The sequence below is a fragment of the Mucilaginibacter rigui genome (genome assembly GCF_014773275.1).
Classification (GTDB): Bacteria; Bacteroidota; Bacteroidia; order Sphingobacteriales; family Sphingobacteriaceae; genus Mucilaginibacter; species Mucilaginibacter rigui_A.
Genome location: NZ_JACWMW010000001.1, coordinates 921683 through 1036278, shown reverse-complemented (window position 1 = coordinate 1036278; position 114596 = coordinate 921683). Strand labels below are relative to the sequence as shown.

116 protein-coding genes (1 of these 116 cut by a window edge) are annotated in these 114596 nt (G+C 42.8%); 50 read left to right on the top strand and 66 right to left on the bottom strand.

Annotation, left to right across the window (positions count from 1 at the left end; translation table 11 throughout):
* Positions 1–6 precede the first annotated feature (6 nt).
* The 6 genes from IDJ75_RS04745 (at position 7) to IDJ75_RS04720 (ending at position 10188) form a co-directional block, all read left to right on the top strand.
* Positions 7–3420 carry a TonB-dependent receptor gene (locus tag IDJ75_RS04745; protein ID WP_224746478.1) on the top strand — a complete coding sequence of 1138 codons (3414 nt, stop codon included), beginning with the start codon at positions 7–9 and terminating at the stop codon, positions 3418–3420.
* Between the two features lie 76 nt (positions 3421–3496).
* Positions 3497–5008 carry a RagB/SusD family nutrient uptake outer membrane protein gene (locus tag IDJ75_RS04740; protein ID WP_191174442.1) on the top strand — a complete coding sequence of 504 codons (1512 nt, stop codon included), beginning with the start codon at positions 3497–3499 and terminating at the stop codon, positions 5006–5008.
* Positions 5009–5179: 171 nt separating this feature from the next.
* Positions 5180–7462, top strand: a complete 2283-nt coding sequence (locus IDJ75_RS04735; RefSeq protein WP_191174441.1) for a GH92 family glycosyl hydrolase — start codon at positions 5180–5182, stop codon at positions 7460–7462.
* Complete coding sequence (locus IDJ75_RS04730; protein ID WP_224746477.1) at positions 7452–8621, top strand: Gfo/Idh/MocA family protein; 1170 nt, start codon at positions 7452–7454, stop codon at positions 8619–8621. Before IDJ75_RS04735 ends, IDJ75_RS04730 begins: the two co-directional genes overlap by 11 nt.
* Positions 8622–8722: 101 nt before the next feature.
* Positions 8723–9634 (top strand): polysaccharide deacetylase family protein, encoded by a 912-nt coding sequence (locus IDJ75_RS04725; RefSeq protein WP_191174440.1) that lies wholly within the window; start codon positions 8723–8725, stop codon positions 9632–9634.
* 83 nt (positions 9635–9717) lie between these two features.
* Positions 9718–10188 carry a nuclear transport factor 2 family protein gene (locus tag IDJ75_RS04720; RefSeq protein WP_191174439.1) on the top strand — a complete coding sequence of 157 codons (471 nt, stop codon included), beginning with the start codon at positions 9718–9720 and terminating at the stop codon, positions 10186–10188.
* A gap of 135 nt (positions 10189–10323) precedes the next feature.
* On the opposite strand, the gene IDJ75_RS04715 is transcribed toward IDJ75_RS04720, so the two are convergent.
* Positions 10324–10575 carry a hypothetical protein gene (locus IDJ75_RS04715; protein ID WP_191174438.1) on the bottom strand — a complete coding sequence of 84 codons (252 nt, stop codon included), beginning with the start codon at positions 10573–10575 and terminating at the stop codon, positions 10324–10326.
* Positions 10576–10734: 159 nt separating this feature from the next.
* Here IDJ75_RS04715 and queG point away from each other — a divergent pair, with 159 nt between their 5' ends.
* Entirely contained in the window at positions 10735–11670 is a 936-nt protein-coding gene (queG, locus tag IDJ75_RS04710; RefSeq protein ID WP_191174437.1) for a tRNA epoxyqueuosine(34) reductase QueG, read from the top strand.
* A 262-nt stretch (positions 11671–11932) separates the two neighbouring features.
* On the opposite strand, the gene IDJ75_RS04705 is transcribed toward queG, so the two are convergent.
* On the bottom strand, positions 11933–12946 hold the full coding sequence (locus IDJ75_RS04705; RefSeq protein WP_191174436.1) for a 3'-5' exonuclease: 1014 nt from the start codon (positions 12944–12946) through the stop codon (positions 11933–11935).
* A 214-nt stretch (positions 12947–13160) separates the two neighbouring features.
* Between IDJ75_RS04705 and IDJ75_RS04700 the strand changes: the two genes are divergently transcribed.
* Both IDJ75_RS04700 and IDJ75_RS04695 read left to right on the top strand, forming a co-directional pair.
* The gene (locus IDJ75_RS04700) at positions 13161–15035 is read left to right on the top strand and encodes a DUF3857 domain-containing transglutaminase family protein (RefSeq protein ID WP_191174435.1); all 1875 of its coding nucleotides are present in this window, start codon (positions 13161–13163) and stop codon (positions 15033–15035) included.
* A complete protein-coding gene (locus tag IDJ75_RS04695) occupies positions 15032–16936 on the top strand; it encodes a DUF3857 domain-containing protein (RefSeq protein ID WP_191174434.1) in 1905 nt (634 codons plus the stop codon). Before IDJ75_RS04700 ends, IDJ75_RS04695 begins: the two co-directional genes overlap by 4 nt.
* Here IDJ75_RS04695 and IDJ75_RS21290 read toward each other — a convergent pair whose 3' ends face one another.
* The 5 genes from IDJ75_RS21290 to IDJ75_RS04675 all read right to left on the bottom strand — a co-directional run bounded on the left by IDJ75_RS21290 (position 16937) and on the right by IDJ75_RS04675 (position 23622).
* Positions 16937–17059, bottom strand: a complete 123-nt coding sequence (locus IDJ75_RS21290) for a hypothetical protein (protein WP_262892090.1) — start codon at positions 17057–17059, stop codon at positions 16937–16939.
* 57 nt (positions 17060–17116) lie between these two features.
* Positions 17117–17686, bottom strand: coding sequence for a C40 family peptidase (locus IDJ75_RS04690; protein ID WP_191174433.1), 570 nt, complete (start codon positions 17684–17686; stop codon positions 17117–17119).
* A 125-nt stretch (positions 17687–17811) separates the two neighbouring features.
* On the bottom strand, positions 17812–20421 hold the full coding sequence (gene mutS, locus IDJ75_RS04685) for a DNA mismatch repair protein MutS (RefSeq protein WP_191174432.1): 2610 nt from the start codon (positions 20419–20421) through the stop codon (positions 17812–17814).
* A gap of 266 nt (positions 20422–20687) precedes the next feature.
* The gene (gene ccsA, locus IDJ75_RS04680) at positions 20688–23198 is read right to left on the bottom strand and encodes a cytochrome c biogenesis protein CcsA (protein ID WP_191174431.1); all 2511 of its coding nucleotides are present in this window, start codon (positions 23196–23198) and stop codon (positions 20688–20690) included.
* A gap of 10 nt (positions 23199–23208) precedes the next feature.
* The gene (locus IDJ75_RS04675) at positions 23209–23622 is read right to left on the bottom strand and encodes a cytochrome c maturation protein CcmE domain-containing protein (protein WP_191174430.1); all 414 of its coding nucleotides are present in this window, start codon (positions 23620–23622) and stop codon (positions 23209–23211) included.
* A gap of 338 nt (positions 23623–23960) precedes the next feature.
* Between IDJ75_RS04675 and IDJ75_RS04670 the strand changes: the two genes are divergently transcribed.
* On the top strand, positions 23961–24599 hold the full coding sequence (locus IDJ75_RS04670; protein WP_191174429.1) for an NAD(P)-dependent oxidoreductase: 639 nt from the start codon (positions 23961–23963) through the stop codon (positions 24597–24599).
* Positions 24600–25135: 536 nt separating this feature from the next.
* On the opposite strand, the gene IDJ75_RS04665 is transcribed toward IDJ75_RS04670, so the two are convergent.
* From IDJ75_RS04665 to IDJ75_RS04645, 5 genes are all read right to left on the bottom strand, one after another.
* Positions 25136–26572, bottom strand: coding sequence for a Glu/Leu/Phe/Val family dehydrogenase (locus tag IDJ75_RS04665; RefSeq protein ID WP_191174428.1), 1437 nt, complete (start codon positions 26570–26572; stop codon positions 25136–25138).
* 158 nt (positions 26573–26730) lie between these two features.
* Entirely contained in the window at positions 26731–26940 is a 210-nt protein-coding gene (locus tag IDJ75_RS04660) for a CcmD family protein (RefSeq protein ID WP_191174427.1), read from the bottom strand.
* A 1-nt stretch (position 26941) separates the two neighbouring features.
* Positions 26942–27607: a cytochrome c biogenesis protein CcsA gene (gene ccsA / locus IDJ75_RS04655; RefSeq protein WP_191174893.1), complete on the bottom strand. Its 666-nt coding sequence runs from the start codon at positions 27605–27607 to the stop codon at positions 26942–26944.
* Between the two features lie 366 nt (positions 27608–27973).
* Positions 27974–29164: a carboxypeptidase-like regulatory domain-containing protein gene (locus IDJ75_RS04650; protein ID WP_191174426.1), complete on the bottom strand. Its 1191-nt coding sequence runs from the start codon at positions 29162–29164 to the stop codon at positions 27974–27976.
* A 26-nt stretch (positions 29165–29190) separates the two neighbouring features.
* Positions 29191–29874, bottom strand: coding sequence for a heme exporter protein CcmB (locus IDJ75_RS04645; RefSeq protein ID WP_191174425.1), 684 nt, complete (start codon positions 29872–29874; stop codon positions 29191–29193).
* A gap of 709 nt (positions 29875–30583) precedes the next feature.
* Here IDJ75_RS04645 and IDJ75_RS04640 point away from each other — a divergent pair.
* Both IDJ75_RS04640 and IDJ75_RS04635 read left to right on the top strand, forming a co-directional pair.
* Entirely contained in the window at positions 30584–31396 is an 813-nt protein-coding gene (locus IDJ75_RS04640) for an SDR family NAD(P)-dependent oxidoreductase (protein WP_191174424.1), read from the top strand.
* A gap of 2 nt (positions 31397–31398) precedes the next feature.
* Positions 31399–31884 (top strand): methylated-DNA--[protein]-cysteine S-methyltransferase, encoded by a 486-nt coding sequence (locus tag IDJ75_RS04635; RefSeq protein WP_191174423.1) that lies wholly within the window; start codon positions 31399–31401, stop codon positions 31882–31884.
* On the opposite strand, the gene IDJ75_RS04630 is transcribed toward IDJ75_RS04635, so the two are convergent.
* The 8 genes from IDJ75_RS04630 to IDJ75_RS04595 all read right to left on the bottom strand — a co-directional run bounded on the left by IDJ75_RS04630 (position 31868) and on the right by IDJ75_RS04595 (position 41184).
* Positions 31868–33814, bottom strand: a complete 1947-nt coding sequence (locus IDJ75_RS04630; protein WP_191174422.1) for a response regulator — start codon at positions 33812–33814, stop codon at positions 31868–31870. The two genes, IDJ75_RS04635 and IDJ75_RS04630, sit on opposite strands and share 17 nt — an antisense overlap.
* A 16-nt stretch (positions 33815–33830) precedes the next feature.
* Positions 33831–34424: a chemotaxis protein CheB gene (locus tag IDJ75_RS04625; RefSeq protein WP_191174421.1), complete on the bottom strand. Its 594-nt coding sequence runs from the start codon at positions 34422–34424 to the stop codon at positions 33831–33833.
* A complete protein-coding gene (locus tag IDJ75_RS04620; RefSeq protein ID WP_191174420.1) occupies positions 34414–35250 on the bottom strand; it encodes a CheR family methyltransferase in 837 nt (278 codons plus the stop codon). Before IDJ75_RS04620 ends, IDJ75_RS04625 begins: the two co-directional genes overlap by 11 nt.
* A 3-nt stretch (positions 35251–35253) precedes the next feature.
* Positions 35254–38691, bottom strand: coding sequence for a response regulator (locus IDJ75_RS04615; RefSeq protein ID WP_191174419.1), 3438 nt, complete (start codon positions 38689–38691; stop codon positions 35254–35256).
* A 92-nt stretch (positions 38692–38783) separates the two neighbouring features.
* Entirely contained in the window at positions 38784–39200 is a 417-nt protein-coding gene (locus IDJ75_RS04610) for a hypothetical protein (RefSeq protein ID WP_191174418.1), read from the bottom strand.
* 6 nt (positions 39201–39206) lie between these two features.
* Entirely contained in the window at positions 39207–39539 is a 333-nt protein-coding gene (gene gldC / locus IDJ75_RS04605) for a gliding motility protein GldC (protein ID WP_191174417.1), read from the bottom strand.
* Between the two features lie 9 nt (positions 39540–39548).
* Entirely contained in the window at positions 39549–39860 is a 312-nt protein-coding gene (locus tag IDJ75_RS04600) for a hypothetical protein (RefSeq protein WP_191174416.1), read from the bottom strand.
* Positions 39820–41184 (bottom strand): DEAD/DEAH box helicase, encoded by a 1365-nt coding sequence (locus IDJ75_RS04595; protein WP_191174415.1) that lies wholly within the window; start codon positions 41182–41184, stop codon positions 39820–39822. Before IDJ75_RS04595 ends, IDJ75_RS04600 begins: the two co-directional genes overlap by 41 nt.
* A gap of 526 nt (positions 41185–41710) precedes the next feature.
* Here IDJ75_RS04595 and IDJ75_RS04590 point away from each other — a divergent pair.
* Positions 41711–43045, top strand: coding sequence for a dihydroorotase (locus IDJ75_RS04590; protein ID WP_191174414.1), 1335 nt, complete (start codon positions 41711–41713; stop codon positions 43043–43045).
* Positions 43046–43162: 117 nt separating this feature from the next.
* Here the strand turns inward: IDJ75_RS04590 and IDJ75_RS04585 are convergent, their stop codons facing one another.
* From IDJ75_RS04585 to IDJ75_RS04570, 4 genes are all read right to left on the bottom strand, one after another.
* On the bottom strand, positions 43163–43624 hold the full coding sequence (locus IDJ75_RS04585) for a GyrI-like domain-containing protein (RefSeq protein ID WP_191174413.1): 462 nt from the start codon (positions 43622–43624) through the stop codon (positions 43163–43165).
* 59 nt (positions 43625–43683) lie between these two features.
* Positions 43684–44109 carry an SRPBCC family protein gene (locus tag IDJ75_RS04580; protein ID WP_191174412.1) on the bottom strand — a complete coding sequence of 142 codons (426 nt, stop codon included), beginning with the start codon at positions 44107–44109 and terminating at the stop codon, positions 43684–43686.
* A 13-nt stretch (positions 44110–44122) separates the two neighbouring features.
* The gene (locus IDJ75_RS04575; protein WP_224746475.1) at positions 44123–44569 is read right to left on the bottom strand and encodes an EVE domain-containing protein; all 447 of its coding nucleotides are present in this window, start codon (positions 44567–44569) and stop codon (positions 44123–44125) included.
* 307 nt (positions 44570–44876) lie between these two features.
* The gene (locus IDJ75_RS04570; protein ID WP_191174411.1) at positions 44877–45836 is read right to left on the bottom strand and encodes a helix-turn-helix transcriptional regulator; all 960 of its coding nucleotides are present in this window, start codon (positions 45834–45836) and stop codon (positions 44877–44879) included.
* Positions 45837–45888: 52 nt separating this feature from the next.
* On the opposite strand from IDJ75_RS04570, the gene IDJ75_RS04565 reads away from it, so the two are divergent.
* From IDJ75_RS04565 to IDJ75_RS04555, 3 genes are all read left to right on the top strand, one after another.
* Positions 45889–46329 carry a putative signal transducing protein gene (locus IDJ75_RS04565; RefSeq protein ID WP_191174410.1) on the top strand — a complete coding sequence of 147 codons (441 nt, stop codon included), beginning with the start codon at positions 45889–45891 and terminating at the stop codon, positions 46327–46329.
* 66 nt (positions 46330–46395) lie between these two features.
* Complete coding sequence (locus tag IDJ75_RS04560) at positions 46396–47415, top strand: N(4)-(beta-N-acetylglucosaminyl)-L-asparaginase (RefSeq protein WP_191174409.1); 1020 nt, start codon at positions 46396–46398, stop codon at positions 47413–47415.
* Positions 47416–47485: 70 nt separating this feature from the next.
* Entirely contained in the window at positions 47486–48247 is a 762-nt protein-coding gene (locus tag IDJ75_RS04555; protein WP_191174408.1) for a copper homeostasis protein CutC, read from the top strand.
* Between the two features lie 50 nt (positions 48248–48297).
* Here the strand turns inward: IDJ75_RS04555 and IDJ75_RS04550 are convergent, their stop codons facing one another.
* Together IDJ75_RS04550 and IDJ75_RS04545 are read right to left on the bottom strand one after the other, a co-directional pair.
* Entirely contained in the window at positions 48298–51306 is a 3009-nt protein-coding gene (locus IDJ75_RS04550) for a TolB-like translocation protein (RefSeq protein ID WP_191174407.1), read from the bottom strand.
* Positions 51307–51313: 7 nt separating this feature from the next.
* Positions 51314–51769 (bottom strand): NUDIX domain-containing protein, encoded by a 456-nt coding sequence (locus IDJ75_RS04545; protein ID WP_191174406.1) that lies wholly within the window; start codon positions 51767–51769, stop codon positions 51314–51316.
* Positions 51770–51855: 86 nt separating this feature from the next.
* On the opposite strand from IDJ75_RS04545, the gene IDJ75_RS04540 reads away from it, so the two are divergent.
* From IDJ75_RS04540 to IDJ75_RS04525, 4 genes are all read left to right on the top strand, one after another.
* Positions 51856–52353: an SRPBCC family protein gene (locus IDJ75_RS04540; protein WP_191174405.1), complete on the top strand. Its 498-nt coding sequence runs from the start codon at positions 51856–51858 to the stop codon at positions 52351–52353.
* 8 nt (positions 52354–52361) lie between these two features.
* The gene (locus IDJ75_RS04535; RefSeq protein WP_191174404.1) at positions 52362–52904 is read left to right on the top strand and encodes a DUF1572 family protein; all 543 of its coding nucleotides are present in this window, start codon (positions 52362–52364) and stop codon (positions 52902–52904) included.
* A gap of 224 nt (positions 52905–53128) precedes the next feature.
* Positions 53129–53875 carry a hypothetical protein gene (locus tag IDJ75_RS04530; RefSeq protein WP_191174403.1) on the top strand — a complete coding sequence of 249 codons (747 nt, stop codon included), beginning with the start codon at positions 53129–53131 and terminating at the stop codon, positions 53873–53875.
* A 106-nt stretch (positions 53876–53981) separates the two neighbouring features.
* Positions 53982–54566 carry a riboflavin synthase gene (locus IDJ75_RS04525; RefSeq protein WP_191174402.1) on the top strand — a complete coding sequence of 195 codons (585 nt, stop codon included), beginning with the start codon at positions 53982–53984 and terminating at the stop codon, positions 54564–54566.
* 31 nt (positions 54567–54597) lie between these two features.
* Here IDJ75_RS04525 and IDJ75_RS04520 read toward each other — a convergent pair whose 3' ends face one another.
* Positions 54598–55746 carry a tetratricopeptide repeat protein gene (locus tag IDJ75_RS04520; RefSeq protein WP_191174401.1) on the bottom strand — a complete coding sequence of 383 codons (1149 nt, stop codon included), beginning with the start codon at positions 55744–55746 and terminating at the stop codon, positions 54598–54600.
* Positions 55747–55839: 93 nt separating this feature from the next.
* Between IDJ75_RS04520 and IDJ75_RS04515 the strand changes: the two genes are divergently transcribed.
* Positions 55840–56130 (top strand): hypothetical protein, encoded by a 291-nt coding sequence (locus IDJ75_RS04515; protein WP_191174400.1) that lies wholly within the window; start codon positions 55840–55842, stop codon positions 56128–56130.
* Positions 56131–56192: 62 nt separating this feature from the next.
* Here IDJ75_RS04515 and IDJ75_RS04510 read toward each other — a convergent pair whose 3' ends face one another.
* The 13 genes from IDJ75_RS04510 to IDJ75_RS04455 all read right to left on the bottom strand — a co-directional run bounded on the left by IDJ75_RS04510 (position 56193) and on the right by IDJ75_RS04455 (position 67336).
* Positions 56193–57212, bottom strand: coding sequence for an alpha/beta hydrolase family protein (locus tag IDJ75_RS04510; protein ID WP_191174399.1), 1020 nt, complete (start codon positions 57210–57212; stop codon positions 56193–56195).
* A gap of 57 nt (positions 57213–57269) precedes the next feature.
* Complete coding sequence (locus IDJ75_RS04505) at positions 57270–57857, bottom strand: Crp/Fnr family transcriptional regulator (protein ID WP_191174398.1); 588 nt, start codon at positions 57855–57857, stop codon at positions 57270–57272.
* A 33-nt stretch (positions 57858–57890) separates the two neighbouring features.
* Complete coding sequence (locus IDJ75_RS04500) at positions 57891–58877, bottom strand: hypothetical protein (protein WP_191174397.1); 987 nt, start codon at positions 58875–58877, stop codon at positions 57891–57893.
* Positions 58878–59131: 254 nt separating this feature from the next.
* Positions 59132–60997 (bottom strand): Fe-S protein assembly chaperone HscA, encoded by a 1866-nt coding sequence (gene hscA, locus IDJ75_RS04495; protein WP_191174396.1) that lies wholly within the window; start codon positions 60995–60997, stop codon positions 59132–59134.
* 83 nt (positions 60998–61080) lie between these two features.
* Complete coding sequence (locus IDJ75_RS04490) at positions 61081–61341, bottom strand: hypothetical protein (protein WP_191174395.1); 261 nt, start codon at positions 61339–61341, stop codon at positions 61081–61083.
* Positions 61342–61350: 9 nt separating this feature from the next.
* On the bottom strand, positions 61351–61602 hold the full coding sequence (locus IDJ75_RS04485) for a hypothetical protein (protein ID WP_191174394.1): 252 nt from the start codon (positions 61600–61602) through the stop codon (positions 61351–61353).
* A complete protein-coding gene (locus IDJ75_RS04480; RefSeq protein WP_191174393.1) occupies positions 61599–62999 on the bottom strand; it encodes a radical SAM protein in 1401 nt (466 codons plus the stop codon). The genes IDJ75_RS04485 and IDJ75_RS04480 overlap by 4 nt, the downstream gene beginning before the upstream one ends.
* Positions 62992–63741: a prolipoprotein diacylglyceryl transferase gene (locus IDJ75_RS04475; RefSeq protein ID WP_191174392.1), complete on the bottom strand. Its 750-nt coding sequence runs from the start codon at positions 63739–63741 to the stop codon at positions 62992–62994. Before IDJ75_RS04475 ends, IDJ75_RS04480 begins: the two co-directional genes overlap by 8 nt.
* Positions 63742–63758: 17 nt before the next feature.
* Positions 63759–65234, bottom strand: a complete 1476-nt coding sequence (gene accC / locus IDJ75_RS04470; RefSeq protein WP_191174391.1) for an acetyl-CoA carboxylase biotin carboxylase subunit — start codon at positions 65232–65234, stop codon at positions 63759–63761.
* A 39-nt stretch (positions 65235–65273) separates the two neighbouring features.
* Positions 65274–65489 carry a LysE family transporter gene (locus IDJ75_RS21285; RefSeq protein WP_317173745.1) on the bottom strand — a complete coding sequence of 72 codons (216 nt, stop codon included), beginning with the start codon at positions 65487–65489 and terminating at the stop codon, positions 65274–65276.
* Between the two features lie 44 nt (positions 65490–65533).
* Complete coding sequence (locus IDJ75_RS21280; protein WP_262892088.1) at positions 65534–65902, bottom strand: LysE family translocator; 369 nt, start codon at positions 65900–65902, stop codon at positions 65534–65536.
* 344 nt (positions 65903–66246) lie between these two features.
* Complete coding sequence (locus tag IDJ75_RS04460) at positions 66247–66738, bottom strand: NADH-quinone oxidoreductase subunit B (protein WP_191174390.1); 492 nt, start codon at positions 66736–66738, stop codon at positions 66247–66249.
* A complete protein-coding gene (locus IDJ75_RS04455; protein WP_191174389.1) occupies positions 66728–67336 on the bottom strand; it encodes an NADH-quinone oxidoreductase subunit A in 609 nt (202 codons plus the stop codon). Before IDJ75_RS04455 ends, IDJ75_RS04460 begins: the two co-directional genes overlap by 11 nt.
* On the opposite strand from IDJ75_RS04455, the gene IDJ75_RS04450 reads away from it, so the two are divergent.
* Positions 67335–68549, top strand: coding sequence for a BaiN/RdsA family NAD(P)/FAD-dependent oxidoreductase (locus IDJ75_RS04450; RefSeq protein WP_191174388.1), 1215 nt, complete (start codon positions 67335–67337; stop codon positions 68547–68549). The two genes, IDJ75_RS04455 and IDJ75_RS04450, sit on opposite strands and share 2 nt — an antisense overlap.
* Positions 68550–68774: 225 nt before the next feature.
* On the opposite strand, the gene IDJ75_RS04445 is transcribed toward IDJ75_RS04450, so the two are convergent.
* Both IDJ75_RS04445 and IDJ75_RS04440 read right to left on the bottom strand, forming a co-directional pair.
* Positions 68775–69287, bottom strand: coding sequence for a c-type cytochrome (locus IDJ75_RS04445; protein WP_191174387.1), 513 nt, complete (start codon positions 69285–69287; stop codon positions 68775–68777).
* A 76-nt stretch (positions 69288–69363) separates the two neighbouring features.
* Positions 69364–70212 carry an SDR family oxidoreductase gene (locus tag IDJ75_RS04440; RefSeq protein WP_191174386.1) on the bottom strand — a complete coding sequence of 283 codons (849 nt, stop codon included), beginning with the start codon at positions 70210–70212 and terminating at the stop codon, positions 69364–69366.
* A gap of 184 nt (positions 70213–70396) precedes the next feature.
* Between IDJ75_RS04440 and IDJ75_RS04435 the strand changes: the two genes are divergently transcribed.
* Together IDJ75_RS04435 and IDJ75_RS04430 are read left to right on the top strand one after the other, a co-directional pair.
* The gene (locus tag IDJ75_RS04435; protein ID WP_191174385.1) at positions 70397–70759 is read left to right on the top strand and encodes a BlaI/MecI/CopY family transcriptional regulator; all 363 of its coding nucleotides are present in this window, start codon (positions 70397–70399) and stop codon (positions 70757–70759) included.
* A gap of 4 nt (positions 70760–70763) precedes the next feature.
* A complete protein-coding gene (locus IDJ75_RS04430; RefSeq protein ID WP_191174384.1) occupies positions 70764–72632 on the top strand; it encodes a M56 family metallopeptidase in 1869 nt (622 codons plus the stop codon).
* Positions 72633–72820: 188 nt separating this feature from the next.
* Here the strand turns inward: IDJ75_RS04430 and IDJ75_RS04425 are convergent, their stop codons facing one another.
* Entirely contained in the window at positions 72821–73906 is a 1086-nt protein-coding gene (locus IDJ75_RS04425) for a DNA topoisomerase IB (protein ID WP_191174383.1), read from the bottom strand.
* A gap of 164 nt (positions 73907–74070) precedes the next feature.
* Complete coding sequence (locus IDJ75_RS04420) at positions 74071–75084, bottom strand: threonine aldolase family protein (RefSeq protein ID WP_191174382.1); 1014 nt, start codon at positions 75082–75084, stop codon at positions 74071–74073.
* 244 nt (positions 75085–75328) lie between these two features.
* Between IDJ75_RS04420 and IDJ75_RS04415 the strand changes: the two genes are divergently transcribed.
* From IDJ75_RS04415 to IDJ75_RS04405, 3 genes are all read left to right on the top strand, one after another.
* Positions 75329–75976 (top strand): hypothetical protein, encoded by a 648-nt coding sequence (locus IDJ75_RS04415; RefSeq protein ID WP_191174381.1) that lies wholly within the window; start codon positions 75329–75331, stop codon positions 75974–75976.
* Positions 75966–76688: a hypothetical protein gene (locus IDJ75_RS04410; protein WP_191174380.1), complete on the top strand. Its 723-nt coding sequence runs from the start codon at positions 75966–75968 to the stop codon at positions 76686–76688. The genes IDJ75_RS04415 and IDJ75_RS04410 overlap by 11 nt, the downstream gene beginning before the upstream one ends.
* A 77-nt stretch (positions 76689–76765) precedes the next feature.
* Positions 76766–77851 (top strand): AI-2E family transporter, encoded by a 1086-nt coding sequence (locus tag IDJ75_RS04405; protein ID WP_191174379.1) that lies wholly within the window; start codon positions 76766–76768, stop codon positions 77849–77851.
* Positions 77852–77952: 101 nt separating this feature from the next.
* Here IDJ75_RS04405 and IDJ75_RS04400 read toward each other — a convergent pair whose 3' ends face one another.
* A complete protein-coding gene (locus IDJ75_RS04400; RefSeq protein ID WP_191174378.1) occupies positions 77953–79410 on the bottom strand; it encodes an NADP-dependent isocitrate dehydrogenase in 1458 nt (485 codons plus the stop codon).
* Between the two features lie 265 nt (positions 79411–79675).
* On the opposite strand from IDJ75_RS04400, the gene IDJ75_RS04395 reads away from it, so the two are divergent.
* Genes IDJ75_RS04395 through purE form a run of 3 tightly spaced genes read left to right on the top strand, consistent with a single transcriptional unit; the run spans position 79676 to position 82004 of the window.
* Complete coding sequence (locus IDJ75_RS04395) at positions 79676–80815, top strand: 5-(carboxyamino)imidazole ribonucleotide synthase (protein ID WP_191174377.1); 1140 nt, start codon at positions 79676–79678, stop codon at positions 80813–80815.
* Positions 80816–80824: 9 nt separating this feature from the next.
* Positions 80825–81484 (top strand): hypothetical protein, encoded by a 660-nt coding sequence (locus IDJ75_RS04390; protein WP_191174376.1) that lies wholly within the window; start codon positions 80825–80827, stop codon positions 81482–81484.
* A gap of 25 nt (positions 81485–81509) precedes the next feature.
* Positions 81510–82004 carry a 5-(carboxyamino)imidazole ribonucleotide mutase gene (purE, locus tag IDJ75_RS04385; RefSeq protein ID WP_191174375.1) on the top strand — a complete coding sequence of 165 codons (495 nt, stop codon included), beginning with the start codon at positions 81510–81512 and terminating at the stop codon, positions 82002–82004.
* On the opposite strand, the gene IDJ75_RS04380 is transcribed toward purE, so the two are convergent.
* Together IDJ75_RS04380 and IDJ75_RS04375 are read right to left on the bottom strand one after the other, a co-directional pair.
* Positions 82005–82502, bottom strand: coding sequence for a hypothetical protein (locus IDJ75_RS04380; protein ID WP_191174374.1), 498 nt, complete (start codon positions 82500–82502; stop codon positions 82005–82007).
* 69 nt (positions 82503–82571) lie between these two features.
* Positions 82572–83135 carry a YqgE/AlgH family protein gene (locus IDJ75_RS04375; RefSeq protein WP_191174373.1) on the bottom strand — a complete coding sequence of 188 codons (564 nt, stop codon included), beginning with the start codon at positions 83133–83135 and terminating at the stop codon, positions 82572–82574.
* A 110-nt stretch (positions 83136–83245) separates the two neighbouring features.
* On the opposite strand from IDJ75_RS04375, the gene pdxH reads away from it, so the two are divergent.
* The 3 genes from pdxH to IDJ75_RS04360 all read left to right on the top strand — a co-directional run bounded on the left by pdxH (position 83246) and on the right by IDJ75_RS04360 (position 85664).
* Complete coding sequence (pdxH, locus tag IDJ75_RS04370; RefSeq protein ID WP_191174372.1) at positions 83246–83893, top strand: pyridoxamine 5'-phosphate oxidase; 648 nt, start codon at positions 83246–83248, stop codon at positions 83891–83893.
* Positions 83890–84387 (top strand): NADH-quinone oxidoreductase subunit C, encoded by a 498-nt coding sequence (locus IDJ75_RS04365; protein ID WP_191174371.1) that lies wholly within the window; start codon positions 83890–83892, stop codon positions 84385–84387. The genes pdxH and IDJ75_RS04365 overlap by 4 nt, the downstream gene beginning before the upstream one ends.
* Before the next feature lie 149 nt (positions 84388–84536).
* Positions 84537–85664, top strand: a complete 1128-nt coding sequence (locus tag IDJ75_RS04360) for an NADH-quinone oxidoreductase subunit D (RefSeq protein WP_262892096.1) — start codon at positions 84537–84539, stop codon at positions 85662–85664.
* A 102-nt stretch (positions 85665–85766) separates the two neighbouring features.
* Here the strand turns inward: IDJ75_RS04360 and IDJ75_RS04355 are convergent, their stop codons facing one another.
* The 3 genes from IDJ75_RS04355 to IDJ75_RS04345 all read right to left on the bottom strand — a co-directional run bounded on the left by IDJ75_RS04355 (position 85767) and on the right by IDJ75_RS04345 (position 88614).
* Positions 85767–86792, bottom strand: coding sequence for a S41 family peptidase (locus IDJ75_RS04355; RefSeq protein ID WP_191174370.1), 1026 nt, complete (start codon positions 86790–86792; stop codon positions 85767–85769).
* Positions 86793–86927: 135 nt separating this feature from the next.
* Positions 86928–88031: a S1C family serine protease gene (locus tag IDJ75_RS04350; RefSeq protein ID WP_191174369.1), complete on the bottom strand. Its 1104-nt coding sequence runs from the start codon at positions 88029–88031 to the stop codon at positions 86928–86930.
* A 16-nt stretch (positions 88032–88047) separates the two neighbouring features.
* Complete coding sequence (locus tag IDJ75_RS04345; protein WP_191174368.1) at positions 88048–88614, bottom strand: RNA polymerase sigma factor; 567 nt, start codon at positions 88612–88614, stop codon at positions 88048–88050.
* Between the two features lie 335 nt (positions 88615–88949).
* On the opposite strand from IDJ75_RS04345, the gene IDJ75_RS04340 reads away from it, so the two are divergent.
* The 3 genes from IDJ75_RS04340 to IDJ75_RS04330 all read left to right on the top strand — a co-directional run bounded on the left by IDJ75_RS04340 (position 88950) and on the right by IDJ75_RS04330 (position 90082).
* Entirely contained in the window at positions 88950–89156 is a 207-nt protein-coding gene (locus tag IDJ75_RS04340; protein WP_191174367.1) for a hypothetical protein, read from the top strand.
* A gap of 94 nt (positions 89157–89250) precedes the next feature.
* On the top strand, positions 89251–89526 hold the full coding sequence (locus IDJ75_RS04335) for a hypothetical protein (protein ID WP_224746473.1): 276 nt from the start codon (positions 89251–89253) through the stop codon (positions 89524–89526).
* A gap of 118 nt (positions 89527–89644) precedes the next feature.
* Positions 89645–90082, top strand: coding sequence for a hypothetical protein (locus IDJ75_RS04330; protein WP_191174366.1), 438 nt, complete (start codon positions 89645–89647; stop codon positions 90080–90082).
* Between the two features lie 58 nt (positions 90083–90140).
* On the opposite strand, the gene IDJ75_RS04325 is transcribed toward IDJ75_RS04330, so the two are convergent.
* The gene (locus IDJ75_RS04325; protein WP_191174365.1) at positions 90141–90308 is read right to left on the bottom strand and encodes a lipoprotein; all 168 of its coding nucleotides are present in this window, start codon (positions 90306–90308) and stop codon (positions 90141–90143) included.
* Positions 90309–90365: 57 nt separating this feature from the next.
* A complete protein-coding gene (locus IDJ75_RS04320; RefSeq protein WP_191174364.1) occupies positions 90366–90503 on the bottom strand; it encodes a hypothetical protein in 138 nt (45 codons plus the stop codon).
* A 229-nt stretch (positions 90504–90732) separates the two neighbouring features.
* Here IDJ75_RS04320 and IDJ75_RS04315 point away from each other — a divergent pair, with 229 nt between their 5' ends.
* The 6 genes from IDJ75_RS04315 to IDJ75_RS04290 all read left to right on the top strand — a co-directional run bounded on the left by IDJ75_RS04315 (position 90733) and on the right by IDJ75_RS04290 (position 96469).
* Positions 90733–92238, top strand: a complete 1506-nt coding sequence (locus tag IDJ75_RS04315; protein ID WP_191174363.1) for an ATP-binding cassette domain-containing protein — start codon at positions 90733–90735, stop codon at positions 92236–92238.
* Between the two features lie 23 nt (positions 92239–92261).
* Positions 92262–92975 carry a hypothetical protein gene (locus IDJ75_RS04310; protein WP_191174362.1) on the top strand — a complete coding sequence of 238 codons (714 nt, stop codon included), beginning with the start codon at positions 92262–92264 and terminating at the stop codon, positions 92973–92975.
* A gap of 72 nt (positions 92976–93047) precedes the next feature.
* Positions 93048–94172, top strand: coding sequence for a cyclic dehypoxanthinyl futalosine synthase (gene mqnC / locus IDJ75_RS04305; RefSeq protein WP_191174361.1), 1125 nt, complete (start codon positions 93048–93050; stop codon positions 94170–94172).
* 190 nt (positions 94173–94362) lie between these two features.
* The gene (scpB, locus tag IDJ75_RS04300) at positions 94363–94923 is read left to right on the top strand and encodes an SMC-Scp complex subunit ScpB (RefSeq protein WP_191174360.1); all 561 of its coding nucleotides are present in this window, start codon (positions 94363–94365) and stop codon (positions 94921–94923) included.
* Between the two features lie 135 nt (positions 94924–95058).
* A complete protein-coding gene (locus tag IDJ75_RS04295) occupies positions 95059–95256 on the top strand; it encodes a hypothetical protein (protein ID WP_191174359.1) in 198 nt (65 codons plus the stop codon).
* An 82-nt stretch (positions 95257–95338) separates the two neighbouring features.
* Positions 95339–96469: a GNAT family N-acetyltransferase gene (locus tag IDJ75_RS04290; RefSeq protein WP_191174358.1), complete on the top strand. Its 1131-nt coding sequence runs from the start codon at positions 95339–95341 to the stop codon at positions 96467–96469.
* Positions 96470–96490: 21 nt separating this feature from the next.
* On the opposite strand, the gene IDJ75_RS04285 is transcribed toward IDJ75_RS04290, so the two are convergent.
* The 3 genes from IDJ75_RS04285 to IDJ75_RS04275 form a co-directional block, all read right to left on the bottom strand.
* On the bottom strand, positions 96491–96835 hold the full coding sequence (locus IDJ75_RS04285) for a helix-turn-helix domain-containing protein (RefSeq protein WP_067059274.1): 345 nt from the start codon (positions 96833–96835) through the stop codon (positions 96491–96493).
* An 82-nt stretch (positions 96836–96917) separates the two neighbouring features.
* Positions 96918–98273: a UDP-N-acetylmuramate--L-alanine ligase gene (locus IDJ75_RS04280; RefSeq protein WP_191174357.1), complete on the bottom strand. Its 1356-nt coding sequence runs from the start codon at positions 98271–98273 to the stop codon at positions 96918–96920.
* 91 nt (positions 98274–98364) lie between these two features.
* Positions 98365–99219 carry a universal stress protein gene (locus tag IDJ75_RS04275; protein ID WP_191174356.1) on the bottom strand — a complete coding sequence of 285 codons (855 nt, stop codon included), beginning with the start codon at positions 99217–99219 and terminating at the stop codon, positions 98365–98367.
* A 184-nt stretch (positions 99220–99403) separates the two neighbouring features.
* On the opposite strand from IDJ75_RS04275, the gene IDJ75_RS04270 reads away from it, so the two are divergent.
* Together IDJ75_RS04270 and IDJ75_RS04265 are read left to right on the top strand one after the other, a co-directional pair.
* Positions 99404–99808, top strand: a complete 405-nt coding sequence (locus IDJ75_RS04270; RefSeq protein ID WP_191174355.1) for an Rrf2 family transcriptional regulator — start codon at positions 99404–99406, stop codon at positions 99806–99808.
* A gap of 52 nt (positions 99809–99860) precedes the next feature.
* Positions 99861–100499 carry an NAD(P)-dependent oxidoreductase gene (locus tag IDJ75_RS04265; RefSeq protein ID WP_191174354.1) on the top strand — a complete coding sequence of 213 codons (639 nt, stop codon included), beginning with the start codon at positions 99861–99863 and terminating at the stop codon, positions 100497–100499.
* An 81-nt stretch (positions 100500–100580) separates the two neighbouring features.
* Here the strand turns inward: IDJ75_RS04265 and prmA are convergent, their stop codons facing one another.
* From prmA to mce, 7 genes are all read right to left on the bottom strand, one after another.
* Positions 100581–101417, bottom strand: a complete 837-nt coding sequence (prmA, locus tag IDJ75_RS04260) for a 50S ribosomal protein L11 methyltransferase (RefSeq protein WP_191174353.1) — start codon at positions 101415–101417, stop codon at positions 100581–100583.
* A gap of 91 nt (positions 101418–101508) precedes the next feature.
* A complete protein-coding gene (gene tpiA / locus IDJ75_RS04255) occupies positions 101509–102273 on the bottom strand; it encodes a triose-phosphate isomerase (protein ID WP_191174352.1) in 765 nt (254 codons plus the stop codon).
* A gap of 70 nt (positions 102274–102343) precedes the next feature.
* Positions 102344–103525, bottom strand: a complete 1182-nt coding sequence (locus IDJ75_RS04250; RefSeq protein WP_191174351.1) for a putative sugar nucleotidyl transferase — start codon at positions 103523–103525, stop codon at positions 102344–102346.
* A 65-nt stretch (positions 103526–103590) separates the two neighbouring features.
* Entirely contained in the window at positions 103591–103839 is a 249-nt protein-coding gene (locus IDJ75_RS04245) for a type B 50S ribosomal protein L31 (protein WP_129875752.1), read from the bottom strand.
* 206 nt (positions 103840–104045) lie between these two features.
* Positions 104046–105428, bottom strand: a complete 1383-nt coding sequence (locus tag IDJ75_RS04240) for a right-handed parallel beta-helix repeat-containing protein (RefSeq protein WP_191174350.1) — start codon at positions 105426–105428, stop codon at positions 104046–104048.
* Positions 105429–105732: 304 nt separating this feature from the next.
* Positions 105733–106191: a hypothetical protein gene (locus IDJ75_RS04235; RefSeq protein ID WP_191174349.1), complete on the bottom strand. Its 459-nt coding sequence runs from the start codon at positions 106189–106191 to the stop codon at positions 105733–105735.
* Positions 106192–106444: 253 nt separating this feature from the next.
* Positions 106445–106849 (bottom strand): methylmalonyl-CoA epimerase, encoded by a 405-nt coding sequence (mce, locus tag IDJ75_RS04230; RefSeq protein ID WP_191174348.1) that lies wholly within the window; start codon positions 106847–106849, stop codon positions 106445–106447.
* Between the two features lie 100 nt (positions 106850–106949).
* On the opposite strand from mce, the gene IDJ75_RS04225 reads away from it, so the two are divergent.
* From IDJ75_RS04225 to IDJ75_RS04210, 4 genes are all read left to right on the top strand, one after another.
* Positions 106950–108161 carry an IscS subfamily cysteine desulfurase gene (locus IDJ75_RS04225; RefSeq protein WP_191174347.1) on the top strand — a complete coding sequence of 404 codons (1212 nt, stop codon included), beginning with the start codon at positions 106950–106952 and terminating at the stop codon, positions 108159–108161.
* 142 nt (positions 108162–108303) lie between these two features.
* Positions 108304–108717, top strand: a complete 414-nt coding sequence (iscU, locus tag IDJ75_RS04220) for a Fe-S cluster assembly scaffold IscU (protein WP_067059246.1) — start codon at positions 108304–108306, stop codon at positions 108715–108717.
* 93 nt (positions 108718–108810) lie between these two features.
* Positions 108811–109137: a HesB/IscA family protein gene (locus IDJ75_RS04215; RefSeq protein ID WP_191174346.1), complete on the top strand. Its 327-nt coding sequence runs from the start codon at positions 108811–108813 to the stop codon at positions 109135–109137.
* Positions 109138–109208: 71 nt separating this feature from the next.
* Positions 109209–109670 (top strand): flavodoxin family protein, encoded by a 462-nt coding sequence (locus IDJ75_RS04210; RefSeq protein ID WP_191174345.1) that lies wholly within the window; start codon positions 109209–109211, stop codon positions 109668–109670.
* Between the two features lie 47 nt (positions 109671–109717).
* Here IDJ75_RS04210 and IDJ75_RS04205 read toward each other — a convergent pair whose 3' ends face one another.
* Positions 109718–110314, bottom strand: a complete 597-nt coding sequence (locus tag IDJ75_RS04205; RefSeq protein ID WP_191174344.1) for a short chain dehydrogenase — start codon at positions 110312–110314, stop codon at positions 109718–109720.
* Between the two features lie 168 nt (positions 110315–110482).
* Between IDJ75_RS04205 and IDJ75_RS04200 the strand changes: the two genes are divergently transcribed.
* Together IDJ75_RS04200 and IDJ75_RS04195 are read left to right on the top strand one after the other, a co-directional pair.
* Complete coding sequence (locus IDJ75_RS04200) at positions 110483–112396, top strand: AMP-dependent synthetase/ligase (RefSeq protein ID WP_191174343.1); 1914 nt, start codon at positions 110483–110485, stop codon at positions 112394–112396.
* A gap of 15 nt (positions 112397–112411) precedes the next feature.
* Complete coding sequence (locus IDJ75_RS04195) at positions 112412–113134, top strand: CPBP family glutamic-type intramembrane protease (RefSeq protein ID WP_191174342.1); 723 nt, start codon at positions 112412–112414, stop codon at positions 113132–113134.
* On the opposite strand, the gene IDJ75_RS04190 is transcribed toward IDJ75_RS04195, so the two are convergent.
* From IDJ75_RS04190 to IDJ75_RS04180, 3 genes are all read right to left on the bottom strand, one after another.
* Positions 113131–113292 carry a hypothetical protein gene (locus tag IDJ75_RS04190; protein WP_191174341.1) on the bottom strand — a complete coding sequence of 54 codons (162 nt, stop codon included), beginning with the start codon at positions 113290–113292 and terminating at the stop codon, positions 113131–113133. The two genes, IDJ75_RS04195 and IDJ75_RS04190, sit on opposite strands and share 4 nt — an antisense overlap.
* 97 nt (positions 113293–113389) lie before the next feature.
* Positions 113390–114010: a chloramphenicol acetyltransferase gene (locus IDJ75_RS04185; protein ID WP_191174340.1), complete on the bottom strand. Its 621-nt coding sequence runs from the start codon at positions 114008–114010 to the stop codon at positions 113390–113392.
* Between the two features lie 2 nt (positions 114011–114012).
* On the bottom strand, positions 114013–114596 hold the 3' portion of the coding sequence (locus tag IDJ75_RS04180; protein ID WP_191174339.1) for an HAD family hydrolase. It continues 100 nt past the right edge of the window; the window shows 584 of its 684 coding nt (coding positions 101–684); its start codon lies beyond the right edge, outside the window — the gene reads right to left on this strand; it ends in the stop codon at positions 114013–114015.

Genomic DNA, 114596 nt, shown 5'->3' with positions numbered 1-114596 from the left:
AAACTTATGAATTTTAATTCTAAGGCTGTGCCGTTGGCATGGTCTAAACTATCCAAAATAATATTGGTTATGAAATTCACTGCTATTTTAATAATTGCAGCCCTTACCAATGTGAGCGCAAAGACATTCAGCCAGACTGTGTCCTTGCGCCAAAAGAACGTCTCTGTCGAGAAAGTTCTGCGCCTGATAGAGAAACAAACAGGCTATCATTTTATGTATGATAAAAATGATGTTTCAAAGGTTCGTGGTATTAACATCGATGTTGCTTCGGTTTCGGTAACCCGGGCGCTTGATGAGGCTTTTAAGGATCAGCCCCTCACCTACAAAATTTTCCAGGAAACCATTGTAGTAAAAAAGAAGGACACTGATAACACCCCTGAATTTAAAGCAATAGACATAACAGGTACAGTAACCGATGCCAAAGGCCCGCTGCCCGGCGTAAACGTAAAACTAAAGGGCACTACTACAGGTACCAGTACCGATGCTAACGGTAAGTACAAGTTAAACGTACCCGATGGTAACGGCACACTGGTATTTAGCTTTATTGGTTATAACAGTCAGGAAGTAGCTATAAGCAACCGCCAAAACATTGATGTGGTAATGACCGAGCAGTCGAAAGATTTGAATGAGGTTGTGGTAATTGGTTACGGTACGGCAAAAAAATCTGACCTTACCGGGGCTGTAACTACGGTTAAGGCCGAGCAGTTGATGGATAAGCCTGTACCCAATTTATCGCAGGCATTACAAGGCAAGGTTGCCGGTGTTGATGTAAGCGTTAACAGTAATGCACCCGGTGCAGCAGCAAAGGTTCGTATCAGGGGTATTGGTTCTATCAACTCAAACCTCGATCCGCTTTATGTGGTTGACGGCGTTGTTGGTGTTGACCCCAACTCTATCAACCCTAGCGATGTGGCTTCAATTGAAGTGTTAAAAGATGCCTCATCAACAGCCATTTATGGTGTACGTGGTGCAAACGGGGTTATTATGGTAACCACCAAACGCGGTAAAAGAGGCCCTGCTACAATTAGCTATGAAGCAAATGCCAATATTAGCGACCTATACAGGCACGTGCCAACGCTTAATGCACAGCAATTTGTTGATATCTATAACCAATCGTTTGCTAACGGCGCAAAGTTTGACCCAACAGGAACGGTACAAACCCCGGCAAAAGAATTAAACCACACCAATTTCCCTTTATTGTTTGATGCTAATAACAAGCCTATCTATGATACCAATTGGGAAAAAGAAACCTATAAGCCGGCATTCTCACAAAGCCACCAATTAATAATTCAGGGTGGTAGCGAAAAATCTGTTTACAGTTTATCACTAGGTTATTTAAACCAAAATGGCTTAACCCCAACATCAAACTTTAAGCGTTACTCCATTAAAATGACAATGGATAACGATGTTAAGGATTGGTTAAAAATAGGTGGTAGCATTAATGCGATAGCCAGCACGCAACGTTTGGTAACAGATGGCAACGGTAGCCTGAACGTACCGCGTGCAGTAACTGAAGAAGTCCCTGTCGTTCCCATTAAATACCCTGATGGAAACTGGGCAGGAAACTTTGACATTGCAGGCCTTGAAGGGGCGCCAAACCCTATCCAGATTGCCAACGAGCGTTATACCATTAACAACACTCAACAGGTAGTAGGTAACGTTTATATGTTATTTAAGATCTCGAACGAACTGGAGTTTAAAACGGATCTGGGTTATGATCTGCGAAGCCAAAAGAATAACTTCTACTCGTCGCTTGCCTTGCAGCATTTATCTGCCGACCAGGGCGGAGTGGCCAATATCAATTCAAACACAAACTATTACTGGCAAAGTGAAAACTACTTAACCTGGAATAAAAAGATCAACGACCGCCAAAAGTTAACCGCGTTGTTAGGTATATCGTTCAGTAAAGACGTATACGAACGTGTACGTGCAGAAACACAAAACTTTGTTGACGACTATTTCCAGTTCAATAATTTAGGTGCAGGTTCTGTTAAAAGCGCTTCAGAATCAGACAACCAGCCTAACGCACCAGGCGGTTATCAGCCGGGCGCATTAAACTCTTATTACGGCCGTATTAGCTATAATATTGATGATAAATACTTATTTACTGCAACAGGCCGTTACGATGGTTCGTCAAGGTTTAGCAAAAAAAACAAATACTCTTTCTTCCCATCAGCCGGGGTAGCATGGCGTGTATCTCAGGAAGATTTCCTAAAAGACAGCAAAACAATATCAAACTTAAAGGTGAGAACCAGTTTTGGTATTACCGGTAACCAGGAAATTGGTAACTATAAGTCGCTCGCCCAGTTGTCAACAAGTCAAACTGTTCTTGATGGTGCAGCGGCAATAACATTGTTACCTGGTTACCTTGGCAACCCTGATTTAAAATGGGAAAGGACTAAAATGTTTGACGCCGGTTTAGAATTAGGTTTATTTAACGACAGGGTTAATTTCACTGCTGATTTTTACGTTAAAAACACCAGCGACATTTTACTGCAAACCCCAATTCCATGGACAGCCGGTTTCACTACTGCTAACGTTTATAAAAATGTTGGCTCTATGAGAAACACCGGTATCGAACTTAGCTTAACCACACAAAATATTAAATCAGATAATTTTTCGTGGTCAACAAGCTTCTTATTTGCAGCTAATAAAAACGAGGTAACCAAGTTGAATGATGGCAATGCCGATATTTTCCCGGGTCCAAACTTTTTAGGGCAAAACTATGTAATACGGGTTGGCGAGCCAATAGGGTCATTTTATGGTATGACAAGGGTTGGTACTTACGGCGATTCGCCTGAGGAAATTGCTGAAGCCGCTAAACATGGTTTAAAATCAGGAGACCGTAAATACATTTACAACCCTGATGGCAGCAACTATTACAGTATCATTGGCCAATCTAACCCTAAATGGACTGGTAATATCAACAGTACCCTTCAATACAAAAACTGGGATTTTTCATTTGATATTCGTTTTGTACAAGGCGTAAACACTGCTGCTAACTTTAAACATTCGGCAGAAGACAGGCAAACCATATCAAACAGCTTAGCTACTGTATTGAATGGCTGGACCCCTAATAATCAAAATACAATGATATCGCAGGTGCGTAATTATAAATACGCGCAAGATTCGCACTTTGATACCTGGTGGGTTGAAGATGGCTCATTCATCCGCGGTCAAAACTTTGTTTTAGGTTATAACTTCCCTGCATCAAGCCTTAAAAAATTAGGCATGACCCGTTTACGTGTTTACTCAAGCGTGCAAAACCTGTTTGTGATCACAAAGTATACCGGCTACGATCCAGAGGTGGATACATTTAATCAGACTTACGGAAACAACTCGGCACTTTCACAAAACGTCGACTTTTTTGCTAACCCTCGCCCACGTATATGGAACCTTGGTGTGCAGGTAGGGTTTTAAACCTTGTAATATGATTAAAACACATAGTAAAACAGTACTGAAGGATTTAACCATGATCATTTAAAATCGTATTAAAATGAAAACATTAAAAAATATACTAATAGCGGCGTGTTTATTACTTACATGCTCCTGCAAAAAATTCCTGGAAGAAAAACCGGCAGGCTTTTTAACGCCCGATGCCAACTTATCAAGCGCTAAAGTAGCAAGGGCGTTAGCTAATGGCTCCTATCAAAATCTACAGGGGTTATTAACCGGTCAGCCCTCTTCGTATGGCGGTAACACCTGGAATTTGATGGAGTTTATGACAGGTAAGGCAAACAGCGATCTCGGCCAAACAGGATTTGTGAATTTTCAAACCCTTATCTATAACAACACTTCTTTTTATTTTGATACCTGGTGGCAGCAAATGTACTTAGGTGTTGGTGCAACAAACCTGGCTATACAAAAAATACCAACTATTAATGCTCCCGGTTTGAGTGATGTTGATAAAACTAATATGGTAGCCGAAGCGCGTACCTTACGTGCTTTATACTATTTTTACCTGGTACGTATGTACGGCGCGGTGCCAAAAGTAACCGAACCGCCAAAAGATCTGAATTTACAGATTCCACGTGTGCCGGCAAAACAAATTTATGACGAGATCATTATACCTGATTTGCTTGAGGCCGAAAAATCAACCCTGCCATGGAAAGATGCTACAGGTAAAGTATCTATGGGCGCAGTAAAATCAATACTGGCCGATGTATATTTAACTTATGCCGGTGCAGCTATCAATGGCGGTAACCAATATTACGCCGAGTCGGCCAAACGCTCGCTTGATGTAATAAAAAATGGAGGATACAGCCTGTTCCCGGAGTATACGGATATGATAGTTCCGGCAAATAAAAACAGCAAGGAATTTATTTTCCAGGTGCAGTTTGCTGCAGCTGTCCCGGTATCAAACCCGCTTACACCACTTACTATTCCAAACTATTCCGGTATATCCTCTTATTCTGACGAGTACGGATCTGTTTACCCAACAGACCAGTTTATAGCTTCGTTTCCGGCTGGTGATAAACGCGTTGCCGAGAAACAATTCTTTTATACAAGTTATGCAAATTTTAAAACGCCAACTGAAACGGTTACGTTTAAAAATCATTACATCTATAAATGGTTTGATGTAAACGCGGTTAAGAACACTAAAAAATCTGACTTAAACTACACCATTTACCGTTTAGCTGATGTAATGCTGATGTATGCTGAAGCATCAAACAGGGCTGAAGGCTCGCCAAACTCTGATGCAGTTGAGTATGTTAGGCAAATACGTGCGAGGGCTAACCTGGCCCCCCTTGGTGCACTATCGCAGGATGCATTTGAGAAAGAAGTATGGCTGCAACGCTATTTTGAGCTTTGTTTTGAAAACAAAATGTGGTTTGATATGATACGCACACGCAAGGTACACAACGACGTTACCGGTAACTGGGACAATTTTGTAGGGCATAAAACTGTTTTTGGGGCTACATTCACCGAAAAACAGCTGCTTTTCCCATTACCAAAACAAGAAACCGATGTTAACCCAATGTTGTTACCAAACAACCCCGGTTTTTAATTAAACAGTATAAGTTTAGTTGAGTAGTATGTAAATATCTGCTCAACTACTACCACAAACTGAATGGAAAACCAGGGTTAGAACTAAATTTTTACAATATAAAAGACTGGCATAGCTGCCAGTCTTTTATATTTACGGCCGATTACTTCTATTAAGCTATTAACTCAATACATGAAAAAAAGAATCCTTTTTTTAAGCGCCTTGTTTTTCTCCGCTACTGCATTTGCCCAGCAGGTTACCAAGGTAACCGACCCTGTTGAATGGATAAACCCGCTGATGGGTACCCAATCAAAATACGACCTGAGCAACGGTAACACCTACCCTGCCATAGCGGTACCATGGGGCATGAACTTCTGGACCCCGCAAACCGGCAAAATGGGCGATGGCTGGCAATACACATACGACTCATATAAAATAAACGGCTTTAAACAAACCCACCAGCCATCCCCATGGATGAATGATTACGGGCAGTTTGCCATTATGCCCGTTACCGGCAAACTTAAAGTATCTCAAAACGGCCGCTCGAGCTGGTTCTCGCATAAAGCCGAAATAGCGAAGCCTTACTATTACAGTGTTTACCTTGCAGACCACGATGTAACCACCGAAATTGCCCCTACCGAGCGTAGCGCGCAGTTCAGGTTCACTTATCCCAAAAACGACAGCTCATATATTGTTATTGACGCTTTTGACCGTGGATCATACGTTAAGGTTATTCCTGGTGAAAGAAAGATAGTAGGATACTCAAGTAAGTACGCACGTGGCCCACTAAAAAACTTTAAAAACTACTTTGTTATTTATGTAGATAAACCCATTACCACCGCGCAGGTATACAGCGATAGTACCCTTAAAGACGGGCTTGAGCTAAACGCCAAACATGCCATGGCAGTTATTGGCTTTAAAACTTCCAAAGGCGAAAAGGTAAATATGCGCGTTGCCTCATCATTCATCAGTATTGAACAGGCTGAGATCAGCTTAAACCGGGAGGTTGGTACTGATAGCTTTGATATCACCAAACAAAAAGCAAAAGCTGTTTGGAACAAAACGTTAAGCAAACTTGCTGTTGAGGGAGGCTCGGTTGAGCAGGTAAAAACATTCTACTCATGCCTTTACCGCATGTTGTTTTTCCCTAATAAAATGTATGAGCTTGATGCCAAAAACCAGCCGGTTCACTGGAGCGCGCAAAACGGGCAGATACTCCCCGGCTATAAGTTTGCAGGTACTGGCTTTTGGGACACCTTCAGGGCGCTGTACCCATTCCTGAACCTGGTGTACCCTTCTATCAATAAAGAGATGCAGCAGGGCCTTATTAACGATTACAAAGAAGGCGGGTGGTTGCCCGAATGGAGCAGCCCGGGTTATGCCGATGTAATGGTGGGTAACAACTCGGCGTCTGTTGTGGCCGATGCATACCTGAAAGGCGGCCGGGGCTATGATATCCAAACACTTTACCAGGCATTGCTGCATGGCGCCAATAACGATGGCCCGGCAGCAACCGGCCGTGATGGTGTTGATTATTACAACTCGCTGGGTTATGTACCTTACGATGTTAAGATAAACGAAAATGCTGCCCGTACTTTAGAGTACGCTTATGACGATTTTACCATTTACAAATTGGGCAAGGCACTAAACCGCCCTGCATCCGAAACGGAGATATATCGCAAACGCAGCATGTACTATAAAAACCTGTTCGACCCGCAAACCGGGTTAATGCGCGGTAAAAATAAGGACGGCAAATTCCAAAGTCCGTTCAATCCCTTTAAATGGGGCGATGCCTTTACCGAAGGTAATAGCTGGCACTATACCTGGAGCGTTTTCCACGATGTGCAGGGCCTTATTGACCTGATGGGTGGCAAGCAAAAATTCTCAGCCAAGTTAGATTCTGTTTTCTCGCTTCCCCCTGTTTTTGATGATAGCTACTACGGCGAAGTGATACACGAGATACGTGAGATGCAGATAGCAGGTATGGGCCAATACGCACATGGCAACCAGCCAATACAACACATGATATACCTGTATAATTACGCCGGCGAGCCCTGGAAAACCCAGTTGCACGTGCGCGATGTAATTAACAAAATGTACCACTCTGCACCTGATGGTTATTGCGGTGATGAGGATAACGGGCAAACATCTGCCTGGTATGTATTTTCGGCAATGGGCTTTTACCCGGTAACCCCCGCTACAGACCAGTATGTTTTGGGCGCGCCTTTATTCAAAAAAGTAACACTTACGCTTGAGAACGGCAAAACTGTTACCATAAACGCTGCCAATAACAGCGCAGCAAACAGGTTTGTAACCTCGTTAACCGTTAATGGTAAACCATACACCAACAACTGGTTAAGCCATAAAGCATTGCAGCAAGGCGGTGTTTTAAACTTTAACATGTCGGCTGTGCCAAATAAGGCGCGTGGTACAAAGGCTGCAGATGTGCCTTATTCATTATCAAATGAAAAATAACATAAACACTACCATGAAATTCGCAAAAGTATTCATGTGCCTGATCGTTGTATCAGGCACATTTTTATCAGTTGCTTTGGCACAGGTTATCCCGGCCGTTAAAACACCGCCGCCAATAGCCCCACCGCCACCGGTGCTTTTAAGCACCCAAAAACTGGCTATAGCCGGTTTAGCGCATGATCATGTACATAATATTTTAAGCGAATATCGTAACGGTAAAGTGATTATTGTGGGTATTGCCGAAGGTGATAAAAAGTTAAGGGAAAGGTACCAGTTACAGTATAACCTGCCCGATTCTATTTTCTTCGATGATCTGAAAAAAATGGTGACCGCCAAAAAACCTGATGTGGTGTTAGGATATAACCCGGTGGCTAAGCATATTGATATTGTTGAGGTTTGCGCACCGCTGGGCATCTCGGTAATGGTTGAAAAACCCCTTGCCGCCACCCTTGCACAGGCAAGCCGCATGGAGTTTTTAGCGCTTAAATATTATATAAAACTGCTTACCAATTACGAAACTACCTGGTATCCATCCTACCAGCATGTTTATGATGTTGTAGCAAAAGACAGCATAGGCCAGATCAGGAAAATGGTTGTACACGATGGGCACGAAGGGCCAAAGGAAATTGGTTGCAGTAAAGATTTCACCAATTGGTTAACTGATCCTGATTTAAACGGTGCCGGTGCGTTAAATGATTTTGGCTGCTATGGCGCCGACCTGATGACGTGGCTAATGAACGGCCAGAAACCAATTGCGGTTACTGCTGTTGCACGCCACTTTAAATTGCAAACCTACCCAAAGGTTGAGGATGATGCTACTATTATTGTTGAATACCCAACCGCCACCGGTATCATTGAGGCTTCATGGAACTGGCCTTTTTCTATAAAAGACCTTGAAGTGTTTGGCGATGAAGGCTATATGCACGCGCTGGATAACAGCAATGTTTTGGCACGGATAGGTAAAACGCCCGCTGTGATGCGTGTAGCATCACCATTGTTATCGCCCGATGATAACCCGATAAGCTATCTGCAATTAGTAACCAAAAACAGGCTTAAGGGTATTACCGACAGGTCGTCATTAAAATACAATATGATAGTGATGCAAATATTGGATGCCGCCAAACGATCTATTGCCGAAGGTAAACGTATAGTATTGTAGCAATGTTAATTAAATTAAAAAGCGATTAAAATTTATTAACAGTTAATATATCCCTCTATAATTATATTATTTTAGCGTTTCATATTATCATCATCCGCATTATGTTAAAGCAATTTTCGGCCGTATTGCCGCTTGTATTTTTAGGCATGGTATCATGCCAGTCAAAACCATCATCAACAGATAAAGCTGGTGCTGATAGCGCAAAAACAACAACAGAAGAAACAGCATCGCCTGCAGTTAAACTGGCTACAGGCCCTGTTGATAAAGCAGCGGTACTTGCCCGCAAACAGGTGCCAATTCTGTGCTACCACCAAATACGCGACTGGAAAGCTACCGACTCTAAAAACGCTAAGGATTATATTGTACAGGTGGCAGCCTTTAAAGAACACATCAAAATGCTGGCCGATAGCGGTTATCACACCATCCTGCCCGATCAGTTGTATAACTACCTGGTTACGGGTGCTCCGCTGCCTAAAAAACCCATCATGCTAACCTTTGATGATACTGACCTTGACCAGTACACTATTGCAGCGCCAGAGATGAAGAAATACGGCTTTAAAGGCGTTTTCTTTGTAATGACGGTATCAATAGGCCGCCCGCATTATATGACGGCAGAGATGATCAAAAAACTATCTGATGATGGCCACGTAATTTCAAGCCACACCTGGGACCACCACCGTGTAGACAAATACTCGCATAACTCAAACCTGGTTATAAAAGGTGTTAACGGCAAAATAACCAACAGGCCTGTTGATGACTGGGTTACACAAATTGATAAACCAACAAAAAAACTGGAAGAAATAACCGGTAAAAAGATCCAATATTTTGCATACCCGTTTGGCATATGGAAGAAACCAGTTTTGCCCGAGCTTGATAAAAGAGGTTTTAAAATGGCATTCCAGCTTGCTGATAAACGCGACCCGGATTACCCGTTGTTAACCGTACGCCGCATACTGGATAGTGGTTACTGGAGCGCGAAAACATTAAGCAATAGTATTCGTAATAGCTTTTAAAGCAATTTCAATATATATAAACCCTCTTTTGTATTACAGAAGAGGGTTTTATTTTTTGATATAACTTAGCTACATTTAAACCCATGACCATTACCCTTCGCCGTATCCTTTTCATTATACTGGCAACAGCAATTGCCGCGTGCAATAACCAGCCCGAAAAGCCTGCTGTTAGCCAAACGGAACAATCAAAGCAATTGATAGATGAGCATTTCCGCTATCTGAACGACCATGACCTGAAAAGCCTGATAGGCCAATATGCCGACAAAGCAAAAATAACCACCAGCGATTGGGATGGCGAATCGTATGGCCCGCCGGGTGCCGACCAGATCTTTCATCAATTGTTCTATGTATCACCAGATGCCAAATACCTTGTTGATAATATGATCAACACCGATTCGACAGTTGTAGTAGAGTATGATGTGGTTGGTTTAAAAGAAAAAGTTAACAGCCCCATCCGGTACGATCTTCGCAATTGTAGCATCTTCAAAATAAAGAATAACAAGATAGTTGCCGAAGCTACTTACTCCAATGCGAGGTTATATCATAACAGGTAATACTATACCGTTACGTCATTACGAGGAGCGATAGCGACGTGGTAATCTCTTTAAGCCATTTGTTTATGTAGGATAACTATCCTAAAGAGATTGCTTCGTACCTCGCAATGACGTGTGGTTATAAATGAGGCTTGTTTACAGGTCCTCGCCCGCAGGCCCCTGCCCTTTGTTTGATGATGTTTGCGGTGTTGGGTTTTCCAACTCAGGCGTATCATTTGGTATCTCTGCTATCGACTCCGGTGTTACCGTAGGCACCTTTTTAGCCAGATCTTTATCGTTTACATCCTGTTTAAGTGTATCATTACCAACGTTGGCAACATTCCCTGTTATATCGTGGTTTTTACCCTGGCCATTTGCCCTGTCAAATCCTTCTGGTTTATTTTCCATAATGTTGTTTTATTAAATGCTGATCGCAGCATAGTGTTTTAGTTTCTGTAATAACACCAAAAGCCATACCACTATTCAAAAAGCAACATATTTATCTATATTTTAAATAGCCTAAAGTATTAACAGATTTAAAATACCGGCATATCGTATCTTTGCAACATGCAGCAAAACCTGTCGGCATATTCACAACTTATAAAAACCGAGGCCAAAAACCTGGGCTTTTTGTTTTGTGGTATAGCCCGGGCAGAGTTCCTTGAAGAGGAAGCGCCTCGACTGGAAGCCTGGCTCAATAAAGGTATGCAGGGCGAAATGCGCTACATGGAAAACTACTTTGATAAACGCCTCGATCCGCGTTTACTGGTAGATGGCGCAAAGTCGGTCATATCCTTGGGGTTAAACTATTATACTGATGCAACCCAGCTCGATCCATCTGCACCAAAGATCTCTAAATACGCATACGGCACTGACTACCATACTGTTATTAAAGATAAACTAAAGCAATTATTAGATATCATCAACCAAAAAATTGGCGAAGTTGGCGGCCGCGCATTTGTAGACTCGGCGCCGGTGCTTGACAAGACCTGGGCAAAAAAAGCAGGTTTGGGTTGGGTTGGTAAAAACTCAAACCTTATCAGCAAGCAAGCTGGCTCCTTCTTTTTTTTAGCCGAGCTGATTGTTGACATTGAACTGGAATACGATATTGAACCCACAGCCGACCATTGCGGTACCTGCACCCGTTGTATTGATGCCTGTCCTACAGATGCTATTGTAGGGCCGTACGTGGTTGATGGCAGCCGTTGTATCTCTTACCTCACCATTGAACTAAAGAACGAGATACCGCAGGAATTTAAGGGTAAAATGGACAACTGGATGTTTGGCTGCGATATATGCCAGGATGTTTGCCCCTGGAACCGTTTCTCGGTGCTGCATACCGAACCGGCATTTACCCCACACCCAGAACTGCACGGGCTAAAAAAACAAGACTGGGAAGATATTACAACCGATGTTTTCCAAAAAGTATTTAAAAACTCGGCTGTAAAGCGGACGAAGTTTGAAGGACTCACCCGTAATATTCAATTTCTGAAAGAAATATAGTCAATGTGTCATTGCGAGCAATGTAGTGCGTGGCAATCTTAGCATATCCGAATATTCTGTGAGATTGCCACGCTATCGCTCGCAATAACACTTGGGATTAAATGCATATCATTACGACCAACATAGTACGTGGTAATCTCCCACAAGCATGTAACCAATTTTCTATCGAAGATTGCCACGCTATCGCTCGCAATAACGCTTCATAAATGAGAGAAGCCCGGTTCTAATCAAACCGGGCTTCTCTGTTTTGTGTACCTGTGTTCTATCCCTTTTTAAACTTCATAGCCAGTTGCGCCAGCATATCCTCATCAACAGGTTTTGCCGGCTCTTCCTTCTTTTTAAAGGGTTGGCTGTTTAATTGCGGGCTGTTTTTAGGGCTATTATTCTGGAAAGCCGGTTTCGGTACCTGCGCTGCTGCATTTGTTGCGGCGGCTGGCTGTGCCGGTTTTGCGTGCTGTCTTTCGGCTACCTTTTTAGCATTCCAGCGTTTGTATATCTCTTCAAGCTTGCGTTTGGTATAAAGCGGAAAATCGCCCTGCATCATCCACGAGTAGTAACTTGGTTCTGCATTCAGCACATCTTCTACCCTTTTGCCTTTGTGTTTGCCAAAGTTTATCAGTTCTTCGCCTTGTTCGTTATATACCATGCGGCCAGCAAAATCAACCGGGCGGCTTAGGTTGGTAAACTTATGTAAGGCCTCTACATCGCCCACAACAGGTATGCTTTTATTTCCCTTTTTATCTTCCCATTCCTGGTTCTCGTAACGCTCTATCTGTGCCAGCAAAACCTCCATGGTAGCGCGGGTGTCAGCCTCGGCCGAGTGCGCGTTAACAATGCTTTTATCGCAATAAAACTGATATGCTGCTTTCAGGGTACGCTGCTCCATTTGGTGAAAAATATTCTGTACATCCACAAAATGGCGGTTATCCAGGTCAAATTGTACACCTGCACGTAAAAACTCCTCCATCAGCATCGGGATATCAAACTTATTGGAGTTATACCCTGCAAGGTCGCTGTCTTGTATAAAATCGGCTATTTGCTGGCCAATTTCTTCGAAACGCTTTTCATCTTTAATATGCTCGTCATAAATACCGTGTACCAATGATGATTCTAACGGAATAGGAATACCCGGGTGTACACGTAAGGTTAATACCTCCTCGCTGCCATCAGGGTTAAGTTTTATAACAGATATCTCTACTATACGGTCGGCGCCAATATTGGTACCGGTGGTTTCAAGGTCAAAAAAGGCAAGAGGCCGCTTTAGTTGTAATTTCATTTTTGCTTATCAGTATTGCAAAGGTGTGAAAACTCTCAAAATTATCGGCACATTTTTTTGCATAGCAGATGTTCGTATATTTTCATATTTTCATAACTGTTAAAAACGACCTTATTACATGAATAAAACTTTATTTAACTTATTGGTATTCATTTGCTTTACAACAATATGCAAGGCACAGGATTTTCCCTTCGGCAGATTTACAGTTGATGAAATGAACCAAAAAACATATCCGCTTGATACCTCTGCCCATGCTTTTGTGTTGCAGGAGTTTGGGGCGACCCGAATTGATGCTAGCGACGACGGTATCAAAACTTATTTTAAATATCATGTAAGAATAAAGATACTTGACAGCAAGGCTTTTGATAAAGGCACAGTTACGCTTGCTTTTTATGATGACGCTGATACGCACGACGATATTATCGATATAAAGGGCGCAACAACCTACATGGACGATAACGGATCGGTAAAGGTTGCACAATTGGATGCATCAAAAATATTTACCACAACAGAAAACAAATACTGGAAACAAAAAAAATTCGCTTTACCAAACATACGCAGCGGCTGTATTATAGAATACACCTACACCAAGGTGCTCCAGGGCTTTTACCGGTTCCCATCGTGGGAATTTCAGGATGATATCCCTAAAGCTTATTCAGAATACCAGGTACATATACCAGCATTCTGGACGTATAACGCTATGATCCGCGGCGCCCTAAAACTCACCAAATCCAAATCGGAAGTTGAGCATGAGTGTTTTAGCAGCCGTGGTTCAAAATGCGATTGCTCCTTTTTAAGCTACGGTATGGCCGATATCCCCGCTTTTATAACCGAGGATTACATGACATCATCAAAAAACTTTTTATCTGCCGTTTATTTTAACCTGGAAGAATGGACTAACCCATATACAGGCGTAAAAAATAAGGTTACCAAAGATTGGAAGGATATTGACTACAACCTTAAACATTCGGAATATTTTGGCTCGCAGATAAAAAAAGATCTGTTAAAAAATTACATTGCTCCCGTTATTGCCGGTAAAACTGATGAGATGGCTAAAGCGGTTGCTATTTATAGCTATATACAAAAAACCATCAAATGGAATAGTATGTACTCAAGGGGAAGCGATGGTGTACGTAAAGCCCTTGATAGCCATACCGGCAACATAGCCGATATAAATTTAGCCTTAGTAGCCGCGTTAAACTCAGCAGGTATAAAAACCGAGGCTGTTTTACTATCCACACGCCAAAATGGCTTGATAAACAGGTTATACCCGGTAGAGAGTGAATTTGATTATATTATTGCTAAGGCAAATATCGGCGATCAATCGTACCTGTTAGACGCTACCGACCCCATGCTGCCCTTTGGTATGCTGCCTTTAAAATGCCTTAACGACCAGGGCCGGGTAATGAGTTTGGATAAGCCATCGTACTGGATAGACCTTGTGGCGACACAAAAAAAGAACACGACCAGTAATTTAGACCTTACCCTGCAACCCAACGGTAAACTAAAAGGCACCATTAGCACTTACTACACCGGTTACGATGCTTACGAAAAACGCAAGGCAATTAAAAAGTTCAATACCGTTGATGAATATATAGAGAACCTTGACGAAAAACTGGGTAAAGTGAAGATCCTGAAATCGGAGATACTAAATCTGGATAGTTTGAACTCGCCGCTTGGTGAAAAATTAGAGGTGGAAATAGATGTTTTTGGCAGCATGAACCATGACCGTTTCTCATTCAACCCTATGTTGTTTGACAGGTATGTATCTAACCCTTTTAAACTTGCGGAACGCTCTTACCCGGTAGACTGGGGCATGCCATCGAACAAAAGGTATATATTAAATATGCACCTGCCTGATGGGTATGTTATAGAGAGCTCGCCACAGGCAGTATCAATAGGCCTGCCAAACAGGGGCGGCCAGTACCTTACAGATTTTACGCGCGAGGGTAATAATTTCACTTATTCAAACGTAATACAGTTCAACAAATCAATTTATTTTCCTGAAGAGTACCCCTATTTAAAAGAATTGTATAACAAAATAATTGCTTCAGAAAAAGCAGACATAGTTTTCACTAAAAAGAAATGAACCGGGTTATAACAGTACTATTATTGCTTTTCAGCGTCAGTGCAGCAGATGCCCAGGCTAATTATGATGTTAGCCTGATATCAAAAGACCTGCTACCCTACGCAAGTGCCGTTATTCGCGATCAGAGTGTATACACCGAGGTAAAGGATGGCGCCACCTTTTATCGTATAAAAACCGCTGTAACCGTGCTCAACAAAAACGGTGATGATATTGCGCATATCGTAGTTTTTTATGACAAGAGCAACGTCATCAAAAATATAAAGGGTACCGTTTACAACGAGTTTGGAAAACTATCACGCAAATTTGGCGAAAAAGACTTTGAGGACGAAAGCGCTGTTAACAATTTTTCGTTGTATGAAGACTCGCGCGTTAAACATTTTATCCCATCTATAGGCTCGTACCCATACACCATTGAGTATGAGTACGAGTTAAAATCAAAGCAAACGCTAAATATAAGAGATTGGAAACCCAATCCACAGAACGGGCTGGCGGTAGAAAAAAGCACTTACACCTTTGCTTGCCGCCCCGATTTTGGTATTAGGTATAAGGAAATAAACATGCCTGCCAAAGTTATTACCGGCAGTACCAAAGAAGGCCTTAAAACATACACATGGCAGGTAAACAACCTTAAAGCTATACGAAGTGAACCCTACAGCCCTATGGCAGAAACGTATTTAAGCACTGTAAAAATAGCCCCCAAGGATTTTTTTTACGGCGGGATAAACGGATCGTTCACCAACTGGAACGAACTGGGCCGCTGGAGTTATGATAAACTGCTGGCAAACCGCCAAACATTACCCCCTGAAACTATACAGTATATTAAAACACTCACCGCCGGCATTACCGATGCCAAACTAAAGGCAAAAAAGATCTATGAGTACATGCAGAATAAAACCCATTACATCAGCATACAGGTGGGTATTGGGGGGTATCAGCCTTTTTTGGCAAGCGAAGTTGATCGCCTTAACTATGGCGATTGTAAGGGGTTGGTAAATTATACACGGGCTTTATTGAAAGCTGCTGATATAGATTCGTGGTATTGCGTGGTAGATGCAGGGAGCATGAAAGCAAGCATGCTGCCCGATTTTGCCAGTATGAACCAGTTTAATCATGTTATACTTTGCCTGCCCTTAAAAAACGACACTACATTTTTAGAATGCACCAGCCAAAAGATACCCTTTGGTTTTTTAAGCGATTTTACTGACGACCGTACCGTACTGGCTTGTACGCCAGAGGGTGGTATAGTAATGCATACACCCAAATACACAGCTACTCAAAATTTACAAAACCGTAAAGCAAACTTCACTATAGCCGCCGATGGTGAATTAAGCGGCGATATGACCACCCTTTACCAGGGTACACAGTATGACAACCCTGAGGCGCTAATAGGCGAGCCTTTAACCGAACAGGTTAAAACCCTGCAAAAAATGTATGCTAACATCAGCAACCTTGCGGTAGAAAAACTGGAGTTGAAGCAGGATAAAAAAGAAATACCTTTAGCTACAGAAACCGTTGTATTGAACGCGTACGATTTTGCATCGAAAGATAATAATAAACTATACTTTGCCCTTAACCCGGTAAACAAACAACGCGGTATAAAAGAAGTTCGCAACCGTGTTAACCCGGTGTACATTAACCGGGGATATACCGACGAAGATGAAATAACCTATACCTTGCCAACCGGTTATCATGCAGATATGGAACCATTAAACATCAACCTGAAAAAACCGTTTGGAAGCTTTAGTGTAAAAGTGTTAATTAACGGCAATAAGCTGGTTTACAAACGGAGGGTAGAAATAATAGACGGCACTTACAGTAAAGATAAATATACCGACCTGGTTGAGTTTTATCAAACCATAGCCGATGCGGACAGCTATAATGTAACACTGGTAAAAAACTGATCAGCTAAATATAATGATGCCGAGAATTATACCTACGATCATGATCACGTACAACAATATCTCGTTACCGGCGTAACGCTTATATTTAGTCCAGAAAGAGTAATCGTTCTTTTGCTTTGACATAGAGGCACAAAATTAACAATTATATAGCAGTAATGCGTTCCCTGCAGTTTAGAAAGCTTAATTGGCCTGTGATGAATACGCCGGGTCGATGATAGAGCCACCGCGCGAAAAGAATTTATAGATACCGTTATCATGCAGCCTGGCTATCATTACGCCTTTGCGTGTACTGGCGTGTACAAAATAACCGTTTTGCAGGTACACCCCCACATGGCTAAACTGTTTGCCGTCAAAATCAAAAAACACCAGGTCGCCTTCCTGTAGCTCTTCTTCGTATTTACGTTTAATTACCAGTATCTGTTTACTCGTCATACGGGGAAGCGTAATACCGTAAACCTGCTGTTCTAATAAAAAAGCCAGCCCAGAGCAATCTACACCACTTTTATCCAGGCCGCCAAAACGGTACGTAGTACCATACCATTCATCAATAAAACTGTAAAGGCGGCCATTCTGTATATCGTTACGGCTTACCCCCATTAAAGCTGCATACTTATCAGCAATATCTTTATCCGGCTTAACCATTGTACGGGGGTCGCCGTTCCTGACTGTTAATTTTTTTGAATGACAGGCTGATAATAATATGGCAGCGGCAAAAAACAATAACAAACGTAAATGGCGAGGTATTAGCATATGCTAAGGTATTTGTTAACGTTTAAATGTTACCGGAGGATTTATAAACATTTCAACATAAACCCCAATGTGCGGATGTTAAAATATGCAGATGTGCAAATGAGCTCCCATCATCTGCACATCCACTATCCCTTTATCACCCTTTGTATCTCATCAAGCTTCATTAAAGCCTCTACAGGGGTTAGGGTGTTTACATCAAGGTTATTCAGCGTATCGCGGATCTTCACCAGTACAGGGTCGTCTATCGAGAACATCTGCATTTGCACGGCCTGTTTCTGCACCTTACGGATGCTTTCTTTAATATGCTCGCCGCCGGTGCGTTCATTCTCCAGTTTCTTCAATATTTCATTGGCTCTGGTAAGCACCTTTGTTGGCATACCGGCCAGTTTGGCCACATGTATCCCGAAACTATGTTCGCTGCCTCCCGGCACCAGTTTACGCAAAAAAATGATCTGCTGACCAACTTCCTTAACCGATACATTATAATTTTTTATACGGTTAAAGCTATTGCTTAATTCGTTCAACTCATGATAGTGCGTTGCGAAAAGCGTTTTAGCCCTTGCAGTTGGGTGATTATGCAGATACTCGCCTATCGACCAGGCGATGGAGATCCCATCGTATGTTGATGTACCCCGGCCTATTTCATCAAGCAGTATCAGGCTGCGGTCGCTCAGGTTATTCAGGATGCTGGCCGTTTCGTTCATCTCCACCATAAAGGTCGATTCGCCCGACGATAGGTTATCCGACGCACCAACACGGGTAAATATCTTATCTACCAAACCTACCGAAGCAGCTTTCGCAGGTACAAAACAGCCCATCTGCGCCATTAGTACGATGAGGCCGGTTTGCCTTAGCAGGGCCGACTTACCAGCCATGTTTGGACCGGTAATAATGATGATCTGCTGCGAATCCGAATCAAGGTAAACATCATTGGTTATATATTCCTCGCCAAGCGGCAGGTTCTTTTCTATCACCGGGTGGCGGCCGCCTTTTATATCCAGCGTACGGCTATCGTTCACATCGGGTTTAACGTAATAGTTTTTGATGGATATGGTAGCAAAGTTAAGCAGTACATCCAACCGGGCAATTAATATTGCGTTAAGCTGTATGGGCTTTATATATTCGGCAAGGGCGTACAGCAGGTCGTTATAAAGTTTGGTTTCCAGCACCAGTATCTTTTCTTCGGCACCTAATATCTGCTCTTCATATTCTTTTAGCTCGGGAGTAATGTAACGCTCGGCATTTACCAGCGTTTGTTTGCGGATCCAGTCGGCAGGCACCTTTTCTCTATGACTGTGCGTAACTTCCAGGTAATACCCAAAAACGTTGTTGAACGATACCTTTAACGACGGGATGCCCGTAGCCTCGGCCTCACGCTTTTGGATTTCCAGCAGGTAACCTTTACCGCCAAAGGCAATTTTACGCAGCCTGTCCAGTTCTTCGTTGACCCCCTCGTTCATTACCGAGCCTTTCACCATCATTACCGGTGGCTCGGGATGGAGTTCGCGGGCAATCTTTTCTGATATAGAGGTGCAAGGGTTTAATTGTTCTCCAATAGCACGCATCGGCTCGCTGGCCGATTCCATCGTAAATTTTTTGATGCTCTCAATCGCTACCAAAGCTTTTTTAAGCTGGCACACCTCACGTGGATTTGCTTTCTGCAGACCGATCTTAGAGATCAACCTTTCCAGGTCACCAATCTGGCGGATCTGGTTTTGCAGGTCTTCACGCAATGCCTCCTGCTCTATCAGGTACTCTACAACACCAAGGCGGTCTTGTATAGGTTTAATCTCTTTCAGCGGCATTACTATCCAGCGGCGAAGCATACGTGCACCCATTGGCGAGCAGGTATGATCAAGCACATCAACCAGCGTCAGCGCGTTCTCGTTCGATGAACCCACCAGCTCCAGGTTGCGTATGCTGAATCTATCCAGCCACAGGTACCTGTCCTCTTCTATCCGGCCAATAGCCGAGATATGCTGCAGGTTGCGGTGTTCGGTCTCATTCAAATAATGCAGGGCTACACCGGCCGCTACAATGCCCAAATTAAGCTTATCAATACCAAAGCCTTTAAGTGACTTTACACCGAAATGCTTAAGCAACGTTTCCTGCGCGTAATCTCCGCTGTAGGGCCATTCATCAAGGGTGTAGGTATAAAAGCGGTCGCCATAAGTATCTTTAAAATCGTGCTGCCGGCTTTTAGGGAAGATGATCTCGCTGGGTGCATAGCTTTGCAACAGTTTATCAATATAACCCGTATTACCCTGCGCAGCCAGGAACTCGCCCGTAGAGATATCCAGCAAGGCAATGCCGATGCTGTTCTTCTCAAAATAAAGCGATGCCAGGTAGTTATTGCTTTTTTGCTGCAGGATGTTATCGCTGGTGGCTACACCAGGTGTAACCAGTTCGGTAACGCCACGCTTTACAATGGTTTTGGTAGTTTTAGGGTCTTCCAGCTGGTCGCATATGGCAACACGCTGCCCGGCACGCACAAGCTTCGACAGGTAAGTATCAAGCGAGTGGTGCGGAAAACCAGCCAGCTCGATATGGGAAGCAGCGCCATTAGCACGGCGGGTTAGCGTAATGCCTAATATGCCTGCCGCCTTAATGGCGTCGGCTCCAAAGGTTTCGTAAAAATCGCCCACGCGGAAAAGCAGCAAAGCACCGGGGTACTTAGCCTTTATGGCATTATACTGCTGCATTAAGGGGGTTTCTTTGGTTTCGCTCTTAGCCAAGGGTGTGTCCTGTTTTAATAATCTGCTAATTTAATTCATTGCCTGCGTAATACAGGGATTGTGGAAAAGTTAAGCAGATGTGGAGAGTTGATGGGATGGTTAATTGAGAATGGTTAAGCGGTGAGTGGTTGGTATCAGCGGTTACAAATATCTAAGAACCATTAATCACATAACTTAATTAACTCCATTATGCAGCAAAGCTGCCTTATAACTAAAAGGCCGCAAAGTTTTCACATTGCGGCCTCAGCATATATTTTATAGTAATATTATTTTTTCTTCTGAACTTTCACACGTGGCTGTGCTGCTACCTTAACAGGTTCGGGTTTCAACTCTTTATTCCTTCTTAATATCGACATAAAGAAACCGATAACCATAATAATAGTACCTGCCCACAGGAAGTTGATATAAGGGAACTCGATAGCCTTCATTACAATAAATTTCTTTTTGCTTTCCGGCTGTTGGTAAACAGTAATTTCTACCTTGCCATCGGCCAGCGTTTTACCCGGTATAATTTTGGTAAAGCGCAATTTTAAACCGGCATCCTCTACCTTTTTGCCAAAATCAAACACGCTGCGGCCTTTTATCATGTAAACAGGTTCGCTTTGGTAGGTTTTGCCGTGGCTTATTACCTCAAGCTGCGCGCCAACAGCAATATCCTTATCTGTAAGCGGGATATTTTGCAGTTTTGCGTTTTTGTTAAGGCCTTTCAGTATGATGATGCCATCGCGGTAGGTCATGGTGTCGCCAACCGCAATTTCATGCGTTACAGGGGCATCGTATTTCTTGTCATCACCTTCTTCACCATGCGATGCCTCTTCACCTTGCGGTTCGGTGGTAATTACGTTCGTCATGGTAATGTGGGTGTACATATCATGGAACAGGTAGTGCTTGGTATCAGGCGATGACGACATGCCCCCCTGCGCCTGTATCACGTTTGGCCTCAAAGTAAAGCCTTCGGTTACCTTACCATTCTGAATGCGCTGGTAATCTATATTAAACAAGTGCTGCGCCCCTTCAATGGTATCGCTCCTGAAGGTTACCATATACTCGCCCATTTTAATGGGCTCATTCTTATAAAGCAGAATATTCTCTTTCGGATTTTCGTCTTTGGCAAATTCTGCGCTGTATTGCTCGCCGGTAAGGTTTTCAGATATTACCCTTTTAGTACCTGCCGATATTAGCGCGCCAACCAGCAGCAGGCCAAAACCAATGTGGCCTACAGCAGAGCCAGCCAGCTTAAACTTGCCTTTAATGGCATCGGCCAGTACCTTACCATTAGCTACAACAGAGTAAATAGCGCAAAGCATTACCAGGTTAAACACAAAGTTTAACTTATAAACACCTGTAGCGTATACCACCAAAGCGGTAATGAGCGCCGCAAACACCAAATACACAAGCGTTGTGATAAAAAAGCGCCTGATATCTGTTTGCTTATATTTAAGGAACTGTGTAAAGCCGCTTAACAAGGCAATTACCACCGCGAAAGATGCCTGTATAATATTATATTGCTTAACCGGATCGGTAGGTGGCGCAAGCTTGGTACCGAACATGGCATTCCAAACCGGCACGGATGTTACTAATATCAGTTGCAGGCACGACAGGCCCAGGAACACAGCACCAACAAACATCCAAAACTCGCGCGAGTAGGTGTCTTCGTCCTTTTTGGTGATCGGGAGTTCTTTCCACCGGCTTATCAGTAAATAAATAGTGATTGCCAAAAATACAATGATGCCGATTACCAGTTGCCAGAACAGGCCGATATCAGTAAAGGCGTGTACGGATGATTCGCCCAGGATACCACTCCTTGAAAGGAACGACGAATACCAAACCAGTACAAAACTAAGCAAGGTTAAAAGCGTAGCCGTAAAATAAGAGTGACCTGTATTTTTAAAAACAATTAATACGTGTACAGCGGCTACCAATACCAGCCACGGGAATATAGAAGCATTCTCTACCGGATCCCAGGCCCAGAAACCACCAAAGTTTAGTGATTCGTACGCCCAAAATGCACCCATAATAACACCCGTACCCAGTATCATACAGCCAAACAAAGCGTAAGGTATGGCTGGTGCCACCCATTCTTTATAGCGCCTTTTCCAAAGGCCAGCAGTAGCGTAAGCAAACGGCACTACTAATGAAGCCAAACCCAAAAATAAGGTTGGCGGGTGGATGATCATCCAGTAGTTTTGCAGCGAAGGGTTCATACCCTTGCCGTCTTTTATAAAATCAAGGTAATTTGGATTTTTAAATATCGGCGCTTCCATTGCGTTGCGCAGCAGCAGGAAAGGTGAACTACCAATATGTGCGCTGCCAATTTGCAGGCCAAGCACCATAGTACCCAATACCACTTGTGTTAGCGCCATGGTAACCATTACAGGGCTTTCCCAACTTTTTGCTTTCCAGATAAGGATATTACCTAAAACGGCAGTCCAGAAGTACCATAACAAAAAGCCACCCTCCTGCCCGTTCCAAAAGCCCGATACAATGTAGTAAACAGGCAACTCGCGCGAGGTGTACGACCATGCATAATGATATTCGAAATAGTTATGATAAAGTATATAGAACAGGCAAACACCCATCCCTAATATGGCTACAGTATTTAGCCAGTAGCCAATGCGGCCTAAACGCAGCCATGAGTTATCGCTCTTGGCAACATCCTCCTGCGCAGAAAAATAATAACAGATAAGGGAAAAAAGGGCGGCACCAAATGCCAAAACAATAAAAAACTGGCCCAACTGCCCGGGTAGCAGGTGTTCGCCTTTGAAAACTATATCCATTAAAATTTAATTATATACTTGCGCTTTTCTTGGCGCTAACTTCGGTAACGTTCAACTTATCGTCGGTGTATTTAGACGGGCATTTCATCAGTATTTTTGATGCATGGAATTCGCCGCCTTTCATCTGGCCGGTAAGTACAATTTGCTCCGAGCGTTCAAAATCCTGCGGCTTGGTACCGGGGTAAACAACCTTGCATTCTTCGCCCTTATTATCTTTCATGTAAAAAGAGAAATAGTTGGCGTCTTTAGTTGCGTCGTAAAACAATTCTTTGCTTTTATTAAGGTGCCCAACAACATGCAATTCGCTCTTGCTATTTTTGGCGTCGTTAAAAGAACCGTAAGTACTTGTGCTTGAATAAGTACTAATAATAACCGCTATCGCGATAGCAATAACAATGATACCTACAATTGAGCTTTTCTTCATGAATTGATATTTACCTGTATTACAGTTTACAAAAATACAAAACGCAAAGCTAAATAAGTTTATTACAAACGATATATGTTATTTAGAATTATTATTGATAATATAAGAGATTAAATGGAAATACTTTATTGATTGGTTACTTGTTTTTTTCAAGTAATATCTAATTACTTAGTTAATCGCATTAACTATCTCTTATAATTTCCCTACATTAGACCTATTAAAATCTCTTTATAAAATATCCCATCCTATTACAGTGCCCTTACAGGCAATGTACCTTTTGTGCTTAATCACTAAGCACGACAATCAACTTCTATTACATTTTATTAACAGAGAACAAAATGAAATCTATTCATACAGTTGCCGTTATTGGCGGCACAGGCAAGGCAGGCAAATACCTGGTTAAACAATTACTACTGCAAAACTTCCGGATTAAACTACTGCACCGCAAACCGGAAACTTTAACTTTTGACAATCCGCTCATCCGGGTTATTAAAGGCGATGCCCGCCATTATAATGCTATTCATACCCTGCTTAATGGTTGCGATGCAATATTAAGTTGCCTTAGCCAGCCCGTTGGCGAACCCAGTATTTTCAGTGACGCAACCCGGAATATTTTAAAAGCAATGGCAGCGCACCAAATCAGCAGGTATATTACAACAGCAGGATTGAACGTAGATACCCCGGCTGATAAAAAAAGCGCGCAAACACAATTCGGCACTAACTGGATGTATGAGAACTTCCCGGCGACAACAAAAGACCGGCAGGTGGAATATCAGTTATTAGCTGATAGTAATATTAACTGGACTATGGTACGTTTGCCCCTCATCGGCCAGACAGACGATATAGGCGAAATTACAGTTAGCCTTATTGATTGCCCCGGCAGCACTATCAGCGCTACCAATTTGGCTTTGTTTATGATAAAAGCTATGACCGATAACGAGTTTGTAAAGCAGGCTCCTTTTATTGCGGATAAGTAATAAACCCAACCGTCATTACGAGGAGCGTAGCGACGTGGCAATCTTCGACTTGCTTGTAGCCGACTTTTCTATCGAATATTATTAATGTGTTTAATTTCTCTTTATGGAATTAATGAGCTCCCTTTGGTCGGTTGTCCACGCTACGCAATGACGGGTTCATAATAATAAGAAAGGGCGCGTACAGCGCCCTTTCTTATTACCACACCAGCTTATACCCTACTCCCCTTATGTTAATGATCTGGATATTGGGGTCGGCATCCAATTATCGGCGCAGCCGGGTAATGAACACATCCAAACTGCGGGCGTTAAAGAAACTATCATCGCCCCAAACAGTGGTAAGCCAGGTATTGATACACTGCTTTAAAGTGTTCTTATTCGAGCTGAACAACCGGGCATATCTGTTAACATTCGTTAGGACAAAATAAGGATGGTTAGGAGAATGCCTTCACCGTATTTGCGAACGGCGGTTATAAAAAAAGAGCGCCTTTTCGGGCGCTCTTTTCAATATAAGTAATGGAGAATAGTTCTCCAAAAAATCACGGCCAAACACCAAGGTTTTGGTATGATACCGCTATTTTGTTAATAGCACCTACCATGGCTGCATTACGCAGGGTTTCTACCTTAGGGTTGTTTTTGTAGATCTCGCGGATCTCGTGGTATGAACGGATCATGGTATCTTCCAGACCAGAGTTTACCAGTTCCAGCTCAGACGCGCCTTTAATAATGGTTGAACGCTGCAGCGGTGTTAGCGCTACACCGGTAATACCTTCTACCATGTTTACCAGGTTAAGGTTTGAGTTTTCTTCGAACCTGCGGTTGATACGGCCAAAGGCTACGTGGCTCAGGTTTTTTAACCACTCAAAGTATGATACGGTTACACCACCGGCATTGGCATACATATCCGGGATGATCATACCACCGGCTTTGTAAAACGCGGCCTCCGCTTCCGGAGAAGTTGGGCCGTTAGCACCTTCTGCAATAATTTTTGCTTTGATGCTGCCAATGTTCTGGATAGTGATCTGGTTCTCTAAAGCGGCAGGTACCAAAATATCACATGGCTGCTCAAGGCCGTCCATGGTGTTTTTAAACTCTTTTTTAGCACCGGCATAACCCAATATAGAGCCGGTTGCTTTGCGGTGCTGAAACACAGCCTCTACATCAAGGCCGTCTTCGTTATAAATAGCACCTTCAAACTCGCAAAGGCCTACTATCAACGCACCAAATTCCGAAAGGAATTTAGCTGAGTAGTACCCCACGTTACCTAAACCCTGTACAATTACCTTTTTGCCGGACAAGCCTGTGGTTAAGCCCAGTTTCTGCATATCCTCGGCAACGCTCACACACTCGCGGATAGCGATAGCCACACCACGGCCTGTAGCCTCGCGGCGGCCGGCAATACCGTGTAATGAAATTGGCTTACCGGTTACCGCGCCTAAAGCATCAAGCTGGCCCGGGTTCATGGTTGCATATGTATCGGCAATCCAGCTCATTTCGCGCTCGCCCGATCCATAATCGGGTGCAGGTACGTCTATGCTGGGGCCTATAAAATTCTTTTTTATCAGCTCTACTGTGTAACGGCGGGTAATGTTCTCTAACTCGCCAACTGTATAGTTTTTTGGGTTTATTTTAATACCACCTTTTGCACCGCCAAACGGTACGTTTACAATGGCGCATTTGTAGGTCATTAGCGCTGCAAGGGCCATAACTTCGTCCTCGTTCACCATTTCGCTGTAGCGGATACCGCCTTTGGTTGGCGATTGGTGATGCGAGTGCTCAACACGCCACGCATCAATAACTTCAAAGCCATTGCCTTTACGTATCGGGAAACGGAAACGGTAAACGCTGTTACATGATTTGATCTGGTCTAACAGGCCTGCATCGTGTTTGGTAAACTGCGCTGCATGATCAAAGTTTTTACATACATCACCAAAAAAGTGTGTATCCTGATCAGCAGTCGGATTATTGATATTCATAATTTAGAATTGGATAAATAATTAATTCCTTAAAAAAGTGCACAAATTTGGTATATTTTTTATCAATAATGCAAATTTTTAATGTTAGTGTATTGGTTACACATGTTATTATAAAGGCCCTAAATCAAGGTTTAAACAAAACTGATAGGGCTTTTGATTTACTTTTCCTTCTCGATTTTTTTTAATCTGCGGTCAATACTAAACAGGTAAATGGCCAGGCCGGTAAATACAATTACAATGGTGCCTATCACCACGTAAATTTTACCTTCGCTGCGCATCTTATCAGCCATTTCAACAGGTTGGGCATTCTGGGCCTTTACAGCCACAAAACATAACAGCATTAATATCAGGGAAACAAGTCTTTTCATCTTAGTTGATAGCGTTCTTTTTATATTCAATTAAACGGATGCGGTAGCGTATCGTAGCTATCCAAACGGCCATTAGCGACCAGGCAATAAAGGCCGGGTACAATACCACACGCATGCGGTTATCCATATCCAGCTTACCAAATGCAGGGTTACCACCGTTACCGGGGTGTAACGAGTCTGTCATCCGCGGTAGCACCATAATCAGCACCACCATTACCGGGAAAGCGAAAATGTTATATATGGCCGAGATCTTTGCGCGCTTCTGCTCCTCATCTATCGAGTTTCGCAGCACCAGGTAGGCGCAGTACAGCAAAAAGGCAATTGCGGCGCTATTTTGTTTTGGGTCGTTGCTCCAGTATTCGCCCCAGGCATATTTGGCCCAAAGCATCCCGGTTATGAGCCCCAGTACAAAAAAGAAGATCCCCGTATTAGCCGCTTCAACAGCTATCAGGTCGTACTCCTCTTTACCTGTTTGCAAGTACTTTATACTATAAATAACCGAAATGGTGAACACCGTGAACATGGCTATCCACATTGGTACGTGGAAGTATGTATTTCTTATGGTTTCGTGCAATATGGGTAAGCGCGGCACACCCAGCAGAAACCCGGCAACAAGCGTGTAAAATATAATTACAACGGCTAATACCTTCCACCAGGTTTGATAAATGAATCTCATATTAAAAATATGCAGCAAAGGTAATAATTAGATGATTTGATTTATGCACCTGGCAGCATTATTAGCAATGTTTCATTATGCATGCATATCAATTATGATACTTATTTACATAACTATGTTGCTTTGAGAGTTTGATAGCGTTTTACAGTTGTGTGATGGAGGTATTTGAACCGGGATTAAGCCGTTTTTTACGATTATACACGATTTTTCTTTCTTATGTTGTTGGTAGTACCATCTCTGCAAACTTAATAATGGCGTTGCCCGGGGCCCGGGTTATCCGCTCATACTGCGCAGGCCTTAAGCGCAAGGCCGGTATCCGCTGCTACCCCTAACGCGAAAGGATTGTCTGAACCGTGATTAATTCTTTATTGGGTCCGACGGTTCATAATCAACCGGCAGCAGGTTGGCCAGTTTTGATTTTGACCAGGTACCCTCATACAGCGGGCTATCGGCTACCACCGTTCCGTTCAGGTCAAAATACACTGCCGGGGTAAACAGGGTGATCACGCTGGTTTCAAAGTTCTCCATATCCAGCGGGCGGTACAGGTCTTTAAAATCTTCGGTTTCGTGTTTTTTTGTGTAAACTACGTAAAGGAAATTTGGGAAAGTTAACACATATAAACCCTCCTCTTTTGGTTTGCGCAAAACATCATAAGCGGTTAAAGCCGGCTTGGTAAGGCGTTCTTTATACCATTTGGGCATAGCGTCCTTTTGCATCCAGTACCGTACCGAATCGCGGTTCACCATCTGGAATGCTTTCAACTTTTTCCTGATCAGTGCTTCGGGCGGGCGGTTAGGGTCAATAGCGCGGTTAAAATCGTATATCATAAAACCCTCCTGCGTTAACCGGTTTTTATAAAGCGAGCGGTAAAAATGCCGGGCCGAACCATAATATGCTTCATCTCGCTTTTCTTTCCATTTTTGTTTTTGGGCGGCTGTGCCGGGCAGGTCTTCAAAAAGCGCTCGCCCTGCGTAGGTTATAGTATTGGTGAGGCCGCTGCTGGTAAACTCTTTCAGTAAAAACTTTACACGGTAACCCAGGGCTTCGTTTTCCATCACCAAAAACTCATCGGTTGATGCCTCCAGCATTTGGGTTTTACGCGTATACATCAGGTTTAATATGCGCGGGTTATCTATCCGGCAGTATTTGGCATTTTCGGTAGTACCTATAAATTCCTTTTTAAATTGTTCAAAATTCTTTTTCCAGTCGGCGTTACTGCTAATCACCACCTCGCGCATCATCATCACCTTTGGGGTAAGCGATATATTCAGGTTTATAGGCGTTGAGCCTACCTGTACCTTTTGGGTGTATTCTTCAAAACCAATTACAGATACAATTAAATCATACTGCCCCGGCTTTACACCACGCAGGCTAAATGTGCCATCATCCTCGGTAGCGGTACCAAAGGTTGCATTGTTTAAAAACACGCTGGCTTTGGCCACGCCTGTTTTTGATGGTGCACTCACTACCTTACCGGTTATGGTTTGTGCAGAAACAGCAAATGGTAGTACAAGTAAAATAATGGCTGTGTATAAACAGCGGTGCAATAATTTATGTTGGGGTATTGAAAACATTAGTCGCGCCACAGATATGGAAAAAGTATTAATGAAGACGCAATTACAATAACATTTATTGCTAACAACACACCAATGTTACCAAAGCTAAGGCTACGGTCTATACCATCCATGGCAGCCTTGCTTACTTTTACCAGCAATAATATTACCGGGATAATAACGGGGAAGCTTAAAATAGCCATAAGCGTACCGTTATTCCCTGCTTTTGATGCTATTGCCGACAGCATGGTGAACACGGTAGAAAAGCTCATGGCACCCAGTAATACCGTAATAAAGTAAAAAAGCGTATCGCCCACCGGGTTAGGAAAAAACAGCTTATAAACCAGTAAAGCCAATACACTTAACAGCGCCATTAATAAAGTATTGTAAATGGTTTTTGATAAAATGATAGCCTGCGGATGCGCAATAGTATAGTAATATAATAAACGGCTTTTACTCTCCTGCAAAAAGCTTTTGGCGATGGCGTTAACTGATGCAAACAGCATAATTATCCAGAACAGGATGTTCCATACTATGGGGTAGCCCTGGCTCTCTTTAAAACCGGGGTTAAGGTTAAAGGAAATATAACATACAAACACGGTTGAAACAATATAAAGCAGGATACCATTGAATGCGTATTTTGACCGCCATTCCAGGATGATCTCCTTTTTTAAAAGTTCAATAGTTTGCCCCACAAGTTTCATATTGCAAAGAAAGCTAAAAAGTTGGGAAGAGAAGAAGCCCGAAAGTGGGAAAGTCAGAAGAAAAACAAGGGTTTATAAATACGGCTTGTCATGGTGAGCCTGTCGAACCATTAGCAAGTGGTACAGGTCTTCGACAAGCTCAGACTGACATATCGAATTTGTCATGGTGCGCCTGTCGAACCATTAGCAAGTGGTACAGGTCTTCGACAAGCTCAGACTGACATATCGAGTTTGTCATGGTGAGCCTGTCGAACCATTAGCAAGTGGTACAGGTCTTCGACAAGCTCAGACTGACATATCGAGTTTATCATGGTGAGCCTGTCAAACCATTAGCAGGTGGTATAGGTCTTCGACAAGCTCAGACTGACATATCGAATTTGTCATGGTGAGCCTGTCAAACCATTAGCAAGTGGTACAGGTCTTCGGCAAACTCAGACTGACATATCGAGTTTGTCATGGTGTGTCTGTCGAACCATTAGCCGGTGGTACAGGTCTTCGACAAGCTCAGACTGACATATCGAGTTTGTCATGGTGAGCCTGTCGAACCATTAGCAAGTGGTACAGGTCTTCGACAAGCTCAGACTGACATATCGAGTTTGTCCTGATGAGCCTGTCGAACCATTAGCAAGTGGTATAGGTCTTCGACAAGTTCAGACTGACATCTACTCTTATCTTTCCGTCTTTCCGACTAAAAATATAACTTAGCAGCATGAAACACCTGCGGTTAAATAATAAATGGGTATTGGTTACAGGCGCATCGAGCGGGCTTGGGCAGGAAATGGCAAGGCAACTGGCGAATATGCATAAAGCCAACCTGATTATTGCTGCCCGCCGCGCCGATAAACTGAACGAGCTGAAGGCCGAACTGGAAAAAACCGCGGGCATACAGGTAAAAGTTATTGTAGCCGACCTATCCATCCCCGAAGAGGCCGACCGCGTAATTGCCGAAAGCATTACCGATGGCAACCTTTACGGCGCTATTTTAAACGCCGGTGTAACCTATTTTGGCCGCCATACCGAACTGCCGTGGGATAACTTTGAGAGCATCCTTAAAACAAATGTAATTGGCGTAGTACGCATGACTAATAACCTGGTAAAGTATTTTGAGCAACCGGGTAAAGAAGGCAGCGTGATGCTGGTATCAAGTATGGCGGGCTATTTCCCGGTACCCTACCAGGCAGCATATTCGGCAACCAAGGCGTTTATAACCGCATTTGGCAGCGCCTTACATAATGAATTAACCAACCCTGAATTTGCCATAACGGTTTTCGCCCCGGGCGGTATTGCTACCGAAATGACCGACAACAGCAAATTTAATGAACTTAAAGGCTGGCTGATGCCGGTGAGCGAGGCTGCTAAAGAAGGTATCCACGCTTTTATAACCCGTAAGTACAATTATGTGCCGGGCCTGCTTAACCGCGTTGGCAACGTGTTTATGAACTTTTTACCCAAAAAATTCATTGGTGGTAAAATGAGCAAGGTGTATCTAAAATCGCTTAATAAAGCGCAACAGGGCGAATAAACATGTATGAAGTTTATCACCGCACACCTGTAGGCATTGCCTTAATTACGGCTGATGATACACATATTACCAGGGTATCTATCCGCGATGAAACAGTGGAAGAAACTACTACCGAACAACCGCTGCTGATAGAAGCTACTAAACAACTCGACGAATACTTTGCCGGCTGCCGCAAAGATTTTGACCTGCCCCTTAACCAACCCGGCACAGATTTTCAGCAGGAAGTATGGAAGGAGCTGTTAAAGATACCTTATGGCAAAACCATAACTTATGGCCAGCAGTCTGATAATATGAAAAACCCGCTGGCTATACGTGCAATAGCGGCAGCCAACGGAAAAAATGATTTGTGGATAATTGTACCCTGCCACCGTGTTATTGGCAGTAATGGTAGCTTAACAGGATATGCAGGCGGCCTGTGGCGCAAACAATGGCTGCTTGATCATGAAGCCAGGGTTATGGGCACCGGCCAAACTAAGCTGGACTTTTAACCCCCACTTTGCTATCAAGTAATTTCACCATTTTAGTATGAAGCTCCTGCGGTTCAAAAGGCTTTGGCAAAACATCGTTCATCCCTGCCGATAAGGCTTCCATCTGCTCGTGCTCAAATGCCGATGCCGAAAGTGATATAATAGGAACACTCCTCATTGGCTCCTCCAGCTCCATACGGATGATACGCGCGGCCTGGTAACCGTTTATACCAGGCATATGGGTATCCATCAAAACCAGGTCAAATTGTTCTTCTTTTAACAGGGCAATGGCCTTATCGCCATTTTCGGCTACCGATACCTCAACATTCCAGTCCTTCAGTATTTTTGCTACCATAAACTGGTTTATCATATTATCTTCGGCAACCAAAACGCGTGTATTTACAAACCGGGCCAGTTTTTTATCCGGCTTTACAATTTTTTCGCCCGGTGGCTGTGTTGCCACACTAAACCAATTAACAAAGTTAAACGTGCTGCCCTGGCCGGGTTTACTGCTTACGGTAAGGTCGCCGCCTTTAAGTTCTATTAATTTTTTTACAATGGTAAGCCCAAGCCCTGTGCCGCCATATTTACTGGCGGTATCTTCGTCGGCCTGTTCAAACGATTCAAAGATTCTTGCCAATTTATCTGATGGTATGCCTATGCCGGTATCTTCTATACTAAATTTAAGCTTAACCTTATCATTAAGTTTTTGCAGTACCGATACTGTTAGTTTAACATGCCCTCTATCGGTAAATTTAATAGAGTTGCTCAGCAGGTTCATCAGTATCTGGTTCAACCGTAACGAATCTATCTGCAGGGTATCAGGCACATCATTATCTACTTCTAATAAAAACTCAATGTTCTTTTCGTCGGCATTAAACTTTAACAGGCCAAATACAGAATTCACAATAGATTTAAGGTTATTGGGCGAACGAACGATGCTAAATTTGCCCGCCTCTATCTTTGAGATATCCAGCACATCGTTTATTACCCCCAATAATGAGCGCGACGAGGTTTCCAGCATGGCCAGTAAACCACTTTGCTGATCGTTCAATGGTGTTTTACGCAGCAAGTTACTAAGGCCTATAATACCGTTAACAGGCGTGCGTAGTTCATGGCTCATGTTTGCCAAAAATGTTTCCTTAACCTTTTTACCATATTCAGCAGTTTCCTTTGATTTAATAAGCTGCTGCTGGTAACTCTTCTGAGGCGAAATATCGCTAATGTTTATAAATATGGTTTTATTACGATATGATGCACGGCACTCTACCCAAATAATATGTTTCTCGAATGTATTAAACTGAAATTCGAACACCGAGAAGCTGAGGTTATCTTTAATTATCTCACCCAGTTTCTTTCTAAAGTCCGACCGATTGGCATCAACGGCAAGGTCTACTATGCTTTTTCCGAATACTTCGGTTTGTTTGTAACCCAAAATAGTTTCAACAGCGGGGTTAACCGTTTTTATCCGGAAATTATCTGCATCAACCGAACAAATAATATCGGCACTGTTTTTTACAACGATGGCAAAATTTTGCAGTTCCTCGTTCTTTTGTTTTATCTCGTCTTGTGTGCGGGCAAGCTGTATAAAGGCATCAACCTTGGCGGATGTTATATAGGGGTCGAGCGGTTTGTAAAGGTAATCGACCGCGCCGGCGCCAAAACCTTTAACGGCGTATTTGGCCTCTTTAGATATGGCTGTAACAAAAATTACCATTATATCTTTTGTACGCGGGTTTGATTTTAGCATTTCTACCAGTTCAAAACCATCCATTCCGGGCATCTGAACATCAACAAGAGCTATTGATATAGGGTTATCCCAAGCTATTTTCAGCGCATCGTTGGGCGACGTGGTACTAAACAACCGTATATCGTTACGGCTTAATAGCGCCTCAAGGGCTATAATGTTTTCCTCTCTGTCGTCAACAATAAGGATATTGATTGGGGTCATTTAACTAAAGTAAGGGTCAATTAGTATCTTCAAGTAGTTCAAAAATCTCTGTCGTTCTTAAAACGTATTCGGCCGCGTGTATATCAATTGCAGCCTGCGGCATTTCGGTCATTTCAGCATCTTCCGGGTCTTGCGCTATAGTAAGCGCCCCTTTCTTCCGTAACTTTAGCAACCCTTCCGCCCCATCCTGGTTTGCTCCCGAAAACAAAACTGCCGTAACCCGTTCTTTATAAACTTCGGCAACACTCTCAAAAGTTACATCTATTGATGGCTTTGAGTACCATACCGCATCTGATACATCCAGGCTAAAAAAGCCTGCATTTTCAACAAGGGAATGATAATTTGCAGGTGCAATGTATATAGTGTTATTCATTACCGGCTCTTTATCGCTAATTTCCCTCAACAACATACGGCTATTTTCTGCAAAGAGTTTTTCTATTTCGCTAAAAAAGTTCTTTTTGCGATGTATAATTATGATAACCGTTTTATTAAGATTTGGCGGCAATAATTTCACCAACTTAAACAACAATTTAAACGACCCTGCCGAACCGCCCAACAGCAGTATACGGGAGTTAGCCCATCGTTGCTTTATTTTATCATCAAGAGCCAATTTTTTGGTATATGTTTTCTTTCTGATTGATCACCTTAAACTTTTTACGAAAAGCTTCTGAACGAATAGTTTCCTTGTTACCTAAACAAAGATATCCTAACGGGCACAGGCTTTTATAAAACAGATCGAGTATTTTATATTGCAGTTCGGTTTCAAAATAGATAAATACATTACGGCAGCTTATCATCTGAAACTCGTTGAAGCCTGTATCAGATATCAGGTTATGTACAGAGAACAGCGTATTCTGCTTTAGTTCGCTATGTATAGCAGCAGCATCATACATCATGGTAAAATGATCGGTAAGGGAACCGGGCAAACCTGTAAACAGGTAATTTTCGGAGTAGCTTTTTATTTTGCGCAGGCTATATATGCCTTTACGTGCCTCGTTCAACACCTCGGTGTTAATATCGGTACCATAGATGAACGATTTTTTACCAAGGTTCTCTTCATTCAATAAAATGGCCAGCGAGTAAACCTCTTCGCCGGATGAACAACCGGCGCACCATATTTTTACATGCTGATAGGTGGAAAGATAAGGCACTACCTGATTTTTAAGCGCTTTATAAAAAGTTGGATCACGAAACATCTCGGTAACGTTAACCGTAATTTCTTCCAAAAACTCCTGGAAAAACCCGGCGTCGTTCACCAACACATGCTTCAGATCGTAAAACTCCAGCTTTTTAAGCATCATTATACGTGCCAGCCGCCTTTTAAAAGATGCTTCTGTATAATCGCTAAAATCAAACCCGTGGATTTTTTTTACAATATCAATCAGTTCGTTTAGCTGCTCGCTGCTTATAGCGTCTTTACTTACCAGTCCCTTCATATATTAGCTATCCAACCACAACTGCATCAATGCTATCAGCCTGTCTATATCAACCGGTTTGGTAATATAATCGTTAGCACCGGCTGCTATACACTTTTCACGGTCATCCTTCATAGCCTTTGCGGTTAACGCTATAACAGGGAGTTTAGCCCATTTGTTTTGCTTGCGGATATGCCTGGTGGCCTCGTAGCCATCCATTTTTGGCATCATAATATCCATAAGCACAATATCAATATCGTTTATCTCTTCAAGTTTGGTAATAGCCTCTTCACCATCGTTGGCAATCACCACGTTCAGGTCGTAACTTTCCAATGCGCTGCTCAGGGCAAAAATGTTACGCATATCATCGTCAACAACGAGTACTTTTTTACCTTTTATACTTTCTTTACCCTTGGTGGTGGTTTTAATTTTTACCCCGCTGCCACCGGTACCGGTTTGCGGGCCGCTTTCGCTTATTTTATTCAGGAACAGGTTTACTTCGTCTATCAACCTGTCAGACGATTTGTTGGTTTTAACCACCATGGCGTTAGCATACTGCATCAACCTGTTTACAGATGTTTTATCAAGCTCCATTGCCGTATTAATGATAACCGGCAGGGCTGCAAACTTATCTACCTCTTTTATTTTATCAAGCAGGTCGAGCCCCGAAATATCAGGCAGGTTAAGGTCAAGTATCACACACTGGTATTCGTTCTCGTGCAGCATCCTGAACGCCGATTCGCCATCAAACGCCTGATCTACAGTAATACCCTGGCTCTGCATCAGGTCTTTAAGTGCCTGGCTTTGTGCCTTATGGTCTTCTACCAGCAGTATCTGGGTAAATTTGGTACCGCTTTTGGCCATAATATCACCAAACAGCTTATCAAGCGTTTCGGTATTTACCGGTTTTTTAAGGAAGCTTATTGCCCCCTCTTTACGCACCCTGTTGGCTGCAGCTTCGCCTGCCGACATAAGGTGTACCGGTATGTGCAGCGTGGTTTCGTCTTGTTTTAGTTCTTTCAGTATTTGCCAGCCATCTTTACCCGGCAGCATAATATCCAGTATAACCGCATCGGGCTGCTGTTCTTTAATGATCTCGACCGCGTTGGTACCCTCGCTTACCATTACCGATTTAAAACCGTGGTCGCGGGCATAATCCTGCAATATGTTCGCGAAGTTCTTATCGTCCTCTACAATAACCACAAACGGTTCATGATCGGGGTTGGCTGAACGCTTAACAACCGTATCAAGGAAGGTGGCAGGTTTATAATTATCTACTGTGGGTACATAATCTTCCTGCGGCTCTACAAATTTGGCTTTAAACGGAATCGTCAGCACAAACTCGCTACCCTGGCCAGGTTCGCTGCTCAGGGTAATATACCCGCCCAGCAATGCAGCAAGTTCCCTGCTGATAGAAAGGCCTAAACCTGTACCACCGTATTTACGGCTGGTAGAACCATCGGCCTGCTGGAATGCCTCGAATATGATCCGCTGTTTATCAGCAGGGATACCAATACCCGAATCTTTTATTTTAAAGCTGATGGTGTCTGCAACCGGGCCGGCAACAGCGTTTATGCTGATGGTACCACTCTCCGGCGTAAACTTAAATGCGTTTGATAACAGGTTTTTGATCACCTGCTCTACTCTCACCTTATCGGTATAGATAGTTGCCGGCACGCCAGCGTAGTTTGTGGTATAATTGATCTTTTTATTACTGGCAACCTCTGCAAATAACGATTGCATATCGCTCAGGATGTCTGACACCTTAATGTCCTCGTTCTGCATATCCAGCTTGCCCGATTCAATTTTTGAAAGGTCGAGGATATCGTTTATCAGTGTGAGCAGGTCATTCCCGGCGTTAAATATCACGCTGGCATATTTTATCTGGTCTTCCGACAGGTTAAGCGGTTTGTTATCTTTTAGTATCCGCGCCAAAACCAAAATACTGTTTAGCGGTGTGCGCAGCTCATGGCTCATGTTGGCCAAAAACTCTGATTTGTACCTGCCGGTTGTTTCCAGCTCGCTGGCTTTAATGCTGATAGATTGACGGGCTTCTTCAATAGCCTGGTTCTTCTCTTCTAACAGGCTGGCTTTTTCTTCCAGTTCGGCGTTAATTGTACGCAACTCTTCCTGCTGTACGCGCAACTCTTCTTCTGATGCCTGCAACATTTCTGTTTTGTTCATCAGCTCTTCGTTGGTAACGCGCATTTCTTCCTGTTGTGCTTCCAGTTCTTCGGCCTGCTGCTGGGTTTCCTCAAAAAGGTCGTGCATAATGGTGCGTGCCTGTGATGTATTCACAGCAATACCTATATCATTGGCCACCAATAAAATGTACTCTTTAACCCGTTCCGGCACTTCGTTACGGAAACCAACCTCAAGTACACCTTTCAGTTTCTTATCAAAGAAGAACGGAACGATAAATGTTTCTACCAGTTCATCTTCCAAAATTGATGAGCCTAACAGTAGTTTATCATTCAATTTACCTTTAACAATAGCAGCACGTTCATCTTTGGCGGCCTGCCCTATCCAACCTTCAGAAATACGGATAGATTGCTTCAACGCAGACGGATCATTAAAAGCGTATGAGGCATACAGGTTCAGCTTTTCTTCGTTCTCATCAAACAAATAAAGCGTACCGGTAAGCGCTTTGGCATACTTGCTTATTTCTGATAAAATATTTTCTGAGAGTTCTTTTTCGCTTTGCTGGCCCTGCATCTTTTCATTAAGGTTGCCGCTACCTGTAAGCAGCCAGTTTTTTCCTTCGTTCTCGGCAAGTACTTTTTCAAGCTCCAGGTTGGCTACGCGTACCTCTTCCTCAACACGTTTTTGGCGTGCAAAAGTGGCCTGGATATAATAAAACATGATCACCACTATCAACAGGAAAATAGTGCTCCCTATTACAATAACAATAATGGCTTGCTCTGATGCTTTATCTGATGCCGCTTTACGTTCGGCTAAAAGGTTGTTTTCTGTTTGGATAACCCGGTCATTGATCTCGCGGATGCTATCCATGTTGCCTTTACCTTTTAAAAACATTTTATTGGCAACCATGTAATCAAGGCCTTTGGCATCGCGGGTCTCGATATTTGTTTTTAGGATAAGCAACTGGCGGTTAACGATCAGTTTAAGCGAATCTACCCTTTTAACCTGGCTGGGGTTATCTACAACAAGGTTAGCCAGTTGTTCTAATGCCTCTGTTACTTTAGGGACAGCATCATGATATGGGCCAAGAAAAGTTTTATTTGCTGTAGCGCCGTAACCACGCATGCCGGTTTCGCCGTCAATTAAATATTGTAGTAAGTTATTGGTAGTTTTAATAACTTTTTGGGTGTGATTTACCCAAACTGTATCGCCTTCCAGTTGCTTGATGCTTTTGAATGACAGTACGCCAACAACCAACACAAGCACAATAGATACTGCAAAACCTGCTAATACCTGGTTGCGAAAATTAAGCTTAAACATAGAATAAGATGTGGTTTAATGTTTACAAATATGTTTAAAAATATTTGCACCATAAATACTATTAACTAATAAACATACAGGTGGTAAAGCAGTTAAGCCGCCTCTGTATAAACACGTTTTTTTGATATGGATGCGCCAATTACAGCAAGCAACGCCCCGGTAAACAATACATACCAGCCCCACTTGAACGCTATTTGCCGGGTTAAAAAACCATTGATGCCCTTGAACGGAATAAAGCTGAAACTGGCCTTTACTTTTAAAAACGCGGCTATGTAAAGCAATACTACCAATATAAGCGATGCCCATGCTGCAATACGTATTACCTTGGTTTGGTTTAAAACCGTACACAGTATACCAATAACCCCCACCAGCATAATTACCATACCGTAAGGCTGGTTTAGCTTGTAAACATTCATGTTAAATAAATGGAACGGGCGCAGCATAGGGCAAAAAGTTGCCGCAATTAATACAATAAAGCCAAGTAGTGATAAGAGTGAAGCGGGGCGCATATGGGGTTATTGTTTGGTAACTTCCATTTTATCGGCAAAGTGGGCGCAGTAATCGCGCAGGTCTTCCACAATGTTCTTCTCGCCGGTGGCGCGTAAAAAGGTATCGCCCATGGTTTGCAGGGTTTCGTAGAAAAAACGTTTCATCTCGTCAACCGGCATATCCTTTGTCCAAAGGTCAATTTTAAGCGTGTTTTGGTAGCTCTTGTCCCACAGGGATAACATCATGGCCTGCACGGGCAGTGCCTCTTTGTTTTTTGAATCGGTAGATTCCCACAAAATGTTTTCAGGGATATTATTGTCGTCGAGCGTTATGGTCAGCTTTATTTCAGCAGTTTTCATTCAAAGAAATTATTTAACAAGAAAAAATATAATGAGCACCAAAGTTATAAAGCTTAGCTCTACAATCCATAGTTTTTTGGTTTCGGGAAAGAAATTACGGAAAATTATATCCAGAAATGACACAACTAAGCCAAACAGTAAAAATATCCAGCCAATGGTGCCGCTTAGTCGGTCGTACGCGATGCCGGTAAACTTTGCACCGTAAATAAAAATATAACCTGCCAGGATAAAGAAAAATGCCGTAGCAAAATTTAACGGGCTGATCCTGAATTTTACCGGGTTAGTATCGTTTTTTCTTTGCAGATCGTTTTGCTCCGCCATATTGTTTAGCTGGTTTTTTGTTGGCACTGTTAGGTTGTTTTTTAGCTTTTTCGGCTTCAAATTTTTTGATCTGCGCAAGCGATTTCTTTTCGTGGAACGCCCCTTTAAAGTCAGGGTCTTCCTTACGTTTTTGCATATCTATCTCGCGGGCCTGGTCTTGCCGCTCCTCGTAAGGTGTTTCTTCAATAAACACACCAACCGGGATAGCATGCACCGGGATAGTTTGCCTTATCAGCTTCTGTATCTTGTTGATATAGTATTCTTCTGAAGGTACACTGAAAGTAATGGCCACGCCCGAGTTGTACGCCCGGCCGGTACGACCGATACGGTGTACATAATCTTCAATCACCACGGGCACATCAAAATTTATCACGTGGCTTACATCGCTCACATCAATACCACGCGATGCCACATCGGTTGCTACCAGTATCTTCACCTCATCGTTTTTAAACGAATTAATGGAGTTGATGCGTGTATTTTGCCCCTTATTGGCGTGTAGCACCTTTACTTCCTTTTCGCCAAACTTGCGCAGCAGGAATTTGTAAACATCTTCGGCAGCTACGCGGGTTTTACAAAATATCATCAGCTTTTTAATATCGCCCTCTTTATCAAGCAGGGTTTTAAGCAGGTTTATTTTGGTTTTAACGTTTGGTACGTGGTACAGCTGCTGGTCAACCGTTTCGGCTGTGGTAGCCTGCGGGGTAACCTCTATCACCGTAGGGAACTCCAGGAAGTTATGAGAAAGCTCCTGGATCTTCTCTGACATGGTAGCCGAGAAAAGCAGGTTCTGGCGTTTTACGGGCACCACCTCTAAAATGCGGTTTATCTGCGGCATAAAGCCCATATCCATCATCTTATCAGCCTCATCAAGCACCAGGGTATTAATGGTTTTGGTAACAATATGCCCGGCTATATAAGTATCAAGGAAACGGCCCGGTGTGGCTACAATAATATCAACGCCTTTTTTAAGGTTCTCAATCTGTGTTTTGGGGCCGATGCCTCCGTAAAGCACAACCACACGTAAGTCGGTATTAGCAGCAAAGGCGCGGATGTTCTCCTCTATCTGCATAGCCAGTTCGCGCGTTGGCGATACAATAAGCGCACGCGGGTTTTCGCCCTGCGCATATTTAAGTTTCATTAAAATAGGCAGCACATAGGCGGCGGTTTTACCCGTACCGGTTTGCGCAATGCCCATTACATCCTGCCCGTTAAGTATTGGCGGAATAGCTTTTTGCTGGATAGGCGTAGCTTCGGTATAACCGGCATCGGCAATTGCATTTAGTATCTGCCGGTTAAATTTAAAATCTTCAAAAGTTACAGCCATAGCTGCAAAGATAAGGTTTTTGTTTAACTGCTCCCTCTTTCTTACTTCTTCACCCTCTCTGCTACATAAGGAGGGTCGGCCAGCGCAGCATAATTCCATTTTGCAAAAACGTAACAAGCCTAAAATATTGATCAACTGTAAATAATATTTTTACTAAAAATAAGCTTATGTGTTTTAATTACTATTAAATACAGTTAAAAGGGCCGTTCTGAGGCCGAAAAAAGGCGAATAAAAAGCGTTGTATTAGTATGGTTGTATTTGCATTTTTTTGTCTCGTTTTCAAAAAAGTGGAACACCGTCTAAAAAATATAACCGCTGCAATAAAGAATTTTACCTAAAAAAAAATGAAGTAACACTTTTAACCACGATGGAATTAATACAATCAAAAATCTCATTATCAATGTGTCAAGATTACCCCTGTTGGTCCAGTTTTAAAAATGAGACAAACAATTGCTAAGCCTCAATTTGATGCCTTTGCCTGCATGCTTTATCTTCTCCTTATCTGCTAAAAAACTATCTTTGCTATATGGCAAGTATCCTCATTAAATCGGCAACAATAGTAAACGAAGGAAAGCAAACCCAGGCCGACCTACTCATTAAAAATGGCTTTATTGAAAAAATAGCCGGCAGTATTGATGCTAAAGCCGATAAGGAGATCAATGCGGAAGGTTTGCATCTTTTCCCGGGTTGCATAGACGACCAGGTGCATTTCCGCGAACCCGGGCTTACCCACAAAGGTAATATTGCTTCAGAGTCGCGCGCGGCAGTAGCGGGTGGTATTACTTCATTTATGGAGATGCCAAACACTGTACCTAACGCCCTAACCCAACAATTACTACAGGATAAATACGATATAGCGGCGAAAAACTCGCCGGCCAACTACTCGTTTTTTATGGGTGCATCAAATGATAACCTTGACGAGGTTTTGCGTACCGATGCTAAAAACGTTTGTGGTGTAAAGGTTTTCATGGGGTCATCAACCGGGAATATGCTGGTAGATAACCCCACCACGCTTGAACACCTCTTTGCCCAATCGCCCATGCTGATTGCCACCCATTGCGAGGATGAGGCTACCATTAAAAGCAACCTGGAACATTACAAACAGTTGCTTGGCGAAAATATCCCGGTGAGGCTTCACCCCAAGATCCGTAGCGCAGAGGCTTGTTACCTGTCGTCATCCATGGCGGTTCAACTGGCTAAAAAGCACAATACACGCCTCCATATCCTGCATATCTCTACCGCTAAAGAAACAAACTTATTCAGCAATGATATTCCATTGGCTAACAAAAGGATAACCGCCGAAGCCTGCATTCATCATTTATGGTTTACTGATGCCGATTATGAAACTAAAGGCAACCTGATAAAATGGAACCCGGCAGTTAAAACCGAAGCCGACCGGGACGAGATATTAAAAGCTGTTTTAGATGGCCGCATTGATGTGATAGCTACCGACCATGCCCCGCATACCATCGAAGAAAAAGCACAGCCCTATCTACAGGCGCCCAGCGGCGGCCCTTTGGTACAACATGCCCTGCCCGCCATGCTCGAGCTTTATCATCACGGTAAAATAACATTAGAGCAGGTTGCCGAAAAAATGGCGCATAACGTGGCTACCATCTTCCAGATAGAAAAACGCGGCTTTATCCGCGAAGGTTTCTGGGCAGATATGGCACTGGTTAACCTGAACAGCCCATGGCAGGTTAACAAAAGCAATATCCTTTACAAATGCGGCTGGTCGCCTTTTGAGGGGAGTACATTTAAGGCAAGTGTAGTAAGCACTATCGTATCGGGTAATTTAGTTTATGAAAATGGTAAGCTGGTAAGTGAACAAAGCGGACAAAGGATGACCTTCGCCCGCTAACTATTATCCTGAATTAATGGTGACAGTATTTTGCCAGTAGTTAATTTACAATCAATTGATTACAAGCGATTTATAATAATTCACAATGTTCACGGCAGTGAACGTGAACGCTATTGCTCAATCTACCGCCACGTAAACCTTCGATTCAATATCCTCAAAAGCTTTATCGGTAATATCATATCTATCAAAATCGGCGGTGTATGTTCGCTGGAGATCTGATTGCCAGATATATTGCCACGCAGCACCAATATTTGCCGGGAATTTACCAACGGGTGTAAACATAGCGTATTTACTTGCCGGTATAGCCTTGCCGGTAAACCCTTCAGGCAGGTATTCTATTGATGTTACTTTGCAACCCAGTATAGCTGTGTAATAATCGTTATGGTCGCTTTCGTAATCGGTATACACGCAGTATAGTTCATTGTCTTCTCTTTCATCCAATTTCCCGGAAAGGTTTTCCTGGGTAAAGCGCTGCCAAAGGCTGCCTATATCGTTAGCGGCCTGTCCGTTTTTGTTAATCGTTCGTACGGCTAACCCGGCAACGTAAAACATCGGCAGGTTTTCAATTTCATGCTCCATTTTTTATATGATAAGTTTTTAATATTTAGGTTTTTATAAAGATAGTATAAACAAGCAGTTTATTTCTCCAACAGCTTTTTTAACCCGCCAAAAACCGTTTGCCAGTTTTGCTCAGAGTGTTCTTTAGAAGTTATATCTTTAATATTATCCTGGGTAACTGTCAAGGTGGTAAAGCCATCATTTTCATCCAGGGTGTAGCTTACGTTCGCGTAGTTTTCGGGCTTATCTTCGGTACCACCCATGCTGCTCCAGTAGTTGTATTTCACATATTTACCGGGGGTGATCTCCTGTATATTACCTTTATCCTCGTAGCTCTTCCCCTCCCACTCGCCACTAAACGTAATAGGGCTGCCCGCTTTCCAGTCTGATTTTACATTAGTACCAAAGAAATATTTTTTAACGATCTCCGGGTCGGTCAAACCTTTCCAAACTTCTGCCACAGGGGCGTTTATGTCTATTTTGGTTGATAATGATAGCTTTTCCATGATGTTTATATATTTAGATTTGTTTGGTAATTATTAGTTCGCCTGTTATCATTGCCGAGCTAATGGTTTTAAAATCGGCTTCATTTATCTCAAAAAAACCAAACCTGAATTTAAATCCCCAGGCCTTTTTGTTCTCAATAAAATGCAGTACGGATATTAATGGCTCAATTGGTGTTTGAGTGCATTTATAAAAATCAACATTGCGGCGATAAGGTTTAAAATCCACACTCATTTCCTGCTGATAGATCCTGTCATCTTTCACCTGCCCTATAGCCGTAAATGCCTGTAATGGTTCTTTACCTCCGTAAGTTTGTTTGGCTGAATAAAATATAACCCAGTCGCCAGGGTTTAGTTTTTTAAGAGGCGCCTGTTTACCGTGATTTGCCTGCATAAAACCACCTTCAACCCCACGGGCTAAATGATCTTTTGATACAACTACTATGAAATATTTAATGGCCATAACAGTATTATGATTAACACAAAAACTTAGCCACAAAGAAAAGAGGTGTTTTGACAACTGTATGTCAGCAGTGATTATTTTTATGGTGAGCTTAGCGAACTATTAAACTGGTTTCGGTCTTCGACAGGCTCGGACTCACAGAAAAGTAGAAATTTATCATTTGGTCACTTTACTCACCGGTCATTGCTTCGCTCGACCACCCTCTCTTCGCTTCGTGGAAAGAGGTTTTCCGTTCCTCTTCAGCCTCTCCCTTTGCGAAGCAGAGAGGGCACGCACATAGTGCCGCGGGGTGAGTTAATTAGAATACTCAGATAGGTATGGCTACCCCATTTCGTTTTAAAATAGCTTCAGTCAATTCAATTATCCTGTCTTTCACCATAGGCGGGCTAACAATTTCGGCCTGATCGCCAAACATCATAAACCAACGGGCAAATCCCTCTACAGATATGGTCAGGAAGGTCATTTCCACATAATTGCTATGTTGCTTTTCAGATACAAAGCCGTTGTAGTATTTCTGAGCGCTTATATAATTGGCAATTTTATTATCAACCCTTATCACAATAGTTTCCAGTTTATGCTCTGATGCGGTTTGGGCAATATAATCCTTAAGTGTGGGGTGTTTACCATCAAACGTAATATCTGTTTCGGCAAGGTCAAGGATCCTGTCCAGTCTAAAATCGCGGTAATCTCCCCGCATGCGGCAAAAAGCAATAAGGTGCCAAAAGCTATCCAGGTAAAAAATGCCAACAGGCTCAATATGCCGGTTGGTTTTGGTTTGCGTGTAACCGGCCAGGTAATCAATACAAAGCACTTTTTTATGGGCTATGCCATTCAATATGGTTTGGATATGGTCGTTATTATCTACACGGCGCTGTATTTGGCTTTTTAAAACTTCAATATTGCCATCCATACTTTCCAGCAGGTCTTTCTCTGATGTTTTAAGTATCGCACGTATCTTATACATGGCCGATTTATGCTGCGCGGCGGTTGAAACATCCGTCATCTGCTCTACAAACTTTTCGGCAGTTAAAAAAGCTGTGGCTTCTTCGCGGGTAAACATAATAGGCGGCAGGCGGTAACCATCTACCAATGAATATCCTACACCAGCCTCACCAATAATGGGCACGCCAGCCTCTTCTAATGATCGTACATCGCGGTAAACCGTACGCAGGCTAATATTAAACCTGGCAGCAATATCGCTTGCTTTTACCACTCTGCGGGTTTGCAGCTGTATTAAGATGGCAGATATACGATCGATGCGGTTCATACACACAAAATAAGCAAAAAACTAAGTACCTTAGCATAATTGTTATATAAATATGGCCGACCAAACGCAAGATAAGATCATCACACTTGAGCAGTATTACGACCCTATGCTGGCGCACATTATCCGTACCCGGCTGGAAGATAACGGCATCCCCTGTTTTATTGCCGATGATAACATCATATCAGCCAACCCTATATACAATAACGCAGTAGGTGGCATCAAGCTAAAAATTTTTGAACGCGACCTGGAACGCTGCCGCGAGATACTTGCCCAGGAAGGCGACCTGCACGAGCAGGACCATTATGAGATTGATGAGGAAACCAATTCCCCGGTTGTTTGCCCTTATTGCGGATCGACCAATGTGCGTTACGGGGCGGCTACCGAGAGAAAATCGCACTGGTTTGTAGCCTTGCTTTTTGCAATTATATCGGCATTTCCGCTATATGCACGTAAAGCCTGGCATTGCTTTAATTGCCAAGGAGATTTTGATTAAAACCCACAATTGTATCAAAGCTGATACATTTAAACATATTATTGCCCTATCATTATATTTAGCCCTATGTACGACCGCCGCAAATTTCTGAAATTAACCACCGTAACTGCTTCTTTAACAGCAATATCAAAATATGCACCTGCAATGCCTGCTTTTAAGCCTGCACCTAAAAATTTACCGATTGTAATATCTACATGGGATTTTGGTATTGCAGCTAACAAAGAAGCCTGGAAAACGCTTGAAAAAGGAGGCCGTGCTTTAGATGCTGTTGAAGCCGGCGTAAGGATCCCTGAAGCTGATATGAATAACCATACTGTTGGCCGCGCCGGTTACCCCGACCGCGATGGAAAGGTTACCCTTGATGCCTGTATTATGGACGAATTTGGTAATTGTGGTTCTGTTGCTGCGATGGAAAACATAGCACACCCAATTTCGGTAGCGCGTTTGGTGATGGAAAAAACTCCTCACGTAATGCTGGTTGGCGATGGTGCTACGCAGTTTGCTGTTGAACAGGGCTTTAAAAGAGAAAAGCTACTAACACCTGAATCATACACGGCCTGGAAAAAATGGCTTAAAACAGCAAAATATTCGCCTGTTTTAAATATCGAGAACAAACAACACCGCCCCGGCAGTAAATATAACCATGATACTATTGGTATGCTGGCTATTGATGCCAAAGGCAACATCAGCGGTGCCTGTACTACCAGCGGCATGGCCTTTAAGCTACATGGCCGTGTGGGCGACAGTCCCATAATTGGCGCAGGCCTTTTTGTAGATAACGAGGTTGGGGGTGCAACATCAACCGGTGTGGGCGAGGAAGTGATCCGCAATGTAGGCAGCTTTTTGGTGGTCGAACTGATGCGCCAGGGCTATTCGCCGGAGGATGCCTGTAAAGAGGCTGTTAATCGCATCATCAAAAAGAAACCCGAAACCGCTAAGGAGATACAGGTTGGCTTTTTGGCCATCAACAAAAAAGGCGAATATGGCGCGTATGCCATACAGGAAGGCTTTTCGTTTGCAGTATGCGATGAAAAGCAACAAGACCTGCTGATACCTGGCAAAAGCTTTTACAAAGAAAAAAAATAACTATCACCCTGATTTAAAACATATTATATATAAATACGGTTTTCATAAACCATAACCCCTGCTATGCGCTATGAACCATAATGCATCACCTGTAATACTTGAAGTTTGCGCCAACTCGGCACCATCAGCAATTGCCGCGCAGGAAGGCGGTGCTACAAGAGTAGAACTTTGCGAAAACCTGGCCGAAGGCGGTACTACCCCATCTTATGGGCAAATAATACTAGCACGCAAACACCTCCATATTAAACTTTATGTATTGATACGCCCCCGCCGGGGCGATTTCCTGTACACCGATCTTGAATTTGAAGTAATGCAGGCCGACATACGTACCTGTATTGAAGCGGGTTGCGATGGCGTTGTAATTGGCATGCTAAAAGCGGATGGCTCTGTAGATAAGGAACGCTGTACCGAACTGGTGCGCCTGGCACGCCAATGGGGACTTGGGGTTACCTTTCACCGCGCGTTTGATATGTGTGCCGACCAGTTCCAGGCCCTTGAAGACATTATTGAGATAGGCTGCGAACGCATCCTCACCTCGGGTGGTAAAAGCACTGCTATGGAAGGCGCTACCGTTATTGCCCACCTTGTAGAAAAAGCTGCAGGCCGCATTGCCATTATGCCCGGAAGCGGCATCACCGAAAATAATGTGGCCGACCTGGTACACTTTACCGGCGTTACCGAAGTGCATTCATCTGCCCGTTCGAAATTTGAAGGTGGTATGCAATACAAAAATGACCATATCCTGCTTACAGATGGCCTTAGCGACGAATATAGCATTGACCTGACCAATGTTGACCGGGTTAAGGAGATATTGAAAAGGGCGAATGGCTAATTAGTGGTTTTCTTAGCCATCACTAATTCAGTCACTCACTAAATCACCAATTAAAATATCGCCACGGGCAATACCAGTTCAAACCTGTTGTGGCCGCTGCCGCCAAATATGTCGCGGTCTAACAAGTGGCTGTAACGCACCCCGAATGATATGGATGCCTCATTAAACCATTTGGTGTCAAAAAACAAGGCTGCCCCTGCCGTGCGGAAGTTTGCTTTTAATGCCGATCCATCTGTAAAGAAGTTGGCCGCCCTGGCATGTGTTTGGTCGTAAAAGAAGTTACCGCGCAGGCGCATTAGGTACAGCAGGTTACCAAATCCCGCATCGGGGTAAGCAATAGGGAAATGATAGCTTGCTGAAAATTTGTTCATGTCGTCCAGGCTTTCGGCGGTGTAGCCATGTGAGAAAGGGAAATCGTTTGAATAGCCTATCCCCCTGTTCTCGCCTTTATGCTGGTATGCACCACTAACCACAAAACTATGGTTGGCAGATAAGCCCGGGAAATAGAATGTACCCGCAGTAAGCAACTGGGTAGCGCTAACACTGGAAATAGATGTCTTGTAATTAACAGAAATATTCTGCGCAAAATGCGGGTTAATATTTTGCCGTGCCTGTTGGCCCTGGTTACTAAAGCTGATGGTACTGCTTAGGTAGGTATAGTGGCTATCTTTGAACATAGCACGAAACGGCTGCTGAAAATTATTGGTGCTGTAATATAAGCTGGTGCTTACCGATAATGCCGTTGAATGTTTACTTGCAGACAGGTTGAAAGGCACCTGCAAACCGCCATGTATAGATGTCTCGTTATAGTAAATGCTATTCCCTTTATAAAATCCACGGCGGTCAAAAGCGTAATCGGCACCGGCAATAAGGTATGGGAAAAATGCCCCATAAGCTGCATCATAACCTATTTGCTTGTAACCTTCATCGCGGTTATAGTTAAAGGTAAGCTGCGATTGAAACGTGTTTAGCACATTATTCCCCACCAACTGCAGCGAGTAATTAGGGTCATCCAACGATGGAAAAATGCTATGAAAATTGAACAGTCCATGAAGTTTACTGTATTTGGTTATGGGCAATGAATCAGGCTTTACAGAAGCCAGTATATTGGCCGCGCTATCCTTCCTCAGGGCGCTGATATTCATATCCGGCAAAGCCGTAAATACCTGTGAATTACCTATATTGCTTAACTGAACATTCGCCCGATCAACTTCACTTAGGCGGTAGCCCAACGCTGTAAAGCTTGTCCAGGCAAGTTTGCTCTGGCTTATAGCAGGCTGGTAATAGCCAATGGCATTTTGAGGGATGCCCTTCACTTCGAACAGTTTATTTGTGCCGATATCAAAAGCAAAGAGCCGGTCATTCAAACCCGATGTTTTTGAGAAGTAAACCACATCGCCCTGCAACTGCGGAAAAGCAATTGGCTCAAAACTAAACGGCAACAGGTATTTGGTAGCGCCTGTTTTAATATCTATCAGCGCCAGCGACATCTCTCCAGTAAAATTACGCACTGCCGAAAGCAGCTTGTCATCGCCATAAAACTTGGGGTAGGTATAAAACAGTCCCACGTTGTTGGGCACAACAGATAGCAATTTTCCGTCTTCACTCAACATATGCAATTCGCTTCTGCCACTTGGGGCAACCTGCACCGCCGCTATCCGTTTACCATCGGCACTAAACGCCGGCGAAAAGTATTTGGTTTTACGGGTAATGCGGTGTTCTTTGCCTGTATTTATATCAAGTACTATCAGTTCGTTATAGTTACGATACCCCCAGCGCAGGTCTGGCCGGTAACCGGCATAAATCACTTTTCCATTGCGGTAGCTAAAATAATTGTCGGTAGTGATGCCCTGTACGGCTATCGCCCGCTCCCCGCTGCCGGTTTTGATGATGAATTGCGGGATGTGGGTATATGTACTTTTCAGATAGATGAGCGTGCTGTCGTTTATATATGCCGGGTATTCCTGATCGGCTATAAAATGCCGGCTTTTGGCATTAGGTCGATCATCTTTCGCATCTGCTTTAAATGCTGTTTTAAAATGAGTTAAAGCGGCGTTTCTAAATTCAGTATAATTAACACCCGCATGCTTTTTTATAGCGCCCTGTAAGGGGTAAAAAAACGGACTAAAAGCGGCGGCATCATGGGTAACATCCTTCCAAAAAGTGTTACCATATTTTTCGCGACCGTAGGCCACCATCATATAACCCAGGGGGTAATGGTTTGGCGTATAATCCAGGTACGATCCGTTACGCAGTTTCATGAAACTGTAATCCTTACCGGCAGCCCAAAGCCCCCTGTAACCGTTAAAAAAGAAAGGCAACCGCCCCCTGCCCTGCTTGCTTACCAGGGTTTCGTTATACACAGCATCGCCCTCAAAGAACCAGTCGGGCACCGATAGCGCATTAGCCAGTGCCTGCCCGCCCTCGCCAAAAATGATGCTTAACCCGCGGGATACCCCTACATTGAAGTTATTATATTGCTGCACGTGCCTAAACTCGTGTATGGCCAACTGCTCGGGCCATGGCAGGCTACCCACGTCAAAATTATTTTGCCCGGCTGTTAAATAAAATTCGCTGCGAAATGGGGCCAGCCCAACATAAGCGTTTGATATAGTGGTTTGGTTTTGAAGCACAATATTTACCTGCCGCTGCTTAAAGCCGATGGTTGGCTGTATCATTCGGTTCATCCGCGCTATGGTTTGTGCCACACGCTGGGCTACAGAATCCATCCCCTGCGAAAATATAACGCGTGCAACCGGGGTATTTACCTGCTGCCATTTTATAGATGGCGGGTTACCGCCAAACGTTTGCGCCGCGGCAGCAGTGGTAACAAGTATAAATAATGGCAACAGCAGGCGTTTAAACATTGGGATGAAAGTAGGAATTTTTTGGCTTAGTGTTAAGTTTTCGATTTGGGCTAAAGCCCTGGTGTTTTTGTTTGTAATCCGTTGGCTAAAGCCAACGGCAACGATCAATACTTTCCCTTTCAATCCGTCCCATTTATGGGACGGATTGAAGGCAAGCAAATGGGCTTCAGCCCAATCTGATCTTCCGGGCATTTATTATTTACACTAACTTTTCCAATTCATCTATAAACGCCACCTGGCCAGGTATTATTTTTTGCCGGGCAACATCTATAGTAAACCAACCGGCGCGGTCTATTTCGGGGAAACTGGCCATCTTGCCCGACTTTGGCGGCCACTCAATTTCAAACTGGTTACTTGTTATCTGTTCGTGGTCTATATCGCCTTCTACGGCCCAGGCATGCACTACTTTGCCGCTTTTTTGTTTGATGGGCTGTAGTTTTATAAAATTGCCATTTACAGGCTTGCCTACCTCTTCTTCAAACTCGCGCTGTGCCGCTGCAAGGGGTTCTTCACCATCATCAAATTCGCCCTTTGGAATAGACCACGCGCCATCATCTTTTTTGCGGAAGAAGGGGCCGCCCGGATGCACTAAAAACACATGCAGCAAACCATCCGTTAGCTTATATAATAATACCCCCGCGCTTTGTTTTGGCATAAAATTGTTTTGTTGGCAAATTAGCAAAACACAAAGTATTATGGTTAATTTTATACAAATACATTTATGTAATACCCTTATTTGAGATGGAAGATACCCGCTGGAAAAGATTTAAGTTATGTGGCGATTATCAGGTTGATATGCGTAGCCTTTACCTGGCATGGAGTACCTCTGCCGGGTTAGAGAAATGGTTTTTACGCAAAGCCGATTTTTTTACAGTGCCACAGCGCCTGCGTACCGCAGATGAGCAAATAGCGAAAGAAGACACCTACACCTGGTACTGGCACGGCTATCATAACGATGTGGTACAGCATGGGCGGATACTGGAAGCCAACGGGCAGGACTTTTTAAAATTCAGCTTTACGGGCGATAGCATTGTAAGTATAAATTTAAGTACCCGTAACGGCCTTACTATTACTGAATTAGAACAAACCGATATACCGCAGGAAAGCGACCCAACTAAAAACCTATTGGTGCAATGCCAGGCAAGCTGGACATTTTACCTGGCCAACCTAAAATCGGTTATGGAGGGCGGTAAAGACCTTAGGAACAAAAGAGTGGAATTAACAAGTTGCTTTAAATAATAAAAGTAATGGAAACCGCAGGCGACAACTACCTGGCAAGCACCAGGAAATTATTTGCATACTATAAGTCGTTAGGCGATGCTGTAATAGCGCGTTTGGATGATGAACAGCTGCATTGGCAATACAACGGGGCATCAAACAGTGTCGCAGTAGTCATAAAGCATGTTGCCGGTAATTCCATATCTCGATGGACGGACTTTTTAACCACCGATGGTGAGAAGCAATGGCGAAACCGGGACAATGAGTTTGAGGGCTTGTACGCAACAAAACAGGAATTAACAGATCTGTGGGATAAAGGCTGGGACTGCCTTTTTAACGCTATAAACCCACTTACAGATAATGATCTGTTGCGTGTTCTTTATATCCGTAACGAGGCGCACACGGTAACCGAAGCTATTAACAGGCAGCTGGCACATCTGCCCTACCATATTGGCCAAATGGTTTTTGTTGCAAAACTAATTTTAGGCGATAATTGGGAATCCCTAACCATCCCAAAAGGGCAATCAGTAAATTTTAATGCTGATAAATTTGCCGCAGAAAAGAAAAGCTAACCCACTACAGGCAATTAGGGAAAATATAGCTCCTGCCACAATCCCCGGTCCGTTATCCGGAATATCTACATCAAAAAGAAATTTTTTAAGATAAAGGCAATATTTTAGACAATATTTTCTCTTTTCTTAAATGGAAATTTTGTTTCAGTAAAGTGAAAATATTTTGTATAAATAATTATGGATGAAGTACTTTTGCTTAAAAACTAAGCAATATCATTCATATTATGATCTCAAAATTTAGGTTCGCAACTCTATTATCGCTTGTAGCTTTAACAGTAGTAATTTATTCGGCTTGTAAAAAAGACACCAAAACACTTAACAATAATAACGATGCTGCTATAGCTAAAACTATAGCGGTTAGTCTTTATAAATCATTTGGCGCAACCATTGCCAGCCAAAGCAACTTAACTGGCTTACCGGTTATTAATACTGTACGTAACGGCATAAAGGTTAACGACCTTACCTGTGGCCAATATATTGAAGCACCTTACAGCTTTACCCATACCCAGGCCGATACCGCTAAGGATGTAATGAACGGTTCAAACAAGTATGTTATAAGCTGCGATGAAAACAACCAGCCTAATGGTTATACTTATAGCGGCAACTACGTAAATACCGGCTTTAACCCATCAGCCACCTATGATATAACTGTTAAAGAATATTATACGCTTAAAGCTTTAGCCCCAGCATTCGCTAAAATGCAGGTTGATGGTAACCAAACATCTGTTTATAAAACAGTAACTAAAAAGGACAATGAATCAATGGTTCAAAACAATTCTTATATTTTAGCCGGGTTAATTATTGATTCAAGCTCAAGGCCTTTTGATATTACCGCAGGTACAGCAACTTTTGTTTCTAACGGAACAAACGCAGGCAGGAATTTCAACTTTACAGGCACCATTGAATTTTTAGGTAACCATAAAGCCAAAGTATCATTTGATGGCAAAGTATTTAATGTTGAAATACTATAAAGACATATCCTATTAAAAACTAAAAAGTGGATGGCCAAAAGCTATCTGCTTTTTTTATGATGTTACGATAACACATCGCACACCTAAAAATCTGTACTTTTGCTGCATGTTTACAGGAATTATAGAAACCTTGGGAAAGGTGGCCGACTTACGTAAAGAAAACGGCAACCTGCATATTACTGTTGAATCTGCCATTACACAAGAATTAAAGATAGATCAATCGGTAGCGCACAACGGCGTTTGCCTAACCGTTATTGCCTTAGGCGATGGCACACATACCGTTACTGCTATTGAAGAAACCCTTAACAAAACCAGCATTGGCCACCTAAAAGTTGGCGAACCAGTAAACCTGGAGCGTTGCATGCAAATGAATGCCCGGTTGGATGGGCATATCGTTCAGGGCCATGTTGACCAAACCGCTACCTGTACCAAATTTACCGAACTTGACGGCAGTTGGGAATACACATTTCAATATGATGCATCAGCAGGCAACGTTACGGTAGAGAAAGGTTCTATCTGTGTAAACGGCATCAGCCTTACCGTAGTTAACTCGGGGCCCGATCATTTCTCGGTGGCCATTATCCCTTATACATACGAACATACAAACCTGCACAATGTACGCGAGGGATCAGTAGTGAACCTGGAGTTTGACATTATTGGTAAGTATGTTGCAAGGTTAATGAACAGGTAAGCTATGGTTCGACAAGCTCACCATTACAAACCTATCGGGCTAACGCAGCTATCCTACTCTTAGAATAATCAATATAGTTTTTCTGTTTGTTAACAGGCGGCTTTAAGGCCAGGTACTTTTTGTAATATTTCACGGCGCTGTTCTTATCCTTTAAATTACTATCGTACAAGTTGGCAAGCAAATAATATATCATAGGCTTTTCATCAAACTGCAGGCTTTTTTGGTACGCAGCGGCGGCCTTTTTATACTTAAATAGTTTTTCATTGCTATCAGCCATTTCACCATAATATGAAGCTGTATTGGGTGAGATACCCGCTTCAATGGTTTTAGATAAGTAACTTATTGCCATTGGATAGTCTTTAAGTTCTTTATATGCTAAAGCTGTATAATAATAGCTGTTTTCGCCTTGTTCATTGGCGCTTATATTTAAAAGAGTTGATATACTACACTCGTAGTTTTTGGTGTTGTAATACGCCACCCCAAGCTTGTTTAGTACAAAGCTTGACATGTCGCCGTTATCAACTAATTTGAGGCAGGTGTTGATAGTTTCGGGCCATTTCTTTTGCGCGTATTGCAGTTTCATCAGGCTTTTAAGCAAAACTATGTTTTCCGGGTCGGCTGCAATAGCCAGGCTTAGCACCTTCTCGGCCTGGTCATTAAATTTTATAGACACATACATATCGCTCAGATCAGATGCTACATCCGGTTCGGCAGGGTTAAGCTTATTGGCCTTTTGCAGGTAGCCAATAAAAGATGGGATATCACTTTTATCATGGCTTATTTGTGCCAGCTGCTTATAAACCATAAAGTTTGTGGTATCACGTGCAGTGATGCGCTTATAATAACCCTCGGCTTTTGTAGTGTTGCCCCTGCGCAGGTTAAGGCTGCCCAAACTATATAATACAGAGGTATTAGTTGAATCTAAAACGTAAATGCGTTGGTAATACCCCTCCGCCTCTGCCAGGCGGCCTGCCATATTGCAAGTGTAAGCAAGTTGACCAAGGGCTTTCGCATTAGTAATTGGTTCGGCATAGCTTTTCTTTAAATAATCGGCAGCTTCGCCAAAGCGTTGTGTTTGGTAATACTCAAGCAATAAGGCATCATCAACTTTATTGGTTTGCTGTGCAAAACCTGTAAATGATAGCAAACAAACAGCGGTACAAATAAGGAGTGATTTCATATAACTAAATTATTAGTTATAAATGATAATTCCAAATTTTATACACTTTGGCACTGTTATGGCTATACATAACCTATAAAAAACAAGATACCTATGGATAAGATAAGGAAATTTGAATTGATGGAAAAAATTGTCCATGAATTAGAAGATTTAAAAAACAGTAACCAGGCGTTGATACAGAAAATTGCTAAAATTGAAGTAGACAACATTGATCTTGGTAATAAAAGATTAGAAAAAGATCTGCCCGATATGCACCAACGTGTAGCAGATAACCTTGATACCATCGCCAGCATATTGGAAGACTTTGCAACCCAAACCGATGAGTACAGCAATAAAAACAACATCTCGGCATTAAAAGAACAGGAAGAAATAAGCAAGCTGTAATAGCATGTTTAGATAACAAAAAAAGCCCCAATTGGGGCTTTTTTTGTTTCAACAGGAGATTATCATCTTAAATTTGCCTTAAAAAACCTCACAGCCATATTGCCAACTTGTTCATGCACAGCATGCCTATTAACGGATGGATCATCATTAAATATTACGCCACCAGTTTTTTTAACCTCTGGTATTGCTTCGTTTAAAAAAACATAGTGGGCTGTTTTACCCGGCACTATAAAGAGTTTCGATTTTGGCATTAACTTATGATAATGCGCAGCGTTGGTTTTAACAGGTGCTATACTATCGCTTTGCGCCCCTACTATAAACATGGGGATATCTACATCTTTAAACTGGCTTTTACTTATAAACCCCTGCCCCACTGCCGGGCATATAGTAAATACTGCCTTAATACGTTTATCTTTTAACGGCGGACTGTTTTTAAAAGATGCTTCAATCTCTTTTTCGTCCAGTGTATTTATCAGGTTAGGAAACTCGGGTATGTTGATTTCCTTGAGGCCTTCCGGCGTATAGGTAAACTTGTTGATAGCATTCAAATCAAGTTTGGCACCTGCTAAAGCTATAACCGTAAACCCGCCTATAGAAAAACCTGCCGCGCCGATGCGTTGCCTGTCTATTATTTTATCCAGTTCGGGGTTGTTTAGCAATTGCGTAAGCACAAAGCTGATATCCTGCGCACGCTGCCATGGCGTTACAAAATCAATAGCTATCTTATTATCGTAGGTATTGCCCCAATGATCTACGGCGGCAACAATAAAGCCTTGCTTCACCAGCATATCTGCCAGCCATTCCATGGTTAAACGGCCACCTCCTGTACCGTGCGAGATCATGATGAGCGGATGTTTTTGACGTGGCAATACGGCATTCCTTACAGATGGCTCTACTATGAAAGGGAAATTATCCTTAAGCAATGGCGTTTTTTTATCAGTTGTTGGGTACCATATCTCGGTAGTTAACGTGCGTTTACGCAGCGTATCGTTATAATGAAGGGTTTGCTCACCAATAATTGTTTGCGCAAATGCCGCTAACGGTAGCAGGAATAATATGCTGAGGACATGCTTTAGTTTCATGGATTTGATTTGATACACAAACCAAGCTAATTAAAACCAAACGATTATTGACAAATGTCAATAATTTACTTTCGATTTTAGCCTGCTCAATGTTTCCTGCGAGATGCCAAGGTAGTCGGCTATTATTTTGGATGGCAACCTCTGTATTAGAGTGGGATTGGTTTGCATCAATAACTGGTACCGCTGCCTGGCATCCATAGTAATGAGGCTTTCAATACGTTTAATAGAGGCAATATAATCTTTTTCCAGGCCCACCCTGTACACATGCTCCCACCCCGGGAAATTATCCAGCAGGTCATTAAAATCGCAGTGATTGATATACAACACATCACCAGGCTCAATGCTTTGTATAGCCGCCAATGAAGGCTCCTGCAAATTAAAGCTCGGGAAGGCAGTACCAAACCTGCCTTCGGTTACCAAAAAACGGGTTGATTCCTTCCCATTAACATCCAGCATAAAAACCCGCAGGCAGCCGGCATTTACAAAGTATATGTACGGGTTTATCTCACCGGCATGCAACAGCACCTCGTTACGCTTGATAGTTTTATGCCTGAATTTCTTGCAAAATACATTCAGTCCGGTCTCATCTATCCGCATATTACTGCTGACGAAGTGCCTTAGCTGTTGGTATGGGTTTGCAGACATACACCAAATATAAAATATGTCGCCGCGAATAACCTACTGGTATTGAATATAAATTGGGGCTGGTTTTAAATTCAGCACTTCCTTGGGTGTCATCATGCGTTTTGGCCCGTTTTTAATATCGTTTTTATAAAACAACTTAAACCCGGTGAATTGTACAGGTTCGCCTGATACAAAATATTTGTAGGTACCTTTTTTAAGTTCGGGAGGGCCCCAGCCATCCATATCCATCACAAACTGGACGTTCTTATCCAGCTTAATATCCTGGTAATTGGTAACCATGCGTTTGGTGAAACGGTGCACCACAAATATTTTTGGCGGCAGGTTATATTTTTTGCAAAGGCTGCTCAGGTAATTGGTTACATAGTTAATGTCTTTAGCATCAAAGGTGCCTATACGTTTACCGGGCACACTGCCCTCTTTCATAGAAAACTCCGGGTCGATGCCAAAATGCACGTTAGGCATTTTCAGATATTTTTCCAGCTTGGGTAATTCAGTTTCTACTGTACTAAAGCCAACCTGTATATCCAGGAACACTAACGCGTTAATGGGTTTTGCCATCTCTATAGCCTTATCTATCTGGCTAAAGGGCATACGCAGGTTGTGTAAGCCATTGCGGCCGGCATCTGCTTGCGCGGTAACGCAGATATAGTGCAGTGCGGGTTTAACAGGTGTTTGCGGGTCGGCGGCTTCCCAGTTCTTTACTTCGGCCAGTAGTTTAGCGCGCATAACCGATGGTTCATATTCACCAAGCACCCCCATATTTTTAGAATACATATTGCCGTAATAAGCAACAACACGATAGAAGGGCAATATTGCACCGGCTTGTGGATATGGTGCTTTTTTAACAGGCCATTTCCCGGTCTTGTCGCCATTGGCCAAACGGGTAACTAATGAATCGTAACGGGCGCTATCAAGTGAAACTGGCTTAAGCGTACTATCCTGTTGAACGGCTTGGGCCAATGAAGTGATTGATGATGCGGTAAAGGCAAGCAAAGCTGCAATGCGTAGAATGTTTTTCAAGTGCTATTAGTTAGATTGCTACAAATAACGCATTTTATGGTTATGTGTTTTGAATAATCCAATCATTTTTTCTGAACCTTGATTTAAGGATTAAAAGATTATAGGATTAATCAAGCCCACCTCAAAATCAAATAAATCATGGTTCAGAATTTCGCGTCAGGGATGGCAGCGGATACCGGCCTGTGGCTAGCGCCTGGCGGTATGAGCGTAAAGCCCGGACAGCAGGTAACGCCTTCTTAATATTTGAATATTAATTATTCCTCACCATCTATACTTTTCCCCCTCATGGCGGTAGCAATGGCTACATCCATTACACGCTCAGCAAAGGGGCGGGTAAAGTTGTTCAGGTCGTCAATTTTTGTATGGATAAGGTCTTTATCGCCCGTGCTCAGCGCGGCTTTAAGGGCCTCTAACTGGATATTGGTTTCGCTTATTTCATCGGCGTTCAATAGCTGCCCGTTCTTTTTAAGGAAAGTTTCAACAGTATACACCATTTGTTCAGCCTCAGTTTTGGCCTCAATCAGCATACGGGCGCTAACATCGTCTTTAGCATGGGTAATACTATCCATCAGCATTTGTTCAACCAGGTCGTCGGTAATGCCATAGGCGGGTTTTACTTCAACCTCCTGTTTAACACCGCTGCGTAGTTCAATAGCCTGGATCTTTAGGATCCCGTCCGCATTCAGTATAAAGTTAATATCCACCTTGGGGAAACCTGCGGGCATAGCCGGGATACCCTTCAATTCAAACTCGGCCAGTTTGCGGTTCTCGCTGATCAGGTCGCGCTCGCCCTGGTAAACGGCTATCTTCATATTCACCTGTCCGTCTTTAGAGGTGGTGTATTGCCTGCCTGCTTTTGTCGGGATCTTTGAGTTACGGGGGATAATGGTATCCATTAAACCGCCCATGGTTTCTATACCTAATGATAATGGGGTAACATCAAGCAATAAAATATCGCTGCGATTACCGGCCAGCACATCGGCCTGTATGGCGGCGCCAAGAGCGACCACTTCATCAGGGTTCAGATCATCATGCACCGGGCGCCCAAAAAATTCCGATACCATCTTTTTAACCAAAGCTGTACGCGTGCTGCCCCCTACCATCACTACCTCATCAATATCGGCAATACTAAGTTTGGCATCCTTTAGCGCGTTTTGGCAAGCCGTAATGGTTTGCTGCACTTTAGGGAGTATCAATTCCTCAAAGGTGTTACGGTCTATAGTGCACCATATTTCGCCTATTTTTTCATTAAAAATACTTTGATGTGCGAATGCTTTTTTGGCTTCTTCGGCCTTCAGGCGAAGCTCTTGTGTAAGCTCGCGGTTATTGGACAGCTCAGTTTTATCTATATTGTTCTTTTCTATCCAGTAATCGGCAATGACGCGGTCAAAATCATCGCCGCCCAAAAAGGTATCGCCATTGGTTGATAGTACTTCAAAAATACCATTCTGAATTTGCAGGATAGATACATCAAACGTACCACCACCCAAGTCATACACGGCAATAGTTTTTGTTTCCTCTGGATTTAAGCCTATACCATAAGCCAAGCTTGCGGCTGTTGGCTCGTTTACAATACGCAACACATCCAGCCCTGCCAGTTTACCGGCATCTCGGGTTGCCTGGCGCTGCGAATCATTAAAGTAGGCGGGAACGGTTATCACAGCACGGTTAACGGGCGTTTTAAGGGCGTGTTCGGCACGTTCCTTAAGCTCTTTTAATATAAGTCCCGATAGTTCTATCGGGTTGTAGAATTTATCTCCAACCTTAATTTTTACCAGGTTTTCGCTATCGTCATCAATAATTTTGTATGAGAAAAAGCTCTGGTAATTCTTCACATCGGCATACGAGCGGCCCAGTAAACGCTTAACCGAAAACACGGTATTTTGCGGGTCGGTCACTAAAAATCCTTTGGCTTCATTACCTACTTTAATATCACCGGCAGCGCCAAAATGCACAATTGATGGCACCAAAACACCTTTACCGATATCATTAATAACCTTAGGACTTTTATCAGGATCTATAAAAGCGACCAGCGAATTGGTAGTACCCAGGTCGATACCTACAATAATATCTTCTTTTTGTATTGAACCTGTTGCCAGGTTGATGGAAACTTTAGCCATAGTAATATATCACAAAACGCAAATGTACTTAGTTTTAGGTGATGGAGTGTCTTTTGAATATCTAATTTACTATTTGCTACGTATTACATGTGCCCCAGTTTGATATTATTGAGGCATGTGCCGAAACTAATAAGCGGTATTAATAAGCCGGCCAATGCCCATATCCACCGGCGTTGCACCAGCGCAGTTATCAACGCAATAACGCCATGAGCTATAGCCAGAAAAAAAGCGCCGAGAATAGCTTCCTGCCCGGCGAGTAAACCCAAAATGGTATAGCCGGCAAATACAGCCAGGTTAATACCTAATATTGCTATATCTGATGTTTTGGTTTTGTTCTCTTCCACTGCTATAAGTTATTTAGTATCCAGATGAAAATTATTGGCACAGGTGGCAAAGCCGATAACCAGTATTAATATCCCGGCCAAAACCCACACCCACCGTTTTTGCACTATAGCCATAACTACGCATGCAGCAGCATGCCATAATGAAATGATGAACCAGCCATCGGCATTATTATATACACCTAAAACGGTGTAGGCAGCAAATACAGCCAGGTTAATACCTAAAATAGCCAGGTCGCTGAATTTCTTTTTTTCTTCGCTCATGTGGGTGATATTTCGTTTCGTAACATTTCCAGGTATTCTGCCTTATCATCGCGGTAAAACATGTTCATGGTTTCAAAAGGGATAATGCTCATATCCTTATTTACGATATGTACGCATGATTTTTTTATAGCACGTACATCAAAGTTTTGTGCATCAATAAAATTCATGATGATAACCCTAAACAGGTTATCATAGCTTAATCCCCGGGCATAAATATCGGGCAGGCAGCACATAATACTTTTCAGGTGCTCTTTTGCGGTATCTACCGAGTTACCGGTGCTAAACATATGCAGAAGGTGACTCTTCAGCGCTTCATCCTGTTCGTAAACTATGGTGTTTTTTGAGTTATCCAGCAGGTCGTTCGGGTCTATCATCCGGGTTAACGGGAACACTTGCCCGGCCAGCTTTAGGGCGTAGCCCATAACCAACGCATCGGGGTTACAGGGCACGGGGAGCAAGTCCTGCGCGGTGAACACGTTGGTTTGTTCCAATATGGCGGTACGTACCTCCGTCATGGTGTAACGGTCGGTAGCCGGGTTAAAGTTTTCCAGCCGGCCCGCCTGTTGTGTGGGCTGTAGGGTTACCCCTCTTACACAAGGTTGTAGTAGGGCGTAATCTATAATTGCGCCTATTTCATCAGTATTCAGGCCCTTTTGCAAGGTTACCACTAAAGTGGTCGACAGGTTATATTTATTCAGATTTTCGATGGCTTTGCGCCTTACCTCGCGCAGGTCTTCTCCGCGCAGCTGTTCTAAAGCTTCCTTTTTAAAGGAATCGAATTGCAGGTAGATCTCAAAATCAGGCTGGTAAGAAGCCAACCGTTTCACAAATTGCTCATCCTTTGCAATGCGGATGCCGTTGGTATTCAGCATCAGGTGTTTTATAGGTTTGCGCTTGGCGATATCCAGTATCTCAAAAAACTGCGGGTGCACGGTTGGTTCGCCGCCGCTTATTTGTACCACATCCGGTTCGCCTTCGTTCGCTACAATTACATCCAGCATTTGCTCTATCTCCTCCAGGGTACGGTGGCGGCCATAATGCGGTGATGACATGGCATAACAAGTTGGGCAGGCCAGGTTACAACGATCGGTTACCTCTATCACCGTAAGGCACGAGTGCTGTTCATGATCGCGGCACAGCCCGCAATCGTAAGGGCAGCCATAATGGGTTTCGCGGTTAAACTTTAGCGGCATTTCGCTGCGCTTGGCGTAATTACGGCAGTTTTTATAGTATTCCACATCGGTGGCTATCAATACTTTCTCAAACCCGTGGATTCGGCAGGTCTTAAGCATATAAACCTTATCATCCTCAAAAACAATTTTAGCATCAACGCGCCTTAAGCAGGTTGAGCAGATGCTGATGGTAAAATCGTAGTAGATATACGGCCTTTCAGGCATAGGTTTTAATGGTTTTAGATGGGTAGATAAAAACTTTATAATAATAGGCAATACCCGCCAAACTGGCCAGTTGAATTACCGATAAACCAAAACTAAAAAAATAATCGGGCTTTATAAATTCAATCATCAGCCTGAAGGTAAGATAGGCGGCCATTAAAATTTTAAATTTCGCGCCATCCTTAAACTGATGCCTGCGTTCTATCAACAACAGCGTAACCCATAGTATTATCCAGAATAATATTTCATACAGGTTTGTCGGATGCCTGCGCACGCCATCGCCAAAGTTAATGGCCCATGGTAAATTGCTTGCAATACCAAATGTACCATCCTCCAGCCCCGCAAAAAAGCACCCGGTACGGCCGATGATCATACTTAAACATATCGGGTAAACCATTAAATCGCCGGAGGAGGTGGTTATACCCAACTTTTTCTTTACCAGTTCTACTCCTATTAACCCGCCAAGCAAACCGCCAACAATGGTGGTGTTACCCATAAAATAAAATACCGACATGTGGTTAAACAGATCGGGCCTTTCGAGCACACCAATAATATGCGAACCTAAAAAGCCACCCAGCGCCGCACCAACAAATATAATGATGCGGTTATTGTCGCTAATTGGGTCTGCACTATGCTTTTTTAAATATACGTAGTAACGATAGCCAATTGTATAGGCAAGGGTCTCGCATATAAAATGGATAGGGATACTTGATTTACCAATGGGGATATTAGCCGGGAAATGCACTTGTCTTACGTTTAAGCTTATCGCCTGTTTTTAACCCAGTTACTTTCGGCAACGGCAGTAGTTTCTGCAAATGCTGTTTTTTTAGCCGCGAGTAATTTTTCCATTACCAGTGCCGCTATCAGCGCTTCGGTTTCATTACCGGTTTGCAGGCTTTCTGGCATAAAGTATTTTTTAACAAAGTGCGTATCAAAATTGCCCGAGGTAAATGCCTCATGCTGCATTACAAATTTACCAAAGCCAAGGGTTGTGGTAATGCCGGTGATGCTGTACTCATCAATAGCGCGTATCATGCGTTCTATAGCTTCTGTACGGTCTTTACCATAGGTTATAAGTTTAGCTATCATAGGGTCGTAATAGATGGGGATCTCCATTCCTTGTTCAAAACCATCATCAACCCTAACGCCGGGGCCTTTGGGCGTCACGTAGGTTTGCAAGGTGCCAATATCCGGCAGGAAGTTATTGGCCGGGTCTTCCGCATATACACGCAGTTCCATAGCGTGCCCCTGGATCTTCAGATCTGTTTGTTTAAAGCTAATGGCTTCGCCCCGGGCAATGCGTATCTGCTCTTTTACCAGGTCGATACCGGTGATCAATTCCGTTACCGGATGCTCTACCTGCAAGCGGGTGTTCATCTCCAGGAAAAAGAAATCGAGTTTCTCATCCATAATAAACTCTACCGTACCGGCACCTGTATAATTAACAGACCTCGCCACGTCTACCGCACATTTCCCCATCGCTTCGCGGATTTCTGGCGTTAATACGGATGAAGGTGCTTCTTCAACCACTTTTTGATGGCGGCGCTGAACAGAGCAATCCCGCTCGAAGAGGTGCACAATATTGCCGTGTGTATCGCCCAGCACCTGGATCTCAATATGCCTCGGAGAAGAAACATAACGCTCAATAAATACCGCACCGTCGCCAAAGGCAGAGATAGCCTCTGATACGGCAAGGCCCATTTGCTCTTCAAAATCATCGGGGCCGTCAACTATGCGCATACCCTTACCACCACCACCGGCGGCAGCTTTGATCAGGATAGGGAAACCTACCTCTACAGCACGCAACTTTGCTTCGCCTATATCGGTAATGGCTTCTTCGGTACCGGGCACCATCGGGATGTTATATTTTAACGCGGCGGCTTTGGCTGATAACTTATTACCCATCACTTCCATAGCCTCGGGCGATGGGCCGATCAGGATCAAACCAGCCTCGCGTACCTGCCTTGCAAAACCGGCATTCTCGCTTAAAAAGCCATAACCGGGGTGGATACCCTCGGCACCGGTTTGTTTACAGGCGGCTATAATTTTATCGCCAACAAGATATGATTGATTGGATGGTGCTTCGCCGATGAACACGGCTTCGTCGGCATAACGCACATGCAGGGCGTTGCGGTCGGCCTCAGAATAAACAGCTACAGTTTTGATACCCATTTCTCGGGCTGAACGCATTACACGCAGGGCAATTTCGCCACGGTTTGCTACCAGTATTTTTTGCATAGGTAACAAATGTAATTAATATGCGCTAAGGTTAAAACGTTACTTTTTAGAGAATGCTACTTTTATTCCCATCAATACAAATGCTACGCCCGAGAATTTATTAAGAAAATTACCGGCTTTAGGGTTGCTGATGAATTTTTGTGAGAAGAAAGATACAAACAGGCTTAACAATACATACCATATTAAACCCAAAAACACGTAGGTAAGGCCCAGTATTACAAATGGCAAAGACTGGCTCAATGCTTCTTTTTTGATGAACTAAGGAAAAAATGCCAGGAAAAACAGGGCCACCTTTGGGTTTAGCACTTGGTTACCACCCCCGACAGGAAATTTTGCATGTTGCTTTTATCGGCCTTATCAACCGCGGTTAGCACGATGCCATTATTTTTAGATACCAGTTTATTGATACCCAGGTAAATGAGGTACGCCGCGCCAAGATATTTAACAATGGCGAAGGCCAATACCGATTTTGCCACTATAAGCGATAGGCCAAGCGCAGCCAGCACGGTATGGAACAATACACCCGCGTTAACTCCCAATGCCGAATATATACCTGCCTTTTTACCCTGCCCAATGGCCTTATTTATTACAAATAGGGTATCAAGCCCAGGTGTCATGATAAATAAAAATGCGGTTAGAGCGAAGGTTACAAAATTATCTATACCCATATGGCAAATGTAAAGGATATTTAAAAAGCGAAATAAGTCACAAAAGAGATTTGTCATATTTTTGCCGTTGTTGTTGTCACCAACAACCTTGAGGCAGGTAGTAAATACTATATGATGGCCAAGCATGGCGGCTTGTTGGTGACAACACCAACAAGGGCGGAATGTAAAGGATATTTAAAAAGCGAAATGAGTCACAAAAGAGATTTGTCATATCGAACGAGGTACGAGGATATATCTTGTTCATTATGCAGGGTTCGCCGTTTATCATTCGAACAAGATTTATCTGCGATGAGCTCCCTACGGTCGGTTCTCGTCGCTGCGCTTTCCTCGAAATTACAGTTAGATTAAGCGGTTACCCCCGCTACAATATGCTCTTTCTCTATCTTCTTCTGCAATTCCAGGATGGCGCCTATCAAAGCCTCGGGCCTTGGCGGGCAACCTTGTACGTAAACATCAACCGGGATAACCCTGTCAACACCTTTTACTACATGGTAGCCGTGCTGCCAGTAAGGGCCGCCGCAGTTGGAGCATGAGCCCATCGAAATTACATATTTAGGGTCGGGCATTTGCTCGTAGAGGCGTTTAATGCGCTCGGCCATTTTAAAGGTGACCGTACCGGCTATAATGATCACATCTGATTGCCGTGCTGAAGGCCTCGGGAAAACACCAAACCTATCCAGATCGTATGTAGAGGCCATAGCACCCATCATTTCTATCGCGCAGCAGGCAATGCCAAAGCTTAATGGCCATAGCGATGACAGCCTCGCCCAGTTCAGCAGGTCGTCCATTTTGGTGATCACAATGCCACCGGCTTCGTTGGTCAGATCAGGCGTCATTGGCTGGTTTTTTAAAAGCTGGTTTAAACATAGGTTTGCGCGGCTCGGAAGGAGCAGCAGTTGTAGTAACTGTAGCAGCTGCGGGTATCGAAACTTCTAAACTAAACTCCTTCACTCTAAAATTACCTTGCTGCGTGTTCAGGCTGTCATATAACGCCTGTGGTATGCGGGCGTCTGTTTGGGGAAGACTTACGGTAGGTTTTATCCAGTTTAGGTCGCCTTTAAGCCATACATAGGCCAGGCCAAGTATCAATACCCCTAAAAAGATGAACATTTCCGTCAGTGATATCCACCCCCAACGTGCATCTGCAGCTATAATTTCGCGGTTACCAAAAACTGTTGCCCAGGGAAATACAAACACCATCTCTACATCAAATAACAGGAAAACCAATGCAATAACATAAAAACGGGAGTTGAATGGCAGCCATGCATTGCCGGTCGGTTCTTCGCCACATTCATAGGTACTTAACTTTTCGGTATTGGGGTTACGGGGGGCTAAAAGGCGGTTCACAAAAAACAACCCGCCAATTGCAACAATGCCTGTAATTAAAAAGATAAGTATCTTTCCAAATTCTGATATTTGCGCCACAGCATCCATGACAGCAAATTTAACAAAACAATCAAACTTTGACGCTATAATTATTGGCGGCGGCGCCTGCGGATTAATGTGCGCGGTGCAAGCCGGTTTTTTAGGCAAGCGTACATTGGTATTAGAGAAGAACGATAAAGTGGGCGCCAAGATATTGATAAGTGGTGGCGGCAGGTGTAATTATACCAACTTATACGCTACGCACAAACAATTCATTTCGCAGAATGAGCACTTTAGCCGATCAGCCTTAGCGCAATGGACCGTGGATGATACCGTAACTTTTTTTGAAACCTATGGCATCGAAGGGAAAGAGAAAACACTTGGCCAGCTTTTCCCGGTGAGCGATAAGGCCAAAGATGTGGTGAATGTATTTACCAATCTTTGCAACGACCTTGACCAGGAGATATGGTGCGATACCGAGGTCACCGCCATTGAGCAAACCGAAGATGGGTTCAATATTTCAATAGAAAGGAATGGCAAGCAGCAAGTATTATTCGCCCCAAAAGTTGTTATTGCCAGCGGTGGCCTGCCCATCGCTAAAATGGGCGCTACTGATTTTGGCCTGCGTACCGCCCGCAATTTTGGTATGGCTGTTACCGAAACCTCCCCTGCCCTGGTGCCGCTTACCATTACAGGTAAAGACCAGCCCTGGTATGAGCAATTATCGGGCAACAGTATTTTTTGCAGGGTATGGAACGACAGGGCAAGTTTTGAAGAGAACATCCTGTTTACCCACTGGGGACTGAGCGGCCCGGCCATATTACAGATCTCCTCCTATTGGAAACCCGGCGAAAGCATTTTTATTGACCTGCTGCCCGGTAAAGATATTATTGAACTGATACTGCAGGAACGTGAGCAAAATGGCAAGAAGATGTTATTGGCTTATCTCTCTAACTTGTTTACCCGCAAATTTGCCGAGGCTTTGGTTAATTATATTCCCGCCGATAAAAACCTGGCATCGCTTACCAAAACCGAACTGGAAGATATCAGCATACTACTGCACGAGTTTAAAGTGAAACCTGCCGGTACCAAAGGTTACGATAAAGCCGAGGTAATGACGGGCGGTGTAGATACCAACGAGCTATCATCAAAAACCCTCGAAAGTAAAAAAGTACCGGGCCTATACTTTGGCGGCGAATGTGTTGATGTTACCGGCTGGCTGGGGGGCTATAACTTTCAATGGGCCTGGGCAAGTGGCTTTGTTATAGCGCAAAATATATAACGCTGTAAATTCTATTTAACCACAGAAGGCACAGAGAGAAAAAGCACAGAGGTAAGCATTTATTTAATACAAGTAAACTCCCAGGATCTTTGTGAAAAATCTTTGTGCACTTTGTGTTTAAAAATCCCAAGCATTGTTAAAACAAAAAAGGCCACAAAGAATAAATCTCTGTGACCTCTGTGGAATCTTAGTGCTCTCTGTGGTTAAACTAACCTCAAAAAAACTTTATGGTTTCTTCTCCGGAGCTGGCGGTGGTGTTGAACCCGGGGCCGGTGTTGCACCTGGTGCCCATGACGGCTGGCCGGCAGGTACCTGGCGTGGCAGTTCTGATGCCCTTACCACTTCAGGGTGTTGTACCCCACGGTGGCAGGTGTAGCAGTTAATGCTGCTTTCCATTATCCTGTCTGTACTATCCTTTTTCGCGTGGAAATATTTTTTGTTGATCTCCTGCGTCATTTTATACATTTCGCGGGCCATCTCTTTTTCGGGTTTTCCATCGGCGGCAAAATCCATCTTTTTGGTTTCCTCGTTACGCATATGGCAAAAGCTGCAACGCGCACCTAATGCATGTTCCCACTCCTCCATCGTTTTATGCATTTCTTCTTTAGAAATGTTTTTGGGTAATACCTTAAGGTTTTTGAATGGTTCGTCGGCCGGTTTAACAGCCGGCGACATAGCCATAAATACCACTGCCGAAAGCAGGCCCATTGTTGCTATTAATTTTTTATTGATTGTCATAATAATGTAATCGCGTTTAAACATCTAAAACTAAAAAAATTTAATTAAAACCGCAATAAGCAATAATAATGTTACGCTATTGATCTGTAAAGGGCTTTATCATTTCCATGCTCAGGTCCCAAAGCCTGTTGCGACCAAGTTCGTCAGTTGCCTGTGCAGATGGGCTGGCTACATGCCGGTTTTTAAAATACTTACCGCTTTTTGCATCAATCCTTGCAGCTGAGGCCAGGTAAATGCTTGTTTGCGCACCGCTCTCGGCCGAGATCATAAAAGGCCTGGCCAGCCACATTAATGTTTTGCCTATGCCCGTTAAGCCTGTGCCGAAACCGGTATTAACCAAGCCCGGGTGCAGTGCAAATGCACTAATACCTTTTGGCCCGTATTTAATAGCCAGCGAACGGGTAAAATATATATTAAATAGTTTGGCGGTTCCGTATGCCTTCCATGCCGAGTACGGGCGTTTTAACCATTGCAGGTCATTAAAATTGGGTTTAGCCATGCGGTGCGCCTCCGAACTTACATTTATAATACGCGCCTGGCCTTTTTGCAATAAGGGCAGCAGGTTATTTACCAGTAAAAAATGGCTTAAGTGGTTAACAGCAAAAGTCATTTCATAACCGTCTTTGCTCTCATGCCGTTCGGCAAAAATGCCACCCGCATTGTTTATGAGTATATTAACAGCCATTAAGCTTGCTTTTAAAACACCAGCAGCGTCGCGTACGCTTGCCATATCGGCCAGGTCACATTTTAATACATAAACGTTCTTGTTTTTTGTAACCGCAATTATTTCTTGTCGTAACTCTTCTCCCCTCTCCATATCACGTACCAGCATATAAACAGCGTGGTCTTTTTTGGCGAGAGCCATGGCGGTTTCCTTACCTATACCGGATGTTGCGCCGGTTATAACTGTAGTTGTAAAAGGCATATCGTATCAATTTAAATTAGGCCGGGGGATAGATCAAATTTAGCACTTTTTAGTGCAACTAAAAATAGTACAGCACTGTAGCCTGTGTATAATGCTGCAATCCGGAAATAAATCTGTTAAATTTTGTTAAACAATTTGCATTATTACGAAGCAGTCGTATATTTACGAAATAATCGTAGTAAACATGGAGAAATTATCACAACAAGAGGAAGAAGCAATGCAGGCTGTTTGGCAGGCCGGCACAGGTTTTATTAAGGATTTTCTTGATCAAATGACCGAGCCTAAACCACCTTATACCACCTTGGCATCAACCATAAAAAACCTGGAACGCAAAGGTTTTGTAACCGGCGAAAAGCTGGGTAACTCGTACCGCTATACCCCCGCTATTTTAGAAGAGGAATACAAAAAACGCTTTATGAGCGGCTTTGTAAGCGACTATTTTAAAAACTCGTATAAAGACCTGGTTACCTTTTTCGCCAACGAGAAAAAGATCAGCGCATCTGAGTTAAAAGAGATCCTTAACCTGATAGAAAAACCTAAACAATAATACCATGCCGGCCTTATTTGTCTTTTTATTCAAAGTTAATATCGCATTACTGTTGTTTTGCGCGGGCTATTACCTGGTGCTTCGCCACCTTACTTTTTACACATTAAACAGGGCATACTTAATGGTTGCCATTGTATTTGCTACCCTTTACCCTAAAATAGACCTGAGCGATTTTGCCCAAAGGCATGAAACCCTTGCCAAACCGGTACAAACCGTTGTATTAAACTGGCAGGCGCCTGCTGTAAGCCTCATAAAACCACTTACCCAACCCAACTACTGGCAATGGGCAACGGTTATATTTTGGGCCGGGGCCATATTCCTGGGGTTTAGGTTATTAATGCAGTTGTTCTCGCTGTTTCAGTTATACCGCCAATCGAAACCGGCACGCATACATGAACATGATGTAAGGATAATGGAAGGCGAAGCCGCACCTTTCTCTTTTTGGCGCAGCATTTATGTTAACCCTGCCAACCACACCCCTACCGACCTGCAAGCCATACTATTACATGAGCAGGTACACGTAAACGGATGGCATACCATAGATATTTTACTGGCCGAACTAAGCAGCGTATTCTACTGGTTTAACCCCGGTATATGGCTCATGAAAAAAGCCGTACGCGAAAACATTGAATTTATAACCGACCGGAAGATCCTGAATAAGGGCTTCGATAGTAAAACCTATCAATACAGCCTGGTGAATGTGAGCTTTAATGCTACCACCCCCGGCATAGTAAACCATTTTAATATTTCAACCATTAAAAAACGCATAATTATGATGAACGCTAAAAGATCTTCAAAGTTTAAACTAGCGCGTTATGCGTTTGTGGTTCCCGCTGTTGTGGTGCTGCTGCTGGTATTTACCTTATCAAAGGCCGAAATAACCAAGCCTATTACCCGCAAAATTGCATTAACCATTAAGCCGGTTACAACCGCTATTAAACAAGCTGCCCAAACTGCTATAGCATTTGCAGATACTGTACCTGATAAAAAAGCAAAAACCACTACTGCAAAAACCGCCAAAACCGATACACTCAAGTTAAAAAAAACATTATTTGTTGCTTATGATGTAAAAGCTGATACCGGCAAAAAACAAAAAATCTATATCAGGACCGCAAACAATCACACCATCGATTCGATGAACATAGTTTTAAATGGCAAAAAGGTGGATAACGCCATATTCTCAAAGGTTGATCCATCAACAATTGAGAGCGTTAACATAATCAACTCCGGCGACCGGAAATTTAATGCAGTAGAGAATTATACATTTAATAATAATAAAGACGTAATATTTATAGCTACAAAAGATTCTGAAGAAGGAAAAGCATTATCTGATAAACTGGGCAAAAGGCGCCAGATAACCAACATCAGGATAAACGGTGTAAATAAAAACACCGATAACCTTTCTGGATCAGAAGTCGCGGTGATATCTGCCTTACCCGGTTTAAAATTAAACGGTAACGTGAACAACGTAACTGTTATTGCACGTAAAAAAGATGGATCTACATCGGCAGATGACGTGAAAGAAGTTGTAGTAACCGGTTATGGCACCGCAACAAAATTAACCGACAGCATCCACCTTAACGGGAACAATATTGTGTTTGCAGCTACCCCACAAACAAAACTAAAGAATGTAAAAGGCTGGAACACGACCGCCAGCTATGTTTATACAACCAATAGCACCAATGTTAACCGCATATCAGATAAACTGATTGTGATTGATGGTAAAATTGCCAGCGAAAAAGAGCTAAAGAAACTGTCGGCTTTTGATATTGACAGAATGAGTACAAGCAACAGCGCCGACACCGTAAAAAAATACGGCGACAAAGCAAAATATGGTGTGGTTTATATCTACACCAAAAAAGGGAAACAGTAATAAGATCAGTTAGATGTTGACCTATTTAAAGGTTGATCGGGGCAAGCCTGGTCAACCTTTTTTGTATTTTTAAGCCACGCGTTATTGCGAAGAACGATAGCGACGTGGCAATCTTCGATAGAAAAGTTTGCGACATGCCTCTCGAAGATTGCCACGCTTCGCTCGCAATGACGCAGAGTTTATTACTCTCAACTCGCTTCGGCCAGCTTCTCTTTATCCAATATTTCCAGCAGGGCTTTCTCGGCAATATTCAATTCCGCCGATTTTACGTCCTTGTCCCCATCCAACTTATCTATGTATTTAAAAATAGTGCCTTCTTCGTAGCTTTTTATAACGGTTGGGTGTACGTAATACTTTTTACAAACTGTGCGGGTGTTGCCCAGGTTTATGGCTACTTCATCAAGCACGCTTACTATTTTCTTTTTACATTCAGATACTGAGGTGAACTCTCCTGCTTCCTTAATGGCATACAAAGCACTTACGCTACCTGCCCAGGTACGGAAATCTTTAGCGGTAAAATCTTCACCGGTTATATCTTTCAGGTAGGTGTTTATATCGCCCGACCCTATGGTACAATGCCCGCCTTCATCATTGTAGTACTGAAACAACTCTTTCCCCGGGATATCACGGCATTGTTTAACAAGCCTGGCCAGCTTTTTACTTTGCAGGGCTATTTTATGCATTACACCTTTTTTGCCCTTAAATTCAAATTGCAGCTTGCTGCCTTCAACTTTAACGTGCCTGTTCATGAGTGTTGTTAACCCGAACGAACCATAAAGCTTTTTATATGATTCGTTACCCACACGGATACTCGTCAGTTCCATCAGGCGTACTACCAGGGCCACCACCTTTTCGTGGTCGAGTTTGGGGCGGGCAAGGTCCTGGTCAACCTGTTTGCGGATGGCCGGTAAATGTGCGGCAAATGTTTGCAGGCGATGGTACTTTGATTGGTTACGGATCTTGTTCCAGTATGCGTGATAACGATACTGCTTGCGCCCTGCCGCATCGGTGCCTGTAAACTGCAGGTGGCCGTTATCATAAGGAGAAATCCATACATTGGTATAGGCCGGCGGGATTACCAGTTTATTAAACCGTTCAACAAGTTCTTTATCCTTAACCACCTTGCCATCAGCAGCATAATAGCTCCAGCCTTTTCCCGATTTTTTGCGGGTATAACCCGGGGTTGAGTCTGACACATAGCGTAGCCCCACCGCTTTTGCGGTTACTTTTGGGTCGCGGCCAATTTTTTCGAGTTTTTTTTCGAGACGGGTCATGTGTAGTGTACAACATGCAACCGATTGATAAGTTTTAAGTACTAATTAAAGTTATTAAGTACTGACACAATAAATAAAACTTGTTATCCTGAACGCGGTAAAAGATCTATTCGGGAAGATGCATAACTGCGATTAGATCTCTCGTTCTTCAGGAGGACAAATTGTTATAAACTTTTCAATACATCCACCACATGCTCCACCTGTTCGGGGTGTACATCCAAATGTGTTACAAAACGGATGCGGTGGGTATCGGTACTATTTGCTTTAATACCTTTAGCTGCCAGGTTAGCCAGTATAATGTCGGCGCGTTCAATGGTATCAAATAAAACAATGTTGGTTTCTACCGGTACTACGTTGGTTACCCAAGAGCATTCCGCCAGTTCCTCGCCTAAAACACGGGCGTGGGCGTGGTCGATCTTTAAACGCTCTACATGATGGTCCAACGCGTAGATGCCGGCTGCAGCCAGGAAACCTGCCTGCCTCATGCCACCACCCAATACCTTGCGGATGCGGCGGGCGTACTTAATAGTTGCCTTATCGGCCAGTAAAACCGAGCCTACAGGCGCGCCCAGGCCTTTTGATAAGCATACCGAGATGCCATCAAAATATCTACCATAATCGGCAGCGTTATCGCCCGTATGGGCAAGCGCGTTAAAAATGCGCGCCCCATCTAAATGCAGCTTTAAGCCCTGCTCCTTACAAAGCGTGGCAATTGGTTTAATATGCTCAAGCGTGTAGCAGCTGCCGCCACCTTTGTTAACCGTATTTTCCAGCACCACCAAACTGGTATGCGGGTAATGGATATTCTCATCATTTATCTCGGGCGCTATCATTTCGGCAGTTAGTATACCCCGGTATCCATTAAGCAATCGTGTTGATACGCCCGAATTAAAAGCGATACCTCCACCTTCGTAACGGTAAACGTGCGCGGTTTGGTCAGCTATCAGTTCATCCAGCGGCTGGGTAAAACATTTAATGGCTATCTGGTTGGTCATGGTGCCCGATGGGCAAAAAATAGCCTCTTCCATCCCAAACATATTTGCAGCTTTTTGCTCCAGCGCATTCACTGTTTCGTCCTCACCAAACACATCGTCGCCAACTTTGGCGCCCCACATAGCTTCAAGCATTCCGGGTGTTGGTTTTGTTACGGTATCGCTTCGCAGATCAACTGTTATCATGTCAAAAAATCTTTTATATTTGATTTCAAATCTAAACCTTTATGCGTAAAATTTTATTCCTGTTTTGTATTTTAAGCATTACAATTGGTGCAGAAATCATTAACTAACAATTGGTAAGTGATCATCTGCTGTAAAAAATCAATGACAAGATATTTTTCACACAATAAAAGAGAAGAATTACTGTATTCTATAGAAAGTAAATAATTTTACTGAATCAATATCACAATTCGTAATCAACACCATAATGCGTAAAGCCCTTTTAATATTTTTAATTATTGCAAGTACCATCGCTGCCAAAGCACAGACACAACGCAAATGGTTTGAAGGCACGCTTTATCATACCAGCGGCGAAATATTCGACGGGTTGATATCATGGTCGCCCCCTCACAAAGGCGAATATGAAGATGGCGACCAGATACTTTATTGCAAGGATGAAAAATCGGAGGTATTCCCTATTCCCTATTACAAAATAAAATCGTTTGTAATGGGTGCCGACAGCTTTGTGGTATCGCGCAATGTGCTGTTCAAAAACAGCCCGTTCATGATCGTATCTGTTGACAACGCCACTAAATTATTCACTGTTAAAACTGCTAAAAACGGCTTCCCGTTAATTATCAATACCGGCGGTTTTACCGGCAATGTGGGTATGGGTGTGGGCGTGGGTACAAGAATTGGTGCCGGTACAAAAACCACCTATTATTATGGCGCCACACCCGATAAGGTTACTAAACTGGAAAAGAAAGAATTTATTGAAGTAATGAGCAACATTATGGCAGATAAACCCGAGGTTGTTGCTAAAATTAAAGATAAAACTTTTCGTTATGGTGATATGGAAGACCTGCTCACCTATTACAGAACAGGCCAAATGCCAAAAAAATCATATGACTACTAAGACCATCCTATTCACAAAACACATTTTAAATATAGCCGCGCTTGTTTTATTCATGACAATGGCAGGCAATACGGCTATGGCCCAAAAATGGTTACCTGGTCATTTTATTGATGTTAAAGGCGTTAGAACCACAGGGTATATCCATCCCAACCCGGGTGGCCGCGGGCCTTTCAGCGACGAAGGCTTTATTGAGTTTAAAGACGAAGAGCACTCAACCCCTTATTACCTCAGCACCAGCGATCTGCAATCATTCGTGGCCGGCCGCGATAGTTTTGTGGTAGCACATGCGCCCGGCAACGAAACCTGGGCTAAAAGAGAGTTTGATTTTGTACGTGTAGTTATTGATGAACCTGTAAAAATTTACGCAACCCGCGGCGCAGGCAGCGGCGGAAGCGGCGGCGGCAAAAAAGTACAGGTATCGCCCGGTATTGGTATAGGCACGGGCACATACGGTACATCATACGGCGGCGGTGTGGGCATTAGCATTGGTGGTAACGGCGGCGGTGGCAACAACAATAAATTAAGCTATTATTACGGCAGTAATACCGCTACCATGAAACACCTAACCCGCGAAAACTTTATTGATATTATGAGCGAGGTAATGGCCGATGAACCCGAGGTTGTTGAGCAAATACGCGCCAACCATTATGGGATAGGTAATATAGAAAAACTGGTAGCTTATTTTAATAAGGTGAAAGATTCACATCAGTAGGTTTATCGCTTACTGATAAATTCTTAAAACTTTTATGAGTACTATACGTAATTATGTGCATAACCAAACAGCACATAATGCCTGATAGAAACCCTACCCCTCCAAAAACCTCAAAAAAAGAACTCACCTACATAGAAAAGGTATGGCATACCGTAGCCATTGTTGCCTTACTGGTAGTTGCCATACTAATTGCCCGTGTTGCCTTTAATGTACTGTTAATGATATTGGCCGGAGCGTTGATATCAGTATATTTCCATGGGCTGGGTGACATGATAGAACGCAAAACCAAATGGAGCCGCAAGATATGTATGACCATTTCGGTTATTGGTTCCTTCCTTATCCTGTTCTCCTTGCTCTATGTTATGGGTACTACTATACAGGGGCAGATAGCCATTTTAAGCGAAAGCTTACCCCATACCATCAATAATTTAAAAGTAAAACTTGGTGAAGGCCCTATCGGCGCAAAAATACTTGAATATTTTGGTGGCGACGATAATACCGATAAGCTTTTTGCCACCGCCCAAAGTTTCTTTAGCACCAGTTTTGGTGTGCTGGGTAATATTTATATCATTATGTTTCTGGGTATATTTTTCACCACCAGCCCTTCGCTTTATAAGGATGGTATTATTAAACTGTTCCCCGAACAAAATAAACCAATGGCCAGAAAGGTTATTGACCGCACCAGCCAGGCATTAAAAGGGTGGCTAAAAGGGATGATGCTTTCTATGGTGCTGATATTTATTATGATAGGTACCGGCCTGTCTATAATTGGTATACCGGTAGCCTTGGTCCTTGCCTTGCTAACGGGCTTATTAAAGCTTGTACCCAACTTTGGCTCGCTGGCGGCCATGATACCCGGCGTATTGCTTGCCTTAACCCAAGACCTTAATACCGCCATTATTGTAGCCTTACTTTACATTGTATCGCAAACCATTGTAAGCAATATTGTAACGCCGCTAATTCAAAAGAAAATGATTAATATCCCGCCTGCCTTAACCATCATAAGCCAGGTGTTGATGGGGGTATTGTCGGGCGTATTGGGTATCATATTGGCAGTGCCGTTACTGTCTATTATTATTATCCTGGTTGACGAGATCTACGTCAAAAAAATAAACCATGAGGCTGATGATGAGGTAGGCCACCGAACGGTTGACAGCGATTAAGAAAACATTTGGCAATTGGAAAATATCCTAATTAAAAAAGTCCCGTCTGTTAGTTAACAGACGGGACTTTTTTAATTTTCACGCTTGAATTTTGACTTAAATTATTGCCCCTGTGCCAGGGTATAACCAATTTTGCCATCAAATTTCATCAGGAACTCAACCGAGCACACTTTAAAATCTTCAGACAGGTCGGCAGCAATGTGCAGTATCTCTTTCTGGGTAATCTCGGTACCGTCTTTTTTCTCAAAACGGATGCGGTATTCGTTCACCAGTTCGGTAAAGATTGAACCTGTAGGCCATACCTGCGTACCACGGTTAGATATCATTACCAGTTGAAAGTTATCCGTTTGCTTACGCTGGGCCAATTCGGCCAGTTCATTTGGTTGTTTGCTCGATTCTACAAACACATCCACACCCACCATTTCTTCGGTAGTGGCAGCTTTGGTAACCGTTAATTTATTTTTTAGCGGATGATCGTGGTTGGCTTTTACTTCCATATCCGGCTGGGCAATAACCTCACCTTTTGCAGGCACCTGGCCAAGGTTTGCAATTACTGCATCAGCAAAAGCATCAGTATTAACTGATGCTACAGCTTTATCACCGAAATCGCCTGTGTGTATGCCTTGCTCAAGTGTGTATAGTAATGAGTTTTCGATATTAGCCGCGGCGGTAGTAAAGCCTAAATAGCGCAGCATCAAAATACCCGATAATAATAGCGCCGTTGGGTTAGCAATACCACGGCCGGCAATATCCGGTGCGGTACCATGCACAGCTTCAAATATGGAGATATTATCGCCAATGTTGGCAGATGGTGCAAAGCCTAAGCCGCCCACCAAACCTGCACAAAGGTCAGACACGATATCGCCCTGCAGGTTGGTTAACACAATAGCCTGGAACATTTCCGGGCGCGATACCAGCTTCATACACAGGTCATCAACAATAATGTCCGACGATTCGATATCCGGGTATTCGCGTGCTATCTCATAAAATGTTTCCAGGAACAAACCATCAGTAAGTTTCATAATGTTTGCCTTATGGCCACAAGCCAGTTTGGTATAACCTTTACGGCGGGCCATTTCAAACGCGTAACGGATAACCTGGGCCGAGCCGGGGCGGGTAATGATACGGCGGCCTACAGCAACATCGTTTGTTAACAAGTGCTCGATACCTCCGTAAGTATCTTCAATATTTTCGCGAACTATAGTCAGGTTAATTGGGATCCCAGCTTTTGAAAAAACGGTATCAACACCATTCAGTGAGCGGAAATCGCGCTGGTTGGCGTACGTGTTCCATACCTTGCGGGCGGTAACGTTGATGCTTTTTACGCCTTTGCCTTTCGGGGTTTCCATTGGGCCTTTAAATAGCAGGCCTAAACGTTCAATGGTTTCTTTTGCGGCGGCGGTCATCCCGGTGGAGTGGCCTGCATCAAAATACGACTTGCCCATTTCTACATACTCGTAATCGAGTTGTACGTTGGCGGCTTCAAATATACGGAGCACGGCTGCCATAATTTCCGGGCCTATACCGTCACCTTTTGCTACTGCTATTTTGGTTTTCATGGATGATAATATGTGGTTTGTAAAAACGCTGCAAAGGTAGGCTTTTTGAGGCTATTTTGGAAGGTTTTATGGCTTATTGCGGTCGAATTGTGACGTTTGCGTGTACTTATAAGGCCCAATTACTGTTTTACATTACAAACTCTAATCAGTTTCTAATATTTCACCCTATTTTGGCATCGCAGGTCGCTTCGACATCGCAATACATGACTATTAAAATTGCTTTATGCCAGTTTAAAAGATTTCAACTAACTTTGCAACACTATACATGAAAGCATTTTACGGGGATTTAAAATTAGGAATATTAGGCGGTGGCCAGCTTGGGCGCATGCTTATACAGCAGGCAATAAATTATAACGTTACCGTTAAGGTACTCGACCCTGACCGCGAGGCACCCTGCCGCCGGCTTTGCAACGAGTTTGTTGTAGGTTCGCTTAGCGATTATGAAACCGTTTATAATTTCGGTAAAAAGGTCGACCTGCTTACCATTGAGATAGAGAAGGTAAATGTTGATGCATTGGAGCAGCTGGAGAAAGAAGGTGTTGCGGTTTACCCGCAATCGCGCATTATCCGCCTGATACAGGATAAAGGCCTGCAAAAGCAATTTTTCAAGGAAAACGATATCCCTACGGCCGAGTTCCAGGTCATTTCATCGCCGGATCAATTAAAGGCAAGCCATATCCCGTTCCCATATATTCAAAAGCTTAGGCGTGATGGTTACGATGGCAAAGGCGTTTACAAAGTGGTTGACGAAAGTTACCTCGCAAACGCTTTTACCGAACCCAGCCTTATTGAGCGCCTTGTTGATTTTGAAAAAGAGATCGGCGTAATAGTAGCACGCAACGAAAGCGGCGAGGTAAAAACATTCCCACTGGTGGAAATGGAGTTTAACCCCGAAGCTAACCTGGTGGAGTTTTTAATATCGCCCTCTACCCTGCCCTTCGAAGTGCAGATGGAGGCTGAGAACATTGCCAAGCGTATAGCCGAAACACTGAACATTGTAGGCATACTGGCCGTTGAAATGTTCCTGACCAAAGACGGTAAAATTTTAGTAAACGAACTTGCCCCACGCCCGCATAACAGCGGTCACCAAAGCATCGAGGGTAACGTAGTATCACAGTTTGAACAGCATTTACGTGCTATTTTCGACCAGCCACTGGGCGATACAGCCTGCCTGAGCAACGCCATTATGGTAAATATTTTAGGCGAAGCCGGATACGAAGGCCCCGCCGTTTACCAGGGGATAGAAAAGATATTGAAATGTGCCGGTGTTTACGTGCACCTGTATGGTAAGGCCTTAACAAAACCCTTCCGCAAAATGGGGCATGTTACTATTATAGATAACGACAGGGAAAAAGCGATAGAGAAAGCAAGATTTGTGCAGCAGACTTTAAAAGTAATTGCATGATCATATAGAATGAAAAAAATCTTTTTAATATTTTTCATTTGTATTTCCTCTTTTAATGCGTTCTGTCAGCTAACGTACACACAGGATCTTAAACATATCGCCCAAATTAAATTCCCGGATGCACCTGAAATAAAAAGCTCTGAATCGGGAACTACAGTATATGTGTATAAAGATGTACAGGATATTTACTATGCTCAGGTATCTCCTTTAGAAAAATCTGTAAAGGATCTTTTTACAAAAGACATTAACAATCAGATATACAACAGTTTCATCACGGGAACTATAAAAAGCACTAAAGGCAAATTAATTTACAAAAAGAACACTTTGATAGATAGCCTTGCGGGAATCGAATTTTTATACACTTCTGATCTTTTGGGTGAAAAAAAGTATAGCTATAACAAGCTGTTTTTTTTAAACGATACTTTATTAAGCTTTTCAATATGGGCTACTGATAGTATTAAAAAAGATGACAAAAAGGCAAATGCCTATTTCAATACTTTTAAAATAACTATTCCTAACGATAAGATTGTTTCTAAAAATGGCACCGCAATAGCCATAGGATTAGGTAAAATAACCGCATATCTAATATTTATTGCAATACCTATTTTACTAGGCTTTGGCATTATATTCATTATTAAAAAAGTGATGTATAGAAAAAGCCGAACATAATTATCTTTGTCATTTAAACACAACCATGAGCCAACCAAAAATAGCCATTATAATGGGCAGCAAGTCCGATCTGAACATTATGCAGGACGCTGCCGACGTTTTAAAAGAACTTGGTGTTGCATATGAAATAACTGTTGTATCGGCCCACCGCACGCCCGATAGGATGTTCAGCTACGCCCGTGCCGCTGCCGATCGTGGTATAAAGGTAATTATAGCCGGTGCCGGCGGTGCCGCGCATTTACCGGGCATGGTAGCTTCGTTAACACATTTGCCGGTTATTGGCGTTCCTGTAAAATCAAGCAACTCTATTGATGGCTGGGATTCTATCCTCTCTATCCTGCAAATGCCAAATGGTATCCCGGTGGCTACGGTGGCTTTAAATGCAGCTAAAAACGCAGGTATACTGGCTGCACAGATCCTATCAACCGCTGATGAATACCTGGTTCAAAACCTTATCGCCTTTAAAGATAAGTTAAAGCAGGTGGTGGAGGCTTCGGCTGCAGAGATGGAAGGTAAATAGTTAGCGCCGCGTTAGCTGCACATCATAATAATCGCCATCGGCTATTGGTATAGTAGTTGTATCGTCGGGATATGTGATGCGTAAGGCCGTCTGGTCGGCGCTGATTATGTGAAAAACAAATGCGCCCTTTTCATTGGTCACATTCACAATAGCTTCATCGCTGCCACTTACGCTATATTTCATTGCACCAAATATTGCAGAGCCATTTGGCTCTTTCAAACCAAAATAACCTGTACCATCTTTATTAAACTGCAGGTAATCATCAGGGCCAAAAGTGGTGGTACTGGCAGTAGATGTTTTCACTTTGTTTTTATAATGTGTGGTAACAACAGCTTTTACCTGCCATCTATCTAATATATACTTTTTATTGGGTGGTACAATTTCATGCTGGCATGCACTAAACGTAACGGTAATTAAACAAAGCAATAGGCAGGATATTTTCATTTCTATATAAGGTCTGTCCTCGTAAGATTCATTATCCGTTAAAAAGTTTAACATGATGATAAATTTATGTACCTATGCAAAAGGCCTGTAGTTTGCAGGGCTTTTGCATAATATATTGCAGAGTTAATTCAGCATCGGGTTCTCCGGGAAATTAGCTATATGCGCGTAACGCTGGCCAAGGCTTATCACTATCTCTTTCCAAAGGTTGCTTTCATTGTTACTAAAAACGCTATCGGCTTCAAATTTATTGGTTACTATCCAGGCATCCTCGCGCAGTTCATCATCAAGCTGCCCGGGTGTCCAGCCGGAGTAACCGGTAAAGAATTTTATCTCCCCCTCGGTTAACTGATAATTGTTTATCAGTTCTTTTATCTGCTCAAAATCCCCGCCCCAGTAAATACCATCACATATTTCAATACCACCCTGAATTTTATCTGGACAGCGGTGTATATAATGCAGGGTGTTTTCGGCTACAGGGCCGCCCATGTATACCGGTATTTCCGAATAGGCTACATCCGGCAAAATATCGCCCAGTAAATATTCGGTTTGATGATTAAGGATGAAGCCCATCGCCCCTGCCTCAGCGTATTCTGTAAGCAGGATAACCGACCGCTTAAAATTAGGGTCGGGCATGAACGGTTCTGATATTAATAGTCGGCCTGCAGCTGCTGAAATTGGACTTAGCATAGGTATAAATTTATATTGTATTAACACAAAATGTAAAATTATGTTCATTAATCATTAAAATGAACAACCTATAGATAGGTACGGTATAATTAATTTGTAAGTTTGCGATAATGGATCAGAAAGATATAGAAAATTTAAGGCAGGAATATGAAGCGGCTTCGTTGAACGAAACCGATGTTGATGCCAACCCAATGCGCCAGTTTGATAAATGGTTTAACGAGGCCATTAATTGCAAAGTACACGAGCCAAACGCCATGACACTGGCTACCGCTACGCACGATGGCCGCCCCTCGGCAAGGATAGTATTGCTTAAAGGCTTCAGTGATGACGGCTTTAAGTTTTACACTAATTATCTAAGCCGTAAGGGTAAAGAGATCAGCAAAAATCCGCTTGGGTCGCTTGTTTTCTTTTGGGGCGATATGGAACGGCAGATCCGTGTGGAAGGCACCATTGAGAAACTGGATAAAAACTATTCTGAAAAATACTTCCATTCGCGCCCTAAGGCGAGCCAGATAGGTGCTGCCGCATCGCCGCAAAGCCAGGAGATTGACAGCCGCGAAGCACTTGAACAAAAAATGGCAGAACTTGAATTGGAGTACGCTGATAGTGAAGTACCAAAACCATCGTACTGGGGTGGCTATGTGTTACGCCCGCGCTATATAGAATTTTGGCAGGGCCGCCGCAGCCGCCTGCATGATAGGATAGTTTACAAAAAAACCGATAATAAAAACTGGAAGATTGTTCGCCTTGCGCCATGAGTTTTGATGATATTAAATTATTGCTTACCCAAAAGTTTGGCGAAACTGTAATTACCGGCGAAGAACGTATTGGTATGCAGCCCGCCCTACTGATAAACCCCGACCATATTGTTGAGGTTTGTATGGAGCTGCGCAATAATCCCAAAACCTACTTCGATTTTTTGTCATGCCTTACAGGCGTTGATTATGGCGAAGAAGCCTGCCGTTTTGGGGTAGTTTATCATTTGTCATCAATCCCCTATCATTTACAGCTTACGTTAAAAATAAGCAAGGAAAATGACCGTAGCGAGGATAACCTGCCATCATTCCCCAGCATCACATCCGTGTACCGCACTGCCGACTGGCACGAACGAGAAGCTTATGACCTGGTAGGGATATTTTTTGAGGGTCACCCCGACCTGAGGCGTATTTTATTACCTGATGACTGGGAAGGATTCCCGTTAAGAAAGGACTATAAAGCAGCGGAATATTATAAGGGGATTAAAGTTGATTGATTTCGGTTTGAAAAACAACAAATAAATAACGTCATTGCTACGCTCGCAATGACGCTCAGAAAAATTAGAAATTGAACGTAGAAACTTCAAAATATAACGAAGCACTTGACCGCTATAACAAAAAGATAGCTGACGCATCTGTGGAGGATATGGTGCTTAATATGGGGCCGCAGCATCCGTCTACCCACGGGGTTTTGCGGCTTGAGCTGATAACCGATGGCGAGATCGTAAAAGAGGTTATCCCGCATATTGGGTACCTGCACCGCTGTTTTGAAAAACACGCTGAATCGCTTACCTATCAGCAAACCATCCCGTTTACCGACAGGCTTGATTACCTGGCATCAATGAATAACAGCCACGCCTGGGTGATGGGTGTTGAGAAAATGCTGGGCATCGATAAGGATATCCCCAAACGGATTGAATACATCCGCGTGCTGGTTTGCGAGCTTAACCGCATTGCATCACACCTGATAGCCATTGGCACCTATGGCATAGATATAGGCGCGTTTACGCCCTTCCTGTGGTGTTTCCGCGACCGCGAACATATCATGGGCATGCTGGAGTGGGCTTCGGGCTCGCGCATGCTATATAACTATATTTGGGTGGGTGGTTTGTTCTATGACCTGCCTGTAGGTTTTGAAGAACGCTGCCGCGAATTTGTTGATTACTTTAAACCAAAAATGGTAGAGCTTAACCAGCTGCTGACCGATAACCAGATCTTTATTAGCCGCACCGCAAACGTGGGCGTTTTACCTATGGATGTGGCCATTAACTGCGGTTGCAGTGGCCCGGTATTGCGCGGATCGGGTTTAAAATATGATCTGCGCCGTATTGACAATTACTCCGCTTACCCTGAATTGGAGTTTGACATCCCGGTAGGAAAAGGCTTGATGGGCACCGTTGGCGATTGCTGGGACAGATACAAAGTGCGTGTTGACGAGATCCAGGAATCGATAAAGATTGTAGAACAATGCCTGGACAGGTTACAGAAAGAATTAAAACGTACCCCGGAGTTTGACCCGCGTGCCAAACTGCCACGTAAGCTAACCCCAAAAATACAGGATTACTACGCCCGCTGCGAAGGCACAAAAGGCGAACTGGGTTTTTACTTTATCCATAATAACGAACGCTCCGAAATACCGTTCCGCTCAAAAGTACGCGGCCCAAGCTTTAACAACCTATCTGTACTGCCCGAGCTTGGCAAAGGCGTTATGATAGCCGATTTGATAGCCATTATAGGCTCGCTTGATTTTGTACTGGGCGAGGTGGATAGGTAATAGAGAGCCAGGATATTTAGAGTAAAGACCTTTGCAATGGTAAGCCTGTATAACCACTTACAAAGCGCACAAGTCTTCGACAAGCTCAGGCCGACAAACCCACTACTTCCCTTTCATCCATTTCATTGCTGCAATTATCTTTTGGTCTTTGCTAAAATCGTCAAAATTATCCCCGGCAATTACTTCCTTATCGGGTGGTACATTTTTATAATAGACCTTTCCATTCCGGTCCGCCTCGGCAGCCTGCGCCATAATAAACTCAACGCCATACATACTGAACGACTCGTTTGCTGTTGTATATCCTGCCGTGGTATCGCCTATAATACAGGCATTTTTTTGCCCTTTAAAAGTAATAGCTGTTACCTCGCCAGAGCTTGCCGTGTAGGGCGACGTTAATACTGCAATTTTAATTTTCGGGTTCACCTTATCCAGTGCCTTAACCGAGCACACTTTTGTGGTATCCGAATAGATGCTGGTATCCTTCACCAGCCACGATTCATTTTTAGAGGCATCAGGGTAAATAAAATACCCCAGTTTACCTTTGCTTACCAGGTTACCTACACCTAATATCATTGGCCACATATTACCACCCGTGTTTAACCTTAAATCAATAATAACACCTTTAAGTTTGGCGGGATTAAGTTTAGCCAGCGAATCCTGTATCTGGGCGGCAATTATCTGTATTTCGCCCGCCTTAGTAGGGTTGTTTCCGGGTATCAGAATATAGCCATAACCATTCTCCAGCATACGTGTTTCTATGGTTTGCTTATTCTTTTTATACTTGGCTAACAATTCCTTATATAATTCTCTATCCACCTTTGTATGGGTGGTGTTCCATTTATATGTTTTGCCGTTATATAAAGCCATCCCATGAAAATCGCCTAACATCTGGTACATTAATGCTACTGCGGGCATGGCTTCTGTAACACTTTTAGCATCCTTACTTCGTGCAAGTACAGAATCGGTTAACTTGTTCCAATCTATGTTTCCCCGGTATATCGAATTCTTTTTAGCATAAGATAATGATGTATCTATAAGCTTACGGGCGCTATCGGCACCCGTTAATGGCTGTTGTGCAAAGCTTAAAAATGGAAGGAATAAAAGGCAGGCGAATAGTTTAAGTTTCATATAGGGTATTAAAATACAACCATGTTTAATACAGACGAAATAAAGGATAATTAGTTACTTATCAACCTAAAAAAACTCACAAAAAAAGGGAGGCAATTTCTTGCATCCCTTTTACTTATATTAATTGTTGATTTTTTACTGATTATAAACTTTTACCATAAACACGTAATTACGCAATTTTTTGACCTGCTGGGTACGGCTTAGCTTGGCTAAGCTATTTTTGGTATTCAGGATAAGCGATTTATTTAATGAATCGGCGGGGATGCTTTGAATGGCTTTTAGCAGGTAGTTTGATTTTACCGCAAATGCCGCACCCGATGTCTGGGTTTGTTTTCCGTTTATGACACCAATAACATTGCCTTTATCATCCATCAAAAAGCCGCCGCTATTACCTGGGTTAACGGGGATGAATACTTCATATTCGGTAGTATCACCTTTAAAGCCTGTGGCAGCAGTTAATGCACCGGGGCCAAACTTAATATCATCGCCGGGATAACCTAAGGTATAAACAACCTCACCTAAATCGCTTTTCGCCTTTTTAAAGGTGTATGGTACAGTGCCAAGGTTTTTAAAGGCAGGGTCGTTTATTTCCAATACCGCAACATCATATTGTGGCTCGGTATAAACAACCTTTGTGCGGAATGATTCGCCGGTGGCATTTTGCACATAAACAGAATCGGCACCATTTACAACATGATAGTTGGTTACAATATAACCGTTACCTGTAAGCGCGAAACCTGTACCTTTAAACTTAGCGTTAATTACCGGGCCGGTAGCTTTACCGTCTTTAATGATTTTTTCAGTTTTATCATTAAGCTGGTCGGTTTTACCCTTTATCTGATCAACCTCGCGTTTTAACTGTAAGTACCTTGGATCTTTATTACTCAAGGACCCCGAAATAAACAAAGTAAGTAAAATAGCGATGATAGCTATAGAAGCTGCTACGGATATTTTTGAGTGATGGTGGCGCCATAGCTGCACTATCCATGACGGATGCGCCATCAGGTCTTCTTTCAGCGTGTGTACATCAATTTCGTCGTGTATCTCATCAAGGCGGCTTTGCAGGCTTAAACGCTCGTTATATTGCTTTAATAAAAAAGTAAACTCTTTATGCTCGGCAATTTTAGTATCTATTGTTGCATCCTTTTTACGTAATGCATCAAATTGGGCGCGTTCCTCAACGGTCATTTCCCCGCTCAGGTAGCTCTCAATCATTTCTAAAAGTTGGTTCTCTCTCATGGTCTTACCCCTTTCGTTATTGCTGAAAAAATAATTTCTTCAGCCTTTGCAGGCATTTGTATTTCTGCGTTTTCGCGTTATCAGCATTTGTGTAGCCAAACCGCTCACATATATCCTGCATACTGCGGTTGTTCATGTAAAAATCTTCCATAATGGTTTTACAGGGTTCGCCTAAAAGCTTCAATGCATCGCCCATTTTATTAAGCTGCATATCGCGTTCTTCATGCTTTTCCACCTCATCCTCAACCGGCAGGTATTCCTGGAAATCTTTTATATCGCCACCGTACCTGTTTAGTTGTTTAAGCCTTTTTAACCATAAACGCCTGCATATAGAGTATATGTAGGTTTTTAATTTGCTGCTCAGCTCAAAATCGCCCCGTTTAACCTTATTATAAAGAACTATTATAGCTTCCTGGTAAATATCCTTGGCCTCGTCCTCGTCGCCGTTATTATTAACAACAAGTTGTAAGATCATGGGGAAATAGCCCAGGTATAGTTTTTTTAAAACACTATCAGAATTATTGAGTATGCCAATGATGACTTCACTATCTGATGGTATTTCCACATTTAACTGATTATTCACTACTTAATACTTTTTATACGGAATTGTAACCCTATAATTTAATTTATTTTTTTGCCCGCCAAATAACACATGGCAAAAGCCGCAATATCGGGAAATATTTGGTAGGATATACGACATTACCTTCAACGCATGCTATGGTATAACCTAAACGCTTTACTATCAAGCCACGATATGTTTTTTATTTTATATCGGGTTACCTTTTGTTGTTATGATCATTAATCATCAAAAACAACAACAATTAAAAACATGAAAACTTTTTGGGTTACCTTTTTGGATTCGCTGTATTAACAACCAAATAAGAATAAAACAACTTACAAATAATTAAACAACACAAAATGAAAAATTCATTCAAAATTGCATTTTTAGCTTTAGCTATCGCTGTTTCTGCTGCTGCTTGTAAAGGTTCTGGTTCTGCATCTTCTGCTGATTCAGCTAAAGACACAACTGTAAAAGTTGATTCAACCGTTAAAGTTGATTCTACTGTTAAAGTTGACTCTACAGTTAAAGCTGACACAACTAAAAAAGACACAACTAAAAAATAATTTAACCTAACAGGTTAAATATTAAAGAATTACATCGTTAATTTTTTAAGTTTTTTAATTTTTTAAAGGGTAACCCGCATTTTATTTTTGAAAAATGGGTTACCTTTTTTTGTTTGTGGTATTAATACTCGAAAAACTATTAAATCACTTAAAAAAACAAACAATGAAAAATTCTTTCAAAATCGCTTTCTTAGCTTTAGCTATCGCTGTTTCTGCTGCTGCTTGTAAAGGTTCTGGTTCATCAGCTGCTGCTGATTCAGCTAAAATGGATTCAGCTAAAATGGATTCAGCTGCTACCGACACAGCTGCTAAAATGGATACTACTGCTAAAATGGACACTACTAAAAAAGATACTACTAAAAAAATGTAATATCTTTTTTTACTACAAAAAACGCCCCCGGTTTATACCAGGGGCGTTTTTTTATGCATATTGTTAGGGTTTCAAAACATTAGCGTAATTTTTTGTTTATTGCTAAAAGCATATCTACATGAAATACTCCGAATGGAACAACCTGAGCGACGAGGATAAAAAGAACACGCATTGGAAACATCACCCACGTATCCGCATAGCTACAATATTCAGTATCCTGTTCGCGGTTTTCTTTTTGGTGGTGATGCTTCGTGTATTACAAAACCGCCGCATACACGTTAACCGTAAACCAAATGCAAAAGAAGCCTTTACCATAGCCAAGGTTTTTGTTAACGACCGGCTAAAACAGCCCGGTACCGCAAACTTCCCGAAAAGCAAATTTGAATCGGATATTGATACGGCGCATAACAGCTACCGTATATCATCCTATGTTGATGCACAGGACAGCAGCGGAAAAACGATAAAATCAGCCTGGCAGGTAAAACTCTCCTATACCGGCGGCGACTGGGCCGAACGCAAAAGCTGGAAGTTGATAGATATAATAATCACAAAATAATAATAAAAAAGCGTCCAGTTAGACGCTTTTTTATTTGATACGATATCGCCAAAAGCGGTTATGATCTGCCCCTGAAGGCAGAGATGATCCAGATGATGATAAGTATTACTACAATAACAGAAATGATGCCCACAGCCGCGCCGGCTTTAAAAATTCCGCCGATAACTGAGCAACCGCTTAGCGCAACAACGGCCAAAGCGAATAATAAAAAGTTAATTTTTTTCATGGTAGATCATTGTAAGATTTATGATGTAAATCTTACTACAACAATCAGACCTTTACCTTACATCAACAGATTTGAATCGGATTCTTCCGTTTCTGTATTGTCATTTGGTAAAAATTGTACTGCAATCAATACAATAGAAATAGCCAACAGGCTCATCGGTACAAGGGCTTCAATAGCTACTAATAATAGTTCCATAGCAAATTATTTGGGGGGTAATAATTAATACTAAAAATTTAATTCGTCACCAGCTCAAATTCGCCATTTTTCATAGAGGTTCCCTAATCTAAAAATAGTTTTTTAATAATTCCAAGAAATGTTGATAAGTTAATAAAAATTGTTACTTCGTGGATAAATCCCGACATTCCCGCACTGAAAGCACAGCATATCTTAAAAATATCGCAGTGCTTCATAAATTCATCCTACTATGCATACGCCTTTAATAACACTTAATAATATCTCTGTAAGGTTTACAAACTCCACGTTATTTACCCAACTCTGTTTTGAGATACGCCAGGGGCAAAATTGGGCCATTACGGGCAAAAGCGGTTCTGGTAAAAGTGTAATGCTGCAAGCCATTGCTGGTAATGTTGGCATCAATGGTGGCAGCATCATTTATCATTTCATGGATGATGTTCATAAGCTATACTCCGATGCTGACGCACTGCTTACCTTTCATCGCTTTATAGCATTCGCTGGTGCCAAGCATCATTTTAAAACCCTGTCTAACACGGCCGATTTTTACTATCAGCAACGTTACAATTCGTCCGACTCAGAAGATACCCTTACCGTGCGCCAATATCTGCAATCGGTAAAGGTTAATACGCATGCACCCGCTTACTGGACGTTTGATAAAACTGTTGCAGCATTAAACCTAACAACACTTTGCGATAAACAAACCATCAAGCTATCAAACGGCGAAACTAAACGCCTGATAATAGCCGCTGCGCTTTTAAAGAACCCCGTTTTGCTGTTATTGGATAACCCCATGACCGGGCTTGATGTAGAAACCCGCAAAAGCTTTAATGTGCTTTTAAATGAGATCGCCGCATCGGGTATCAGCATTATTATGGCTACATCAACACATGAACTGCCCGATGTAGTAACGCATGTAGCAGTTTTAGATAATGGCGCTATAAGCCAAAGCCTAACCAAAAAGGAGTTTGAAGTAAGCGAACACAATACTATCAATAAAACCACCGTAGATGGCGAAGCTTTAAAAGCTTTGTTAAACACATCGGCCACACAGCACCATTACAAGCAAATTGTGAGCATGACGGATGTATTGATCAAATATGGCGAAAAGGTGATATTGAATAAAGTAAACTGGCAAATTAACCCCGGCGAACGCTGGGCCTTGCTTGGGCACAACGGTGCGGGCAAATCAACCTTGTTAAGTTTAATAAACGGCGATAACCCGCAAGCTTACGCCAATAACATTATACTGTTTGATAAAAAGCGCGGAACAGGCGAAAGTATCTGGGATATAAAAAGCAAAATAGGGTTTGTATCGCCCGAACTTTACCAGTACTTCCCTACCGATAATTCTTGCTTACAAGTTATTGAGAGCGGCTTTTATGATACCCTGGGCCTTTTCAGGCCAGGCAACAAAGCCAAAGCCGACCTGGCCCTTAGCTGGATGAAAGCCCTGGAGATTGAACAATATGCCCGTCAGTTATTAAAAAACATCCCCGCCAGCGCGCAACGCCTTTGCCTGCTGGCACGGGCCTTAATAAAGAACCCGGCCCTGTTGATATTTGATGAACCCTGCCAGGGATTAGACGATCACCAGCAGCAACATTTTAAAAGCGTGGTTGATGCCATTTGCAGTATCAGTAATGTAACGCTGATATATGTTACCCACTACCAGCACGAAATACCGGATAGCGTTGACAAAGTTTTGAGGCTGGATAAGGGGGAAGTGGTTAGTTGACTAAAATTCTATTAAATTAGTACATGAAAACACCCATCCTTATACTAGCCTTTGCATGCTTTTTAACAGGGTCGTATGCTCAATCGTTTGCTGTAATTAATGATAAAGACGGATATGTAAATGTCCGGAAAGATAAAAACATCAATTCATACGTCGTGGGCAAGTTGGACATTAATTCAATTTTTGGAATTTGGGAGCAGGGAGATGATAAGTCTGACTGGGTAGAGATCTATTCACAATTAGGGGATAATAAAGGGATTCAGGGTTATATCCATAAAAGCCGCATTAAGTTTCTTTCATCATTTAATAGCATTAAAAACGTTCACTACCAGGATAATTTTTGTTCAGCGAAAAACGACAGTATTAAAATCCGCATCAATAGTTCAAAATTTATTGCTAAAGCTCATCGGGTAAAATATAACAAGCCAACCAATAATGAGGGCAGTTATATTGAAAGTATTGATAACAAACCTATATGGGGCACTGATGGCGAATTACCGAAAAGAGGGATTAGTTTGGTATCGGTAATTATTAAAGGCAAAGCAATACAAATTCCTAAATCGGCTTTTAATGACCTTTATGAACCTCGCTTTAGCACTTTAAATGTTTATTTGGGTATAAATAATACTATTTACATCGAACTTGATAACAGCGATGGTGCAGGTTATTACACCGGTATATGGGTAATTAAAAATGGGCATTATCAAAAAAGATATATTGATAACAGTGAAGCGTAGAACATTGTCAACCAATTAACACGTTTCGCCTTTAACCTTTCGCCTTTAAGGCGCCACTGCGTATATTTGTACATGAATACAGCCGAACTGTTACAGCGTGCTTTAGCTTTTGATTTTTTGAGCATTGATGAAGGGGTTTACCTTTATAACAATGCTTCTACAGCCGACCTGATGTACGTAGCCAACGAGTTGCGTAAAATTCAGGTTCCGCACGGTAAAGTTACCTGGCAGATAGACCGGAACGTGAACACCACAAACGTTTGTATTGCCAACTGTAAGTTCTGTAACTTTTTCCGCCGCCCGGGGCATGAGGATGCTTACATTACCGATATTGAAACCTACAAAAAGAAGATCGAAGAGACCTTTAAGTACGGCGGCGACCAGCTTTTATTACAAGGCGGCCACCACCCCGACTTGGGCCTTCAGTTTTATACAGACCTGTTCCGCGAGCTTAAACAATTATACCCGAAGTTAAAACTACACTCATTAGGCCCGCCGGAAATAGCACACGTAGCTAAGCTTGAAAGTATGAGCCACTATGATGTGTTGAAAGCTATGAAGGAATCTGGCCTGGATTCATTACCCGGTGCAGGTGCCGAAATATTGAACGACCGTGTACGCCGCCTGATATCAAAAGGTAAATGCGGTGGTAAAGAATGGCTGGATGTAATGCGAGCCGCACACCAGCTAAACCTGCCAACATCTGCCACTATGATGTTTGGCCATATTGAAACCATTGAGGAACGCTTTGAACACCTGGTTTGGATCCGCGAGGTACAATCAGAAAAACCAGAAGGCCACCACGGCTTTGTAGCATTTATACCATGGCCTTTTCAGGACGATGGTACATTATTGCGTAAAGTACGCGGTATAACCAACAATGTTACCGGCGACGAGTATATCCGCATGATAGCCCTAAGCCGTATTATGCTGCCGAATATTAAAAACATCCAGGCATCGTGGTTAACAGTTGGTAAACAGGTGGCACAGCTTTGCCTGCACGCCGGTGCTAATGATTTTGGCTCTATCATGATTGAAGAGAACGTAGTATCTGCCGCTGGCGCCCCACACCGCTTCACCGCTAAAGGCATCCAGGATTCTATTAAAGAAGCTGGTTTTGAGCCACAGTTACGTACTCAAAAATACGATTGGCGCGATATACCTGCCGATATTGAAGAGCAGGTGATTGATTATTGATCCCTTTATATCCACGCGTCTTTGCGAGGTACGAAGCATTCTCTTTAAGCAAATCGGTTATGCAAGCCGTATAACAATCCTAAAGAGATTGCTTCGTACCTCGTAGTAACGGTTTATCTATTTTACTCCTTCAGATTAAATCGCTAAATCAGTCATTCTCTAATTCACTAAATAAATATATTTGCACCTCATGGAAAACATTGAGCAATATATAGAGGCGCTAATTTTTGCATCAGAGCAGGGTATCCGTACCGAGGAGATCATTTACTGCCTGCAAGCCTCATTTGAGCATGACTATACCACCGACGAAGTAACCAAACAGATAGATAACATTACCCAAAAATACCTCGACGACGCTTTTGCTATTGAGGTAGTAAAGATCAATAACGGGTACCAGTTTCTTACTAAAAAGAAATACCACACAGCCATTAGCTTGTTGCAATTGCAACGGTCTAAAAAGAAACTAAGCCAGGCAGCTCTGGAAACCCTTGCCATTATTGCCTACAAACAACCCGTTACAAAAACAGACGTAGAGCAGATACGCGGTGTAAACTGTGATTACTCGATACAAAAGCTCCTGGAAAAAGAGCTGATAGCCATTACCGGGAAGTCGGAAAGTGTGGGCAAGCCTATTCTATACGGCACAAGTGGCCTTTTTATGGATTACTTTGGCATAAATGATATTGCAGAACTACCACAGCTTAAAGAAATTACGGATAACAGCTCGGCAATTGGCGAACAATCGGAATAAATTGAAAAATGATTTTAATTAAAAATGATTTTAATTATTTTTACTGGTAAATAATGCTGATTATAGCGCAGCGAAACTAACGGCAAAAATATTAGGTTAACCGATATCAGTTTTAACGAATAAACATTTATTAAAATGGCAACTCCAAAAAAACCTTTGAACACCTCTACAAAAAAGATCAGCGATGAAGAGGATGACGACTTTGAAGATGATCCGAAACCAGGTAAAAAGGTTGAAGATGATGACGACGATTTTGATGAGGACATTCCCCTGGATGATGACCTGGGTGGTTTTGACTCGTACGACCCTTACGATGACGAAGACGACGATTAATCAACTTAATTGTACAGTATAACTTTCAAAGCATCCGGCAAACGCAGGGTGCTTTTTTTATGTAAGCCCCTACCCGCCTGTGATGGATATTGCCGAAGTAAAAAGCAAAACCGATAAAAAAGCTTTTTTAGATGTTGCCCGTATTATCTATAAGAATGACCCGAATTGGGTATGCCCGCTTGATAATGATATAGAAGCCGTTTTTGACCCTGCTAAGAACAACTTTCACAAACATGGTAAAGCTACCCGCTGGATTTTAACAGATGATACCGGGCGCTTAATTGGGCGTATTGCCGCTTTTGTAAATAATGAAAAAGCCTACAACTATGAACAACCTACTGGTGGCTGTGGCTTTTTTGAATGTATTGATGATAAACAAGCAGCTTACCTGCTGTTTACTACTGCAAAAAACTGGCTACAGGCAAACGGGATGCAGGCGATGGACGGGCCCATAAACTTTGGCGAGAATGATAACTTTTGGGGTTTGCTGGTAGAGGGCTTTACGCCCCCATCATACGGGATGAACTACAACCCGCCCTATTATAAAGCTTTTTTTGATGGATACGGCTTTGAAACCCAATACGAGCAAATAACCAATCACCTAAACGTGCACAAGCCTTTTTCGGAAAGATTTACCAAAATAGCCAATTGGGTGATACAAAAGCCGGGATATACCTTTAAACACTTTAAATCATCGCAGATAGAGCAATTTGCAGCCGATTTTATAGCGATATATAACGATGCCTGGAAAAATTTTGAAAATTTTGTGCCGATAAACTATGCCACCATACTGGAAAGCTTTGAGAAGATGAAAGCCATTATGGACGAAAAGCTGATCTGGTTTGCCTATATAAATAACGAGCCGGCATCGTTTATCGTGATACTGCCAGATGCTAACCAGATGATAAAGCCGCTCAATGGCAAACTAAACCTGCTGGGTAAATTGATATTTCTGTATCGCAGGTGGAAAGGCGTAACAAGGATGCGGGCTATAGTTATGGGCACCAAACTAAAGTTCCAGAAACATGGGCTGGAATCGTGCCTGTTCATCAAGCTAAAAGAATACGTATTACCCCTAAACCAATACGATGAGCTTGAACTATCGTGGGTAGGCGATTTTAATGAGCAGATGCTGGCCATACACGCTGCTGTAGGTGCAACATTTGGCAAAAAACATCTAACAATGCGTTATATATTTAAAAAGCCCGGATAAATTACCCGGGCTTTATAAATATTATGCTGTTGCAGATTTCTTATGGCGTAATTCCTCAAAAAGTTCAATAACCTTTTTCTGCAGGTCAATAACCTCAGTTTCACGATCCATCAACTTCTTGTTAACATTTTCCAGCTCGCTGGCTATCTTTTGATCCTGCTCCACTTCGTTATAAGTAAGCAACTGAACAACAGACATTTCAAACAAAACAGCGATCTGCTCAAGGCGAGAAAGGTTTATATCGGTAATACCTGTTTCAATTTTAGAAAATGCAGGAATGGAGATATCTAAACGTTTAGCAACTTCTTCCTGGCTCCACCCCTTTTGGTGGCGTAATAACCGGATCTTTTTTCCAAGTGTTTTCATAAATAAAGTTAATTAGGTAAGGTTTCTCAATAGTTAATAAAGTTACAACTTTTTTGAATAACAAACTAATAATCAATAATTTTTATAGTAAATTATTTTTAAGTCCTATTAAATTAATTCCACCGAAATTGCCCGAGCTCATCATTAGTAAATTACTATTGCTGATATTAATTGCTTCCAGGTATTTCAGCAGTTCTGCCGGTTCGTTAAAAAACAGCAAATTCTTATTCGCAAAGGCGTTTTTTACAGCCTCGGCGGGGTATGGTTCAATCTTTTTCTGCTCAAACGTTTTGCGGTCAATAAATACAATAGCTTCATCAGCCTTGTTCATTGTACCGGCATATTCGTTTAAAAAATCTTTGTTCAGGCTGCTAAAAGTATGCAGTTCTATACATGCAATCAACTTCCTGTCAGGGAATTGCGCCTTAACGGCATTAATTGTAGCAGTTAGTTTTGACGGCGAATGCGCAAAATCTTTAAATATAGTAGCATTGTCGTTTCTACCCACTACTTCCAATCTGCGTGCTGCGCCTTTAAAGGTGGTAATATGATGATAAAAATCGGCATTGCTAATACCCAGGCCTTCGCATACTAAACGGGCGGCCTGCATGTTCAACAAATTGTGCTGGCCAAATACTTCCAGCTGATACTTTTTACCATTTGCAATTATGCTGGTTACGCCATTATAGATGGTATATTCAGGCAAACTGTAAGGCAATTTTTCAATATCAATATCAAGCCCCTCAACCATTTTATTTAGTACCTCGTCGGTTTGGCTGTAAATAAGCTTACCTTTTGGCTGTATAGTTTCGGCGAATATCCTAAACTGATCTATATAATTATCAAACGTTGGGAACACGTTGATATGATCCCAGGCTATACCGCTTATTACACCAATATCTGCTTTGTAAATATGGAATTTGGGTCGCCTGTCAATAGGCGAAGCCAGGTACTCATCGCCTTCAATGATCATAACAGGTGCATCATGCGTAAGGCCAACCATCGTCTCAAAACCTTCAAGCTGCGCACCTACCAGGTAATCAAACTTTTTACCTGCCTCCTGCAATACATGCAGTATCATGCTGGTAATAGTAGTTTTACCGTGGCTGCCACCTATAACCACCCGCAGCTTATCTTTTGATTGCTCGTAAATATAATCGGGGTAAGAGTAAATTTTGACGCCCAGTTCTTGTGCCTTTAACAATTCAGGGTTGTCTATACGGGCGTGCATCCCTAATATCACCGCGTCAAGTTCGGGTGTAATTTTTTCCGGGTACCATCCCTCATGTGCGGGTAAAATACCATACTTAGCCAGCCGCGAGGCCGATGGCTCAAACAGTACATCATCTGAACCGGTAACCTCAAATCCTTTTTTATGAAGAGCGATAGCCAGGTTGTGCATGGCGCTACCACCTATCGCTATAAAATGTACTTTCATTAATAAATATTAGTGCGGTATTATTTCGGCAAATTAACGTAAAAACGGCTGCTACAACAACTATTACTTCAATTATTTGTCGTATAAAGCATTATTTTAACAATAAAACAGGTACTGTTGAATTTTTTGCCAATTGCTTCGATATGCTGTTATGCAATAACGCCTGCAGGAAGCTGTAAGTATGCGGCAATGCAATTATCATTTGTGCTTTATGCCCGGCTGTAAAGTCAAGTATCCCTGTAATTATATCGGGGTTATTTATGTAATAGTATTGGGGGTGAAAACCCTTCAGCATACCGTGCAAGGCCCCTTCTTCGGCCAGTTGTTCGGGATCAGCAACGGCGTGTTTACCTACTGCATCAACATTCAATACCTGTAATTTAATGGCTTGTTTACCGAGTAACTTGTGCAGCACACCCAATGGTATGCTTTCTTTTACTTTTTTAAAGTCGCAGGCTAAAACGGCATTATCAATTAAGCTATAACGGTAATCAGGCGGCACAACCATTACCGGAACAACGCTTGCTTTTGATACTTTTATCACGTGGTCGCCTATACCAACGGTACCTTCGCGTACTGTACTGTTGCCAATACTACCCAAAAACACCATATCCACTTTTTCATCAGTAATAACATCAACCACGGCACGCAACAGGTGCGACAGGTTTAAACGTACTTTTATCTCAACCCCCGCTCTTACCTTCTTAGCTAGTTTGCGTTTTAATTTTTCCAGTTGGGCAATACGGTCGGCAGCGTTTTCTTCTATATCCTGCGGTCGCAACATTACCATATCCGCGTTAGGGAGCATGGTTTCATAAGGGGAAATGTAATAAGCATTCATCAGAATAATAGTTTTCACATCACTTTGATGACTGAGCTGAGCGGCGAAGTCAGCGGCGTTAAATGCGGCTTCAGAAAAATCGACAGGTACGAGATAGGTTTTCATATTGACGAGATTAGATATCTTTTGACCAAAATGGTCTAAAAGTTAGTATTCACAAATTTAAAGATGAATAATTATTGGTTTGTCAGGATGGATTCATATTTATAAACACAAAAAAATATGTTTTTGATTTACTGCAAAACATATCTAGATTTGTACTGTAATAAAAAATATTACAATTAAATAAATGAACGGAAGGTTCCCCATAGCGATGCATATCATGACCCTACTTTGTACAGCCGACGACTACTTATCGTCAGACTATATGGCGGGCAGCATTAACGTGAACCCCGTTTTGGTACGTAAGGAATTGAGCAACCTTATTAAACACCAGCTGATAACAAGCCGCGAGGGCAAAAATGGAGGGTATACATTAAGCAAGCCAGCTACCAGTATAAGCCTGGCAAGCATTTATCAGTCGGTTAAACAAGGTAACGTTTTGGGGCAGGCTAAAAACCAGCCCAACCCTGCCTGCCCAATTGGCAAACAGATAAACAATCACTTAAAAGATCTGGATAACGAAATTGAACAAGCCATGCTGAATAAATTAGGCACAACAAACCTGGCCGCGTTCTGTAAAAAGTTCGATTAAAAAATTTAGAACAAACTGTAACAAATTAAATTACATATAAATAAACAACAATATGAAAATAGCAATAATTGGCGCAACAGGCTTTGTAGGCCCCGCCCTTGTAGCAGAAGGTTTATCGCGCGGATATGAAATAACGGCCATTGCCCGCAATACCGATAAAGTAGAAAAAGCCGCCGGTGTAACAGCCGTAGCAGCAGATGTAAATGATGTGGACGCACTGGCCTCTGCATTATCAGGCCATGATGCGGTGATCAGTTCATTTAATGCAGGCTGGACCAATCCAAACCTTTATGATGATTTCCTTAATGGTTCAAAGAACATACAGGAAGCAACCAAAAAAGCTGGTGTAAAGCGCTACATCACCATTGGCGGTGCAGGCAGTTTGTTTATTGATGGCAAACAACTGGTAGATGGGCCGCATTTCCCTAAAGAATATTACCCGGGCGCGTCATCAGCGCGCGATTATTTAACAGAACTGCGCAAAGAGAATGAATTAGACTGGACTTTTGTAAGCCCTGCAATTAATTTACATCCCGGCGAACGCACCAACAAGTTCCGCTTAGGTACCGAAAGCCCGGTATTTGATGCCGAAGGTAAGAGCGATATCAGCACCGCCGACCTTGCCGTAGCTATATTTAATGAATTGGAGAATAACCAGTTTGTAAAGGCCAGGTTTACTTTAGGCTACTAAATGTAAAGACGCGATACTTGCGTTTTAATCATTATGCTTAACCAAAAAGAGACGCGAAGTATCGCGTCTCTACATTATTTTTTACAAGACAAATTTAGCGGCCACCCACTCTTTATCCTTTTTATGGGTGATGTATTTGAGATTGTGTTTAGCGGCTTCCTCAGTAATGATATCCAGATCGGGCGATTCATAGAAACCGCTGAAATAGATCTCTCCGCCTGGTTTTAAAACTTCTGCATACCGCGCCATCTGGTCGAGCAGGATATTGCGGTTAATGTTGGCCAGTATAATATCGTACTGCTCATCAGGAATAACTTCTTTAGATCCGCAAAGGGCTTTGATGTTATCGATATTGTTTAACGTCGAGTTCTCGATAGTGCTTTCATAGCACACCACATCGTAATCAATAGCGGTAATATCTGTAGCGCCAAGTTTGGCAGCCAGTATAGCCAGGATGCCTGTTCCGCAGCCCATATCCAGTATCTTTTTGCCGGCAAAGTCATTCTCCAGCATCAGGCCCATTACCATGGCCGTGGTTTGGTGGTGGCCGGTACCAAAGGCCATTTTAGGATCGATAACGATCTCGTACGGGAACTCCGGCTTCGGCGCGTGGAATGTTGCCCGTACAAAAACCTGGTCGCTTATCTGTATGGGTTCAAAGTTACTTTCCCATACCTCGTTCCAGTTTTTCTGCGGGATTAGGGTAACATCATAGCTAAAGCTGAACATTTCGCGGTAAGCTATCAATGTTTCATCCAGCAGTTCCTGTTTAAAATCATCCACCGGGATATAGGCTTTAAAGCCAAGGTCAACCTCTTCAAAAGTATCAAAACCAATCTCACCTAAAGCACCTATCAGCAGGTCCTGCTGGTAATCCTCGGTAGTAATAGTGGTGAAGAGTAATTCGTAGTAATTCATTTATGAGATATGAGTATTGAGATGTGAGATATGAGACTTAACAACCCTTGTAGCTTGTCTCAAATCTCATATCTAACATCCCAAATCTAAATTAATTGAACGCTTTAACGATATCCGTAAAGTCGCGTGATTTTAAGGATGCGCCACCGATTAAGCCGCCATCGATGTCTGCACAGGCAAAAAGCTCGGCAGCATTTTTAGGGTTACAGCTACCGCCGTAAAGTATGGTGGTATCATCTGCAACCTGCTGGTTGTATTTTGCCGCTAATTCCTTGCGGATAAAAGCGTGAATTTCCTGCGCCTGGTCTGATGTTGCGGTAACGCCTGTACCTATAGCCCAAACCGGCTCATAAGCCAATACTATCTGGCTAAATTTATCGGCATCTAAATGGAAAACACCTTCAACCAATTGGCTTTTTATAATATCAAAATGCTCGTTAGCTTCGCGCTGTTGTAAGGTTTCGCCAATACAGAAGATTGGTTTTAAACCGTTTGCCAGGGCTGTATCGGTTTTTTTAGCCAAAAGCTCATTACTTTCGCCAAAATACTGGCGGCGTTCCGAGTGGCCTAAAATAACGTACTCGGCACCGGTAGATTTTACCTGCTTTGCAGAGATCTCGCCTGTGTAAGCACCGCTTTCGGCCTGGTGAGCGTTTTGTGCGCCTACCGATACATTAGTATAACCTTTAGCCAAAGCTGCCAGGCTGTGTAAATGAATAAACGGGCTGCAAACCACTACCTGCTGGTTACCGGTTGCTTCGTCTTTTACCATGTTTATCACTTCCGTGAATAAACCAAGTCCCTCGTTATAATCGAGGTTCATTTTCCAGTTTCCGGCTACAATTTTTTTTCTCATTTCTTTATTATGTTGATTGTGTTAGATTCTTTATTATTGGATCGGCAGGCACCACTCACCTATCAGCCATTCACCCTCTATAAGGCTTCGTCAGTTCGTAAACTTTGGTAAGGATGGCCTTTTCGGCATCATCAAACTTACGGTGCGGGCGGCGTGCAATTGCTTTTTCAGTTGTTTCCATCATTTTGTCAAAACCATACTCCACAAAGCCATCTGCCCCTCCCCACGAAAAATCGGGAATGTAGTTTGGCGGGTATCCCCCTCCAAAAACGTTGGCGCTAACCCCTACCACACTACCCGTGTTAAACATGGTGTTAATGCCGCATTTGGCATGGTCGGCCATAATGAGGCCGCAAAATTGCAGGCCGGTATTGCGCATAGTTTGGCTTGGGTAATCCCATAGTTTCACCTCGCCGTAATTATTTTTCAGGTTTGAGTTATTGGTATCGGCACCCAGGTTACACCACTCGCCTACCACGGCATTACCCAGGTAGCCTTCGTGGCCTTTTGATGAGTACCCCCAAACAACGGCGTTGTTTACCTCGCCACCAATGCGGCAGTAAGGGCCTATGGTAGTAGCGCCATAAATTTTGGTGCCCATTTTTATCTGCGAGTACTCGCACAAGGCAAAGGGGCCGCGTATGTTGGTACCTTCCCAAACTTCGGTATGGGCTGCTAAATAAATAGGGCCATTGATGGTACTAAAACTGCAGCACTCGGCCTGTGCGCCTTCTTCCGCAAAAAACTCAGTACCTATAATGGTATTGGTGCTGCTAAGTTTAGCGCTTTTACGGCCCTTGGTAAGCAGTTTAAAATCCTTACGGAGCTCTGTGTCATTCTTCCTGAAAATATCCTCGGGGTGGGTTAAAATAACCAGTTCGTTATTATAAGCTGTTTCGTTAGAGTATTTTGCAAGCGGGCCGAAGTTTGCTGCGTAAACATCATTTAGCTTTACAGCTATTAAGGTGTTGTTATACCGTAATGCCTCGCCGCTTTTCAAGTTATTTACCGCTTCAACCACAGTTTCATCCGGGCAAACAGAACCATTGATGAAAATATTATCATCCTGGATGTTTAGCGGGAACTTGGCTTGCAGGTAGGCTTCGGTTAAAAAAGAAAAATCGCTGTTTAAATATTTAGCCCATTTTTCGGCGATGGTAAGGATACCTATTCGCAGATCGGCAACCGGGCGGGTATATGTTAAAGGCAGAAGGGTATTACGAGCGTTATCGTCAAAAAGGATGATTGCCATGGGCCAAAAATAAAAAAAGTCCCCCGGTTTGCGGGGAACTTGTAAATATTTTATTGAAAAAACACTTAGCTTCTGTTGTAACGGGTACGGAACTTGTCTATACGTCCGGCAGTATCAACTAACTTCATTTTACCTGTATAGAACGGGTGTGAAGTGTGTGAAATTTCTAATTTGATCAATGGATATTCGTTGCCATCTTCCCATTTTACGGTTTCGCGGCTTTCGATACATGATTTAGTTATGAAAGAGTAGTCGTTTGACATGTCTTTGAAAACAACTAACCTATAATTTGATGGATGCAGATCTTTTTTCATTGCTATTGTATACTTTTCTTCCTTGTAAAAGAGGTGCAAATATACAAATACTTTTTAAAAGTAGAAATGGGTAGATAAAAAGTTTTTAACAGTGTGTGGAGAGGTTTTATTTGGCAATTTATACGCTATGAAATAAGGAGATGCGAAATATAGCGCCTGTACTGATTGTGTTAATACAGAAACACGGTACTTCACGTCTCCCCCTATTAATATTCCGTTGCACCAATATCAAAAGCAGTACCCGAGGGGCGTGTTTTACCATAATAATCAATGCCTACGCCGTACAATAGAGCATTAGTACCTGCATTAATAAGCGGCGAAGACGACAGCAAATGAAAATCACCGGCAGCATAATTGGCGAATTTCAAGGCAGTAATATCGTTACCCGTATAATTGTTTGAAGCAGTAAGCTTAACACCATTGCTTATTTTGTGTATAGCCACGCCCGAGCCCGACTTTACAATCACATTATTAATAACCGTATTCATCGGGATGGTTTCGGAGTTCATTTTTATGCCATCGGCAGCAGAAGCGATAATGGTGTTGTTAATGAATTGGAAATTTGGCCCCGGGGTGTACCTCGAATCGGCAAAAATACCGTTAGCGCCCGAATTGAGGATAAAATTATTAAACACCTGGTTATCACCAAGGCCAAGCACAATAATGCCGTTTCCGGGTGCATTTTTAATGAGGTTGTTATAGCATTTACCCCCGGCGCCTTCCCCAATCTGTATGCCGTTGTTTTGCCCGTTTGCAAAAGGCGACAAGCCGGGCGATGTAACCGTGTTGTTGTAAACCTCGCAGCCTGCAATAGCGCTGCCTACCTGGATACCTTCGCAACCTGCTGAATCGATAAGGTTATTATATATCTTAACATCAATCACATCATGAGGTAAAACCTTACCGCATGATAACGAGCTACCACCTGCATAAAAAGAGTTCCCGACATAAAATCCTTCGCCACCTGTTTTGTGGACGTAGTTGTTATGCAGACTTACGTTCCGCATAGTAAAATGACCGCGCTGGGTTGCCACATCGCAGGTTGGGTCTGTTTTTGCCATAATACCGGCAAAGCCGCTATTACGCACCTCCACGTTCGAGATCTCGAAATCCGAACTCAGGTCATCCATCGTCATCCCGATGTTGCCGCCATTTATATCAATCCCGTAGGTTACGCCCGGCGTGCCGTTGCCTAATATTTTAAAATACTGGCAGTTTTGCGTTTTAAACGCGTATGATGCGGTTGCAGCTGTAGTAAAAGTTACTTTACCGCCTTTATTGATTATGACAATGGGTTTTGCTGCCGTACCTTTTAAATTTTTGAGCAGCAAAGCACCCCGTGTACCTGCGGGGATACATATTACAGAACCGGCCGGGATGGTAGCTCCGTCAACAAACCAATCGGTAGTTTTAACGGTGTAGGTGCAGCCGGTGATGGCCTCGGTATTGTTCCCCGTAAGTTCGGCTATATTATCCGGATTGGGGCTTGCCGGTTTTTCAACAGGCGTTACCGTTTTGGTACACATCACAAACGATGATATAACCACTATACCTGCCAGGTAGCGCATTAAGTAATTTTTAATTTTCATTTATAAATTTCAAAGCAGGCTTTAAATGCTACAAAACTAATTATTATACGGTACTTATCGGGTTATTGTTGCCTCGGCTACCGCAAGCGTAAAAAAAAGGATGTCATGATGAGCTTGTCGAACCATTTGGCAGCTTTGAAGATATCTAAGTCTTCGATGGGCTGAGACTGACAAACCGCTACCGCAAGCGTCCCTCTTGTGGATTTAGGGCAGCTGAAACCTTGCATCGTATACTGTAAGCGTTTACCAGGCACGAGTGGGCCTTAGCCACAGGCCGGTATCTGCTGCAATCCCTAACGTTGAGCTACTTTTTTTCATAGACCATACCCTGGCAACTGTCCGGATCACCTATACCAAGCAAAATAAAGATTTTATCATTTTTCTTAAATAATAACTCTCCCGTTTGCAATCCCTCCAATTCTAAAATACATCCAAGTTCATTGCAATCAAAGCTCCAACGCCCGGTTTTGTCAAAATAAGCCATATTTGAATTGCCGAGATCATTCAATAGCCAATCGGGAGCATCAATTAATCTATAAGTTTTATCACCTTTTAATTCCAAAATATTATTGGTTATATTTTGATATTTACCTTCATACTGCATCATTTTTTTTGAGTGCGGGGTCAAGACATATTTTCCAATCACATCGGCCGAATTGAGTTTTTCAACTTTATTGAACCCCATTTCCCAAACACAAAACAGCGGATGGCAACTTGCCAAAAACAAGGCCAATAGTATTAATAGGTATATATCTCTTTTCATTTCTGCTCCCCGCAGTCGCTCAGTTCCAGCCGAGTGACGTCTATTCGGTCGCCTCTTACCGCCGTAAATTTAACTTATGCGGCCGGAGGCCTTATAATAATGGTCACTCCGCCGGAGCCGAGCGACTGCAAAAAATAATTTTCAATCCTTTGCGAGAAGCAAACTCTTTAAGCAATTTGTTTATGCAAAGTGTACAACTATCCTAAAGGTTGCAAAAAGAAACTTCCTGACTCTTGATTCTTTCCTCTTGACTCTATCTATTAACACTTTGGCACAATTCAATTAACACCCCATTTGTCCCCTTTGGGTGTACAAAGCAAACCAGTTTGTTATCTGCGCCCTGCTTGGGCTCGTCATTCAGCAAAATAAATCCTTCGGCTTTTAAGCGGGTCATTTCGGCTTTAATATCGGTTACTTCAAAGGCAATATGATGCATGCCTTCGCCGCGTTTTGCAATAAACTTAGCTATGGGGCTTTCAGGGCTGGTAGCTTCCAGCAGTTCAATTTTATTGGGGCCGGTTTGCAAAAAGGCTGTTTTAACCCCTTCAGAAGCTACTTCCTCTATCTTATAAACAGATGTGCCGAGCAATTTTTCATATACAGCGCCGGCATCCTTAACACTGTTAACCGCTATACCTATATGCTCTATCTTATTCATGTCCAAATATTGTAAATTAATAGCATCCAAATGCAATTTATAGCGGGTTACTGATGTAAAAGTAAAACTTTGCGTATATTTGTATTGTTAATTTTTAATCATGAATATCCCAATTTATTTAGATAATAACGCTACAACACCCATGGACCCAAGGGTATTGGAGGCTATGCTGCCTTACTTTAACGAAAAGTTTGGTAATGCTGCAAGCCGTAACCATCCGTTTGGATGGGTAGCTGAAGAAGGCGTTGACTACGCACGTGAGCAGGTTGCAAAACTGATAGGCGCTACCGAAAAAGAGATCATCTTTACATCGGGCGCTACCGAGTCTGACAACCTGGCTATTAAAGGCGTGTTTGAAATGTATAAAGAAAAAGGCAATCATATTATTACAGCCGTTACCGAACATAAAGCTGTTTTGGATGCCTGCAAGCACGTTGAAAAATTGGGCGGCCGCGTTACCTACCTTCCCGTTAAAGAAGACGGCCTGGTTGACCTTGAAGTACTTGAAGCTGCTATGACACCCGAAACCATCCTGGTATCTATCATGTATGGTAATAACGAGATCGGTGTTATACAACCTATAAAAGAAATTGCTGCTATAGCACATAAATACGGCGCTTTATTCATGACTGATGCTACACAGGCTGTTGGCAAAATACCAGTTAATGTAATTGCAGACGGTATTGATCTTTTAGCCTTATCGGCTCATAAAATGTACGGCCCTAAAGGTGTTGGTGCTTTATACGTACGCCGTAAAGGCCCGCGTGTTAAGGTTACCGCGCAAATGGACGGTGGCGGCCACGAACGCGGCATGCGCTCGGGCACGTTGAACGTACCGGGTATTGTAGGCCTGGGTAAAGCTTGCGAAATTGCAGGTTTAGAAATGGAAAGCGAAGCTATCCGTTTGTCGGCCCTGCGCGATAAACTGGAGAAAGCATTAACCGTATTAGAAGAAAGCTACGTGAATGGTAATGTAGAACACCGCTTACCGCATGTTGCAAATATATCATTCAAATACGTTGAGGGCGAAGGTTTGATGATGGCCATGAAAGATTTGGCTGTATCATCAGGTTCGGCCTGTACATCGGCATCATTAGAGCCATCTTACGTTTTAAAAAGCTTAGGATTATCTGATGACCTGGCACACTCATCAATACGTTTTGGCCTTGGCCGCTTTACTACCGAAGAGGAAGTTGATTATGCTGTTGAAGTAACCAAAACAGCGGTTACCAACCTGCGCAACATGTCGCCACTTTGGGAAATGTTTAAAGAAGGCATTGACCTTGACTCGATTGAGTGGGCAGAACACTAATATAGATTTGAGACGTGAGATATGAGATTTAGATTTTGTATCAGGCGTCGAAATAAAAAAGACTTATAAATAAACCTGGTTTGGGAAAGTAAATGGAGTTTGGTCTCACATATAAAATCTCAGATCTAAAATCTAAAATACTATGGCTTATTCAGATAAAGTAATTGACCATTATACTAACCCCCGCAATGTGGGTACGTTAGATAAGAGCAGCCACAAGGTTGGTACCGGCCTTGTTGGTGCGCCTGAGTGCGGCGACGTTATGCGCCTGCAGATACAGGTTGATGATAACAACATCATCACCGATGCAAAATTTAAAACCTTTGGTTGCGGTTCGGCAATTGCTTCTTCATCTTTAGCTACTGAGTGGTTAAAAGGTAAAAGCGTTGACGATGCAATGAAGATAGATAACATGGATATCGTTGAAGAGCTTGCTCTTCCACCGGTGAAAATCCACTGTTCGGTATTAGCAGAAGATGCTATCAAAGCAGCCATTAATGATTTCCGCGTAAAAAACGGTATGGAGCCAATAGCTCTTGAAAAATCACATCACTAATAACAGATATTAGAATAAAGAGCCAAGAATCAAGACTTAAGCAATTTCGTCCTTGTCTTGACTCATGACTCTAAAAATCTTGACTCTACTACTATGGTAACTGTAACTGATAAAGCGAAAGCGAAAATAGATAGCCTGATGCAGGATAGCGGGCTTGATGCCTCTTATTTTCTGCGTGTATCTGTACAGGGCGGCGGCTGTTCTGGTTTATCTTATAACCTCGATTTTGATAACGAGGAGAAAAAAGGCGACCAGTTTTTTGAAGATCGCGGTGTACGTTTTGCCCTTGATATGAAATCGTTTTTGTACCTGGCCGGCACTGAGCTTGATTTTAGCGACGGGCTTAACGGTAAAGGTTTTAACTTTCATAACCCCAATGCCACCCGCACCTGCGGATGCGGCGAAAGTTTCTCGGTTTAATAATTTATTATTAACATAAAATATTAAAAAGGTTGATTACATTTAGGTAATCAACCTTTTTTGTTTTAGGCATGGGAAACAAAACGCTTGTAATACTGGGCAGCAACCGTAAAAATAGCCTTACCGAGTCGATAACCCGTAAGGCATTGCTGCAAACCGAGTTTGATATGATAGACCTGCTCGATCATAAAATAGCCCACTACAATTACGACGGCCACTACCCTGCCGACGATGAATTTGAGGCCATCATCAGCAAAGCGCTCCCTTACGATAATATTATTTTTGCCACCCCGGTTTACTGGTACAGCATGAGCGGCGTAATGAAAGTGTTTTTTGACCGCCTTACCGACCTCATCACCATTAAAAAAGACCTTGGCCGCGGCCTCAGGGGCAAATCGGCATCTATGATAGCCGTAGGCGCCGACCCCACTATCCCCGATGGTTTTGAAGTACCCTTTAAACATACCGCCGCTTATTTAGGCATACAGTATAAAGGCTGTACCTATTATGCTACTGAGCCGAGGAATGTTTAGTGGCGATGCTTCCTGTCCCGTTTGTTCCATTTTTAAAACGGAACAAACTAAAAGATCTCTACAACCTGCCCTGTTCCTGCCCCTAAAACACTGCGCAGGTAACCGGCAACTACCCTATCCATTGTAACCGGGATATGCCCCGGGAAGGCATCAAAATACCCCGGCGAATCTTCTACCACGCCCGGGCTGATGGCGTTTATCCTCACATCATTCTCCAACCCTATTGCGGCGGCTATTACAAACGAATTTAACGCGCCGTTAACCGTGCTCAGGTTTGCCCCGTATAGTACAGGGTCGTTAGATAAAATACCCGAGGTAAGCGTGAACGAGCCTTTAGGATTGATGTAATGCTGGCCGATAAGTACCAGGTTTACCTGCCCCATTAGTTTACTGTCTATGCCTTTTTTAAAATCGTTGGGCGTCATAGTATTCAGCGGGCCAAAGTGGCCGCTACCGGTTACGCTTACAAGGGCGTCGAACTTGCCTGTTTTTTTATAAAACGCTTCAATCGATTCTGTTGAGATGATATCAACCTGCAAATCGCCGCTTTTTGAGCCTGCAGTTATAATTTGGTGCTGGCCTTGCAGCGCGGCAGTTACTTTTTTGCCTAAGGTACCGGTGGCACCAACGATGATGATTTTCATAAGCTGTTAAATTTAGATACTCAAAGTAAGCGATTTTTAAGGCAATGTCTTAAAACCGGATGGTCAAAACCTGGTCATGATTAATGTTGATAGTTAATGATTACGGCGTTTTTAATTAAATGTAAAATAATTAGCTTTGTTATTGTATAAACCTGATAGATAAACTTAATGAACATTGTTGCTGAGCAATCGACCATACCGGAGCTTATCCGTAATATTGTTGCGAACATACATCCCGAAGACCATACGTTTCTGATCCACAAGGTAAAAGATACCTGGGTAGAAATTTCCTATAAACAAGCACTCGAAAAGATTGACGCCATATCGGCATGGTTCCTGGAAATTGGCATCAAAAAAGGTGACCGGTTAGCTCTTATCATAGAAAACGGCCCCGACTACATTTATTATGACCAGGCACTTCAGCAAATTGGCGCAGTAAATACCTCTATTTACCCCACCCTGTCCGAAACCGAGATAGAGTACATCCTCAACGATTCTGAAGCGCGTACCATTCTTATTGGCAACCCGTTCCTGTTTCGTAAAGTTTTAAAGATAGCCAATAACTGCCCGGCATTGATCAGGCTGATACCGGCTTGCGATGAGTTTGAAAAATATAGTGATAAGCTCAGCCTGAATGCGGGGGTAGTTAGCTTTGAGAATGTGATTAAAGAGGGCCTGGCACTTGTTGACAGTTACCGCCCGGCCATAAACGCCGCGCGCGAGGCTATCCTCCCGTCTGATCTGTCTTGCCTAATCTATACATCAGGCACTACAGGCACACCTAAGGGTGTAATGCTTACGCACCATAACCTTACCGAAAACTGCAAAGTAAGCCTGTACCAGATCCCTATTATCGAAAAAACGGATATGTTTCTGTCTTTTCTGCCGTTATCGCACGTGTTTGAACGCACTGCTACGTACTACATCTGCATGAACAAGGGTTGTACTATCGCATTCGCGCAAAGCCTTGATCTGCTGGCCCGCAACATGGCCGAGGTAAAACCCACCGTAATGTGCTGCGTACCGCGATTACTTGAGCGCATCCACGACAGGGCTATGAAGAATGGCCTTGCCGCCGGAGGGATGAAAACCAAGATATTTACCTGGGCTTTGAAAATAGGCCGCCAATACCGTTTGGTGCATGAGGCGGGTAAAAAACCGGGCATCATCCTTAGTGCCGAACAAAAGCTGGCCAATAAACTGGTATTCAGTAAAATAAAAGAAAAAACAGGCGGGCGCTTAAAAGTACTGTTATCCGGCGGGGGCGCATTGCCTAAAAACGTTGGAGAGTTTTTTGGCGATATAGATATCAAATTACTGGAAGGTTTCGGCCTTACAGAAACATCACCGGTAATGTCTGTTACCGAAAACGACCGCATCATTTATGGCACCGTTGGCCGTATCATCCCGGGTATTGAGGTGGGTATCCAGAATGTTGACACCAAAAAAATATTGACAGTGCAAACCCACGATAACTTCAACCCGAATTTCGAGTCGGAAGAGGGCGAGATCATTGTACGCGGGCATTGTGTAATGAAAGGCTACTGGAAAAAGCCCGAGGAAACCGCAGCTGTTATTGACCCGGAAGGGTGGTTGCATACCGGCGATATAGGCCGTTTTTACCGGGGCAACCTGCAAATTACCGACAGGCTTAAAAACATGCTGGTAAACGCCTATGGCAAAAACATTTACCCTACCCCGGTAGAGAACACCTATTTAAAAAGCCCTAAAATTGAACAGGTATTTTTAATTGGCGATAAGCGCGACTTTATTACCGCCATACTGGTTCCGGGCCGTGAGTTGTTGCAGGAAACTTTTAAACTGAGCGACGACTTTTTTGAGAACCCTGAGACTTTTATAGATAATAAAGAAATAATCGACTGGATAAACCAGGATGTTAAAAAGCTATCTAACGAACTGGCAAAATTCGAGCGCATCAAAAACTTTAAGATCAAACGCGTACCATTTAGCATGGAAGCCGGCGAAATAACACCCACCCTGAAAGCCAAACGTAAGGTAATTGAGAAAAAGTACGCAGACGCTATCGATGAATTGTATACATGGGAAGATGATGCTGAATAATCAACCAGCTTGCTAATGCTTGAGGAAATTTACGCCATTGGCAAGTACCCCTCGCTAAAAAACGATAGCACGTTTCAAAGCAAACTTATTTTGCTGTTAAAATTATATGGAATAGTTTTCCTGCTTAACTTTTTAAGCGCACCATTATACCTGTTGTGGGAGTTTATTGTAAATTATTTGCATTACAAAAGCCCTGCGGCACAATATAAAACATCTATGCACAGCCTATTGGCTAAGTATGGGTATTGGAAAACTGTGTTATATGTAAGCCTTATAGGCCCGGTGATTGAAGAGATCATCTTCCGGCTGCCGCTTTCATTTAAACGGAAGCATATTGCTATTGCATTTGGTTGCGCCTTAGTATTGCTGGCAAAGGCTTTACCAACACTTAACCAGCAAAATTTAACTATAAACATATTGGCCCGGGTGCTACTCTTTGTGTTAGGTTATTTTGCCTTATTACAAAGTTTGCCGCAAAATATTACACCCAATAAAAGGGCTCAAAAGGGGTTTATACTTTCGTCAATCATAATTTTTGGATTGCTGCATACGCTCAATTACGCACCTTTTCAATGGGGCATTATATTTATATACCCGTTATATGTAATACCACAACTATTTATGGGTTGGTTTTTAACCTATGTAAGGTTTAAAAATGGCTTTTTTTGGGGCATAGCCTTACATGTTTTGATCAACAGCATCACTATGCTGATACAATCGGCCTATAAAATTTATTAATTGGTTTTACGGGGAGTGTATTTCCAAAAATCCCTTAAAAGGCCCGGGTTACCTGTACCTATATAACCTGTGCCGTTTATAGCAAAGCTAACCATATCATAACGGGAGGCAGCTTGTAAATTAATGATCCTGGTCCATTTATCTTTTTTAAACAGCATACAGGTTATTGGCTATAAGTAAATATATCATTTACATTTTAAAATGCCGATGGCTTTACTTACTTATTATATACGCTATTTATTGCTGTTGAGTTGCTTAGGCGTTTAGCAATTGCTGAAACATATCTATATACTCGCCAACCTGCCGGCCATCTATAAAGCCATGGTGTACGGTCACAGAAACCGGCATCATCAGTTTTCCATCTATTTCGGTCATCTTACCTAACGATACTTTGGGCATACTATCTTCAAACTTAAAATTACGGGCATGTGTTAGGCCGGTAAAATTTACCCAGGGAATAGCCGAAACATGTAAAACATTTACAAAGGGCCTTAACTCCAGGCCGGTTGTGCCTTGCACTCGTTCTATCTCCCGCTGTGCACCGGTAACAAATTCGGCAAAATCAGGTTTGTAATCGATATACGAAAAGCCAAAAGTAGTATCAGGCCGGTTAATCGTAGCCGACACGTGTACCACATCATATAAAAAAATCTCGCCATTTTCAACGCGGTACCTGAAACATTCAATACCATTGGCTGCTTTTAAAATACAGTGCAAGTAATATAAAAAGAAAGATACGCCCTGTTGTTTTGCCTTTTGGTAAGCAATAGTTACATCAACATTTGCCGTTATGCCAAAAAAGGGTTCTTCAAAACTATTAAAAAACTCAAAATGGCTTCTGCGGTACCAGGTATCCAGGTCTATTTTCGTTTTCATGCTTACAGATATGCTAAAATATCTTTAATAGTAACAGCGCTTTTAAAACGTTCGTTATCAATACTATCTTCAATTTGCTCGTGTGCCCAGGTAATATGGTATGGCACATGTACGGCGTGCCCGCCAATATTAAGCACCGGCATAATATCACTTTTAAGCGAGTTGCCTACCATGAAAAGTTCTTCGGGCTTTATATCAAGGTGTTTAATAAGTTTCATGTAATTAGCATCATCCTTCTCGCTCATGATCTCGATATGGTGAAAATAAGGGTTCAGGCCCGATTTTTTCAGCTTGCGTTCCTGGTCGAGCAGATCGCCTTTGGTGGCCACAACCAGGCGATATTTGCCTTTAAGCGTTTCGAGTACGTCTTCCACTCCATCCAACAGCTCTATGGGCTGGTTGAGCATTTGTTTACCCAGTTCCATTATCTCGGCCACCACCTCAATACTCAATGTATTTTGGGTTATCTTCATGGCAGCCTCTATCATCGACAGGATGAAGCCTTTTATGCCATATCCATAAAGCGCAAGGTTGGCTATCTCTATTTTGAGCAACTCGCGTTCCAGTTCGTGCTGCGAAGCGTACG

Excerpts from the sequence above, each read along its gene's own strand:
- IDJ75_RS04610 (WP_191174418.1), bottom strand. The coding sequence starts at position 39,200 with ATGCGCCCCGCTTCACTCTTATCACTACTTGGCTTTATTGTATTAATT.
- IDJ75_RS04480 (WP_191174393.1), bottom strand. The coding sequence starts at position 62,999 with ATGCCTGAAAGGCCGTATATCTACTACGATTTTACCATCAGCATCTGC.
- IDJ75_RS04250 (WP_191174351.1), bottom strand. The coding sequence starts at position 103,525 with ATGGCAATCATCCTTTTTGACGATAACGCTCGTAATACCCTTCTGCCT.
- IDJ75_RS04265 (WP_191174354.1), top strand. The coding sequence starts at position 99,861 with ATGAAAATAGCAATAATTGGCGCAACAGGCTTTGTAGGCCCCGCCCTT.
- IDJ75_RS04190 (WP_191174341.1), bottom strand. The coding sequence starts at position 113,292 with ATGCTGTTTAAAAAAGATAAATGGACCAGGATCATTAATTTACAAGCT.
- IDJ75_RS04690 (WP_191174433.1), bottom strand. The coding sequence starts at position 17,686 with ATGCTAATACCTCGCCATTTACGTTTGTTATTGTTTTTTGCCGCTGCC.
- IDJ75_RS04670 (WP_191174429.1), top strand. The coding sequence starts at position 23,961 with ATGAAATCTATTCATACAGTTGCCGTTATTGGCGGCACAGGCAAGGCA.
- IDJ75_RS04715 (WP_191174438.1), bottom strand. The coding sequence starts at position 10,575 with ATGGAAAATAAACCAGAAGGATTTGACAGGGCAAATGGCCAGGGTAAA.
- IDJ75_RS04195 (WP_191174342.1), top strand. The coding sequence starts at position 112,412 with ATGCTTGAGGAAATTTACGCCATTGGCAAGTACCCCTCGCTAAAAAAC.
- IDJ75_RS21290 (WP_262892090.1), bottom strand. The coding sequence starts at position 17,059 with ATGTCAAAGCAAAAGAACGATTACTCTTTCTGGACTAAATATAAGCGT.
- prmA (WP_191174353.1), bottom strand. The coding sequence starts at position 101,417 with ATGAATTACTACGAATTACTCTTCACCACTATTACTACCGAGGATTAC.
- IDJ75_RS04745 (WP_224746478.1), top strand. The coding sequence starts at position 7 with ATGAATTTTAATTCTAAGGCTGTGCCGTTGGCATGGTCTAAACTATCC.
- IDJ75_RS04200 (WP_191174343.1), top strand. The coding sequence starts at position 110,483 with ATGAACATTGTTGCTGAGCAATCGACCATACCGGAGCTTATCCGTAAT.
- pdxH (WP_191174372.1), top strand. The coding sequence starts at position 83,246 with ATGGATCAGAAAGATATAGAAAATTTAAGGCAGGAATATGAAGCGGCT.
- IDJ75_RS04425 (WP_191174383.1), bottom strand. The coding sequence starts at position 73,906 with ATGACCCGTCTCGAAAAAAAACTCGAAAAAATTGGCCGCGACCCAAAA.
- IDJ75_RS04325 (WP_191174365.1), bottom strand. The coding sequence starts at position 90,308 with ATGAAAAAAATTAACTTTTTATTATTCGCTTTGGCCGTTGTTGCGCTA.
- IDJ75_RS04440 (WP_191174386.1), bottom strand. The coding sequence starts at position 70,212 with ATGCCTTTTACAACTACAGTTATAACCGGCGCAACATCCGGTATAGGT.
- IDJ75_RS04565 (WP_191174410.1), top strand. The coding sequence starts at position 45,889 with ATGGCCGACCAAACGCAAGATAAGATCATCACACTTGAGCAGTATTAC.
- IDJ75_RS04725 (WP_191174440.1), top strand. The coding sequence starts at position 8,723 with ATGTTAAAGCAATTTTCGGCCGTATTGCCGCTTGTATTTTTAGGCATG.
- IDJ75_RS04575 (WP_224746475.1), bottom strand. The coding sequence starts at position 44,569 with ATGGCCATTAAATATTTCATAGTAGTTGTATCAAAAGATCATTTAGCC.
- IDJ75_RS04460 (WP_191174390.1), bottom strand. The coding sequence starts at position 66,738 with ATGACGCCTGATCTGACCAACGAAGCCGGTGGCATTGTGATCACCAAA.
- IDJ75_RS04545 (WP_191174406.1), bottom strand. The coding sequence starts at position 51,769 with ATGCCAAAACAAAGCGCGGGGGTATTATTATATAAGCTAACGGATGGT.
- IDJ75_RS04355 (WP_191174370.1), bottom strand. The coding sequence starts at position 86,792 with ATGAAACTTAAACTATTCGCCTGCCTTTTATTCCTTCCATTTTTAAGC.
- IDJ75_RS04245 (WP_129875752.1), bottom strand. The coding sequence starts at position 103,839 with ATGAAAAAAGATCTGCATCCATCAAATTATAGGTTAGTTGTTTTCAAA.
- IDJ75_RS04320 (WP_191174364.1), bottom strand. The coding sequence starts at position 90,503 with ATGGAACTATTATTAGTAGCTATTGAAGCCCTTGTACCGATGAGCCTG.
- IDJ75_RS04365 (WP_191174371.1), top strand. The coding sequence starts at position 83,890 with ATGAGTTTTGATGATATTAAATTATTGCTTACCCAAAAGTTTGGCGAA.
- IDJ75_RS04435 (WP_191174385.1), top strand. The coding sequence starts at position 70,397 with ATGGAGAAATTATCACAACAAGAGGAAGAAGCAATGCAGGCTGTTTGG.
- IDJ75_RS04730 (WP_224746477.1), top strand. The coding sequence starts at position 7,452 with ATGAAAAATAACATAAACACTACCATGAAATTCGCAAAAGTATTCATG.
- IDJ75_RS04630 (WP_191174422.1), bottom strand. The coding sequence starts at position 33,814 with ATGACCCCAATCAATATCCTTATTGTTGACGACAGAGAGGAAAACATT.
- IDJ75_RS04695 (WP_191174434.1), top strand. The coding sequence starts at position 15,032 with ATGAACCGGGTTATAACAGTACTATTATTGCTTTTCAGCGTCAGTGCA.
- IDJ75_RS04455 (WP_191174389.1), bottom strand. The coding sequence starts at position 67,336 with ATGGATGCTGTGGCGCAAATATCAGAATTTGGAAAGATACTTATCTTT.
- IDJ75_RS04445 (WP_191174387.1), bottom strand. The coding sequence starts at position 69,287 with ATGACAATCAATAAAAAATTAATAGCAACAATGGGCCTGCTTTCGGCA.
- IDJ75_RS04205 (WP_191174344.1), bottom strand. The coding sequence starts at position 110,314 with ATGAAAATCATCATCGTTGGTGCCACCGGTACCTTAGGCAAAAAAGTA.
- IDJ75_RS04280 (WP_191174357.1), bottom strand. The coding sequence starts at position 98,273 with ATGAAAGTACATTTTATAGCGATAGGTGGTAGCGCCATGCACAACCTG.
- IDJ75_RS04675 (WP_191174430.1), bottom strand. The coding sequence starts at position 23,622 with ATGAAGAAAAGCTCAATTGTAGGTATCATTGTTATTGCTATCGCGATA.
- IDJ75_RS04530 (WP_191174403.1), top strand. The coding sequence starts at position 53,129 with ATGATCTCAAAATTTAGGTTCGCAACTCTATTATCGCTTGTAGCTTTA.
- IDJ75_RS04335 (WP_224746473.1), top strand. The coding sequence starts at position 89,251 with ATGGGTTACCTTTTTTTGTTTGTGGTATTAATACTCGAAAAACTATTA.
- IDJ75_RS04330 (WP_191174366.1), top strand. The coding sequence starts at position 89,645 with ATGAAATACTCCGAATGGAACAACCTGAGCGACGAGGATAAAAAGAAC.
- IDJ75_RS04645 (WP_191174425.1), bottom strand. The coding sequence starts at position 29,874 with ATGAAACTTGTGGGGCAAACTATTGAACTTTTAAAAAAGGAGATCATC.
- IDJ75_RS04620 (WP_191174420.1), bottom strand. The coding sequence starts at position 35,250 with ATGAAGGGACTGGTAAGTAAAGACGCTATAAGCAGCGAGCAGCTAAAC.
- IDJ75_RS04210 (WP_191174345.1), top strand. The coding sequence starts at position 109,209 with ATGGGAAACAAAACGCTTGTAATACTGGGCAGCAACCGTAAAAATAGC.
- iscU (WP_067059246.1), top strand. The coding sequence starts at position 108,304 with ATGGCTTATTCAGATAAAGTAATTGACCATTATACTAACCCCCGCAAT.
- IDJ75_RS04350 (WP_191174369.1), bottom strand. The coding sequence starts at position 88,031 with ATGAGAGAGAACCAACTTTTAGAAATGATTGAGAGCTACCTGAGCGGG.
- IDJ75_RS04570 (WP_191174411.1), bottom strand. The coding sequence starts at position 45,836 with ATGAACCGCATCGATCGTATATCTGCCATCTTAATACAGCTGCAAACC.
- gldC (WP_191174417.1), bottom strand. The coding sequence starts at position 39,539 with ATGAAAACTGCTGAAATAAAGCTGACCATAACGCTCGACGACAATAAT.
- IDJ75_RS04390 (WP_191174376.1), top strand. The coding sequence starts at position 80,825 with ATGAAAAAAATCTTTTTAATATTTTTCATTTGTATTTCCTCTTTTAAT.
- ccsA (WP_191174431.1), bottom strand. The coding sequence starts at position 23,198 with ATGGATATAGTTTTCAAAGGCGAACACCTGCTACCCGGGCAGTTGGGC.
- IDJ75_RS21280 (WP_262892088.1), bottom strand. The coding sequence starts at position 65,902 with ATGGGTATAGATAATTTTGTAACCTTCGCTCTAACCGCATTTTTATTT.
- accC (WP_191174391.1), bottom strand. The coding sequence starts at position 65,234 with ATGCAAAAAATACTGGTAGCAAACCGTGGCGAAATTGCCCTGCGTGTA.
- IDJ75_RS04185 (WP_191174340.1), bottom strand. The coding sequence starts at position 114,010 with ATGAAAACGAAAATAGACCTGGATACCTGGTACCGCAGAAGCCATTTT.
- IDJ75_RS04510 (WP_191174399.1), bottom strand. The coding sequence starts at position 57,212 with ATGAAACTAAAGCATGTCCTCAGCATATTATTCCTGCTACCGTTAGCG.
- IDJ75_RS04405 (WP_191174379.1), top strand. The coding sequence starts at position 76,766 with ATGCCTGATAGAAACCCTACCCCTCCAAAAACCTCAAAAAAAGAACTC.
- IDJ75_RS04290 (WP_191174358.1), top strand. The coding sequence starts at position 95,339 with ATGGATATTGCCGAAGTAAAAAGCAAAACCGATAAAAAAGCTTTTTTA.
- IDJ75_RS04635 (WP_191174423.1), top strand. The coding sequence starts at position 31,399 with ATGTATGAAGTTTATCACCGCACACCTGTAGGCATTGCCTTAATTACG.
- IDJ75_RS04740 (WP_191174442.1), top strand. The coding sequence starts at position 3,497 with ATGAAAACATTAAAAAATATACTAATAGCGGCGTGTTTATTACTTACA.
- IDJ75_RS04375 (WP_191174373.1), bottom strand. The coding sequence starts at position 83,135 with ATGCTAAGTCCAATTTCAGCAGCTGCAGGCCGACTATTAATATCAGAA.
- queG (WP_191174437.1), top strand. The coding sequence starts at position 10,735 with ATGCAGCAAAACCTGTCGGCATATTCACAACTTATAAAAACCGAGGCC.
- IDJ75_RS04535 (WP_191174404.1), top strand. The coding sequence starts at position 52,362 with ATGGAAACCGCAGGCGACAACTACCTGGCAAGCACCAGGAAATTATTT.
- IDJ75_RS04595 (WP_191174415.1), bottom strand. The coding sequence starts at position 41,184 with ATGGCTGTAACTTTTGAAGATTTTAAATTTAACCGGCAGATACTAAAT.
- IDJ75_RS04415 (WP_191174381.1), top strand. The coding sequence starts at position 75,329 with ATGCGTAAAGCCCTTTTAATATTTTTAATTATTGCAAGTACCATCGCT.
- mce (WP_191174348.1), bottom strand. The coding sequence starts at position 106,849 with ATGAATAAGATAGAGCATATAGGTATAGCGGTTAACAGTGTTAAGGAT.
- IDJ75_RS04590 (WP_191174414.1), top strand. The coding sequence starts at position 41,711 with ATGGCAAGTATCCTCATTAAATCGGCAACAATAGTAAACGAAGGAAAG.
- IDJ75_RS04520 (WP_191174401.1), bottom strand. The coding sequence starts at position 55,746 with ATGAAATCACTCCTTATTTGTACCGCTGTTTGTTTGCTATCATTTACA.
- IDJ75_RS04420 (WP_191174382.1), bottom strand. The coding sequence starts at position 75,084 with ATGATAACAGTTGATCTGCGAAGCGATACCGTAACAAAACCAACACCC.
- IDJ75_RS04450 (WP_191174388.1), top strand. The coding sequence starts at position 67,335 with ATGACAGCAAATTTAACAAAACAATCAAACTTTGACGCTATAATTATT.
- IDJ75_RS04285 (WP_067059274.1), bottom strand. The coding sequence starts at position 96,835 with ATGAAAACACTTGGAAAAAAGATCCGGTTATTACGCCACCAAAAGGGG.
- IDJ75_RS04580 (WP_191174412.1), bottom strand. The coding sequence starts at position 44,109 with ATGGAAAAGCTATCATTATCAACCAAAATAGACATAAACGCCCCTGTG.
- IDJ75_RS04705 (WP_191174436.1), bottom strand. The coding sequence starts at position 12,946 with ATGAAATTACAACTAAAGCGGCCTCTTGCCTTTTTTGACCTTGAAACC.
- IDJ75_RS04555 (WP_191174408.1), top strand. The coding sequence starts at position 47,486 with ATGAACCATAATGCATCACCTGTAATACTTGAAGTTTGCGCCAACTCG.
- IDJ75_RS04360 (WP_262892096.1), top strand. The coding sequence starts at position 84,537 with ATGGTGCTTAATATGGGGCCGCAGCATCCGTCTACCCACGGGGTTTTG.
- IDJ75_RS04505 (WP_191174398.1), bottom strand. The coding sequence starts at position 57,857 with ATGTCTGCAAACCCATACCAACAGCTAAGGCACTTCGTCAGCAGTAAT.
- IDJ75_RS04275 (WP_191174356.1), bottom strand. The coding sequence starts at position 99,219 with ATGAAAACCTATCTCGTACCTGTCGATTTTTCTGAAGCCGCATTTAAC.
- IDJ75_RS04665 (WP_191174428.1), bottom strand. The coding sequence starts at position 26,572 with ATGAATATCAATAATCCGACTGCTGATCAGGATACACACTTTTTTGGT.
- IDJ75_RS04340 (WP_191174367.1), top strand. The coding sequence starts at position 88,950 with ATGAAAAATTCATTCAAAATTGCATTTTTAGCTTTAGCTATCGCTGTT.
- hscA (WP_191174396.1), bottom strand. The coding sequence starts at position 60,997 with ATGGCTAAAGTTTCCATCAACCTGGCAACAGGTTCAATACAAAAAGAA.
- IDJ75_RS04550 (WP_191174407.1), bottom strand. The coding sequence starts at position 51,306 with ATGCCCGGAAGATCAGATTGGGCTGAAGCCCATTTGCTTGCCTTCAAT.
- IDJ75_RS04525 (WP_191174402.1), top strand. The coding sequence starts at position 53,982 with ATGTTTACAGGAATTATAGAAACCTTGGGAAAGGTGGCCGACTTACGT.
- tpiA (WP_191174352.1), bottom strand. The coding sequence starts at position 102,273 with ATGAGAAAAAAAATTGTAGCCGGAAACTGGAAAATGAACCTCGATTAT.
- IDJ75_RS04235 (WP_191174349.1), bottom strand. The coding sequence starts at position 106,191 with ATGAAAAGAGATATATACCTATTAATACTATTGGCCTTGTTTTTGGCA.
- IDJ75_RS04395 (WP_191174377.1), top strand. The coding sequence starts at position 79,676 with ATGAAAGCATTTTACGGGGATTTAAAATTAGGAATATTAGGCGGTGGC.
- IDJ75_RS04295 (WP_191174359.1), top strand. The coding sequence starts at position 95,059 with ATGGCAACTCCAAAAAAACCTTTGAACACCTCTACAAAAAAGATCAGC.
- IDJ75_RS04615 (WP_191174419.1), bottom strand. The coding sequence starts at position 38,691 with ATGTTTAAGCTTAATTTTCGCAACCAGGTATTAGCAGGTTTTGCAGTA.
- mqnC (WP_191174361.1), top strand. The coding sequence starts at position 93,048 with ATGAATACAGCCGAACTGTTACAGCGTGCTTTAGCTTTTGATTTTTTG.
- scpB (WP_191174360.1), top strand. The coding sequence starts at position 94,363 with ATGGAAAACATTGAGCAATATATAGAGGCGCTAATTTTTGCATCAGAG.
- IDJ75_RS04735 (WP_191174441.1), top strand. The coding sequence starts at position 5,180 with ATGAAAAAAAGAATCCTTTTTTTAAGCGCCTTGTTTTTCTCCGCTACT.
- IDJ75_RS04585 (WP_191174413.1), bottom strand. The coding sequence starts at position 43,624 with ATGGAGCATGAAATTGAAAACCTGCCGATGTTTTACGTTGCCGGGTTA.
- IDJ75_RS04720 (WP_191174439.1), top strand. The coding sequence starts at position 9,718 with ATGACCATTACCCTTCGCCGTATCCTTTTCATTATACTGGCAACAGCA.
- IDJ75_RS04640 (WP_191174424.1), top strand. The coding sequence starts at position 30,584 with ATGAAACACCTGCGGTTAAATAATAAATGGGTATTGGTTACAGGCGCA.
- IDJ75_RS04215 (WP_191174346.1), top strand. The coding sequence starts at position 108,811 with ATGGTAACTGTAACTGATAAAGCGAAAGCGAAAATAGATAGCCTGATG.
- IDJ75_RS04540 (WP_191174405.1), top strand. The coding sequence starts at position 51,856 with ATGGAAGATACCCGCTGGAAAAGATTTAAGTTATGTGGCGATTATCAG.
- IDJ75_RS04410 (WP_191174380.1), top strand. The coding sequence starts at position 75,966 with ATGACTACTAAGACCATCCTATTCACAAAACACATTTTAAATATAGCC.
- IDJ75_RS04225 (WP_191174347.1), top strand. The coding sequence starts at position 106,950 with ATGAATATCCCAATTTATTTAGATAATAACGCTACAACACCCATGGAC.
- IDJ75_RS04310 (WP_191174362.1), top strand. The coding sequence starts at position 92,262 with ATGAAAACACCCATCCTTATACTAGCCTTTGCATGCTTTTTAACAGGG.
- IDJ75_RS04315 (WP_191174363.1), top strand. The coding sequence starts at position 90,733 with ATGCATACGCCTTTAATAACACTTAATAATATCTCTGTAAGGTTTACA.
- IDJ75_RS04660 (WP_191174427.1), bottom strand. The coding sequence starts at position 26,940 with ATGAAAAGACTTGTTTCCCTGATATTAATGCTGTTATGTTTTGTGGCT.
- IDJ75_RS04400 (WP_191174378.1), bottom strand. The coding sequence starts at position 79,410 with ATGAAAACCAAAATAGCAGTAGCAAAAGGTGACGGTATAGGCCCGGAA.
- IDJ75_RS04600 (WP_191174416.1), bottom strand. The coding sequence starts at position 39,860 with ATGGCGGAGCAAAACGATCTGCAAAGAAAAAACGATACTAACCCGGTA.
- purE (WP_191174375.1), top strand. The coding sequence starts at position 81,510 with ATGAGCCAACCAAAAATAGCCATTATAATGGGCAGCAAGTCCGATCTG.
- IDJ75_RS04430 (WP_191174384.1), top strand. The coding sequence starts at position 70,764 with ATGCCGGCCTTATTTGTCTTTTTATTCAAAGTTAATATCGCATTACTG.
- IDJ75_RS04515 (WP_191174400.1), top strand. The coding sequence starts at position 55,840 with ATGGATAAGATAAGGAAATTTGAATTGATGGAAAAAATTGTCCATGAA.
- IDJ75_RS04380 (WP_191174374.1), bottom strand. The coding sequence starts at position 82,502 with ATGTTAAACTTTTTAACGGATAATGAATCTTACGAGGACAGACCTTAT.
- IDJ75_RS04700 (WP_191174435.1), top strand. The coding sequence starts at position 13,161 with ATGAACCAAAAAACATATCCGCTTGATACCTCTGCCCATGCTTTTGTG.
- IDJ75_RS04240 (WP_191174350.1), bottom strand. The coding sequence starts at position 105,428 with ATGAAAATTAAAAATTACTTAATGCGCTACCTGGCAGGTATAGTGGTT.
- IDJ75_RS04560 (WP_191174409.1), top strand. The coding sequence starts at position 46,396 with ATGTACGACCGCCGCAAATTTCTGAAATTAACCACCGTAACTGCTTCT.
- IDJ75_RS04270 (WP_191174355.1), top strand. The coding sequence starts at position 99,404 with ATGAACGGAAGGTTCCCCATAGCGATGCATATCATGACCCTACTTTGT.
- IDJ75_RS04485 (WP_191174394.1), bottom strand. The coding sequence starts at position 61,602 with ATGAGCGAAGAAAAAAAGAAATTCAGCGACCTGGCTATTTTAGGTATT.